The organism is Glaciecola siphonariae (assembly GCF_042652645.1).
In the GTDB taxonomy this organism is placed as follows: Bacteria; Pseudomonadota; Gammaproteobacteria; order Enterobacterales; family Alteromonadaceae; genus Glaciecola; species Glaciecola siphonariae.
In genome coordinates, this window is sequence record NZ_JBHSGU010000002.1 from 980129 (window position 1) to 1095471 (window position 115343).

At 45.1% G+C, this 115343-nt stretch carries 94 protein-coding genes, 4 tRNA genes and 1 pseudogene (1 of these 99 cut by a window edge); 53 read left to right on the forward strand and 46 right to left on the reverse strand.

Annotation, left to right across the window (positions count from 1 at the left end; genetic code table 11):
- Nucleotides 1–192: 192 nt before the first annotated feature.
- From msrB to malQ, 4 genes are read right to left on the reverse strand one after another with little or no spacing between them, the layout of a single operon-like run.
- Nucleotides 193–567: a peptide-methionine (R)-S-oxide reductase MsrB gene (msrB, locus tag ACFO4O_RS05715; RefSeq protein WP_382406390.1), complete on the reverse strand. Its 375-nt coding sequence runs from the start codon at nt 565–567 to the stop codon at nt 193–195.
- 17 nt (nt 568–584) lie between these two features.
- Nucleotides 585–2699: a glycogen debranching protein GlgX gene (gene glgX / locus ACFO4O_RS05720; RefSeq protein WP_382406391.1), complete on the reverse strand. Its 2115-nt coding sequence runs from the start codon at nt 2697–2699 to the stop codon at nt 585–587.
- Nucleotides 2696–4870 carry a 1,4-alpha-glucan branching protein GlgB gene (glgB, locus tag ACFO4O_RS05725; RefSeq protein WP_382406392.1) on the reverse strand — a complete coding sequence of 725 codons (2175 nt, stop codon included), beginning with the start codon at nt 4868–4870 and terminating at the stop codon, nt 2696–2698. Before glgB ends, glgX begins: the two co-directional genes overlap by 4 nt.
- A gap of 2 nt (nt 4871–4872) precedes the next feature.
- Nucleotides 4873–7092 carry a 4-alpha-glucanotransferase gene (malQ, locus tag ACFO4O_RS05730; RefSeq protein ID WP_382408245.1) on the reverse strand — a complete coding sequence of 740 codons (2220 nt, stop codon included), beginning with the start codon at nt 7090–7092 and terminating at the stop codon, nt 4873–4875.
- Between the two features lie 289 nt (nt 7093–7381).
- On the opposite strand from malQ, the gene gap reads away from it, so the two are divergent.
- On the forward strand, nt 7382–8377 hold the full coding sequence (gap, locus tag ACFO4O_RS05735) for a type I glyceraldehyde-3-phosphate dehydrogenase (protein WP_382406393.1): 996 nt from the start codon (nt 7382–7384) through the stop codon (nt 8375–8377).
- A 187-nt stretch (nt 8378–8564) separates the two neighbouring features.
- Nucleotides 8565–9494, forward strand: coding sequence for a D-hexose-6-phosphate mutarotase (locus ACFO4O_RS05740; protein ID WP_382406394.1), 930 nt, complete (start codon nt 8565–8567; stop codon nt 9492–9494).
- An 87-nt stretch (nt 9495–9581) separates the two neighbouring features.
- On the opposite strand, the gene ACFO4O_RS05745 is transcribed toward ACFO4O_RS05740, so the two are convergent.
- The 5 genes from ACFO4O_RS05745 to zwf are packed head-to-tail and all read right to left on the reverse strand — an operon-like array spanning nt 9582 to nt 15236.
- Entirely contained in the window at nt 9582–10223 is a 642-nt protein-coding gene (locus tag ACFO4O_RS05745; RefSeq protein ID WP_382406395.1) for a bifunctional 4-hydroxy-2-oxoglutarate aldolase/2-dehydro-3-deoxy-phosphogluconate aldolase, read from the reverse strand.
- The gene (gene glk / locus ACFO4O_RS05750) at nt 10220–11206 is read right to left on the reverse strand and encodes a glucokinase (RefSeq protein WP_382406396.1); all 987 of its coding nucleotides are present in this window, start codon (nt 11204–11206) and stop codon (nt 10220–10222) included. Before glk ends, ACFO4O_RS05745 begins: the two co-directional genes overlap by 4 nt.
- A complete protein-coding gene (gene edd, locus ACFO4O_RS05755) occupies nt 11203–13038 on the reverse strand; it encodes a phosphogluconate dehydratase (RefSeq protein WP_382406397.1) in 1836 nt (611 codons plus the stop codon). Before edd ends, glk begins: the two co-directional genes overlap by 4 nt.
- An 8-nt stretch (nt 13039–13046) precedes the next feature.
- A complete protein-coding gene (gene pgl, locus ACFO4O_RS05760) occupies nt 13047–13739 on the reverse strand; it encodes a 6-phosphogluconolactonase (RefSeq protein ID WP_382406398.1) in 693 nt (230 codons plus the stop codon).
- Nucleotides 13740–13742: 3 nt separating this feature from the next.
- The gene (zwf, locus tag ACFO4O_RS05765) at nt 13743–15236 is read right to left on the reverse strand and encodes a glucose-6-phosphate dehydrogenase (RefSeq protein ID WP_382406399.1); all 1494 of its coding nucleotides are present in this window, start codon (nt 15234–15236) and stop codon (nt 13743–13745) included.
- A gap of 368 nt (nt 15237–15604) precedes the next feature.
- Here zwf and ACFO4O_RS05770 point away from each other — a divergent pair, with 368 nt between their 5' ends.
- From ACFO4O_RS05770 to ACFO4O_RS05780, 3 genes are all read left to right on the forward strand, one after another.
- The gene (locus ACFO4O_RS05770) at nt 15605–16459 is read left to right on the forward strand and encodes a MurR/RpiR family transcriptional regulator (RefSeq protein ID WP_382406400.1); all 855 of its coding nucleotides are present in this window, start codon (nt 15605–15607) and stop codon (nt 16457–16459) included.
- Between the two features lie 12 nt (nt 16460–16471).
- Nucleotides 16472–17908, forward strand: a complete 1437-nt coding sequence (gene pyk / locus ACFO4O_RS05775) for a pyruvate kinase (RefSeq protein WP_382406401.1) — start codon at nt 16472–16474, stop codon at nt 17906–17908.
- A 179-nt stretch (nt 17909–18087) separates the two neighbouring features.
- Entirely contained in the window at nt 18088–19284 is a 1197-nt protein-coding gene (locus tag ACFO4O_RS05780; protein ID WP_382406403.1) for a saccharopine dehydrogenase family protein, read from the forward strand.
- A gap of 110 nt (nt 19285–19394) precedes the next feature.
- Here ACFO4O_RS05780 and ACFO4O_RS05785 read toward each other — a convergent pair whose 3' ends face one another.
- Nucleotides 19395–19946: an NAD(P)H nitroreductase gene (locus ACFO4O_RS05785; RefSeq protein WP_382406405.1), complete on the reverse strand. Its 552-nt coding sequence runs from the start codon at nt 19944–19946 to the stop codon at nt 19395–19397.
- A 197-nt stretch (nt 19947–20143) separates the two neighbouring features.
- On the opposite strand from ACFO4O_RS05785, the gene sppA reads away from it, so the two are divergent.
- Nucleotides 20144–22009 (forward strand): signal peptide peptidase SppA, encoded by a 1866-nt coding sequence (sppA, locus tag ACFO4O_RS05790; protein WP_382406407.1) that lies wholly within the window; start codon nt 20144–20146, stop codon nt 22007–22009.
- Between the two features lie 149 nt (nt 22010–22158).
- Complete coding sequence (locus tag ACFO4O_RS05795) at nt 22159–22650, forward strand: SprT-like domain-containing protein (protein WP_382406409.1); 492 nt, start codon at nt 22159–22161, stop codon at nt 22648–22650.
- Here the strand turns inward: ACFO4O_RS05795 and yfbV are convergent.
- Nucleotides 22647–23093 (reverse strand): terminus macrodomain insulation protein YfbV, encoded by a 447-nt coding sequence (gene yfbV, locus ACFO4O_RS05800; protein ID WP_382408247.1) that lies wholly within the window; start codon nt 23091–23093, stop codon nt 22647–22649. The two genes, ACFO4O_RS05795 and yfbV, sit on opposite strands and share 4 nt — an antisense overlap.
- A gap of 223 nt (nt 23094–23316) precedes the next feature.
- Between yfbV and trxB the strand changes: the two genes are divergently transcribed.
- The 3 genes from trxB to ACFO4O_RS05815 are packed head-to-tail and all read left to right on the forward strand — an operon-like array spanning nt 23317 to nt 25696.
- Nucleotides 23317–24267, forward strand: a complete 951-nt coding sequence (trxB, locus tag ACFO4O_RS05805; RefSeq protein ID WP_382406411.1) for a thioredoxin-disulfide reductase — start codon at nt 23317–23319, stop codon at nt 24265–24267.
- Between the two features lie 5 nt (nt 24268–24272).
- Nucleotides 24273–25007 carry a leucyl/phenylalanyl-tRNA--protein transferase gene (aat, locus tag ACFO4O_RS05810; RefSeq protein ID WP_382406413.1) on the forward strand — a complete coding sequence of 245 codons (735 nt, stop codon included), beginning with the start codon at nt 24273–24275 and terminating at the stop codon, nt 25005–25007.
- A complete protein-coding gene (locus ACFO4O_RS05815) occupies nt 25004–25696 on the forward strand; it encodes an arginyltransferase (RefSeq protein WP_382406415.1) in 693 nt (230 codons plus the stop codon). The genes aat and ACFO4O_RS05815 overlap by 4 nt, the downstream gene beginning before the upstream one ends.
- Nucleotide 25697: 1 nt before the next feature.
- On the opposite strand, the gene ACFO4O_RS05820 is transcribed toward ACFO4O_RS05815, so the two are convergent.
- Nucleotides 25698–26234, reverse strand: coding sequence for a prepilin-type N-terminal cleavage/methylation domain-containing protein (locus ACFO4O_RS05820; RefSeq protein ID WP_382406417.1), 537 nt, complete (start codon nt 26232–26234; stop codon nt 25698–25700).
- A 285-nt stretch (nt 26235–26519) separates the two neighbouring features.
- Between ACFO4O_RS05820 and infA the strand changes: the two genes are divergently transcribed.
- On the forward strand, nt 26520–26738 hold the full coding sequence (gene infA / locus ACFO4O_RS05825; protein ID WP_006010397.1) for a translation initiation factor IF-1: 219 nt from the start codon (nt 26520–26522) through the stop codon (nt 26736–26738).
- Between the two features lie 130 nt (nt 26739–26868).
- Here the strand turns inward: infA and clpA are convergent, their stop codons facing one another.
- The gene (clpA, locus tag ACFO4O_RS05830; RefSeq protein ID WP_382406420.1) at nt 26869–29136 is read right to left on the reverse strand and encodes an ATP-dependent Clp protease ATP-binding subunit ClpA; all 2268 of its coding nucleotides are present in this window, start codon (nt 29134–29136) and stop codon (nt 26869–26871) included.
- A 10-nt stretch (nt 29137–29146) separates the two neighbouring features.
- Complete coding sequence (gene clpS / locus ACFO4O_RS05835; RefSeq protein WP_382406422.1) at nt 29147–29470, reverse strand: ATP-dependent Clp protease adapter ClpS; 324 nt, start codon at nt 29468–29470, stop codon at nt 29147–29149.
- Between the two features lie 254 nt (nt 29471–29724).
- On the opposite strand from clpS, the gene cspD reads away from it, so the two are divergent.
- Nucleotides 29725–29946, forward strand: coding sequence for a cold shock domain-containing protein CspD (cspD, locus tag ACFO4O_RS05840; RefSeq protein WP_382406424.1), 222 nt, complete (start codon nt 29725–29727; stop codon nt 29944–29946).
- 164 nt (nt 29947–30110) lie between these two features.
- Here the strand turns inward: cspD and icd are convergent, their stop codons facing one another.
- Nucleotides 30111–31364, reverse strand: coding sequence for an NADP-dependent isocitrate dehydrogenase (gene icd, locus ACFO4O_RS05845; protein WP_382406426.1), 1254 nt, complete (start codon nt 31362–31364; stop codon nt 30111–30113).
- Between the two features lie 397 nt (nt 31365–31761).
- Nucleotides 31762–34293: a putative bifunctional diguanylate cyclase/phosphodiesterase gene (locus ACFO4O_RS05850; protein WP_382406428.1), complete on the reverse strand. Its 2532-nt coding sequence runs from the start codon at nt 34291–34293 to the stop codon at nt 31762–31764.
- Nucleotides 34294–34474: 181 nt separating this feature from the next.
- Here ACFO4O_RS05850 and ACFO4O_RS05855 point away from each other — a divergent pair, with 181 nt between their 5' ends.
- The 5 genes from ACFO4O_RS05855 to ACFO4O_RS05875 all read left to right on the forward strand — a co-directional run bounded on the left by ACFO4O_RS05855 (nt 34475) and on the right by ACFO4O_RS05875 (nt 38956).
- A complete protein-coding gene (locus tag ACFO4O_RS05855) occupies nt 34475–35023 on the forward strand; it encodes a pseudouridine synthase (protein WP_382406430.1) in 549 nt (182 codons plus the stop codon).
- A 143-nt stretch (nt 35024–35166) separates the two neighbouring features.
- A complete protein-coding gene (gene mnmA, locus ACFO4O_RS05860) occupies nt 35167–36315 on the forward strand; it encodes a tRNA 2-thiouridine(34) synthase MnmA (protein WP_382406432.1) in 1149 nt (382 codons plus the stop codon).
- Nucleotides 36315–36941 (forward strand): high frequency lysogenization protein HflD, encoded by a 627-nt coding sequence (gene hflD, locus ACFO4O_RS05865; protein ID WP_382406434.1) that lies wholly within the window; start codon nt 36315–36317, stop codon nt 36939–36941. The genes mnmA and hflD overlap by 1 nt, the downstream gene beginning before the upstream one ends.
- A 56-nt stretch (nt 36942–36997) precedes the next feature.
- Nucleotides 36998–38392 (forward strand): adenylosuccinate lyase, encoded by a 1395-nt coding sequence (purB, locus tag ACFO4O_RS05870; protein WP_382406436.1) that lies wholly within the window; start codon nt 36998–37000, stop codon nt 38390–38392.
- Nucleotides 38393–38956 carry an acyloxyacyl hydrolase gene (locus ACFO4O_RS05875; protein ID WP_382406438.1) on the forward strand — a complete coding sequence of 188 codons (564 nt, stop codon included), beginning with the start codon at nt 38393–38395 and terminating at the stop codon, nt 38954–38956.
- 59 nt (nt 38957–39015) lie between these two features.
- On the opposite strand, the gene ACFO4O_RS05880 is transcribed toward ACFO4O_RS05875, so the two are convergent.
- From ACFO4O_RS05880 to hemA, 6 genes are read right to left on the reverse strand one after another with little or no spacing between them, the layout of a single operon-like run.
- On the reverse strand, nt 39016–40260 hold the full coding sequence (locus ACFO4O_RS05880; protein ID WP_382406440.1) for an adenylate/guanylate cyclase domain-containing protein: 1245 nt from the start codon (nt 40258–40260) through the stop codon (nt 39016–39018).
- A 58-nt stretch (nt 40261–40318) separates the two neighbouring features.
- Nucleotides 40319–41158 carry a 3-deoxy-8-phosphooctulonate synthase gene (kdsA, locus tag ACFO4O_RS05885; protein WP_382406442.1) on the reverse strand — a complete coding sequence of 280 codons (840 nt, stop codon included), beginning with the start codon at nt 41156–41158 and terminating at the stop codon, nt 40319–40321.
- 26 nt (nt 41159–41184) lie between these two features.
- The gene (locus tag ACFO4O_RS05890; RefSeq protein ID WP_382406444.1) at nt 41185–41553 is read right to left on the reverse strand and encodes a SirB2 family protein; all 369 of its coding nucleotides are present in this window, start codon (nt 41551–41553) and stop codon (nt 41185–41187) included.
- 42 nt (nt 41554–41595) lie between these two features.
- Complete coding sequence (gene prmC, locus ACFO4O_RS05895; RefSeq protein ID WP_382406446.1) at nt 41596–42459, reverse strand: peptide chain release factor N(5)-glutamine methyltransferase; 864 nt, start codon at nt 42457–42459, stop codon at nt 41596–41598.
- Nucleotides 42460–42471: 12 nt separating this feature from the next.
- Complete coding sequence (prfA, locus tag ACFO4O_RS05900; protein WP_382406448.1) at nt 42472–43557, reverse strand: peptide chain release factor 1; 1086 nt, start codon at nt 43555–43557, stop codon at nt 42472–42474.
- A gap of 1 nt (nt 43558) precedes the next feature.
- Entirely contained in the window at nt 43559–44773 is a 1215-nt protein-coding gene (gene hemA / locus ACFO4O_RS05905; RefSeq protein WP_382408249.1) for a glutamyl-tRNA reductase, read from the reverse strand.
- On the opposite strand from hemA, the gene ACFO4O_RS05910 reads away from it, so the two are divergent.
- From ACFO4O_RS05910 to ACFO4O_RS05930, 5 genes are all read left to right on the forward strand, one after another.
- On the forward strand, nt 44697–44879 hold the full coding sequence (locus ACFO4O_RS05910) for a hypothetical protein (RefSeq protein WP_382408329.1): 183 nt from the start codon (nt 44697–44699) through the stop codon (nt 44877–44879). The genes hemA and ACFO4O_RS05910 overlap by 77 nt on opposite strands.
- Nucleotides 44880–45040: 161 nt before the next feature.
- Entirely contained in the window at nt 45041–45781 is a 741-nt protein-coding gene (gene lolB / locus ACFO4O_RS05915) for a lipoprotein insertase outer membrane protein LolB (RefSeq protein WP_382406450.1), read from the forward strand.
- On the forward strand, nt 45765–46673 hold the full coding sequence (gene ispE, locus ACFO4O_RS05920; protein ID WP_382406453.1) for a 4-(cytidine 5'-diphospho)-2-C-methyl-D-erythritol kinase: 909 nt from the start codon (nt 45765–45767) through the stop codon (nt 46671–46673). Before lolB ends, ispE begins: the two co-directional genes overlap by 17 nt.
- Before the next feature lie 124 nt (nt 46674–46797).
- Nucleotides 46798–47745: a ribose-phosphate pyrophosphokinase gene (locus tag ACFO4O_RS05925; RefSeq protein WP_382406455.1), complete on the forward strand. Its 948-nt coding sequence runs from the start codon at nt 46798–46800 to the stop codon at nt 47743–47745.
- Between the two features lie 365 nt (nt 47746–48110).
- Nucleotides 48111–48515 (forward strand): hypothetical protein, encoded by a 405-nt coding sequence (locus tag ACFO4O_RS05930; protein WP_382406457.1) that lies wholly within the window; start codon nt 48111–48113, stop codon nt 48513–48515.
- Between the two features lie 124 nt (nt 48516–48639).
- On the opposite strand, the gene ACFO4O_RS05935 is transcribed toward ACFO4O_RS05930, so the two are convergent.
- Complete coding sequence (locus tag ACFO4O_RS05935) at nt 48640–52131, reverse strand: PAS domain-containing protein (RefSeq protein WP_382406459.1); 3492 nt, start codon at nt 52129–52131, stop codon at nt 48640–48642.
- A gap of 435 nt (nt 52132–52566) precedes the next feature.
- Here ACFO4O_RS05935 and ACFO4O_RS05940 point away from each other — a divergent pair, with 435 nt between their 5' ends.
- The 11 genes from ACFO4O_RS05940 to ACFO4O_RS05990 all read left to right on the forward strand — a co-directional run bounded on the left by ACFO4O_RS05940 (nt 52567) and on the right by ACFO4O_RS05990 (nt 60244).
- Complete coding sequence (locus ACFO4O_RS05940) at nt 52567–53472, forward strand: hypothetical protein (RefSeq protein WP_382406461.1); 906 nt, start codon at nt 52567–52569, stop codon at nt 53470–53472.
- Between the two features lie 404 nt (nt 53473–53876).
- Nucleotides 53877–54521 carry a 50S ribosomal protein L25/general stress protein Ctc gene (locus ACFO4O_RS05945; protein WP_382406463.1) on the forward strand — a complete coding sequence of 215 codons (645 nt, stop codon included), beginning with the start codon at nt 53877–53879 and terminating at the stop codon, nt 54519–54521.
- A 4-nt stretch (nt 54522–54525) separates the two neighbouring features.
- The gene (pth, locus tag ACFO4O_RS05950) at nt 54526–55113 is read left to right on the forward strand and encodes an aminoacyl-tRNA hydrolase (protein WP_382406465.1); all 588 of its coding nucleotides are present in this window, start codon (nt 54526–54528) and stop codon (nt 55111–55113) included.
- Nucleotides 55114–55158: 45 nt separating this feature from the next.
- Nucleotides 55159–56250 (forward strand): redox-regulated ATPase YchF, encoded by a 1092-nt coding sequence (ychF, locus tag ACFO4O_RS05955; protein WP_382406467.1) that lies wholly within the window; start codon nt 55159–55161, stop codon nt 56248–56250.
- 261 nt (nt 56251–56511) lie between these two features.
- Nucleotides 56512–57594: a hypothetical protein gene (locus tag ACFO4O_RS05960; protein WP_382406469.1), complete on the forward strand. Its 1083-nt coding sequence runs from the start codon at nt 56512–56514 to the stop codon at nt 57592–57594.
- Between the two features lie 129 nt (nt 57595–57723).
- Nucleotides 57724–57800: transfer RNA gene (locus tag ACFO4O_RS05965), tRNA-Met, on the forward strand.
- A 25-nt stretch (nt 57801–57825) separates the two neighbouring features.
- Nucleotides 57826–57910, forward strand: a tRNA-Leu gene (locus tag ACFO4O_RS05970).
- Nucleotides 57911–57934: 24 nt separating this feature from the next.
- Nucleotides 57935–58010, forward strand: a tRNA-Gln gene (locus ACFO4O_RS05975).
- 63 nt (nt 58011–58073) lie between these two features.
- Nucleotides 58074–58149 (forward strand) — tRNA-Gln (locus tag ACFO4O_RS05980).
- Between the two features lie 175 nt (nt 58150–58324).
- Complete coding sequence (locus ACFO4O_RS05985; RefSeq protein WP_382406471.1) at nt 58325–58789, forward strand: hypothetical protein; 465 nt, start codon at nt 58325–58327, stop codon at nt 58787–58789.
- Nucleotides 58790–58825: 36 nt separating this feature from the next.
- The gene (locus tag ACFO4O_RS05990) at nt 58826–60244 is read left to right on the forward strand and encodes an alanine/glycine:cation symporter family protein (RefSeq protein WP_382406473.1); all 1419 of its coding nucleotides are present in this window, start codon (nt 58826–58828) and stop codon (nt 60242–60244) included.
- A 40-nt stretch (nt 60245–60284) separates the two neighbouring features.
- Here ACFO4O_RS05990 and ACFO4O_RS05995 read toward each other — a convergent pair whose 3' ends face one another.
- Nucleotides 60285–60458 (reverse strand): hypothetical protein, encoded by a 174-nt coding sequence (locus tag ACFO4O_RS05995; RefSeq protein WP_382406475.1) that lies wholly within the window; start codon nt 60456–60458, stop codon nt 60285–60287.
- A gap of 28 nt (nt 60459–60486) precedes the next feature.
- A complete protein-coding gene (locus ACFO4O_RS06000; protein ID WP_382406477.1) occupies nt 60487–61656 on the reverse strand; it encodes an FAD-dependent monooxygenase in 1170 nt (389 codons plus the stop codon).
- A 514-nt stretch (nt 61657–62170) separates the two neighbouring features.
- Here ACFO4O_RS06000 and miaB point away from each other — a divergent pair.
- The 7 genes from miaB (at nt 62171) to ACFO4O_RS06035 (ending at nt 70228) form a co-directional block, all read left to right on the forward strand.
- Nucleotides 62171–63598 (forward strand): tRNA (N6-isopentenyl adenosine(37)-C2)-methylthiotransferase MiaB, encoded by a 1428-nt coding sequence (miaB, locus tag ACFO4O_RS06005; protein WP_382408251.1) that lies wholly within the window; start codon nt 62171–62173, stop codon nt 63596–63598.
- 36 nt (nt 63599–63634) lie between these two features.
- Nucleotides 63635–64699 carry a PhoH family protein gene (locus ACFO4O_RS06010; RefSeq protein WP_382406479.1) on the forward strand — a complete coding sequence of 355 codons (1065 nt, stop codon included), beginning with the start codon at nt 63635–63637 and terminating at the stop codon, nt 64697–64699.
- Nucleotides 64696–65208 (forward strand): rRNA maturation RNase YbeY, encoded by a 513-nt coding sequence (gene ybeY / locus ACFO4O_RS06015; RefSeq protein WP_382406481.1) that lies wholly within the window; start codon nt 64696–64698, stop codon nt 65206–65208. Before ACFO4O_RS06010 ends, ybeY begins: the two co-directional genes overlap by 4 nt.
- A 35-nt stretch (nt 65209–65243) precedes the next feature.
- Nucleotides 65244–66104: a CNNM family magnesium/cobalt transport protein CorC gene (corC, locus tag ACFO4O_RS06020; protein WP_382406483.1), complete on the forward strand. Its 861-nt coding sequence runs from the start codon at nt 65244–65246 to the stop codon at nt 66102–66104.
- Nucleotides 66105–66136: 32 nt separating this feature from the next.
- Complete coding sequence (gene lnt / locus ACFO4O_RS06025; RefSeq protein ID WP_382406485.1) at nt 66137–67624, forward strand: apolipoprotein N-acyltransferase; 1488 nt, start codon at nt 66137–66139, stop codon at nt 67622–67624.
- 223 nt (nt 67625–67847) lie between these two features.
- Nucleotides 67848–69518 (forward strand): SulP family inorganic anion transporter, encoded by a 1671-nt coding sequence (locus ACFO4O_RS06030; protein WP_382406487.1) that lies wholly within the window; start codon nt 67848–67850, stop codon nt 69516–69518.
- A gap of 155 nt (nt 69519–69673) precedes the next feature.
- Nucleotides 69674–70228 (forward strand): prepilin-type N-terminal cleavage/methylation domain-containing protein, encoded by a 555-nt coding sequence (locus tag ACFO4O_RS06035; protein WP_382406489.1) that lies wholly within the window; start codon nt 69674–69676, stop codon nt 70226–70228.
- A gap of 24 nt (nt 70229–70252) precedes the next feature.
- Here the strand turns inward: ACFO4O_RS06035 and greA are convergent, their stop codons facing one another.
- From greA to dapB, 4 genes are all read right to left on the reverse strand, one after another.
- Nucleotides 70253–70729 carry a transcription elongation factor GreA gene (gene greA, locus ACFO4O_RS06040; protein ID WP_382406491.1) on the reverse strand — a complete coding sequence of 159 codons (477 nt, stop codon included), beginning with the start codon at nt 70727–70729 and terminating at the stop codon, nt 70253–70255.
- Between the two features lie 189 nt (nt 70730–70918).
- Nucleotides 70919–74146 carry a carbamoyl-phosphate synthase large subunit gene (carB, locus tag ACFO4O_RS06045; RefSeq protein WP_382406493.1) on the reverse strand — a complete coding sequence of 1076 codons (3228 nt, stop codon included), beginning with the start codon at nt 74144–74146 and terminating at the stop codon, nt 70919–70921.
- A gap of 12 nt (nt 74147–74158) precedes the next feature.
- The gene (carA, locus tag ACFO4O_RS06050) at nt 74159–75307 is read right to left on the reverse strand and encodes a glutamine-hydrolyzing carbamoyl-phosphate synthase small subunit (RefSeq protein ID WP_382406495.1); all 1149 of its coding nucleotides are present in this window, start codon (nt 75305–75307) and stop codon (nt 74159–74161) included.
- A gap of 329 nt (nt 75308–75636) precedes the next feature.
- The gene (dapB, locus tag ACFO4O_RS06055; protein ID WP_382406498.1) at nt 75637–76440 is read right to left on the reverse strand and encodes a 4-hydroxy-tetrahydrodipicolinate reductase; all 804 of its coding nucleotides are present in this window, start codon (nt 76438–76440) and stop codon (nt 75637–75639) included.
- Between the two features lie 237 nt (nt 76441–76677).
- On the opposite strand from dapB, the gene ACFO4O_RS06060 reads away from it, so the two are divergent.
- Nucleotides 76678–77268: a thioredoxin family protein gene (locus tag ACFO4O_RS06060; RefSeq protein WP_382406500.1), complete on the forward strand. Its 591-nt coding sequence runs from the start codon at nt 76678–76680 to the stop codon at nt 77266–77268.
- Between the two features lie 7 nt (nt 77269–77275).
- A complete protein-coding gene (locus tag ACFO4O_RS06065) occupies nt 77276–77959 on the forward strand; it encodes a cytochrome b/b6 domain-containing protein (protein ID WP_382406502.1) in 684 nt (227 codons plus the stop codon).
- A gap of 109 nt (nt 77960–78068) precedes the next feature.
- On the opposite strand, the gene ahr is transcribed toward ACFO4O_RS06065, so the two are convergent.
- The 5 genes from ahr to ACFO4O_RS06090 form a co-directional block, all read right to left on the reverse strand.
- Nucleotides 78069–79076: an NADPH-dependent aldehyde reductase Ahr gene (gene ahr / locus ACFO4O_RS06070; protein WP_382406504.1), complete on the reverse strand. Its 1008-nt coding sequence runs from the start codon at nt 79074–79076 to the stop codon at nt 78069–78071.
- Nucleotides 79077–79101: 25 nt separating this feature from the next.
- A complete protein-coding gene (locus ACFO4O_RS06075) occupies nt 79102–79569 on the reverse strand; it encodes a c-type cytochrome (RefSeq protein ID WP_382406506.1) in 468 nt (155 codons plus the stop codon).
- A gap of 306 nt (nt 79570–79875) precedes the next feature.
- Nucleotides 79876–81168 (reverse strand): Xaa-Pro dipeptidase, encoded by a 1293-nt coding sequence (locus ACFO4O_RS06080; RefSeq protein WP_382406508.1) that lies wholly within the window; start codon nt 81166–81168, stop codon nt 79876–79878.
- Between the two features lie 116 nt (nt 81169–81284).
- A complete protein-coding gene (locus ACFO4O_RS06085; RefSeq protein WP_382406510.1) occupies nt 81285–82037 on the reverse strand; it encodes a MipA/OmpV family protein in 753 nt (250 codons plus the stop codon).
- 195 nt (nt 82038–82232) lie between these two features.
- Nucleotides 82233–83165 carry a LysR family transcriptional regulator gene (locus ACFO4O_RS06090; protein WP_382406512.1) on the reverse strand — a complete coding sequence of 311 codons (933 nt, stop codon included), beginning with the start codon at nt 83163–83165 and terminating at the stop codon, nt 82233–82235.
- A 107-nt stretch (nt 83166–83272) separates the two neighbouring features.
- Here ACFO4O_RS06090 and ACFO4O_RS06095 point away from each other — a divergent pair, with 107 nt between their 5' ends.
- Together ACFO4O_RS06095 and ACFO4O_RS06100 are read left to right on the forward strand one after the other, a co-directional pair.
- The gene (locus ACFO4O_RS06095) at nt 83273–84022 is read left to right on the forward strand and encodes a glucose 1-dehydrogenase (protein ID WP_382406514.1); all 750 of its coding nucleotides are present in this window, start codon (nt 83273–83275) and stop codon (nt 84020–84022) included.
- A 590-nt stretch (nt 84023–84612) separates the two neighbouring features.
- Entirely contained in the window at nt 84613–85419 is an 807-nt protein-coding gene (locus ACFO4O_RS06100) for a hypothetical protein (protein WP_382406516.1), read from the forward strand.
- Nucleotides 85420–85554: 135 nt separating this feature from the next.
- Here ACFO4O_RS06100 and ACFO4O_RS06105 read toward each other — a convergent pair.
- The 5 genes and pseudogenes from ACFO4O_RS06105 to grpE all read right to left on the reverse strand — a co-directional run.
- Nucleotides 85555–85647: pseudogene (locus ACFO4O_RS06105) on the reverse strand (integrase core domain-containing protein); the annotation flags it as partial.
- A gap of 160 nt (nt 85648–85807) precedes the next feature.
- Nucleotides 85808–87196, reverse strand: a complete 1389-nt coding sequence (locus tag ACFO4O_RS06110) for a DUF4397 domain-containing protein (protein WP_382406518.1) — start codon at nt 87194–87196, stop codon at nt 85808–85810.
- A 320-nt stretch (nt 87197–87516) separates the two neighbouring features.
- Complete coding sequence (gene dnaJ / locus ACFO4O_RS06115; protein WP_382406520.1) at nt 87517–88638, reverse strand: molecular chaperone DnaJ; 1122 nt, start codon at nt 88636–88638, stop codon at nt 87517–87519.
- 116 nt (nt 88639–88754) lie between these two features.
- The gene (dnaK, locus tag ACFO4O_RS06120) at nt 88755–90683 is read right to left on the reverse strand and encodes a molecular chaperone DnaK (protein ID WP_382406522.1); all 1929 of its coding nucleotides are present in this window, start codon (nt 90681–90683) and stop codon (nt 88755–88757) included.
- A 135-nt stretch (nt 90684–90818) separates the two neighbouring features.
- Nucleotides 90819–91436 (reverse strand): nucleotide exchange factor GrpE, encoded by a 618-nt coding sequence (gene grpE, locus ACFO4O_RS06125; RefSeq protein ID WP_382406524.1) that lies wholly within the window; start codon nt 91434–91436, stop codon nt 90819–90821.
- Between the two features lie 143 nt (nt 91437–91579).
- Here grpE and ACFO4O_RS06130 point away from each other — a divergent pair, with 143 nt between their 5' ends.
- Entirely contained in the window at nt 91580–94978 is a 3399-nt protein-coding gene (locus tag ACFO4O_RS06130) for a PAS domain-containing hybrid sensor histidine kinase/response regulator (protein WP_382406526.1), read from the forward strand.
- Between the two features lie 122 nt (nt 94979–95100).
- Nucleotides 95101–96177 carry a GGDEF domain-containing protein gene (locus ACFO4O_RS06135; RefSeq protein WP_382406528.1) on the forward strand — a complete coding sequence of 359 codons (1077 nt, stop codon included), beginning with the start codon at nt 95101–95103 and terminating at the stop codon, nt 96175–96177.
- Nucleotides 96178–96201: 24 nt separating this feature from the next.
- Here ACFO4O_RS06135 and ACFO4O_RS06140 read toward each other — a convergent pair whose 3' ends face one another.
- Nucleotides 96202–96846, reverse strand: coding sequence for a response regulator transcription factor (locus ACFO4O_RS06140; RefSeq protein ID WP_382406530.1), 645 nt, complete (start codon nt 96844–96846; stop codon nt 96202–96204).
- Nucleotides 96847–96942: 96 nt separating this feature from the next.
- A complete protein-coding gene (locus tag ACFO4O_RS06145; RefSeq protein WP_382406532.1) occupies nt 96943–99291 on the reverse strand; it encodes a TonB-dependent receptor in 2349 nt (782 codons plus the stop codon).
- A 316-nt stretch (nt 99292–99607) separates the two neighbouring features.
- Here ACFO4O_RS06145 and ACFO4O_RS06150 point away from each other — a divergent pair, with 316 nt between their 5' ends.
- The 7 genes from ACFO4O_RS06150 (at nt 99608) to ACFO4O_RS06180 (ending at nt 107418) form a co-directional block, all read left to right on the forward strand.
- Entirely contained in the window at nt 99608–100903 is a 1296-nt protein-coding gene (locus ACFO4O_RS06150; protein WP_382406534.1) for a GntP family permease, read from the forward strand.
- Between the two features lie 20 nt (nt 100904–100923).
- On the forward strand, nt 100924–102243 hold the full coding sequence (locus ACFO4O_RS06155; protein ID WP_382406536.1) for an E22 family MetX-like putative esterase: 1320 nt from the start codon (nt 100924–100926) through the stop codon (nt 102241–102243).
- A gap of 8 nt (nt 102244–102251) precedes the next feature.
- The gene (locus tag ACFO4O_RS06160; RefSeq protein WP_382406538.1) at nt 102252–103304 is read left to right on the forward strand and encodes an extracellular catalytic domain type 2 short-chain-length polyhydroxyalkanoate depolymerase; all 1053 of its coding nucleotides are present in this window, start codon (nt 102252–102254) and stop codon (nt 103302–103304) included.
- 5 nt (nt 103305–103309) lie between these two features.
- Nucleotides 103310–104083 carry a 3-hydroxybutyrate dehydrogenase gene (locus ACFO4O_RS06165; RefSeq protein ID WP_382406540.1) on the forward strand — a complete coding sequence of 258 codons (774 nt, stop codon included), beginning with the start codon at nt 103310–103312 and terminating at the stop codon, nt 104081–104083.
- 167 nt (nt 104084–104250) lie between these two features.
- Entirely contained in the window at nt 104251–105123 is an 873-nt protein-coding gene (gene nadK / locus ACFO4O_RS06170) for an NAD(+) kinase (protein WP_382406542.1), read from the forward strand.
- Between the two features lie 129 nt (nt 105124–105252).
- Nucleotides 105253–106926 carry a DNA repair protein RecN gene (gene recN, locus ACFO4O_RS06175; protein ID WP_382406544.1) on the forward strand — a complete coding sequence of 558 codons (1674 nt, stop codon included), beginning with the start codon at nt 105253–105255 and terminating at the stop codon, nt 106924–106926.
- Nucleotides 106927–107070: 144 nt separating this feature from the next.
- Entirely contained in the window at nt 107071–107418 is a 348-nt protein-coding gene (locus ACFO4O_RS06180) for an outer membrane protein assembly factor BamE (protein ID WP_382406546.1), read from the forward strand.
- A 735-nt stretch (nt 107419–108153) separates the two neighbouring features.
- Here the strand turns inward: ACFO4O_RS06180 and ppiC are convergent.
- The 5 genes from ppiC to ACFO4O_RS06205 all read right to left on the reverse strand — a co-directional run.
- Nucleotides 108154–108432, reverse strand: coding sequence for a peptidylprolyl isomerase PpiC (gene ppiC / locus ACFO4O_RS06185; protein ID WP_382406548.1), 279 nt, complete (start codon nt 108430–108432; stop codon nt 108154–108156).
- Nucleotides 108433–108451: 19 nt separating this feature from the next.
- On the reverse strand, nt 108452–111925 hold the full coding sequence (locus tag ACFO4O_RS06190) for a FimV/HubP family polar landmark protein (protein WP_382406550.1): 3474 nt from the start codon (nt 111923–111925) through the stop codon (nt 108452–108454).
- Nucleotides 111926–112003: 78 nt separating this feature from the next.
- Entirely contained in the window at nt 112004–113020 is a 1017-nt protein-coding gene (locus tag ACFO4O_RS06195) for an aspartate-semialdehyde dehydrogenase (protein WP_382406552.1), read from the reverse strand.
- A 44-nt stretch (nt 113021–113064) separates the two neighbouring features.
- The gene (locus ACFO4O_RS06200; protein ID WP_382406554.1) at nt 113065–114225 is read right to left on the reverse strand and encodes a 4-phosphoerythronate dehydrogenase; all 1161 of its coding nucleotides are present in this window, start codon (nt 114223–114225) and stop codon (nt 113065–113067) included.
- A 166-nt stretch (nt 114226–114391) separates the two neighbouring features.
- Nucleotides 114392–115343, reverse strand: the 3' portion of a protein-coding gene (locus tag ACFO4O_RS06205; RefSeq protein WP_382406556.1) for an alpha/beta fold hydrolase. The gene runs 23 nt beyond the window's last position; only the last 952 of its 975 coding nucleotides appear in the window; its start codon lies beyond the right edge, outside the window; it ends in the stop codon at nt 114392–114394.

A 115343-nucleotide genomic window follows, 5' to 3' on the forward strand; every position in this document is an offset into this window, starting at 1 on the left:
CCTTTCAAATTTGCATGTGCGCCTGACTTACAATCAGAAGGAGGCTTTAGATTTTAAAAAAAGCGTAGGAGTTAGGCGCATGTGTAAGTTTGAAAGCGTGCGCGCACATGGATGTGCGCGTCCGAGCGGCCAGGATGGCGCAAAGCGTCTTTCAAATTTGCATATGCGCCTGACGACCAAACACAACGAGTTTTAGCTTTCTTTAAAAGATAAGGAAACCGAGTTCACGCAGTAGCGCCTGCCTGTTGGTGCTGGACCATCCTCAAATACGTGGCCAAGGTGCGCATCGCAGTTTTTACACAGTATCTCAACCCTCGACATGCCTAGGGAGTTATCCTCTCGATAAACCACATTGGCCTGTTCACTTTGCTCGTAAAACGACGGCCATCCGCAGCCTGAATCAAACTTCGCACCAGAATCAAACAACTGAGCACCGCAGCATTTACATAAGTAATTTCCGGTTGCCTTATTGTTCAAATACTCACCAGTGAAAGGTCGCTCGGTGCCAGCTAGGCGGGTAACACGATATTCTTCGGCTGTTAATTTATCTTTATACGGGTCTGACATGATGCTCTCCGCGCGGTTTAGGATTGATGTTTACCTTTATTTTTAAATAATCGTAGACTAAACGCTGGCATTTCAAACAATCCGTGGATGGGCGCTTGTTGACAATCCTGATGCTGTTGGCAAGCAGTATCTAAAACGCATTCCCAAGTTGCCGAATCGCTTAGTACGTCAAGTGTAAACTGTTTAGCTGTATCTGCGCTATTGATGCAATACACCCATTGCTCTAAATCAGCGTGTTGAGCCCCCCTACCGCAGATGTGTAAAGCAAAACAATGATGTTCGTGATTCACCCAATCGATGTCGCGAGTGTGGCTGCCGTCACGGCGGTACCATTCAACCTGCTCGATGTTCTCTTGATTACTGAACTGGTCATCTGCAAAGTGCATTTGTTGCAATAATGGATGACGCTGGCGCAGGTCAATCACATAACGGCAGAAGTCTAAAAAGGCCTGCTGACGCTCATTCAAGCGCCAATTGTAATAGTTTAACTCATTATCTTGACAATAAGCGTTGTTATTTCCCTTTTGACTGCGGCTTAATTCATCACCGCCGAGTACGTGTGGCGTGCCCTGACTGAGAATAAGCGTTGCAAACATATTACGTTTTTGCTGTTCACGAATGGCAAGAATTTCAGGATTTAAAGTCTCACCTTCAACACCATAGTTGCGGCTTAAATTATGACCATGACCGTCTCTATTTTCTTCCAAATTTGCCAAATTATGTTTTTGTTCATAACTGACCAAATCGTGCAGCGTATAACCGTCGTGGTAAGTAACATTATTTACACTTGCCGACATAGGCCTGACGGTTTTGCGAAACACATCGCGAGAGCCCATCAAACGCGTTGCAAACTCACCTTTTAAGCCCTTATCTCCCCTCCAGAACCCCCGAACGCAGTCTCTGAATTTATCATTTACCTCCAACCAAGATGCCGGAAAGTGCCCGAGTTGATAACCGCCCGGGCCAATATCCCAGGGCTCAGCGATAAGCACAGCATGTTTAAGAATCGGGTCTTGCTGAATCATTTTAAAGAGGCTGGCATTACTACGAAATTCAAACTGCTCGCGGCCTAGCGTAGCGGCCAAGTCAAATCTAAACCCGCTAACACCCATCTCACTCACCCAGTAGCGCATAGCATCGAGGATGAGATTTTGCATGTAAGTATCTGATACCTTAACGGTATTGCCACACCCTGAGTAATTTACAAATTCAGGCTGGTCGCTTTCATCATTTTGCTCAAGTAAATAAGCATGGCTGGCACATAAGCCCTTAAAACTTAATACCGCACCATGATGCCCCGCCTCTGCAGTGTGATTAAAGACCACATCCAAAATCACCTCAAAGCCTTCATCTCGATACGTTTTAAGCATGTGTTTGCATTCGCTAAGCGCGTCTTGAAAGGCGTAACGCGGCTCCGGTGCAAAGAAGTTGATTGGGTTGTAACCCCAGTAGTTGGTTAAACCCTTTTCAGCGGCAAAGGGTTCGGGCATAAAGCTCATTAACGGTAAAAACTGAACAGACCTTACCCCTAACGACTTCAGATGCTTAATAATTGAATCGTGACATGCGCCCAAATACGTGCCCTTGAGCTCATCAGGGACGTCAGGGTGAAGCATGGTCATGCCTTTAACATGGGCTTCATAAACAATGCGTTCGTTGGCAGGTACGACGAGTGGTGAGTATGGTGCCGCTTGGTGTTGAGCGTTTGTGTGACTCGCCTCACTTAACACGACACACTTTGGCACCATGGCGTGTGAATCACCTTGATAGGCTTTGGCATCCCAGTCTAGCTGGCGATTTAAGGCTTTGGCGTAAGGGTCAATTAGCAGTTTTTCGACCGAAAAATCAATAAACTGCTTGCGCTGTTTGGGCCTAACGCGAATACCGTACAGTTGCCCGGCCTTAACTGAGCGTATTACGCCAAACCATTTAGACTGAATCCGCTGAACCAAAGCTACCTGTGCTAGCGGCCTTTCTTGTTCGTCAAACAGACAAATAAATACTTCTTCTGCATCAGGACAATAAATCGAAAAATTGCACCCCTGCTCAGTCAATGATGCCCCATAGGGCATAGCGTTACCGGGCAATAATTCGTACGGGCCTGCGACGCTAAATGCGATTTGCTCGCTCATATTTGCTCACATACGAGCATTAGGGTGGCCAGAGGCGGCACGTTAGTGCAAATACTATCATCTAGGTCGTGCCAAGCAATCGCCTCGCTTCTTACTTGCGTTTTCAAAGCATAAGCACTGCCACCATAGTCTTGCTCGTCGGTATTAATAATCACGCGATAGCTGCCGCTTTTAGGAACCCCAAAGCGCATATTGTCATGCGGCACTGGCGTAAAATTACAAATAACCAAAACAAGCTGATTGTTGTCGCTATCGGTGCGGGTAAACGAAAGTAAGGATTGCTCTGAATTATGCAAGTCTATCCATCTAAATCCACCGTGCTCATGGTCTAGCTCATGCAGGGCGGTGAAGTGTTGATACACTTTATTAAGGTCGCGATACAGTTGATGAATGCCAGCATGCATGGGATGACTCAGCATATCCCAACGCAACTCTTGGTCGTGGTTCCATTCAATAGGCTGCGCAAATTCATTACCCATAAATTGCAGCTTTTTACCCGGATGTCCAAACATAAACCCGTAATATGCGCGCAGATTAGCAAACTTTTGCCATTCATCGCCGGGCATTTTTTGCAGCATACTGCCCTTTCCGTGCACCACTTCATCGTGAGAAATGGGCAATACAAAGTTCTCATCGTAGGCGTAAACCATTGAAAAGGTTAATTCGCCATGATGGTACTTGCGATAGGCGGGGTCTTTCTCAATGTAACTGAGCGAATCGTGCATCCAGCCCATATTCCATTTAAACCCAAAGCCCAAACCACCGTCTGACACCGGTCGAGACACACCGGCAAAAGATGTCGATTCTTCGGCGATGGTAATGGCATGCGGATACTGCTTATACACTTCAGTATTCATCCATTTGAGCAAGCTTATCGCTTCATAATTATGATTGCTACCGTCTATATTTGGTATCCACTCACCATCTTCACGGGAGTAATCCAAATAAAGCATCGACGCTACTGCATCCACCCGAATGGCATCAACATGAAATTTATCAAACCAGTAAAGCGCATTACCGACCAAAAACTGCCTTACTGTATCTTTACCAAAGTCATAGATGCATGAGTTCCAATCAGGATGCCAGCCTTTTCGAGGGTCTTCATATTCATATACACATGTACCGTCAAAACGCGCTAAACCGTGAGGGTCTTCTGGAAAGTGAGCCGGAACCCAGTCAATAATGACGCCAATACCCTGCTGGTGGCACTGATCAACAAAGTATTTAAAGCTATCCGCATCGCCAAAGCGGCTAGTTGGCGCAAATAAGCCCACCGGCTGATATCCCCAGCTGCCATCAAAGGGAAATTCAGACACTGGCAGTACTTCTATATGTGTATATGCCATTTGCTTCACATAATCGACTAAATCATCGGCCAACTGATGATAAGACATATAACGCTGCTCTGGGGCGTTCGGTCGCTTCCAAGACCCAAGATGCACTTCATAAATGCTCATAGGCTGACGATAAGGGTTGCGGTTTTTACGCGCCAGCCATTTATCATCATGCCATTGGTAAGCCTCATGGTCGTATACTACCGACGAATGCGAAGGATACTGCTCTTGTTGAAACCCAACTGGATCTGATTTGTCAGCAAGTCTATGTCCGTGCGCGTCATGCACCGCAAATTTATATTTCTCTCCAGCTGCAAGACCAGGCACAAATAAAACGAAGTAGCCCAAGTCGGTTTTTTGCATAGGATGCTGCTGAATATTCCATGCGTTAAAATCGCCAATCACCGATACCGCACTGGCATTGGGTGCAAACACAGCAAAACGCACTCCGTCAACGCCTTGCGAACTGCTCAGTAATTGTGCCCCCGCTTGGCGGTAAATATTTTCAGGTGCATGGTCAATGAAGTGCACAGCATGATAGGCATCATCAATAAACTGATAGGGGTCAAAAAAACGATGTTTTCCTTGTGGATTTGTGACCTCTACCAAGTAAGGAAAAACGAGAGACTGTTTTTTGATATCGATGCTGCAAAGCCCGCTTTCATTCGCATCAGCCTTTGCCAGCACCTTTTTACCGTTTTTACTCAACAAACGAACGGACTGTGCGGTGGGAAACAGCAAATTAACCGTTAGCGTGCTTGCGTCCTTATTTTGTGGCCCTAAAAACGAAAACGGCTGTGCACATTTACCGGCTAAAACTTGCTGTTGTAAGTCCATATTTATCCTTTGTGTTGTTGGCTCGCTTTTTTGCGGCGGTCAGTCAACTCACTCGCCAAGCTTTGCAATTCATGTCTTGCGAATATTTCTTCCAAATTTTGGCTGAGCTTTCGCTTCCAGTTTGGATATTCGTTAAAGGTACCGGGAATATTAACGGGTTTATCCATTTCTAACCAGTCCTCAAGTTGCAGACTAAGCAATGCACTTGAACCAGTTGCCATATGCTTTTGCATGCCAAAATTTAAACTACGGCTCATACCAACATAATTCACGTCGCGACTCACATCGTCGCTAATGGCATGATGCCCATGCAGAGTGTCGAGTATATGCTGTTTGTTTTCGTGACGACTGTCGAACAAAGTTTGCAGCACCTCTTCGTCAGGATATAGGCCAAGCTCTCTACCCAAATTGAGATCGTCACAATGCCAATAGCCAATTAGCGTGGGCATGTCGTGAGTAGTTAGGGTCGCCATTGACTGCTCGGGATAATGTGAAGGTGAGAAAAATCCGCCGTCCTCGGCCTGCTCAAAGAAAAATACACGGTAAGAATATACGCCGTTTTCTTGTAGTTTCTCGCGAATGGCATCAGGCACTGTGCCTAAATCCTCGCCAATCACTAGCGACTGATTGCGCTGACTTTCAAGGGCAAGAATGGCGAGCAAATCGTCTACCGGATAATTAACATATACGCCTTCACTGGCATCATCTTCGTTGTGCACCCACCACAGCCTCAAAAGTGCCATCGCATGGTCAATACGCAGCGCCCCTGATGCCTTCATGTTTGATGAAAACATATCGATAATAGGTTGATACTGTTGATTAACCAATACCGCTGGGTCCATGGGAGGCAATCCCCATTTTTGTCCTAAGGGGCCAAGAATATCGGGTGGTGCGCCCACGCTTACATCGGTGCAATAGAGTTCTTTATTGCTCCATATCTCGGCACTGCCATCGCTCACGCCAACCGCAAGGTCTCGATACAAACCAATTAGCATACCCGCATCAGTTGCGGCTTTGCTTGCCGCATCGAACTGAATCTGTGCTTGCCATTGTAAGAACATAAAAAACAACACATCGTCAGAATATTTACGCGCAAAACGTTTAACCGCTGGCATGTCTGCGCTTTGATACTGCTTAGGAAATACCGGCCAGCCCCAGTACTCCTTATTTTGTTCTTTTAGGTGCATTTGCAAAGCTTCGAAAATTGCTAAGCCTTGTAGACTCTCTCCGCCGTCAGCGATAAAGGCGTCAAACAACTTTTTCTGCTTACTTTGTTTATTTAGGTAGGTGTGTTGAAATAGCGAAAATACTTGGCGCAGGGCGGCTAGCTTGAGCTCGGCAACCCCCTCATAATTCACCCATGATTCGCCGCGCAAACTCACTAACTTTTGCTCTACATTTTCGTCCTTCATCCACTGCTGCATTGCCCTACTATCAAAACACGCTAAGCCTTCAACATCGATATAAAGGTAATTAAGCCATCTTCTAGAGCTCGGGCCATAGGGTGAGCAAGCATCTGGGTTAGCAGGATAAAGCTGATGGATGGGATTAAGGCCAATGAAATCAGCGCCTAGTTTAGCCGCTTGTTCAGCCAAATACCTTAAATCGCGAAAATCACCAATACCCCAGTTGCGCTCACTGCGCAGGCAGTAAAGTTGAACTGAGTATCCCCACAGCTTTTTACCCTGCTCGATTTCCTTCGGGATAAAACAGCGCTGCGGTGCGAGTATCAATGAGCTTGCTGCAAGCTTCTTACGACCTTTATAAAGCGCTACTTTGTGATACCCCAGTCCAAGCTCAGAAATAATGCTATCGGGGATCACTACTGAGTATTGCTGCCATTCCACATCATCAATGTCTTGACTGGCCGTTAAGATACTGTCAACGGGAACAAATTTTACCGTGTGTTTAGCGCCCTGCTCAGTTGTGATTTTTATGCTGTGAGCTAGTGCAGCATCAGCGATGGCGCAGCGCATGATCACCGACACTTCTGCCCTTAGCCTAAATACATAGACCGCATTTAGCGGAGTAAGCCATTCGAGTGCAGCTTCATTTTCAATAAACGAAATTAACGACGCCTCGTCATCAACAGGATACCCCATTGTTTTCAGCAGTTTTTCTTGATTTTCACGGCTAATAGCCGCCGGTTTACCCCAAGCGTCAATAAACTCGGTGCCGATACCGCGTTGTTCGACAAGGTGCGTTAGAAGATCACTCATAATTGTTTTCCTGATAATTCTTGCTGGCTTAGCGATGTTCGCACTTGTGATTTACGCCAGCAGAGACAGTTCGCTAGTGTGCATTATTCATATCAACATTGCGATGAAAAGCTGAATACGATTGCATTCATTATTTTTATTAACATCTCAATTAACAATTTTGTAATTTAACAACATATATTAGACTATCTTTGCATTATGTGTTTACATTGGGCATAATTTTCGTAATTAAATTACACGCACAAGCTTGGGCTCAAGCAATGCGTATCAAGCAACCAAAAAGGTGATTCACATGGCAATTAATCTTGGGATTAATGGATTCGGTCGTATCGGCCGCTTAGTATTGCGCGCTGCAGCAGAGCGTTCTGATATAAACGTTGTTGCAATCAACGATCTCTTAGACGTTGACTACATAGCCTATATGTTGAAGTATGACTCCACACATGGCCGCTTTAACGGCAGCGTAGAAGTCAAAGACGGCCACTTGCTTGTGAACGGCAAAACCATTCGCGTCAGTGCTGAACGTGACCCTGCAAATTTGGCATGGAACGACGTTGCAGTAGATGTTGTTGTAGAATCAACGGGTTTATTCCTCACAAAAGAAACTGCACAAAAACACATCGACGCTGGCGCTAAGAAGGTTGTGCTATCAGCCCCTTCAAAAGACGACACGCCAATGTTTGTTATGGGTGTTAATCACGATGAATATGCGGGCGAGACCATCGTTTCAAATGCATCATGCACAACTAATTGCCTAGCGCCGCTAGCGAAAGTATTAAACGATAACTTCGGCATCAAAGACGGTTTAATGACAACGGTTCACGCAACAACCGCCACACAGAAAACCGTAGATGGCCCTTCTCACAAAGACTGGCGCGGCGGTCGTGGTGCGCTACAAAATATCATTCCATCATCTACAGGTGCAGCAAAGGCTGTAGGCAAGGTAATTCCTAGCCTTCAAGGCAAACTAACCGGCATGGCATTTAGAGTACCCACTGCTGATGTATCGGTAGTAGACCTTACAGTAAATCTCGAAAAGCCAGCAACGTATGCTGACATTTGCGCAGTGCTTAAAGAAGCATCTGAAACAAGCCTTGCGGGCATCTTAGGCTACACTGAGGATGATGTGGTATCGCAGGACTTTATTGGTGACAAGCGATCTTCAATCATCGATGCTAACGCTGGTATCGCCCTTACCGATACATTTGTTAAGTTTGTATCTTGGTACGACAACGAAATGGGCTATTCAAACCGTGTGTTAGATTTAGTAGCACATATCAGCAAATAACTTAGTCATTGTCTTAGTGAATACTAAGGCAAAAGTTTAAGTAAATGAAAGCCTATGCACTAGCACGTGCATATGTAATAAAGGAGCGCTGTTTAGCGCTCTTTTTTTGTGTATTTTTCAGTCGCACCTGTGCGAAGATTTGCACCTGTTTGTGACGTATCTTTTTGTAACGTAAAGGGTAATGCCTATGTCTGAAAGTTTGTTAGAACCCGCTCAAAGCTTACTCGAACAGGCTAAGAGTGTAAGCATAGAAAGGGGCAAGCGCGGCTTATGCTTAAATATAAACAATGCTCGCGCCTTGGCAAGCGTCTCTTTGTTTGGTGGACAGCTCCTGTCGTATATCGACAAATCTGACGCTCGTGAGCGTTTATGGCTAAGTGAGAGCGCTATATTCGATGGCAAGACTCCGATTCGAGGCGGCGTGCCTATTTGCTGGCCTTGGTTTGGCGCGCCTACACGCCCTTCGCTGCCCGCCAACAGTCCCAGTCATGGATTTGTGCGCACGCGTAACTGGGAGCTTTGTGATATTCAGGAACAATGCAACTCATGCGGCGAGGTGATTCGTACAAGCCTAATGCTGATGCCGCAGGACCTAAAGCAAGCACTGACGTTTTACGGCTTACCGCCGAGCATCAGAGTATCGCTAAAACTTATCATTAGCGACACCTGCACTATTACCTTACATACCCAATATGATGCACCGCAAGGACCAGTACTAGCCTTATCTCAGGCCATTCATAGCTATTTTTCTATCCCTGATATTGCAACACTTGAAATAAAAGGCATTCATGGAAAATATGCCGACAAGGTAAATTCAAGCCAAGCAAATAAATCGCCTAGCCCCTATCGCATAAGTTCTGAGACCGACCGTATCCACGCTGCTGACGCAAATGAGCACATCAAGCTTTTCAGTGGAGAGGAAGAATGGGTAAGCATAGAGCATGCAGGACATAACGGCACAGTCGTGTGGAACCCCTGGCAAGAAAAAAGCCGCCAGCTCAAAGATATGAACGACAGCGGCTTTACAAAAATGGTGTGCATTGAAGCGGCAACTATGCCTGAAGTTGTGCTGCATCCCGGCCAGTTATTGAGTATCAGCCAGTGCGTTAGTTCTTAATAAGTAAAGTGCTTAATGAGTAAAGAGCTTGATACATGAAGTGCTTAATGCGAAAAGCGCGCATCAAGCACTTAACAGCACTGCATCTTACTGAGCGTCAGCCACCGCTTTTTGTGCCAGTTCAGTCAACACGTGCCACTTTTTTTCTTCAATCGCGTCGGTAGGCGCAACCCAAGAGCCACCTACGCAGCGCACGTTGGCGAGCTTTAAATATTCAAGGTAATTATTCGGACCAATGCCGCCGGTGGGGCAAAATACAGTGTTAGGGAACGGACCACCAATTGACTTTAACGCCTTTACGCCACCTGCGGCCTCTGCCGGGAAGAATTTTAAATGGTCATAACCGGCGTCATTCGCCTTCATCAAATCGGAAATATTAGATACACCCGGAATAAGCGGGATTGAGCCATCACGTCCAGCACTAAGTAAGTCAGCGGTTAGGCCGGGGCTAATGGCAAACTTTGCCCCCGCATTGGTAACTGCTTTAAGCTGTTCTCGGTTGGTAACCGTGCCGGCGCCAATATAAGCCTCCGGCATTTCTTTGGCAATCCTTTCAATGATGTCCATAGCAGCGGCCGTGCGAAGTGTTACCTCAAGTACGTTTATACCACCTTTAAGCAGTGCTTCGGCAATGGGAAGTGCATCTTCAACGCTCTCGATAACCAGTACTGGCACTACTGGACCCTGTTTAAAAATGTCTTCTGAGGTATACGTCCAGTTATTCATCATCTTATTGTCTCTGTGTTTGTTGAAGTTTGTGTTTGTTGAAGTAAATACGCTAGTGCCCCTAATAAACCATGATCCGGTTCATCGATTAGGTAGGTTGGTATGGTCTTAACGTAGTGCGCCATGTCGCCTTTCGCCTCAAATTTCTCGCGAAACCGACTTTCAATGAAAAAGTCTTTCAGTTTGCTTGTGATCCCACCGCCGATAAACACGCCGCCAGTGAGACAAAGATTAAGCGCTAAATTGCCCGCAAAGCTGCCCATTACCTGACAATAGTGCGTGATTGCCTTGCGAGCCATCGGATCTGAATTGTCTAAGCCCGCTGAGGTTACCTGAGACGGTTGCGTGAGTGTGGCATCAAGGCCTGCATCTTCACAAAACGCGCGGTACATGTTTACAATCCCTCGCCCTGACAGCACTTCTTCTGCCGATGCGCGACCAAATTTGGCATGAAGATACCGCCAAATAACAAGGTCATCAGGCTCGGTGGGTGCAAAATCGACGTGACCGCCCTCACCGTCTAGAGTGTGCCATCCATTACCAGTCCACGTTAAGTGCTCTACGCCCAAGCCTGTACCGGGACCAAATACACCGATATTGCCATGCTCTTTAGCATGTCCCGGCCCAACCTGAATCACCTGATTATGATTTAGTGTAGGAAGCGAGTGTGCAATGGCGGTGTAGTCATTAATCACATCTAAGTGTTTTAAGTTTAAATGGGCCTGCAAGGCCTTTTTTGAAAACGACCACGAATGATTAGTCATTTTCACAACATCTTCGTTTACCGGACAAGCTATCGCTATGCAACCGGCCACAAACTCTGAACAATCGATTTGCTTTTGAAAGTGCAAAATAGCATCGTCAATACTTTCAAAGTCGGCGCATAAATACTTTTTAATGGTTGAAATACGTCCGTTTTCAATCAATGCTAAACGAATATTGGTACCACCAACATCGGCGACAAATTTTTGGCCGACGAGATTCACGCGTCTAGCTCCTGCTCTTGTTCAACAAACAATGAGCAAGCGCCTTGCTCCGCCCCAGTTAATGTTGAACGCATTCCAGCAAACAATTCACGCCCCATACCGTGGTGGCTTTCTGACAAATCTAGACTTGCTTGTTCACGCTGCGCTAATTCTTCTTCTGAAACATGCAGGGTAATAGCGTTGGTCTGGGTATCAATTTCGACGATATCGCCGGTTTTTACTTTACCTATTAAGCCGCCTTTGTAGGCCTCTGGAGTTAGATGAATAGCCGCAGGTACTTTACCTGACGCACCAGACATTCGCCCGTCTGTTACTAGCGCTACTTTATAACCTCTATCTTGCAGTACACCTAGAGGCGGTGTTAAACGATGAAGCTCGGGCATACCAATGGCAGAAGGGCCTTGGAAACGCACTACTACGATACAATCTTTGTTTAAGTCACCTGAATTGAACGCCGCGTCGAGGGCGTATTGGTCTTCAAACACTACCGCGGGAGCCTTAATATGGCATTTAGGTTCACGCAGCGCCGACGTTTTAATCACTGCACGGCCAAGATTGCCATGCAGCACTGACAGGCCACCATCAGGTTTAAATGGCGTATTAATATCGGCAAACACACTAGTATCATATGACTCTTGAGGACCATCTTCCCAAACTAGCTCACCGTCTTTTAACTTAGGCTCTTTGGTGTATTGCTCAAGTCCTTTACCGCAAATGGTAGTCACATCATTATGAATCAAGCCTTTATCGAGAAGCTGTTTAAATAATAATGACATACCGCCAGCAGCCGTAAAGTGGTTAATATCAGCGGAGCCGTTCGGATAAATACGCGTAATCAGAGGCGTAGCATCTGAAATGTCAGAAAAATCATCCCAGTTGATAATGATGCCAGCGGCTCTGGCCACTGCAACAAGGTGCATTGTGTGATTCGTAGAGCCGCCCGTCGCAAGTAAACCGACGATGCCATTTACCATGGACTTCGCGTCCACCACATGGCCAATAGGTGTATAGTTATCGCCTAAATCGGTTAAACGCGTAACTTGTCTGGCAGCAGCGCTTGTAAGGGCATCCCTTAACTCCGTGCCGGGGTTTACAAACGACGATCCAGGTAAATGCAGCCCCATAATTTCTACAACGAGCTGATTACTGTTTGCAGTGCCGTAAAAGGTGCACGTACCGGCACTGTGATAAGACTGAGATTCGGCCTCCAAAAGCGCTTCTCTATCGGCTTTACCCTCGGCAAAGGCTTGACGTACGCGTGCCTTTTCTTTGTTTGGCAATCCCGAAGGCATGGGGCCTGCAGGTACAAAAATCGTGGGAAGATGACCGAAGCTCAAACCGCCTAGCAATAGCCCTGGCACGATTTTATCGCAAATACCGAGCATCAGCGCGCCGTCAAACATATTGTGCGACAAACCAATTGCTGCGCCCATCGCGATATTATCCCGACTCATTAAGCTCAGCTCCATCCCTGGGTTGCCTTGCGTTACGCCGTCGCACATGGCGGGCACACCACCGGCAAACTGCGCCACGCTGCCCACTTCTGCCACCGCCTTTTTAAGGGCCTGAGGATATGACTCGTAAGGTTGATGTGCGCTTAACATATCGTTATACGACGATATAATCGCGATATTGGCTTTAGTCATGCTTCGAAGGTCAGACTTATCTTCTTTGCCGCAAGCTGCAAATCCGTGGGCAAGATTACCGCACGACAACGCACCGCGATGCGGGCCCTGACGGCGTGCTTTCTCAATTTTTTCAAGATAGTGCGCGCGCGTTTTCACGCTGCGAGCAATAATACGGTCGGTGACTTCTTGGATAATCGGATTCATAATAATACCTATGGCGCCCATACTAAGTTAAGTGTGGTGTTGTCGCACACTGCTTTTATGGGCTTTTCGAGGGGAGTATGTTCTGATATTGCTTGGGTGAGCACTTGGCGTTTTTTGTCACCAGTAATGTGTAAAAACACGTGCTTACTTTTCACGATTTCAGCCAATGATAATGACATTCGCTGATGAGGCGCTGTGGTAGGCTGAGTTGCTAGAACAGGCTGGGTGCGCGCTAAATTTATGCCTTCTTCAATTTGTGCAGAGCACGGAAACAAAGAAGCGGTATGGCCGTCTTCACCCATGCCTAAGATCAGAATATCGAGTGGCAAACCTAATGCCTCAAGCCTCGCGCTTATTTCATCTACCGCGTCCTCAGCGTTTGCATCATCGGTCGTCATCGACATAAATCGTGCTGCTCTTGCGTGATTAACTAACAGATTTTCACGTACAAGCTTCTCATTGCTCGCATCATCAAGGGCATCTACCCAGCGCTCGTCAGCCAAAGTAATGTTCACTTGCGACCATGGCAAGTCAATCTTAGAGAGCGCTTGAAAAAGAGGTTTAGGCGTAGAACCACCGCTTACTGCAATGCTAGCACTGCCTTTATCAGTAATTGCCTGCGTGAGAATTTCAGCGATTTGCTGACTAAATGCGTCAACTAGGCGCTCACTATTGGCGTATTCTTGGGTTACTAAGGCCATGTTCTATCCTTTTTTCTTTATTTTGCTTTCATACCAACTGCGTCCTTCTTTGGCTAAAAGGCCGATAGACGACACAGGTCCCCATGTACCTGCTTGGTATTGTTCAGGACCTTCGCTCGAAGACTTCCACGCCTTGATAATCGAGTCTACCCACGTCCATGCTTGTTCTACTTCATCGCGACGCACAAACAGCGCCTGATTCCCAATCATGACTTCAAGCAGCAGTTTTTCATAGGCATCCGCAATGCGTTGGTCGGCAAATTCTTCTGAGAAGCTTAAATCTAGTTTCGATTTTTGTAAGTCCATCGCACCGGTGCTGGTTAAGCCCGGTACTTTGTTCATTACCGTTACCTCTACGCCCTCTTCTGGCTGTAGACGAATAACAAGCTTATTTGGTGGCAACTGAGAGAAACTAGCACCGAACAAGTTGTGCGGTTGGCGTTTAAAGTAAATAACAATCTCACTGACCTTGGTCGGCAGACGCTTACCTGTTCTTAGATAGAACGGCACTCCGGCCCAACGCCAGTTATCAATTTCAACTTTGAGCGCCACAAACGTTTCAGTGCGGCTCTTTTGGTTTGCATCTTCCTCTTCCAAATAGCCAGGCACTTCATGGCCAGATACGAATCCTGAAGAATATTGCCCGCGCACGCTTTTTTCATTGATGTTGCTTGCGTTAATTGGACGCAGCGCCTTGAGCACTTTTAGCTTTTCATCACGAATGCTATCGGCATCAAGTGTAGTTGGCGGCTCCATCGCAACTAACGATAAAATCTGAAGTAAATGGTTCTGCACCATATCGCGCATCTGACCGGCGTCGTCAAAATAACCCCAGCGCCCTTCAATGCCTACTGATTCTGCAACACTAATTTGCACATGATCAATGCAGTTATGATCCCAGTTAGTAGCAAAAATAGAGTTCGCAAAGCGAAGCGCAATAAGATTCAGTACTGTCTCTTTGCCTAAGTAATGATCAATACGATAAATTTGTTTTTCAGTAAAATACTCAGCTACTTTATCGTTAATGGCTTTTGATGACTCTAAGTCTTGACCAATGGGCTTCTCTAACACTACACGCACGCTGTCATCGATAATTCCAGCGTTGTCCATGCCTTTACAGATGTCACCGAATAAAGATGGCGCGGTAGCAAAATAACATACCATGGTACGCTCTACATCAACGTGTTCGCATAGTTCGGTATAGCTGGCAGTATCAGTTAGGTTAACCTGCACATAATCAAGCCTCGCCTGAAATTTAGTCCATGTGTCTTTGCATAAAGTATCGCCTGAGAATTTTTCGATATTTTCTTTGACCAATTCCACATAGTCAGTTTGCGAAAAATCTTGACGCGCTACACCAATGACCTTAGTACCGTCATGCAGCAAGCCTGCTTTTTCGAGTTGGTATAATGAAGGAAGAAGTTTTCGTCGTGCTAGGTCACCTTTGGTGCCAAACAAAACAAAATCAATGGGTTCGTATTTTAGGTCAGACACCATATTTTGCCTCAAATGAGCATATAGAATTAATGCTTTGTGAATCTACACAGTATGGCGCATAGTAAACAATAAATGTAGTAAAATTACAAATCAAATTGCAACATTTTGCTTGCAAAATCGACAAAGCCTACTACGCGGCTTATTTCACAAAACAAGACGGCAGTGTATATGGAATAAGCGACTCAGTGGTTATGTAGATTTAGCCATGCAGGTAAATGCAGGACTACACGCTTTGTTAAAAGTATGTTAGCCTAGCGCCATCCGGCTGTTTTTTGTCAAAAAGTTACAACAAAAATGACAAATTTAGTTTTTAACAGTAATATTGTTACAAAAATAACGCTGCATAAAAAGCGAGTACACAAGACATTATGAATATTCTTGAAAAAATATCGCAAGACATGATGGAATTTAGCAAGTCCGAGAAGAAAGTAGCGGAAGTTATTTTAGCCAACCCTCAGATAGCCATTCATTCGAGCATCGCCTCTCTGGCAAAAATGTCAAACGTAAGCGAACCTACCGTGAATCGCTTTTGTCGACGACTCGATACCAAAGGTTACCCAGACTTCAAACTACATCTTGCACAAAGCCTTGCCAACGGCACCCCTTATGTCAATCGTCATGTTGACGAGTTTGACGGCCCTACCGAGTATACCAATAAGATATTTGAATCCACTATGGCCTCTTTGGAGGTCGCTCGCCAATCGGTTGATGTGGCGATGGTTAATCGCGTGGTAGATTTATTAACACAAGCGCGTAAGATTTCGTTTTTCGGGCTCGGAGCGTCTGCATCTGTTGCCCACGACGCTGTGAATAAGTTTTTTCGCTTTAATGTGCCGGTCATCCATTTTGACGACATATTAATGCAGCGCATGAGCTGCATGAATAGTAGCGAAGGTGATGTGGTGATTTTTATTTCTCATACGGGACGTACAAAAAGTTTGGTTGATGTAGCTAATATCGCCCGAGAAAATGATGCGACCGTAGTGGGTATTACGTCCCCTGGCAGTCCTCTGTCGAAAGCCTGCAATTACGTCTTGTCATTATCGGTACCAGAAGATACTGACCTTTATATGCCAATGGCATCTAGAATCGCGCAACTAACTCTCATTGACGTATTGGCCACTGGCTTTACGCTTCGACGCGGCAATAAATTCCGCGAAAACTTAAAGCGCGTAAAAGACACTTTGCGCGGATCACGATTTACTCGAACTGAAAACACCTAAGGCAAGCAAACTATGTCACGTAGAACAAAAATATTAGCGACACTCGGCCCGGCGACAGACACAAGCGAAATGATAGAAGCCATCATTAAAGCGGGTGCCAATGTTGTGCGCATGAATTTTTCTCATGGTCAGGCCGATGACCATATTCAGCGCGCACAACGCGTACGTGCTGCAGCAAAAAAATTGAACACGCATGTTGCAATACTCGGTGATTTGCAAGGACCTAAAATTCGTGTGTCGCGCTTTAAACATGATTCGGTGATATTAAAACCTAATCAAGATTTTGTTTTAGATGCTGAACTTGGCAAATTCGACGGTGATGAGACGCAAGTCGGGATTGACTACAAGGCCCTCCCAGATGATGTTAGAAGCGGCGACATTCTGCTATTGGATGACGGACGCATACAGCTACGCGTAGAGCATGTTGAAGGCAGAAAAGTACACACTAAAGTCACCGTAGCGGGCAAACTGTCTAACAACAAGGGAATTAATCGCTTAGGCGGCGGCCTTTCAGCAGAAGCGCTTACTTCAAAAGACAAAGAAGACATTATTACCGCAGCGGCCATGGAAGTAGACTATCTTGCAGTAAGTTTCCCACGCTCAGGCGCTGACTTAGATTATGCTCGCAAACTCGCTGAAGAAGCGGGCTGCTTCGCGAAAATTTGCGCTAAAGTAGAACGCGCCGAAACAGTGGCCACCGACGAAGCAATAGACGACATTATTCAAGCATCAGACGCCGTCATGGTTGCCCGTGGCGATTTAGGCGTCGAAATTGGTGATGCTGAGCTTGTTGGGGTTCAGAAAAAACTAATCGCACGCTCAAGGCAGCTTAACCGAGTTGTAATTACCGCAACGCAAATGATGGAATCGATGATAGAAAGTCCGATGCCCACACGAGCAGAAGTCATGGACGTTGCAAACGCGGTGTTAGACGGAACTGACGCGGTCATGCTCTCGGCAGAAACAGCCGCCGGCGCCTATCCTGTAGAGACGGTGCAGGCGATGGCGAGAGTCTGTGAGGGCGCAGAAACCCACCCTAGCGTGAAAATATCCAAGCACCGCCTAGATGAGCACTTTGTAGATGTAACCGAAACCTTGGCGATGTCTGCGGTGTATGCCGCTAACCATCTTTCGACCATCAAGGCGATAGTCGGCCTGACAGAAAGCGGGACAACGCCTAAGCTAATGTCGCGTATTACCTCATCACTTCCTATCTACGCGATGTCTCGCCATGAGCGCACTCTGAATATGATGGCCCTTTACCGAGGCGTAGTGCCAGTGTACTTTGATTCTACGAAAAGCGCGCCGGGCGAAATGACCAAAGATGTGATGGAAGCCTTAAAAGCAAGTGGATTATTGAAAGAAGGCGACCAATTTATTTTAACCTACGGTGATAAAATGGAAACGGTCGGCGCCACTAACGCCTGTAAAGTCGTTACGGTAGCCTAGGCTTTTTTTAGGGCATTGTTTTTAGCCCCTCCCCATATCTTACACAAAGACCGCTTTTAAGCGGTCTTTGCATATCTGTTAATGACGCTCGTGAATGAAGGTTCAAAACAAAAATAAATGATACAAGCAAAGCTAAATCCGTATAGTTAATAACATTAATTAATTTGTTGGATTTATTTATGTCAGAACACCCTATCTCAGAAAAGTCGGCACAGTTTGACGTAGTTGTTTTTGGAGCAAGCGGCTTTACCGGTCGACTCGTTGCTGAATATTTACACACGCATTATGGAAGCGATAGCTCATTGTCTTGGGCGATGGCGGGCAGAAGCCTTGATAAACTCAAAAGCGTACGAGACGAAATGGGTATCGCTAGTGACATAGCACTCATTGTTGCTGACGGTGATGATGATAGCGCCCTTGAAGCGATGGCGGCTCAAGGCAAAGTCGTCTTGACCACGGTCGGGCCCTATCAACTATATGGCGAAAAGCTTCTTAAAGCCTGCGTGAAAACCGGTACCGGCTACGTGGACTTGTGTGGTGAGCCGGCTTGGATGCATCAAATGATCAACAAATATGCAGATGAAGCCAAATCCACTGGCGCTAAAATCGTATTCTCCTGTGGTTTTGATTCGGTACCCTTTGATTTAGGCGTGCATTTTCTGCAAACCCATGTGATGGCTCAAACCGCAAGCCCTCTTCAATATGTGAAAGGCAGGGTACGCAAGATGCAGGGAACTTTTTCTGGCGGAACCGCAGCGAGTTTAAAAGCAACACTGAAAGCAGCCTTTGCAGATGATGAGGTAATGAAGGTACTGCGTCATCCCTATAGTTTGGCAAATATGAACAAAGGTGTACAACAGCCCGATGGCGATAAACCACATTACGATGAATCGCTGCAGTCATGGGCAGCGCCTTTTATTATGGCAGCGATTAATACCAAAAATATTCATCGAACAAATATGCTGAATGGATATGCCTACGGCGAAGACTTTAAATATGACGAAATGCTGTTAACGGGCCCTGGTGAAAAGGGTGAAGCGATGGCAAATCATGTAGCAAATGATAAATCTCTGGGCAAAGATGGTGGGCCTAAACCCGGCGAAGGACCAAGCAAAGAAGAGCGTGAAAATGGTTTTTACGATATTTTGTTCGTTGGCGAACACAGCAACGGCAATATTTTTGCTGCTAGTGTGGCAGGTGACAAAGACCCAGGCTACGGTTCAACATCCAAAATGATCGCGCAATGTGCGCTGTGCTTGGCGCAAGATAGCGATTCCCTAGAAGGTGGTTTTTATACTCCCGCTAGCGCGTTTGCAACTAAGTTGATTGAACGATTGCAAGCTCATGCGGGCATGACATTCACCATTGAATCTTAAGCGCAATCGGTGCAAAAGCGTATCTAACAGCATGTATCAAATAGCTAAAGGCGACGTGCACTTTTAGCTATTTACCTTTTGACTCTGTAACGCTTAAGAGTGCGCAAGCTTTACTTCCAATAGCTAACAAAATCATCTACCGGTTTAGTGGCTTTCGGCATTGTTTTTAAAGGGCTGGTGCCTAAATACAAAAAACCAAGAATCTCATCTTCGACCTTGCAGTTAAATGCTTGCTTTACCGTTTCGTCTTGCGCGTAACTGCCGGTTCGCCAAATTCCTTGATAACCCTGGGCGACGGCGGCCATTTGCATCGCCTGCACAGCGCATGCAGTTGATGCTACCTGCTCTACCCAAGGCACTGAGTCGTGCTGCTGATGTTCACAAATCGCCACAATTACCATGGGGGCTCTAAGCGGTAACTGACGCGCACGGTCTACCGACGCCGCCTCTGCACCATTAACAATGGCCGCTTCTTCAAAAATCTCGCCTAGTTTTTCTAGACCATTACCTGTGCATACCACAAACCGCCACGGCGATAGGCTGCGATGGTCTGGCACTCTGAGCGCGCTCTGTAATATATTTTGTAGATGTTCGCCCTGTGGTGCGGGCGCTTGCAGTCTCGGTTGAGAACTACGATTTAGCAACAAATCTAATGCCTGCATGCTGAATCCTCGTATAGGTTACAAAGCTTATGCGTGTAGCCTAATTTGCTCCTGCTAAATACGCAAGTAGCAAAGCAATTAATTACATTAGGTACAAGGGTTAACACATTACGTTACAAACTATTACAAATTCGTTTTGATGTTATCTTCATTGGCATCGTACAATAACGATTAAGATATTAGAGGATAGAGTCGAAATGACAGAAAAAAGAAGTTGGACAAAAGCCATTTTTGTGGGCATATGGAACGCAATTACCTTTAGCCGCCGCTTAGTGCTAAACGTTATTTTTGTTGCCATTATAATCGCCATCATAGTCGCTGCTTCAAGCGGCGATTCAGACCAGTTAGTGATTTCTGATAACAGTGCGCTCATGCTCAACTTAAAAGGCAACTTGGTTATTGAAAAAACCTACGTGGACCCTGCAGAAGAGTTTATTCAGCAGGCTTTTGGTGAGCAGCCCGAGAATCCCGAAATTCTTGTTCGAGACCTTGTTAAAGCCATAGAAAATGCAGCTGAAGACAAACGAATAGGTGCTATTGTGCTCTCGCTCGACGGATTCGGTGGTGGCGGTTTAGACAAGCTAAAACGCGTTGGAGATGCACTGGCAGTGTTTAAAGCCTCTGGTAAGCCGGTTTATGCTTATGGAACCAGCTACAATCGTAATCAATACTATCTAGCGGCACACGCAGATTCAGTCTATGTTCATCCAATGGGCGGCATGCTACTCGAAGGATATGCCAGCTACGGTAACTATTTCGCCGAAGGCCTAGAAAAACTTAAAGCCTCTCCTCACATATTTAAAGTGGGCAAATACAAGTCTGCGGTTGAGCCATTTACACGTAACGATATGTCGCCTGAGGCAAAAGAAGCGAATCGTGCATGGTTAAGCGAACTATGGATGCAATATAAGAGCGAAGTAGCAACAACACGAGCTTTCGATACCAGCAATTTTGATGAAACATTTGACGTTGTATTGGCCAAATTTGCAGCAGTAGACGGCGACTCTGCCATGTACGCACTAGAAAACAGCTGGGTCGATGGTTTACGCACTCGTCAGGAGTTTCGTAGTGAGATGACGGCGCTTTTAGGCGAAGGCGAAGATGACAATCCGTATAATGCAATAAGTTACGATAACTACATAAATATCATTAATCCTCCGCTTCCTAGTGTCCCCTCTCAAAAAGATAAGGTAGCCATTGTCGTCGCGAAAGGAACGATTCTAGACGGTAAGCAAAAAGCCGGCACGATTGGCGGTGACAGCACCGCCGCCTTGCTTAGACAAGCAAGAGAAGACGACACGGTAAAGGCCGTTGTTTTGCAGGTGGATTCGCCAGGAGGCAGCGCGTTTGCCTCAGAGGTTATTCGTAATGAAGTCGAACTTATTAAGGAAGCAGGCAAACCCGTTGTGGCGTCAATGAGCACCTACGCAGCGTCAGGAGGATATTGGATATCTGCCAGCGCCGACCATATCATTGCCGAACCAAGCACCATCACAGGGTCTATTGGTATATTTGGTATGTTCATCACGTTTGAGAATACCTTTAACTATCTGGGTATTTATTCAGACGGAGTGGCAACCAATGAGCTTAACGGTATTGGTATTGACCGCGAACTCAGTGAGGGCTACAAAAAGCTCATTCAAATGGGTATTGAAAACGGCTACGACCAATTTATATCTTTGGTTGCCACCGAGCGAGGCATGAGCAAGGAAGCGACAAATGAAATTGCACAAGGCCGAGTGTGGATAGGCACCCAAGCGCTAGAGTTAGGATTGGTGGACGAATTAGGCGACATCAATACCGCTATTGCTAAGGCTGCAGAATTGGCCGAGCTAGAAGATTATGTTACTCGTTATGTAACACCTAAAATGTCGGCGCAAGAAATATTTTGGCAAAATTTCTTCAAAAACGCACAAGCGGTTTTCTCCGGCGTTAAGTTTGACCGCCCCACTCATCCACTGCTCAATACTGCAAAGGATATTGAAGCGGAGCTGAAAGCTTTTACCGAGCTAAACGATCCTATGTCTAGCTACGTACTATGCTTGGAATGCCAAGTAAAATAAGATGCACGATGTGTTGAGTGATATAAGAAAGCGCTTTTTAGCGCTTTCTTTTTTTACACGCTTTTCATTTTTAAATACTTGTATTCAACGCGCTTGTTCGACATGCTTGTTAGGTACAAATAATCTACATTTTCAAGCATACTCAATACATGATAAGTACTCTACAGACACTGGCCGATAGCACACTGCAAGAATGGATGCTTAAGCTGCACGATACCGCTTTTTCGGCTCAGCCACTGCCGAGTATTTTGCTTAATCAACGCGGGCGAATTGCCGGTGCTGCCCTGCTGCAAAAAAATATTATTAAACTTCATCCCAAACTCTTTGCGCAAAACCAAGCTTATTTCATCAGCGACGTTATTCCCCATGAGCTTGCCCACCTTGTGGTATTTAATCACTTCGGACGTGTACGACCGCACGGTCAACAGTGGCGTTACGTGATGGAGGAGATATTAGGCGTTGAAGCGAAAGTGACGCATAAGCTCGACGTAGAGCGAGCCGGCGTGAAGCTGTTTGATTATTATTGTGAATGCGGATTAATAAAGCTAAGTGCTACTCGACACAAACGCGTTCAAAGCCAAAAGCAGCGCTATATTTGCAGAAACTGTAAAAGCGCGCTCAAACCGCACGCCGCGCTCTAGAATAAGTTTTTAGTAAACGCTCGGTCGAGCTCTTTAAAGGCGGTACGCAATAGTTTTGCCAACTCCTTAAATTTAGGTTTGGGCGTGATGGCTTCAAGCGCACAGCCCTGTCTCTGCATCTTATTGTAGATATCGTGATACCACGCCAGCATGTGCGGCGGCAAAGGTTGATTAGCGCGATTACCTAGCCAAAAGAGCCCTTGTAGAGGAAGTGAGAAAAAGAAAATACCAACGCTCAGGGCTTGTGGTAAAAAATCCATTCCCAAATAATGCAGTTGCAAGGCAACTACCATGATAGCAATAGGCGGCATAACCTGAATGCCAAATTTAGTCGCCGAAATAATACGACATTCTGGAAACAAGCTGTATAACTGTTTTTCCATTGGCCAGATGCGCATGTATTCGCGGCCATCTTTTATGTAAGTGGGTATAAGATGTAACATATTGCTCACGCAAATCCTTCATCGAAACTACTCAAAGGATAACATAGATGCTACCCTTAGCAGCAATTAATACGAGGTAATAAAACACGCCTTATTGTACATTTTATACGCATTAAGTGGCGTTTTAGAGCAGTTTCTTGTTCTCGCGGTTGAAAACACCTTATTGAAAAGCTAAAACTCGCCCGCATATTTGCGACCATCTACACATTGTTCGGAGAAGTAAATGGCAACCACCAGACACGTGCCGCTTTTAATTTTGGGCTCGGGCCCAGCTGGCTATAGCGCGGCAGTATATGCTGCTAGAGCAAACTTAAACCCTGTATTGTTAACCGGTATTCAGCAAGGTGGACAACTAACCACAACCACTGAGGTTGAAAACTGGCCGGGCGACCCAGACGACCTAACCGGTCCTGATTTAATGGTAAGAATGCAAAAGCATGCCGAAAAATTTAATACAGAAATCATTTTTGATCATATTAATGAAACTGACTTTAGTGAGCGTCCCTTTACGCTCAAGGGCGATCAAGGCACCTATACTTGCGATGCCTTAATTATCGCCACTGGCGCATCGGCTAAATACTTAGGGCTTGAAAGCGAATCGAACTTTATGGGCAAAGGTGTCAGTGCTTGTGCTACATGCGACGGCTTCTTTTACAGAAACCAAAAGGTGGCTGTTATAGGTGGCGGCAACACAGCGGTAGAAGAGGCGTTATACTTATCAAATATCGCATCAGAGGTACACGTGGTGCATCGCCGTGATAGCTTTAGAAGCGAAAAAATATTGGCCGACCGCTTAATGGAAAAAGCCAAAAATGGCAACGTGACCTTGCATTTAAACAAAACCCTCGAAGAAGTAGTGGGTGACGATATGGGCGTTACGGGCATTAATATTAAAGACACCCAAACCGGCGAAGTCAGCACGCAAGATGTGATGGGCGTGTTTGTTGCAATTGGTCATAGTCCTAACACCGATATTTTCAAGGGCCAGCTTGAAATGAAAGACGGCTATATTGTTGTTAACAGTGGCCTCCACGGCAACGCTACCCAGACCAGCGTACCGGGCGTTTTTGCTGCTGGCGATGTAAGCGACCATGTGTACCGCCAAGCAATTACCTCTGCAGGCACCGGATGCATGGCCGCACTAGACGCTGAAAAGTATTTAGACGCTCTGTAACCTATATGCTGGAGCTTTTTAGGCTAGACCATCGGCTGCAGTTTCCTGCGGTCGATTTGGCCTTGAGCGAGCCGAATGGTCTGTTGGCGTTTGGTGGTGATCTTAATCCTCAGCGTTTACTGCAGGCCTACCGTCAGGGCATTTTCCCATGGTTTGGTGAAGGCGAGCCTCTGTTGTGGTGGTCTCCCGACCCGCGCGGTGTGATTATGCTTGATGATTTTTCTCCTTCCAAAAGCCTAAAAAAAAGCATCCGAAAATTTGCCTATAGCGCCAGCATGAATAAATGTTTCGAAGAGGTCATTTCGCTGTGCAGTAAAGTGCCGCGGCGCACCATCAAGCATGATGACGAAGAGCATGCCAATACCACATGGATCACCGACGAAATGATTGATGCCTACACCGAACTTCACCATTTAGGGTGGGCACATTCGGTTGAAATTTGGGACAAAGAGCAAAAATTAGTTGGCGGCCTCTACGGAATTGCAATAAACGGAGGGTTTTGTGGAGAATCGATGTTTCATCTTCGTACAGATGCGAGCAAAGCGGCCTTTTTTGCTCTCGCACAGCATATGCGCAAACACGGTATGGATTTTATCGATTGCCAAATGGTCAACCCACACCTCGCTAGCCTCGGCTGTACCGAGCTTCCTAGAAAAGACTTTATGCAAATGTGGCAAAACGCCTGCTCGCAAGCGGTTGAGGAACATTGTTGGCATCGTCAGGACTTAGCCCTGACATGACTAAGTTTGGCGTTACTCAAGCATTCTCATGCAACTATCTGCCTAACGAACAAGAACAACTGCTTGTTTGCATGGCCGCAAGCGATGAGCTCGCTGGCCTATATGGGCAGTTAATGCATGCTGGATTTAGGCGCAGCGGCGAACAGCTCTATCGACCCCATTGCCCTAACTGCAACAAATGCCACTCGGTACGTGTGTGCACGCATGAATTTTCAGCGTCAAAAAGCCAAAAACGCGTGCTGGCCAAAAACGCAGACTTGTCAATCAAGGCAACGCATCAAGAGCGTGATGACCATTACCCTCTATACGCCAAATACATCGAGGCTTTTCATGCCGATGGCAGCATGTACCCGCCAAGTTATAGTCAGTATCGTAACTTTATCCGGTGCCAGTGGCATCAACCTTTGTTTTTAGAGGCAAGGAGTGAAGATGGTGAGCTATTAGCCCTAGCGGTAACCGACCGAGTGAGCGATGGACTATCTGCACTTTATACTTATTACCGACCAGACCAAACAAAGCGCTCGTTAGGTAAATTTATGATTATGCAGCAAATTGCCCATGCGTCGTTAATTGGATTGCCGTATTTGTATCTTGGTTATCAAATCGATGAATGCAAAAAAATGAACTACAAAACGAGTTTTCATCCTTATCAGCGCCTTATGAACGATACTTGGCATCACTTCGATTAAGTTAACAGGTGTTTGTAACAATCGCTATTGTGCAGTCTGGTGAGGATTGTGAATCATAAAGTACAAAGCAGCCTTGGCTCGTACTAAAGCCAGATGCAGGTAACTCAAAGCCAAGTGCTGTATAACGGTTATCGACCCTCACCTGTATTTTATCTCCCGAAATGTCAATAAAATCAAGTAAGCGAAGTCGGTCACTGTTCTCAGCGATACTTTCGGGGCATAGGTTTCTAAAATCCACTTCCGCTGAACCGAAGCCAAAATCGACCACAAATTCCGGCTGTAGATTCCCCGACGGGCCCGCAGGATTAGTGGTCACTGGACGCAGACCACTTACGCGGGCTTTATTTCGCGCTAACGATACCGTTGCCTCTATTTGCGACGCAATACCTTTGATGCTGGCAACTTTTGCATCACTTGAAATATCTATAAATCGGGGCACAGCAAAAATCGACAGTATGCCGATAATTACAATCACAACAATGAGCTCCACCAGCGTGAAGCCGCGCGCGCTCAATTTGTTCACTTTTGCTGTATTCATTATATCCATACAAAAATACACATCGCCATTCTTATTCACCATTCTTAATCACAATATATTCCGGCAGAACAGATATACATTGTTATCGTCACGGATAGCCCTCAACTAAAGTATAGAGTGCTAATTAAGGCGATTTTAAATTAAATATACCTATTTATACCTTAACACTGCAAAAATTGAGCCTTAAAGCACGTAATTGTTAGGAAATACTTTACTATTAGAGCGTTTTTAGTTACTGTTCGCGCGGCAAAATTTAATCAATCACACTTGGGGTAACTGCTGTAAATGGCAAAAGAAGACTGCATCGAAATGGAAGGCACCGTGTTAGACACGCTTCCGAATACCATGTTTAGAGTTGAGCTAGAAAATGGTCACGTTGTGACAGCTCACATCTCTGGAAAAATGCGCAAAAACTATATTCGTATACTCACCGGTGACAAGGTCACTGTTGAAATGACGCCTTACGATTTAAGCAAAGGCCGTATTATATACCGCGCCCGATAGGCGAGCAGCGTCGTTCCGATTATAGGAATAAAGGCGTTCAACAAAACAAAAAACCCGCATAAAGCGGGTTTTCTCATTTTGGCGTTCTCTTTGTGAACCATTTCGGTGGCAGCGTGAGAACGCCCTATTGCTAAGCTTCGCTTTTTTGCGCCTCTATGCTGATGTATTTGAACGCAAGCTTTTCATTTCGTAAGCCTACTTTCACCTCACCACCCTTACTCAATTGACCGAATAAGAGCTCAGACGCTAACTCGCGCTTCAGTTGATCTTGAATTACGCGCGCCATTGGTCTGGCACCCATAGATTTATCGTAGCCCTGCTCTGCCAACCATGCCCGGGCCTTTTCACTGACCTCTAGCGACACGCCTTTAGCGTCTAGCTGAGCCTGCAGTTCAATAATAAACTTATCGACAACCTGCAATATGACCTCTCGGTCAAGGTGATTAAACCATACAATACTGTCTAGCCTATTTCTAAATTCAGGCGTAAAGGTTCGGTTTATCTCGCTCATCGCATCGTGGCTATGGTCTTGTTGCTTAAAGCCAATCGACTTTTTAACGGTGGCCTGAACACCAGCGTTAGTTGTCATGACCAACACCACATTTCTAAAGTCAACTTTTCGTCCGTTGTTGTCGGTGAGTGTTCCGTGGTCCATCACTTGCAGCAGGATGTTGTATATATCGCTGTGCGCTTTTTCTATCTCATCGAGCAAAACTACCGAATAAGGATGCTTTATGACTGCGTCGGTTAATAAACCGCCTTGATCAAAACCCACATATCCTGGTGGTGCTCCAATTAGACGACTGACTGCATGGCGCTCCATGTATTCCGACATATCAAAGCGCACAAGCTCAACACCCATAATTTTAGCTAACTGCTGGGTAACTTCAGTTTTACCTACACCTGTTGGGCCGGCAAAGAGAAAATTACCAATAGGTTTTGTTTCGTTACCTAAGCCTGAGCGTGATAACTGGATTGCATCAGACAGCGTCTCAATGGCCTTGTCTTGACCAAACACCACCATCTTAAGGTTGCGACCAAGATTCTTAAGAACGTCTTTGTCAGAGGCTGATACTGACTTTTCTGGGATACGCGCAATCTTAGAAATAATGTGTTCAATGTCCGCAACATTAATCGTTTTCTTGCGCTTTGAAGCAGGTAACAAACGCTGGCTAGCGCCCGCTTCATCCATCACATCAATCGCTTTGTCAGGCAAATGACGCTCGTTTATGTATTTGGCCGAAAGCTCGGCTGCAGCCTGCAAAGCCTTATTGGTAAATTTCACGCTGTGATGCTCTTCATAACGCGACTTTAATCCAATCAATATCTTGGTAGTATCTGACACGCTCGGCTCTAGCACATCTACTTTTTGGAAACGTCGAGCTAATGCTCGGTCTTTCTCAAAAATACCCTGATATTCTTGATATGTTGTGGAGCCAACGCAGCGTAGTTCACCGCTGCTGAGTTTAGGCTTCAACAGGTTTGATGCGTCCATCACGCCGCCTGACGCTGCTCCAGCACCAATGATCGTATGAATTTCATCAATAAACAAAATCGCATTTGTGTCTTTTGTCAGCTCTTTCAAAATGCCCTTCAGACGCTTCTCAAAGTCTCCGCGATATTTAGTGCCTGCCAACAATGCACCCAAATCGAGCGAGTAAATGGTGCTATCTGCTATCACATCTGGCACATCTTCGTTAACAATACGGTACGCGAGGCCTTCAGCGATTGCCGTTTTACCTACTCCTGCCTCACCAACCAGCAGAGGATTGTTTTTTCGTCTACGACACAAGATTTGAATTGAACGTTCAACTTCGCTGTCACGCCCAATAAGCGGATCGATTTTGCCCTCTTTTGCGGCAACATTTAGATTACTTGCATACTTAGAAAGCATGGATTGGTTTTCTTCACCCTCACCGCCCTCTTCGTTTACTTCTTCTGAATGCGAATCTTCGTCGTCTGCTTTACTTACCCCATGCGAGATGAAATTCACTACGTCTAAGCGAGTGACATCCGATTTTTTAAGGATATATACGGCCTGCGATTCTTGTTCACTGAAAATAGCCACCAGCACATTTGCACCGCTTACCTCTCCTTTACCCGAAGATTGAACATGAAACACCGCACGCTGCAACACGCGCTGAAATCCTAAGGTAGGCTGAGTTTCTCTGTCTGCACTGTCGTCCTCACCAATTAACGGCGTGGTTTCGTTAACAAACTCAGTAAGTTCGCTGCGCAGCGTATCTACTTTTGCCCCACAGGCTTTAAGTGCTTCATTCGCAGCCGGGTTGTCGAGCAACATCAATAGCAAATGCTCAACGGTCATAAATTCGTGACGATTTTGACGCGCATAAACAAAGGCCTCGTTTAAGGTCTGTTCTAAATCTTTATTTAGCATGATTTCCCCTTTATTGCGCTGGTTCCATAGTACACATCAACGGGTGTTGATGTTTACGAGAATATTGGTTTACCTGCATTACTTTTGTCTCTGCTATCTCTGCAGTATATATGCCACAAACTGCTTTACCGTGATAATGGACGGTCAGCATTAGTTGGTTGGCTTTTTCAGAATCCATCGCAAAAAACTTTGTTAATACCTCAATCACAAAATCCATGGGCGTGTAATCATCGTTGTTTAACATGACTTTATACATGGGAGGTGGTTGTGTTTTTTGCTTTTGGAGCTCTATTAGTTTTTCGCCGTCTATGCTCACTATATTATCTTTACTCATTGTCTCTTATGATTACTATAATGTGGGTTTAGTTTCGCGCAAGTGTTCTTTTAACAAATATAAGCCTAAAAGCGTGGGTATAAAACTTGACAAAATCAAGTCAAAACCCCTACAGTTAGATGGCAGACGCGAGAAACCTTTACATCGCGTCGTATCAGTCGTCACTGTTAAGAATGGTTTGTGCATTACTTCGTAGTAAATATAGTGGAGACGAGATCAAAAGTTTTCAAGGATTACAAATAGGAAGTTGTACAATGGCACTGGGTAAAGTGAAATGGTTCAATAATGCAAAAGGCTTCGGCTTCATCGTTCCTGAAGACGGTGGTGACGATATATTCGCGCATTATTCCACGATACAAATGGATGGTTATCGCTCATTGAAAGCAGGTCAGGCGGTGAAGTTTGACATTGAGCAGGGTCCTAAGGGACTGCATGCTGAAAACATTGATTTTGCTGACGAAGAGCCCAACCGATAGTACTTAGGTACGGATATCGACGGAATCAATAACCACAAAATTTGTTCAAAAAAAGCAGGCTAAGCCTGCTTTTTTATTGCCTAAACTTTATTGTTATAACAAACAATAAAACGGCCTATCGCAATGATATTCACTTTAGCGATAAGCCGAGACGATAGTTAATCCTACATATTTTTGACTAGCGCTTTACCAAAGTCAGAACAGCTCAACAACGTAGCGTCATCCATTAGGCGCTCAAAGTCGTAGGTCACTGTTTTGGCCTTAATCGCCCCTTCCATACCTTTTACGATAAGGTCAGCGGCTTCTACCCAGCCCAAATGACGAAGCATCATTTCAGCAGATAAAATAACAGAGCCTGGATTTACTTTATCTTGACCCGCGTATTTAGGAGCTGTTCCGTGAGTCGCTTCAAAAATCGCGACGCCGTCACCTAAATTTGCACCTGGCGCAATACCAATGCCGCCAACCTGTGCCGCAAGTGCGTCAGATACGTAATCTCCGTTTAGATTCATCGTAGCAATCACGTCGTATTCAGCAGGACGCAACAGAATTTGCTGCAAGAATGCATCGGCAATCACGTCTTTTACAATGATCTCTTTGCCCGTGTTAGGGTTTTTAAATGAACACCATGGACCACCATCTATCAACTCAGCACCAAACTCTTCGCGAGCAACCTGATAACCCCAGTCTTTAAACGCACCCTCTGTGAACTTCATAATGTTGCCTTTATGTACCAAGGTCATGGAGTCACGGTCATTGTCGATACAATATTGCAGCGCCGCTTTTACCAGACGGGTGGTACCGGCTTTTGAGGTGGGCTTAATACCGATACCGCAATCGGTATCGAAACGAATTTTAGTCGCGCCCATTTCGTCTTTTAAGAAATTAATCACCTTAGTCGCTTCTGGCGTGCCTGCTTGATATTCGATACCGGCATAAATATCTTCTGAGTTTTCTCGGAAAATAACCATATCGGTTAATTCTGGCTGTTTTAGTGGACTAGGTGTACCTGCGTAGTAACGCACCGGACGCAAGCATACATACAAGTCAAGTTCTTGACGAAGTGCCACATTTAACGAGCGGATCCCGCCTCCTACTGGCGTAGTTAGAGGGCCTTTAATCGCCACTTTGTATTCTTTCACAAGGTCCAAGGTTTCTTGCGGAAGCCATACTTCGCTACCGTATACTTGGGTAGATTTTTCACCCGCGTAGACTTCCATCCACTCAATTTTTTTGTCGCCACCGTAGGCTTTCTCTACTGCAGCGTTTACCACATCAATCATGACAGGGGAAACATCTACACCAATGCCATCACCCTCGATATATGGAATAACGGGATTATTCGGAACGACTAACGCGCCATTGGCATCGAGTTGAATTTGTTCACCTTGCTCAGGTTTAACTACCTTACTTGTCATGTATTTGCTCCTGTTTTACTTAACTATCAAAACCGTTGGCTCTGACTCTATTTTGAAACTGGGACGGTGATGACAGCGTACCCTGCAAAAATCTGTTATGTTTTGCAGGGAGATAAATACTCTTGCGCCCGTTAAACTGAGCAATATTTAAGCACTAATCATCACTATAACCCATGGATAATAACGAACTTTTGCATTTGTTCAAAATTATCTCAGGATTAAAGGCTCAAATTCACTGTAATTCTTTGGTCTTATGCGCCTCTTTTGTCGAATAATAGCGGGCCGCCAAATGCTGACTTCTTCGCGGGACTTGCGCTTATAAGCGGTAATAAGCGTCGTTGAATGCCCGCAAAGCGTCGATTTAAATATCAATTCATGAGGTTCTGTTCGAACAAGTCTAAGAGGCGATGTACTTGAGTAAGTCGTCTGCCTTTAGTGGATGACAAAAGTAATATCCTTGAAAGAGGTCGCAACCAAGTTTTTGAAGTGCCTTCACCTGAGCTTCTTCTTCGACTCCTTCTGCTATAGTACTGAGCTGCATGTTCTGCGCTAAGGATATTATCGACTTTAAAATACTCAAACCATCTTTAGTGTGACAATCGTTGACGAAGGAACGGTCTATTTTAAGTTCGTCTATGGGCAGTTCACGCAAATGTGAAAGTGATGAATAACCCGTCCCAAAATCATCTAAAGAAATCGTAAAACCAAGCAGGCGCAATCGTTTCATAGTTAGCTTACTGCGCTGCAAGTTTTTCATTAAATCTGATTCGGTGAGTTCAATGTCAATAGACCTTGGTGACACGCAATAACGTGCAAGTACCTCAAGCACGCTATCAACAAAACTGTCATTATCAAATTGTTTAGCGCTCACATTTATGCCGACTCTACCCGTTGGCATGGTCGTATTGAGCGTCCATTCGTTTATATGCGCACACACTTGCTCAAAACACCATAGTCCATGTTTTTGAATGAGCCCTGTGGCTTCGGCAACTTGTATAAACTCAATTGGCGGGATAAAACCAAGCTCAGGATGCTGCCAGCGGCATAAAGACTCTACGCCTACTAGATCACCGTTTGAAGAGACTTTTGGCTGAAAGGCCAAATACATTTCGTTGGCTTTATTGTTGCCAGCAAGTAACTCGCTTAAATGGCGTTCAATCATTTTCTGTCTGTTTAAACGCATCGCCATGTCGGCATCAAAGGTCATTAATTTATTTTTGCCGGACAGTTTTGCTTGCGATAATGCAAACTCGGCGCATCGCATTACATCCATGCCCTCAGGCACTTGGTGAGGATAAATAACAGACCCACCACTAACGGTGATGAAAATTTCGGTATTACTTATCACGTAAGGTTTTTGCAAAAGTTGACTTAAATCTTGCCAATGTCGGTTCAGGATGTCGCTAAAGTCAGTGTCGAGTTTTTTAAGCACTAAGGTAAACTCATCCCCTGCCGTTCGAGCGATATACACGTTTTCGCTAGCGTAACTAATAAGGCGCTGCGCCATTTCTTTTAATACACGCTCAGCATTTTCAAAGCCGTACACTCTGTTAACATCAGAAAAATTATCGATATCGAATTTAAGCACAATACAACTTAAGCTGTGCCTTGTTAAATCATCAGCGCATTGTTTAAGCACGGTGTAAGTGCTGATTAAATTCGGTAGTTTGGTGCGAATATCGATGTAAGCCGTTTCTTTCAATTCATTTAACAACAGTTCTTGACTGTATTCAGATGCTAATCGTGAGGCGCACACGTTAACCACGTTTATAAAGCTTTGCTCTGGTATTGAGGGTTTGTCAAAGTAAAGCGACAATACGCCAATTGCCTCTTTGGCTTGATTAAACATAGGAACGCTTATCATGGCTTGTGCTTTTATGTTTTGATAGAACTCGTTTTCAGGATAGTCTTGGCGTAAATTTTCGGTAATTAAATGAAATTTAGTAGGATCTTGAAAGTCTTTTGGAATAGCGTCTATTTCAATGGAAAAGTTCTCGATGATATTTTGTTTATGTACCAATATGTTGCTTTTTACATGTGTTTCTTTCTTAGATTGGTCATGGACTAGAATTAAACAGGTTGTGGCAGCACTCTCTTTTTGCAAGGTTTTGCAAACGTGTTTCATAAAATCCGCGAAGTTATCTTGGTTATTTTCGCCATTAAGAGTCACTAAGATTTTCTCAAGCGCTTCATTTTGATAAATCAGTTGTTCAAAATCATTCGCCGTTTTTAACAAAAACTGAGATAGCGTTAAGCAGCATAAAATGTTTAATAAAGTGAAAGGAAGTGCGCCAAGGTACACAAGATTTAACATGCCCTTGTCGCTGAAGGCAGACAATATCGACACAACAACCTGTAGGAACAAGGCCAAGAAAAGTGTATAAAAAACAACTGACTCTATGTTCTTGCGTTGTGTAAAAAGCCAAGTAAAACCACTTATTAGCGCCAATGCAAAATAAACAAAAAGTAAAAATGAAAAATGGTTACTAGGACCGGCTAAGCGGTGTAATGTCTCCCCCTTAAACATCGAGAAAGCCACCAATGTCGGTTTAACATCAGTAGCGAAACGCAGGCTGTTATCAAGAGAAAGGTTCAATACTATTAGCACCGCTGAAATGGCAGCAAAACTGATAATATAGCGCTTCAAATGCTTTGTATGGCACCAAGTACCATATACCGCCATGACCGGCGGAATAGCTATCAATAAGAGCGTTGTTTGGATTTTAACCCAGAAAAGTGCGCGCGTGACATCACTTGATAAGTGGTACTGCCAAATCGCATATTGAAAGGCGATAATGATTAAGCAACAGCCAATAATTAACTCAAACAGGCGAGCATGTTCTTTCGTTCTCGAAAAGCTGAGGACTATTGCGCACATCAAATTCATGCCTATTGATGTCACAAAAAAAAGTGCCGTGAAGTCGTTCATGTTAATATGGTGCCAATTCAGAAGTTCTTACCGTTACGTTAACGGCGAATGAAGTTAATTCATAATACCCTACTTTTACTACATTTTACTTTTCTTAATGACGATCATACACCTTGTAAAGGTATGCGCTTCTTGTCATCCTTTATGAAGATTCATCGCAAAAATTGATGGCGAACTCACTATGGCCCAAGCAGCACGAAAAATAATCTTGTTTAACAAGCCTCATCTGGTGCAGTGCCAGTTTACCGACGAACACCAGCGCCCTACCCTCAAAGACTATATCAACATTCCAAATGTGTATGCTGCCGGCCGCCTAGACCATGACAGTGAAGGACTGCTTGTACTAACCAACGACGGTGGATTAATTCATCAACTTGCGCATCCAGACAATAAAGTGTCAAAAACATATTGGGTGCAAGTTGAGGGCAAAGTAAGCCCTCAGGCCATTAAGGCGCTAAGTGAAGGAGTCGAGCTCAAAGACGGACTGACCAAACCGGCGAAGGTAAGCTTGATGGCCGAGCCTGTCCTCTGGCCCAGAGTGCCTCCAATTCGTGAGCGTAAACACATCCCAACAACTTGGCTGAGCATCACTATTAGCGAAGGAAAAAACAGGCAAATACGCAGAATGACCGCTCATGTAGGACACCCAACTTTACGACTCATTCGTTACCGCATAGGCAATTGGACAATTGACGGCATCAACAATGGTCACTATCTCGAAGTAGAATAATAAAAACTAGCCGTTCAATTAGCACAGAACCAAGCTCTATCTTAGAACAAAATATTACCCCTTGGCGTACCCTAAAATCGAATCTTTTGCTATACTCCGCGCTCGCTTTGAACCTGTAATAAGCTAGGCACTGTATAACACATATGCACACCACTTCTTCTGAAAACGCACACATCAAAGTCATTGTCGGCATGTCTGGCGGTGTAGACTCATCTGTCTCTGCCTTGCTCTTACAACAGCAGGGTTATCAGGTCGAAGGCCTGTTCATGAAAAACTGGGAAGAAGATGACAACGATGAATACTGCGCCGCCGCTGAAGATTTAGCAGACGCACAAGCGGTTGCCGACAAACTTGGGATAAAGCTGCACACCATTAATTTTGCCGCTGAGTATTGGGATAATGTTTTTGAATACTTTCTCGCTGAATACAAAGCGGGTCGCACACCAAACCCCGATATCATGTGCAACAAAGAAATTAAATTTAAAGCATTTTTAGAATTTGCTGCCGAAGATTTAGGCGCTGACTATATTGCTACAGGCCATTACTGCAGACGACGACTCGTTAACAACAAATGGCAGTTGTTGCGCGGATTAGACGATAATAAAGACCAAAGTTATTTTTTATACACTTTGAGCCATGAGCACATAGCCAAGACGCTGTTCCCGATAGGCGATATCGCCAAGCCTGAGGTACGCAGACTTGCTGAAGCACACGACCTAGTCACCCATGATAAAAAAGACAGTACCGGCATATGCTTTATTGGTGAACGCAAGTTCAAAGATTTTTTGGCCCAATATTTACCCGCGCAGCCCGGCATCATTGAAACCGTAGACGGTGAAGAAATTGGTAAACATGAAGGTTTGATGTATCACACTTTAGGCCAACGCAAGGGTTTGCACATTGGCGGGCATGCCGAGCATGGAGAAGAGCCATGGTATGTAGTTGAAAAGGATATGACTCGCAACGTACTTATTGTGGGGCAAGGCGCCAATCATCCTCGTTTATTTTCAAACGGTTTACTTGCATCACAAATTCACTGGGTAGACCGAAACACACTAAGCGCACCGCTTCGGGCTGTGGTAAAAACACGATATCGTCAGCAAGACATAGACTGCACGATTTATCCGGCGGAACATGGACATTTAAAAGTCGTGTTTGATAGTGCTCAAAAAGCAGTGACGCCTGGACAGTCTGCGGTTTTCTATGTCGAAGAGGTCTGTTTAGGCGGCGCAATTATTGATGCCTACATCACAGACACCACCCAAGCTTTATCTCAGGTAAGCAGCGTATAATGTCACATAATATCCAAGAGAAATTACTCGCACTTGCAGGCGTATGTCAAACTGCCGGCTTAGTGCAAGCCATCGCACGCAAGGGCGAAGCCAATGCAAGCGCGATGGAAGCAAGTATATCAAGCATACTCGTCACCAGTCCGGAGAGCACTCAACAGGTATATGGTGCATTAAACAATCTTCAACTTGGATTCAAAACCCTGTTAGAACAGCTCGACAACGCCAGCAAGAGCAAAGATGCCGAACTCACGCGATACATTGCATCCATTTTATCGCTTGAACGAAAGCTAAATGCAAACAGCGCAGCGCTCAACGAACTGGCACAGCGCGTTTCGCACGTTCAGCGACAGGCTGCGCATCTTGGCTTTGAAAGTAATCAAATTATAAGCTCGCTGGCCAGTATTTATTCCGATGTAGTGAGCCCGCTGGCACCGAAAATTCAAATAGCCGGTAATCCGGAGCACTTGAGCGTTGAAAACAATCAGAAAAAAGTGCGCGCACTCCTGCTGGCAGGGATTCGCTCAGCGGTACTTTGGCGACAGCTAGGCGGTAAGCGTCGGCAAATTTTATTCTCTCGCGGTAAACTCGTGCATGGGGCAAAACAAGCCATACGCATGATGGACTAAGCCATTTAATTTTTACAGATAACGCAAACATAACCTTTTACCTCACAGGAACTAGCATGGAATTATCAGCCTTAACTGCACTCTCCCCCGTCGATGGCCGCTACGGCGACAAAACGAAAGCACTGCGGACCAGCTTCAGTGAGTTCGGGCTCATAAAATGCAGAATAGAGGTTGAAGTGAGGTGGCTGCAAGCCCTTGCGAATGATGCGCAGATAAGCGAAGTGCCAGCATTTTCAGACGCGACTAACGCCCTTTTAAACCGTCTTGTAGATGATTTCTCCCTCGAACATGCTGCTCGCATCAAAGAAATCGAACGCACCACCAATCATGATGTAAAAGCGGTAGAGTATTTCCTAAAAGAACAAACTGCCGACAATAGTGAGCTGTTAGCGGTTAGCGAATTTATTCACTTTGCGTGTACCTCTGAAGATATCAATAACCTTTCTCATGCTCTTATGCTCAAACAGGGCTTAAACGACGTTGTGTTGCCGCAAGCAAAGCAGATTGTTAGCGCAATTGCCGATTTAGCCAAGCGCTATAAGACGCTGCCGATGATGGCGCGTACGCACGGTCAGCCTGCATCCCCAACAACAATGGGCAAAGAGATGGCGAACGTTGCAGCCCGTTTGAGCCGTCAGGTGAATCAAATAAATGCGATTGAGCTGTTGGGCAAAATCAATGGCGCGGTGGGCAACTATAATGCGCACCTAAGTGCTTATCCAAACGTTGATTGGCACGGTTTTGCCAAGCGCTTTGTTGAGAGTCTTGGACTCACCCACAACCCCTACACCACGCAAATTGAGCCACATGATTACATCGCAGAGTTATATGATGCTATCGCGCGTTTTAATACCATTCTTATCGATTTTGATAGAGACGTTTGGGGATATATTGCGCTAGGTCATTTCAAGCAAAAAACGGTCGCTGGAGAAATCGGCTCATCAACAATGCCCCACAAAGTCAACCCAATCGACTTTGAAAACTCTGAAGGTAATTTGGGTATTGCCAATGCGATTTTGCAGCACCTCAGCGCCAAACTGCCGGTGAGCAGATGGCAACGCGATTTAACCGATTCAACCGTATTGCGAAATTTAGGCGTCGGGATAGGCTATTCGTCTATTGCCTATCAAGCGACACTCAAAGGCATCAGCAAGCTAGAGGTTAACGAGCTTAGTTTAGCGAATGAACTCGACGCCAACTGGGAGTTGATGGCAGAGCCCATTCAAACCGTAATGCGTCGGCACGGTATCGAAAAGCCCTACGAAAAGCTCAAAGAGCTGACACGCGGTAAAAAAGTCAACGCCGCAGCGATAGCTGAGTTTATTTCTGCACTCAACATGCCAGAAGAGGCAAAGGCGGCGCTGACCAGCATGACGCCAGCATCCTACATTGGCGATGCGATTGCATTGACCGATGCCCTTTTAGCTGAGCTTGACACACCAGAGTCTTAAATGAAGCATCTTATATCAAGTCTTATATTATCGGTTTCTTTGCTTTGTTTCGCGCACGTCGACAGCGCAATTGCCGGTGAAGTAAGTCTGGGCTATGGTGAGGGAGAATCCAGATGGTTCTTTCCAAACCGAGGCGGACAGCTTAAAACCGAATCAATTCGCTTGACCTATATTCACGATACCGGCTATCAATGGAATTTTTTTGAGACCCACGCCCTAAAGCTTGAACTTGAAGCGGGCATGCACTACTGGCGCGACCCATTTTTAGAAGACGATAAGTACGGAGCAATATTAACGCCCATGTGGCGGTATTATGTGCCAATATATGATCACGCCTTGTACCTAGGCGGCGGAATTGGCATTACATATAATAGCGACGATGAGCTTATTGACCGCAAGCTAGGGTCTCGCTTGCTGTTTGAAGACCGACTGGAGCTTGGCCTTATTCTATTTAAAAAGCATCGCTTATCGGTTAGCGTTAACCATTATTCTAATGCGAACATCGCTGATATCAATCATGGTGTGAATTACTATTTCGTTAACTACGGCTATCGATTTAACTAAAGCCAACAGCTGTCTGCATTTTGCTCTCACGCGATGCCTAGTGATGTATCTTATGAATACTAGGAGGCGAGCGCCATATGATATGTCATTGTCTGCCCCAAACCTTTGAAATTCCACACTGCTGGGGGCGAGAAGAAAAACCTCTCTTGGGCGAGTTCATAGGTACGCTTATCGCAATGAACATGCATCGGTGAGCAGCTTTTTTCAAGACGCGATGCCACCACAACCGACTGTCCCCACACATCAAAACATGGGCGTTTGAGGTTAACCATGCCCGCTGACACTTCACCTGTAGCGACGCCGCAGCGCAGTGCAAGTCCTGTGTCTTTGGTAAAATCTTCAAACATAAGGTGCATCTTCCGAATGAGGCTTAAGGTTCTGCACACGCGTGCCTCGTGTTTGCCCTCTTTCAACTCACATACAAAGATGTATTGATCGCCTTGTGTTTTTATTCTTAATGAGCCCGCCTTTCTTACCACGTCATCAAAGCGCAAAAATAAGTCCCTCACCAATTGGGCGTAAGCATTTGAGCCAACTTCATTCTCATAAGTGCGCGAATTTACAATATCCATGAAAACGACGGTCATCGGCGTTTTATACATCAAGTCTTGCGCACCGCTTTTGCGGCTGCTGTTTCCAATGGCGTTGTTTAAGGAAATAAGCGAGCCGGCGGTGCGTTCTGGGAATACTTTGTAAACTACATTGTCTTGTGACTGGGTAAAATTTTGCGCTTTCTTCCAATTTGAAAGTGTCATGCGGCGCACTATCCACGCGCAGGCAAAACATGACAACCCCAAAATCGCACTGTTTAACATGGTCACAATTGGATAGGCATCGGAAGTGCTAAACACGTGTATATTCAAATGAGTAAAAAGTAAAAATAGTGTGATGTTAAGCGCGCTTATAGCGATAAAGAACTTCGTCTCTCGCTCATTAAACATAAATCCCGTCACAAACAGCGCGATTAAATAAAAATAGTGCAGCCCCATATCGGCCTGCCATAAAAAACCCGCACTCGTCACAAAGCTCAGAAAACTGAACTGGAGCAGCCATTTGCCAATATCAAAGCGCTTGAGTCTAAACAGCACAATACAAAGGCCGAAACTTATAATGTGAGCGACGGTACTGACCACATGAAGGGCAACATTAGCGCTGTTCAAACCATCAAAAAATAAGAGTTTTGCGCACTGCAGAGCCGCAAGCAAGATTAAAACGTAGCTGACTTTGCGCATAACAGCACGACGAGAATACATAAGATGTTCAGTCTTATTAAACGTAAATGTATTCAAGTCTCGGTGAAACATGCGCTATATCGTGTCCTATTTGGGGCTTGCTACCTTCATCACGTCAAGGTGTAAATGTTTATGAAATATTAAGGTCTTCAAAACTTTTCACAAGACTGTCAACTTGCTTCATTTGCGTCAAATACCCTTCTAACTTATTTAATGGCAACGCACATGGACCGTCGCACTTTGCATTATCTGGATCCGGGTGTGACTCTATAAACAAACCTGCAATACCAAGCGCCATGCCGCTTCTTGCTAGCTCTGCTGCTTGTTTTCGTCTGCCGTCTGCTGAATCTGCTCGTCCGCCAGGCTGCTGCAATGCGTGCGTGGCATCGAAGATGACGGGCGCCATTGGTTTCATCAAGTCCATTCCCAACATATCGACTACTAAATTGTTATAGCCAAAACATGAACCGCGTTCACACAGGAGTATTTTTTCGTTACCGCCTTCGGCAAACTTTTTAATAATATGGCGCATCTCATGGGGAGCGAGAAACTGTGGTTTTTTCACATTGATTACAGCATTCGTTTTCGCCATTGCTTCAACTAAGTCGGTTTGGCGCGCCAAAAATGCGGGGAGCTGTATGACATCTGCAATTTCCGCAACCGAAGCGGCTTGATACGGTTCGTGCACATCTGTTATCACCGGGATATTAAAGGTCGCTTTAATTTCTTGAAATATTTTCAAGCCCTCATCAAGGCCAGGACCTCGGTAAGAATATAAAGAGGAGCGATTAGCTTTATCAAAAGATGCCTTAAATACGTAAGGAATATTTAATTTTTGCGTCACCTCAACGTAAGTTTCCGCTATTTTCATAGCAAGGTCTCTCGACTCCAATACATTCATGCCGCCGAACAGGACAAAAGGTTTGTCGTTCGCCACTTCGATGTGTTGCACGTTTACTTGTTTAATCATTTTGCATCACTTCCTTGATTTATAGCTTATGAGAACATCGCGGGACCGGCTAACCCTAGTCTGGCTGTCATATACAACCAAAATAAAGTACTCAGAGCACCAACAATGCGCCACATGTTATTTTTAGCCCAGCGCAAGGTGAAAAAGATAGACAGCACATAAAATATCAGACCGGTGAGCTTAGCGCTTGCCCAGCCATTGACTAAGGGGTAAATAGACGATTGAACGCAGAGCCAAATAATAGTCACAAGGAGCAGAGTATCTGCAATATGCGGAACAATTTTAAGCCACTTTTGCTGAAGTACACTTGACTGACGCAACAGCAGCACGAAACGAATTAAAAAGAATATAAAGGTGAGAATAACTGCAGTTAGGTGCAGGTGTTTAGCAATCATGTACATAGCGTTTCCATTATTTTATTGTTTTAAAACTGTTTTTTAGGCCTTTCGCGCGATGCTGACTCGCTCCAAACCATTGTAGTCCTTTTTGCTCGTGATTTGTACAAAGCCTTTGCTATCCATTAGCTTCCTTACTGCCCGGCCTTGTTCAAAGCCATGCTCGAGTAATAAATATGCATCGCTGTTCATATAATCATGCGCACTATCAATAATTAGTCGAATATCGTCAAGTCCATCTAGACCTGATACCAACGCTGATTCCGGTTCAAAGCGCAAGTCTCCTTGATGTAGGTATTCACTTTGCTGCTCAACGTAAGGCGGATTGCTCACAATTAAATCGAACTTATAATTGTTCAGGGCAGAAAACCAATGACTATGAAAAAACGCTGCGCGAAGATTATTGCGAACTGCGTTTCGCTTAGCTAAAGCCACCGCTTGCCCAACCCTATCAACCCCAATAACTTCCCAGCTAGGCGATTCTTTTGCCAGCGCAAGTGCTATTGCCCCTGTACCGGTGCCTAAATCTAAAACACTCGCGTTTTTTGGCAGCGGTAGGTCAAGAGCCGCCTCAACAAGTGTTTCGGTATCGGCTCGAGGAATAAGCGTGCAGTCTTTCACCTCTAAATTTAAAGACCAAAAATCTTGCTGCCCTGTAATAAAGGCCAGAGGTTTGCCTGCTAAACGCGCTGTCAAACATGATTCAAAGGCACATTGCAGCGTTTCCTCTACAAGCTCATCTGCATGCGCAATTTGCCAGCTGTGCGCATATCCAGATACATGCTCAAACAGTAGTCGCGCCTCAAGTGCTGGCTCACTAAAAGTAAGTTCAGTTTGCGCCGCAAGCCTATTTTGAGCATCTTTTAGCAGCGCCCTTACATTAAGCGTCTTAGCGCCATCGGTCATAAGATTTGTCGCTTAATCGTCTGACAAAGAGGCCAACAAATCGGCCTGATGCTCTTGACGAATAGGATCTGACAAAGCCGCTAGATCGCCGGCAATAACATCGTCTAGCTTATATAAAGTTAAATTGATGCGGTGATCGGTTACCCGGCCTTGCGGGAAGTTGTAAGTGCGGATTCGCTCGCTTCTGTCGCCGCTTCCAACCAAGCTTTTACGCGTGCTTGCCTCCTCGGCAGAACGCTTGTCTTGCTCAATTTGATTCAAACGAGCTTGCAGAACCGACATCGCTTTAGCTCGGTTTTTATGCTGCGAACGTTCATCCTGACACTCTACTACTACGCCGGTAGGAATATGCGTTAAACGGATGGCCGAGTCGGTTTTATTGACGTGTTGCCCGCCAGCGCCTGATGCTCTGAAAGTATCAATTCGTAAATCTGCCGGATTAATTTCAATCGCTTCAGACTCAGGCACCTCAGGCAGCACGGCAACCGTGCATGCAGAGGTGTGAATGCGTCCTTGAGACTCAGTCTCAGGCACACGTTGCACCCTATGACCACCCGATTCAAACTTAAGCACGCCATAGGCACCGTCACCCGACACATTAGCGATAATTTCTTTGTAGCCGCCGTGCTCACCTTCGTTTGCGCTCATAACCTCTACTCGCCAACCTTTTGTTTCGGCAAATCGTGAGTACATACGATAGAGGTCACCGGCAAATATTGCTGCCTCGTCACCACCTGCGCCTGCGCGAATTTCTAAAAAGCAGCTGTTGTCATCATTTGGGTCAGTGGGCAGCAGCAAAATTTGCAAAGATGTTTCAAGGTCTTCTGTCAGCTGCTTGGCTATTTTCAGCTCTTCTTGCGCCATTTCACGCATTTCTGGGTCATTTTCTTGCAGCATTTCAAGAGCAGACGCAATGTCTTTTTCAGCTTCTTGAAACGCACCAAACTGCTTCACCACCTCTTCTAACTGCGAAAACTCCTTTGATAAGGCGCGAAACTTATCTTGATCGCGAATAACACTAGCCTCGCCAAGCAAGGCCTGAACTTCTTCAAAGCGCTCAACCAAGGATTCGAGTTTATGGACAACTGACTGTTTCATTTCATTCCTGTTTAGTAGTAGGCGCGGCATTTAAATTAAACGCGTCTGCCAACAAGTTTAAGCTCGGTGCATCTTGCTCTTGAATCGCTGATTGCAGGGCTTTAGTGGGGCCATGCATCATCTGCTGACTCAGTTTATAGCTAAGCTCTTGCAACACTGTTTGTGCATCATCACCACTTGCAATCCGCGCCATAGCTTTTTGAGTAAGCGTATCTCGAAGCTGCTGAGCTTGCTCGCGATAGGTTTTAATTAAATCTATATGCATGGACTGCTGTAGCCATACATCAAAATCTTGCACGCGATGCTTAATCAACGCAGCCGCCTGCTGTGCGGCTTGTTCTCTGTTAGCAAGGTTTTGGTCGATAATATCCTGTAAGTCATCCACCGTATATAAGTAAGCATCGTCCAAATCTGAGACTTCGCTCTCGATGTCGCGAGGCACGGCTAAATCAAGCAGTAGCATCGGTTTATGTTTTCGCGCCTTCAGTGCAGATTCCACCATCCCTTTACCAATTAAAGGTAAGGCGCTGGCAGTTGAACTTATCACCACGTCAGCATGCGCTAAATGAGCAGGTATTTGACTAATCGTAATGGATTGACCGTTAAAACGTTCGGCTAACGCCTGCGCATTTTTAAGCGTGCGGTTGGCTACCGTGATAGATTTTGCGTTCGCATCTTGCAGGTGCTTTGCGACTAATTCAATAGTTTCACCTGCCCCTACCAATAAGATATGGCTTTTATCAATGGCTGAAAATATTTGTTTGGTCAACTTTACTGCCGCATAAGCTACCGACACAGCGCTCGCACCAATATCCGTTTGACTTCTCACTTGCTTGGCAACAGCGAAGGTGGTTTGAAAAAGCTTTTCAAAATGCGAGTTAATCGTGCCGGCGCGTTTAGCTTCGGTATAAGACTGTTTAACCTGACCCAAAATTTGAGGCTCACCGAGAATAAGCGAATCAAGCCCTGCGGCTACTCTCATTAAATGCTCAACAGCGGCTATTTCGTCATGCTGATAAATATGCGCCGCGATATCGTCTTTATTAATGCCGTGAACATCTGCTAACCACGCAATAACCTCTTGCTGAGTCATTTCAGAGGTATTCACATATAGCTCTGTGCGGTTGCAAGTGGATAAAATGACCAACTCGTTATTGTTGCTGGTTTTACGAAAAGCAGACAGACTTTCTACCAATTTATCTGGCGTAAAAGCCACTCTCTCTCGAAGCGCAACGGGCGCCGAGTGGTGGTTTAAACCTATGGTAAAAAAGGGCATTAAGTTTTTGTCGTTCTTGCGCTTACGTAAAGACAGCGCATTGTAGTAAAATCCCCCATTAATTAAAAGGATAAGTACGTAAATTCGAGCAATGATGCTGTCAAGTCTCACCGAGGTGGTATATTGTTTCTAGAATATGAGTTGGATAATCATAGCGCCTTATATTTTTATGGGCGCTGATAATGCTAAAAAGGAAACGGCCCAGACGTGACGCTGTATACACAAAGGTTTTTCAGTATTTCAACTAGGCAAGACTCGCGCGCCGAGCATACTGGCCACACTGTTCATAAACGCTGTGGGGTCATGAGGGCCCTGCTGCTCTTGCTAATATATTTTACACTGACTGTGAGCATCACGGGCTGTACACTGCGCCCTGCCGACGTTAGCCAATCACAAGACCCGCAACTTATCGAACAACAAAAGCTCAACAAGCTGAAAAACTGGTCAGTGCGCGGCAAACTTGCTTTTATTAGCGAACGCGAACGCAAAAGCGCATATATTAACTGGCAACAATCAGGCAATGCCTCTGTGATGAATCTAACTAGCGTGGTCGGCACCAATATCGCTAGCTTAGATTATGACGGCAAGCTTGCATCACTGCGCGCAGACGGTCAACTGTGGCAAGACCAATCGCCATCGGCGCTGATTTATCGGACCACCGGTTGGGACGTGCCGGTAGAATTTTTATCTGATTGGATGAAAGGTGCTGTGGCATCATCCCTTGTTACCGAACGCTTTGAAAATGGTTTAGTCAAGCGCGTGGTGACAAAGTGCGATGCTTGTCTGCCATGGACCATCAACTACACTCGATATGGAGAGTTTACGCTAGACGGCGATATTTATACCCTGCCTATTTCGATGCGACTCACCCAAAACCAAGCACAAATACAGACAAGCTTGGTACTGAGAATAGACAATTGGACACACATAGATGCCCCCAATGATTGAGGCTTTGGTAAATCCTCCCTTTAATAGTAGAGAGATTACGTGGCTTCCAAGCCCAGCAAAAATAAACCTATTTCTGCATATATGCGGCCGTTTACCGAGTGGATACCATCAATTGCAGAGTGTATTTCAGTTGCTGGATTACGGCGATAAAATTGGATTTCGGCTAAATCCTAATTCTGAGCGGGTCAAGCTTTATGACAACATAGACGGTGTGTCAGAAAAAGACAATCTCATATCAAAGGCAGCAAAAGCGCTTTTAGCGCATCGACAAAATCATCAAGGCATTGATATATTTGTTCAAAAATCACTGCCTATGGGAGGAGGCATCGGGGGCGGCTCCTCAAATGCGGCAACCGTTTTGCTTACGCTCAACTACTTATGGCAATGTGACTTAAGCCTTCAGGAACTTGCACACATTGGCCTAGAGCTTGGCGCAGATGTTCCCGTTTTTGTTCATGGCAGGAGCGCCTTTGCCGAAGGTGTTGGCGAGCGTTTAGCGGCCATCGAACTAGAGCCACAATATTATTTGGTGGCTACACCGAATGTGCATGTTTCTACCGCCGACATTTTTGCCCACAAGGACCTGCCTCGCGATAGCGCTCCTATATCAGCGCAGCAGTATAGCTTTGCCACAACTCGCAACGATTGCGAATTATTAGTCACGACATTGCATTCTCAAGTTGCAAATTTATTACAGTGGTTGATACACTACGCTCCGTCGAGAATGACAGGTACGGGCGCAAGCGTCTTTGCGATTTTTAACAGTAAAGAGCAAGCTTCAAAGGTACTGCAGCAACTGCCGATTGATGTAAAAGGATTTGTGGCAGAGGGCGTAAATGTCTCGCCCCTCCATCAGTTTTTTAAAGAAAACGGCATTAAAATCAAAGCCTAGCTTTGTATGCACCACCTAACCGTATTACTAAGGCATGTATAAAAAGGGCTTTGCGCTTATACTTGTCTGAGTAAATCCGTTCTTGCCGTCCGCCATCGCCTAAAATTGCACCGAGGAAAGTCTTGTGCCAGATATGAAGCTATTTACAGGAAACGCTGTTCCTGAACTCGCTCAGAAAGTTGCCGACCGATTGTATACCAAACTAGGAAACGCCAGTGTCGGGCGTTTTAGTGACGGAGAAATCTGCGTAGAAATTCATGAAAACGTCCGTGGCTCGGACGTTTTTATTATCCAGTCTACTTGCGCGCCTACCAATGACAATCTAATGGAGCTTATTGTGATGATTGATGCCTTCAGACGTGCGTCTGCCGGCAGGATCACCGCAGTTATCCCCTACTTTGGCTACGCTAGACAAGACCGACGAGTGCGCAGCGCCCGTGTACCCATTACTGCAAAAGTGGTCGCAGACTTTTTATCAAATGTTGGTGTAGACAGAGTGCTGACCATCGATTTGCACGCCGAACAGATTCAAGGCTTCTTTGATGTACCGGTAGATAACGCCTTTGGCACGCCAATACTATTGGATGATATGTTTCAACGCGACTTCAAAGAGCCCGTAGTGGTATCTCCTGACATAGGTGGCGTAGTGCGAGCGCGGGCAACGGCAAAATTACTTAACGATACCGACCTTGCAATCATTGACAAGCGCCGCCCGAAAGCCAACGTAGCACAAGTAATGAACATTATTGGTGATGTCCGTGGCCGTGATTGTATTATTGTTGACGACATGATTGACACCGGCGGCACCCTCGCTAAAGCCGCAGAAGCACTTAAAGCACATGGTGCGAACCGAGTTTATGCTTATGCTACGCATGCGATATTCTCGGGTAATGCAGCAAAAAATTTAGAAGAATCGGTGATAGACGAAATTATAATTACCGACAGTATTCCGCTTAGCGACGAAATGCGAAGGGTGAAAAAGGTTAAGCAACTCACACTGTCTGAAATGCTAGCGGAAACAATCCGCAGGATCAGCAATGAAGAGTCTATTTCGGCCATGTTCGAATATTAACATTTGCTGATGGGCTGCTGCGTCTGCGGCCAGAAAAAACAAATGCGCGTTAGCGTTCACTAAAACCGCCGGTTAGCCCGTTTAGTCAAAAACGGAACTAAGGCGTTTTTTTTGACTCTGAACATTCGCGTGCGAGTTATGTTCGCGTGGGTGTAAGTTCGCGCGGGTTTATGTTCGCGTGACTGTATGTTCGCGCAGTTTTATATTCGCATAATTTTATGTTTGCGTAGTTCTATGTTCGCATAATTGAGCGCACACATCGAAGGTGGTAAGCATCTTTCAAATCAAGGTAAAGTATTCAGGCAAGTACCTGAAGCACTAAAAATCGTGTAGAAACCTCTACTTATTTAACGCAAGGAAGAAACATGTATAGTCCCGCTCGAATCTTAATCACTGGCTGCCTGAGTTTAACGCTGCTAGCGTGTAACGCAGAGCAAACGTCAGCAAATACAAGCGCAGCTGCAAGTTTGAATGCCGCTGAATCTGAGAACGACCATACCGAGGCAAAGCAAATGACACTCACCGGCACCATGATGTATCAAAACCTTGAGGGCGGATTTTATGGCTTTATCGCAAAAGATGGGACTAAATACACCTTAAATAACTTAGGCAAGGAACATAGACGCCACGGCTTAGTGATTCAAATAGAGGCTGAGCCTCTTGAGGGCATGGCGACCATCACGCAGTTTGGCCAGCTATTAAAAGTGAACAAAGTAACCGTATTAGACGAGTCAAACGTGCGCACAGCGCCACAAGACAACGTGATGTAAGAAACCGATAGCCTCAAGTCAAAGACCTAAACGACAGACCCCAGCGAAACACCCGCGCAATAAAAAGGCCGTTACGACGCTATTATGTAGATAGTGTCGTATCGGCCTGTCGCGTTTTCTCTAACTATCTATTGTTATTTAGATGCTCATATACCGCGCGTAGGCTGCGTTGAAGCGCAACTTTTGTTGACGGCCATCGGATAGAGACGTTATCTACCATACCATCGCGACAATCGTTCTCAACGCTTTGCGTCAGTTCAATGAGCGGTGCTGAATTAATCGTCTTCGCCAACTCTACTAGGTTGCTCGAAGCCGCCATTATGCGAGGAATGCTGTTGGTCGCAATAGCCTCTTCAGCCTGTTTGATTTGCTCATCAATGTCTTCTATCAATTGCGTAAGTGACGCAAGAAGCGAACCGACCTGGGGTTGGCTTTGCAAATATAGGCGGATGTCAAACCACAATTCGGGGCGGTCTGGTAGCGGTAGTTTTTCGATGTCAGGTCTAACGGTAGGATCGTTTGTGCTCTCCTGTGCCAAAAGTTGCGCAGCTTGCTCTTCTAACTGCGCTTTTGTCTGACTAAGCTCAAGTGCTGCATTTTCTAATTCTTCAGCCTTAGCGCTTAACTCTTGTTCTTTGTTTATTAATGACTGCTCCAAGGTATCTAATTTCACTTTTAAGAGTTCTTGACTGCTTTGCTCTTTTTCAAGTGACTCTTTGCTTTGTTGATACTGCTGTTCAAGTTCCGCAAGCTGCTGAGCAAGCGCGGCTTGATTTTCCTCAGCGTCTTTAATCAGCGACTGCTCTTTATCCTCTAAGCTTTGTTTTTCTTTGAGCTGCTGTGTAAGGGCTTGCTCTTCTTTTTCTTTTGCGGCAATGCTCTGCTGAAGCGTAGAAATCTCTTGTTGGGCGGCGTCAAATTGTTCTTGCAGTTGCGCTTGTTTTGCAACATTTTGCTGCACTTCGCTTTCCGCCTTTTTGAACGCATTCAGTTGCGCTTCGAGTTCTTGCTTGAGTGATTCATTGCGCTTTTCTGCATTTTCTAATGCGCTTTGTAGCTCATTGCGCTGCTCTTCAATTTGCGCCTGCTCCGTCAGCCAATCATTTTCGCTTTCACTTAAGGCTTCTTTTTGTTTGTCTGCGTCGGCCTTCACAGTCTCAATTTCTTTTTGCAAGGCATCGAGCATTTCGTTGTATTGCCCTTTGTCTTGCTTTTCTTTTTCACTCATCGCTTGAGCATCTTCCAGACGCTTTTCAGAATCGCTCAGTTTAGACATCGTTTGCTCAAGCTCGGCTTTAAGTTGAGCTTGTTCGGCGAGCATATTCTCGTGCTCTTGCTTTGATTTTTTCTCTAGGTCGGCAATCGCATCTTCTAACTTTTTAAGGTCTGCATTCTTGCTCTCCAGAGCTGTTTGGACCTCAGAATCTTTCTCTAAGAGTGCTTGTTGTTCTTGCTTCGCTTTTTCGGTGTCTTGTTTTAAGCTTTCTAGCTGAGCACTAAGCGCATCGGCTGATTCGGTGGCCTGCAAGTAATCAGATTCGAGCCCTGCAATCTGAGCGTTCACTTTCGCAATCTCATCATCTTTCGCTTGGATTTCTTTTTGCATCAAGCCTACTTGCTCTAGCAAACCTTGTAATGCTTCATCTTGAGACTGCTTTTCAGCCGCCAGTGCATTACCTTGTTTCTCGCTTGCCAATAGTTCGTCGCGAGCAGCTTGATAGCTCTCTTCACTCTTTATCAGTTGTTCTGCAATAGTTTGACGCGCCTTTTCAAGTTCTTCAGCTTCGCCCTTAGCACTTTCAAGCTGCGCCATTAAATCGTTGTTCGCCTTTTCAGCGCCCTCTAAAAGCTCGCAACTGGTGTTAAGCTCCTTCTCTAACTCTTCAACGCTTTTCACCGATGTTTCATAATCTTGTTTGAGTTCGGTAAACTCTGTCTGCGTGCTAACCAAGTCTTCTTGCACTTTTGTTAAATCAAGCGTTGTTCTGTTGAGTTCGCTTGTCGTTTCTTCTAATTCAAGCTTTTGTTCGTCTAATAAATGTTGTTTTTCTTCTAATTTGCCGCCAGCAAACTGGAACAGCTTGTTCGCTTGAGTCAATGCCTTATTAACTTTATTTAGCTCTCTGAAATCAGTCCACATACATAAAATAGAGTCAAACGCTTGGTCTTTGTAGATAGGAGCGAAGGTAATTTCACAAGGCACTTCTTGACCTTGCAGTTTGTGCGTCCAAGACATCGATTGCACAGTACCTTTTTGTTTCGTGGCGTTAACCAGCTCAGCCAGCTCATTTGATGCTTGTTCAGATACGTTAAACTGCTCAGAGAAAGGTGTATAGCCAAAGAGTTCTCTCTCATCTTCGCAATTAAAGAAATCACAGGCTGATTGATTAAGCTTGCTAAAACCGTCTTCTGTCAAAATTGCCATTGGCATGGTGCTGTGCTGCAGCAGATTTTCGAACTTATCGCGCTGGAATTGCTCATCGGCACGGTCAATGATCCAAAACAAATACTCTTGTTTTTCTTCATCTATTAAATCAACAGTGAGCTCTCCAGGATAGTTCTTGCCGTCTGCACCTTTGAGTTTCACATGGAAGTCTTTCAATTCACCACGTTTATTCAAGTGTTTCGCAGTTGTGCCTGCTTCTTCAGGGTTACTAAATAGCTTATAGATATTACCTTTTTTCAGCTCTTTTTCAGTGAACTTTAAGCGTTCTGTCATTAAGCGGTTGGCACTTAAAATTTGATGATCTGCATTGATGGTACCAATCGCCACCGGAGAGAGTTCAAGCAACTTTTTAATGTAAGCTTGAGCCTGCGCCAAAGCGCGGCTCAGTTCTTCGCTATTTTCGGCACTTGCTACGCCACTGACATTCTTGCTTTCTTTATCATTCATTTTCGCCGGTGCAGCTTGTTCAGGCTTAGCTTTGCTTGCTTCTTTAACAGCTGCCGCTTGCGGTACAACGGGGGTGGGCGAAGGCGCTTGTTTCGCAACCAACACTTCGTTGTGTTTAACATCTAGACTTTCAAGCGTAAATACACCTTCGCCATTTAAAAAGATAATGCGAGTGGTGGTATCGTCTTGCTCGAAGCTCTCACCAAATTCCACTACCAGTGCTTTGTTATTAGATGTAGACGATGCGCTTTTGCTCGTTGCAACATCGGCTTTAACTGTCTGCCCCGATTTTTTGCTGCCAAGCGCTTTATTAACAGCAGCTTTCCCATCTTTCGTGAAGTTATCTGCAAGTTTGCTGCTGAGCAGTTGAGATTTTTTGTCTTTGTTCAACAAACGAGCAGCCGCTTCGTTAGCGTAGGTAACAACGCCGCTAACATTAACGTGTACCACGCCGGTTTTAATGGCATCGAGCACCCGTTCGTTTTGTTCGCGCTCCTGCTTATTGGCCTGTGCTCTAAGCTCAGCAAAATAGAACTGCACGAGCGGCATGATGAGCAACAGCGTTAGTACACCAAACAAAAAATACAAGAGGGTTGCAATGTGCTCTGGCCCTTGCTCCCTAACGTAATCGCTAAACGCAAAAACGTGATGACTCTGCGTTACCAACACTGCAAGCGTTAGTGCTTTAAACCCAAATCGTTGAAACTTAGAACGAAATTCCATTTATACATCCGTTAAATAATAATGGCTTTACGACAAAAAGAGATGTTAAACAAACCAACTAAACCGCCTATGAGCTGCAATTTAAAAGGCTTTTAACCACATTTGCACACATATCTCTTTACAAACTTGCGCATGAGTATACTTGACTGAGGTTAGAAGGAAAACCACTATGCTGAGATTTTAACCAAGGCCTGATATTAAATGCGATGGCTCTTTGCGCGATGGTCTGATCTGATAGCAGTAACAGCAAATTGAAGTTCTATTTTTGTTCAATATGTATATACTCTTCACGAAAATTTTATCGCGCTGGAATAAAACTGACTCACTGCATTTAGTTTGTAAGTCACTAATCTCAATATAATTATACTAAGGTTGAGATTCCACGCGTACGCTTAGCGGTTCTAAAAACACATCTATTTTGGATAAGTACACATTATGGACAATATGCTCAAAAACTCTGCAAAATACCTCGTTGGTGTTGTCGTATTTTTAATCATGTCAGCGCTTTACTTTTTCGTTCTTTCTGACCGAGCGCCGGCTTTCGACCCGGCCTACGTGATGGAGTTAATTGACGAAAACAAAGCGCTCGAAGTACAGCTTAAAGAGCAAGAGTTTAAAAGTGCAGAATACCTCGCACAAATTACAAGCTTACAAAACACAATAAGCGACAAAGAAACGGTAGTGGAGCAACTTCAAGCAAGTCTAGACGCCCAAGATATTGGCGAAAAGTGCGCGGCTCTGCCACCTTCAGAAGAAATGCTTAAAGTTCAGCAAAACCTGATTGAAACGCAAACTCAATACATTGCGTGTAATGCCAATTTAGCCAAACTGGAGCTTGAATCAGAAGAACTGAAACTTGCCAATGAAACAATGGAAGCGTCTGTGTTTGCCCTTCAGGGTTTCGAATCTGAGTCGTTGCAATTGCAAAGCGAACTTAACGCGGCAAACGAGGAAAAAGCGAAGCTTGAAGTACTCCTTGCAGAACTACAGGCCATGCAGGAAGAATTTCTGGCGGTACTTGAACCTCAAGGCCCGCTGGAGCTTGCATCATTTACCATGACACCGGATTATTGTACGACTCGTTATACCAACGAGTTTGCATGTGTCGAGTCGCTCAATATTGTCGCCACATTCAGCTTTAATCCTAATCAAGAGATGAGGGTAAGCCTGATTGACCCGAATAATGACGTGGTTGCCAGAAAACAAATACAAGCCCGAAGAATTAATCGCTTGGAGTTTGTTACCGAAGAAGGATTGTTAGTGGGTAACTATCAAATTCGTTTTGAAATTGATGATGTCATAAATACCCGCGAGCGGTTCAATATCACCCTACCCCCCTAGACCTCCGCCGAATAATTAGCTAACTGCGTATTTCACTTTACTCGCAACGGGTTGCCTGAAGGCAACCCAAGCTAATTACCGAATTACTTATAATATTGACGATATTGCTCATTAAACAATTGTTTGCACGCGTTCACAGTGATAGAATGCGCCGCCGTTTAAATACGGGCTTACTTTGTGTATTACCTTAGTATTTGTGAAAAGTACGGGAAATATGAGTAATGCACGCGCGATTTACGCGTTACGTCTCGTGATGTGCTTAACGCCACTGAAATAACATGCTTCTGCTATTTTGCAGGCAGTGTTTTAGTGATAAAAAAGCAACAGTCACAAGGCCAAAGGTAAGAAACGAGCATGGCTTGGTCGCAAAGCTATGCAACACAATTTATTTAATGGAGACAATCATGTCTGATGCAATTTTTAACTTGGATGCAAGCGTCCGAACAGACTTAGGGAAAGGTGCGAGCCGCCGCCTACGTCATGAAGGCAAAGTACCTGCAATCCTTTATGGTGCCGGCAAAGAGCCAGTAGCACTAACTTTAGAGCACAACAAAGTAGTTCAAGCGCAAGAGTTTGAAGCGTTCTACTCACATGTTCTTACTCTTAACATCGACGGCAAAAACGTAGAAGCGCTTGTGAAAGACATGCAGCGTCACCCGTTCAAGCCAAAAGTCACGCACATCGATTTCCAACGTGTTGTTGCTGGTGAGAAACTGCACACTAACGTGCCGCTTCACTTCATCAATGAAGACAAAGCACCTGGTATTAAAGGCGACGGCGGCTATGCTGATCACGCTATGCAAGAACTAGAAGTGACCTGCTTGCCAAAAGACCTACCAGAATATATTGAAGTAGATATGGCCGCTGTAGAAATGGGTCAAACGCTTCATATTTCTGACCTTACCCTACCTAAAGGCGTTGAGTCTGTAGAACTAGGTAAAGGTGAAGAGCATGACTTAGCGGTTGTGACCATCAAAGCGCCTAAAGGACCAAGCAAATCTGAAGAAGAGTCTGACGATAGCGCTGGTGAAGAGGCTACTGAGGAATAATCAGTTGTCTGATATTCGTCTAATCGTGGGCTTGGGTAATCCAGGCCCCGAATATCAAAATACACGGCACAACGCAGGTGCCATGCTAGTAGAAAGCTTAGCTTCGTGGTTTAATATTCCATTAAAATACGAAGCTAAGTTTTTTGGTTTTACCGGTCGCGGAATCATTGAAGGTAAAGACATTCGCCTGTTAATACCCACCACGTTTATGAATAAAAGCGGACAAGCCGTTGGCGCAATGTGCACATTTTATAAAGTGCTGCCAAATGAGCTCTTAGTTGCATACGACGAACTTGATTTTGAACCGGGCATAGCAAAATTCAAAATTGGCGGCAGTTCTAGTCAAAATGGTATTCGCGACATCGTTAGGTGCCTCGCTAATCAAAAAGACTTTTTAAGACTGCGAGTGGGGATTGGACATCCCGGTCATAAGAGCAAAGTAACCGGCCATGTTTTGAGTAAAGCCCCTGCCAATGAGCAAGCGCTTATTGAGGGCGCGATTGATGAATCGATTCGCTGCATCCAACTTTTACTGAAACAAGACTTACCAAAAGCGCAACAGCGCCTGCATGCTTATAATGCGGCAAGCTAGTTTCTGATACATTATTTTTGAAAACAAATTTAGAAGGCATTCACCATGGGATTTAAATGTGGCATTGTTGGCTTACCCAACGTAGGGAAATCAACGCTTTTTAATGCACTAACAAAGGCGGGAATAGAGGCGGCCAATTTTCCGTTCTGTACCATTGAACCGAATACCGGTGTAGTGCCCGTACCCGACACACGATTAGACGCCTTGGCTGAGATTGTAAAACCGCAAAAAATCATTCCTACCACTATGGAGTTTGTTGATATTGCAGGCTTAGTGGCTGGCGCATCAAAGGGTGAAGGTCTTGGTAATAAGTTTCTTGCGAATATTCGAGAAACAGATGCTATCGGTCACGTAGTGCGTTGCTTTGACAACGATAATATTGTTCACGTAGCAGGAAAAGTCGACCCGCAAGAAGACATCGACGTAATAAACACCGAGCTGGGGCTTGCTGATTTAGAAACGACCGAAAAAGCTATTATTCGGGTTGGCAAACGCGCAAAAGGCGGAGACGCTGACGCAAAGTTCGAATTAAAGGTACTTGAAAAACTTCTTCCGCATTTAAATGAAGGTGGTTTGCTGCGTGCATTATCGCTAAGCCCTGAAGAATTTAAAGCCATTAGCTATATGAATTTCTTAACGCTTAAACCCACCATGTATATCGCCAATGTGAATGAAGACGGCTTCGAAAATAATCCATATTTAGACATGGTGCGTGCGATAGCAGAAGCTGAAAATGCAGTAGTGGTTAGCGTATGCGCAGCAATTGAGTCTGATATTGCAGAGTTAGACGAAGCCGACAAAGCTGACTTTATGGAAGAGCTAGGTTTAAGTGAGCCTGGCTTAAACCGCGTTATTCGAGCGGGTTACGATTTGCTAACCTTACAAACCTATTTTACTGCCGGCGTTAAAGAAGTACGTGCATGGACCTATCCTCAAGGCTCAACTGCCCCGCAGGCGGCCGGTAAAATACATACCGACTTTGAAAAGGGCTTTATTCGCGCTGAAGTCATTGCCTATGACGACTACACAAACTGTAAAGGTGAGCAGGGCGCTAAAGATGCAGGTAAATGGCGATTAGAGGGCAAAGAATATATCGTTAAAGACGGCGATGTTATTCATTTTAGATTTAACGTGTAGTTTTAAATTGTACCCTTGCCTATAGGGCCTAGCAAAGTTTCAAAAAGTGCTGCAGTTGCGGCACTTTTTGTTTGTGCGCTCATAGGCTCTTTTGTATCGAGCTTTTCATCAACTCGATAAATTAATTTCAATTTTTGTGCAGCACAACAAACCATTTGCACATGAGCGACGTAATTCATAGCAACCTGAAATAAACCACAGTCATTATAGGTCTATTCTATATATTCCTGTTTTAACGTGTGGTGCTATGAACGACGCCTTATGAAAACACCCTTACCATTGTTACCCGGCGAGTCACCCATTCCAAGTGCACCTAACATTGAGCTTGACGATGGTACAAATTGCATTCCTCAGCATTACTTAAGCTATCAGCACACGATTGAGTCAGTGTCGAACATCGTAGCGGAAATTGAGTACGACCAACACTATTTGCTGTTTGTGGACCAAGACAACGGCGGAATATTTTTGCAAGTGGGAATAGTGGGCTTAGACAATTACGTGTGTCCGCAAAAGCAAGACGCGCACAAAATTGTTTATGGGAGGCGCTGGCGCGTTGAGGCCAACCTTCCCTCTTCTGAAATTATACAAACCGCGTTTTTAGCGCTATGTAAAGCGCGCGAACATGAGATTCGGGAATTGGTTAAATGGCGAAACGGGATAAACACCACAACGCCTTTTAGTTGTCATCATGACTTGCCTTTAATGGCGATGTCTTCGTCAACGAAAACACAAATTAATGACAATCAGCAAGCGCAAAGTTTGTCTACCATAAGCAGTCAAAACCAAAGCAGTAAAAATCAAAGCAATCAGCCTCATAATTGTGAGATGAGTGCGCACGAACAGTCGCTCGCTCATCTGTTTTCATCAATTTCCTACGATGGAGCCCTGTTTTCGCTTCAAGGCATTACCCCCATTGACGATACAAACTACTTAATTAAGATTCAGCTGCATGCTCAGGCGATTTGTAAGCTACCAGAAACCCAAAAAGATATGTCATTTTGCTTATTGCTCGAAAGCCTGAACCAAGACCATGTACTTTATGCATTCATGGATAAGTTATTAGCCTTAAGTAATCGCCACGTAGAAGAACACTTTTCTTTTAAAGGTTATACGCGGTTCTCTCGTACAAACAGTATAGAAAAGATTGCTGCCCTGTCGGCGAAAACTCGAAAGCTCGAAACAATAGAGCAGCAGTCTACCTTTAAAGAATTGTTATCTCACTCCAATTATGAAACCGATTCGACGCGGGTACCTAAGCTAAATGCGGGCAAATTAGGCAGAAAACTGCAGCAACAGCTTGCGCTGTTAAACGTTGGCTCTGGCATTTTACCCAGCATAAATTAATTGGATTTTGTTAAGTTTACACCAAGCTTGCTTAGAAACTGCGCAACTAACGGGAATAAAGCAAAAAACGGTTGACGACCCAATCTCGCTTGCGCATAATACGCGCCACTCCGAAATTGAGGGGAAAATGGCTACGTAGCTCAGCTGGTTAGAGCACATCACTCATAATGATGGGGTCGCAGGTTCGAGTCCCGCCGTAGCCACCATTAATTTCGATAGAGTGTCTAAAATGCGGGAGTGGTGGAATTGGTAGACACGCTGGATTTAGGTTCCAGTGCTTCACGGCGTGAGAGTTCAAGTCTCTCCTTCCGCACCATTTTAGAAAGCGTTAGAAAGCGACTGGGGTATAGCCAAGTTGGTAAGGCAGCGGGTTTTGATCCCGCCATCCGTAGGTTCGAGTCCTGCTACCCCAGCCATTTTCTACGTATTGTTAAACGTCTTGGCACGCCCGTGCCGGACGACCGAAGTTTCCTAACGACTGGGGTATAGCCAAGTTGGTAAGGCAGCGGGTTTTGATCCCGCCATCCGTAGGTTCGAGTCCTGCTACCCCAGCCATTTCTTTACGTATTCTTTTTATGATAAAGCACAAATCTTAAAGTTTTTGTTGTGCCGTAGTCTATCCATCGCTATTCTTGAACGCCTCAATTATATAGCGTGAGATCATTTTGTGTTTGTTTACGTTCAGCTGAGCAAAGACTAAAGGTTTCAAAAATAATAAAAGGACTTATTCATGTACGAAGCAACCGAAGCTCAAGCACCTCAAAATAATCAATTCGATGAGCTTATTACTCCCCTTTCCAATACAAAATTTTGGGTAAAACTGTGCGCTATTTTAGGCTTCATCGGTAGCGGCTTTATGCTGCTTTTTGGCCTTCTAATTTTAATTGGAATGGGCGGAATGGCTTCTTTTTTTGGTCAGGAAAATAATGGCTTGGCAGGCGGATTCGGTATTTTTGTGGGGATTATGTATATCGTCCTAGCCGCCATATTTTTTCTACCACCTCTTTTCCTGTTCCGTTACGGCAAAAGCATCAGTAAGGCCGAGAGCTCAAAAAATTATGTTGATATTGTCGATGCGCTCACACACCAAAAGTCTTTTTGGAAGTTCATTGGCATAATTGTCGTGATCTATTTAGTTATTTTTATATTGAGCATTGCCTTAGCAATCATATTACCTGCAATAAACAGCCTTTAATAACGCATAATCACAACGCTGTGATGAGGATATCTTTTGATTAATGAAGTAGTCGGGTTCGTCAACAATATTCTATGGGGCCAAGGCCAAATATTAATATACATGCTGCTCATTGCAGGCGTGTGGTTTACGTTTCGCTTAAAATTCATCCAAATTTTGGATTTTAAGCATATGTTCTCATTGCTTAAAAACAGCAACACCGCAGATAAAGAAGGCATTAGTTCGTTTCAAGCATTGTGTACGAGTTTGTCGGCGCGTGTAGGAACCGGTAATCTTGCAGGCGTCGCGGTTGCCATATCGCTTGGCGGTGCTGGCGCGATTTTTTGGATGTGGGTTATTGCGATACTCGGCATGGCCACAGGCTATGCTGAATCAGTGCTTGGGCAAGCATACAAAATTAAAGATTCTGATGGACAGTTTAGAGGCGGGCCGGCCTATTACATCAAGCAAGGCTTAAAAAACTCTTGGTTTGCGGTGCTGTTTGCCTTGTGTTTATTTTTTGGCTACGGCTTTGTATTTAGCGCGGTGCAGGCGAATACAATCACCGATGCGTTTAACAATAGTTATAACATACCTACCCACTACACCGGGTTGGTCATTGTGCTTGTTGCAGGCTTAATTGTCGTGGGTGGTCTTCGTGCAATCGCCAAATTTGCTGAGTGGATTGTGCCATTTATGGGCATTACTTATGTGTTGGTTGCCATGGTCATTACTATCATCAATATTCAGCTATTGCCCGGTGTCCTTTGGGATATTATTACATCTGCTTTTGGATTACAGGAGGCCGGTGCAGGCGCGTTCGCAGCGGCGGTTAAAAACGGCATTCAGCGAGGGCTCTACTCAAATGAGGCCGGCTCAGGTAGCGTGCCCCAGGCTGCTGCAAGTGCAAGCCCACAACCTAATCATCCAGCCTCTCAGGGCTACATTCAAATGCTTGGCGTATTCTTAGATACGATGATTTTATGTACCGCTACCGCCTTTATTATTCTATTAGGTACCGATACCTCCATCGGGCAAATGGAAGGAATACGACTTACACAAACCGCAATGGAAAATCATTTAGGCGGCATTGGCGCAGACTTTGTGGCCGCTGCCATCGGCTTCTTTGCCTTTACTTCGGTGGTTGCAAATTATGCCTATGGCGAAGCAAACCTGCATATGTTTAAGCTCGATAACAAACCAGGCCGCGCCTTTTTTACGGCCGGTTATCTAGCGATGATCCTATGGGGCTCTATGGCCTCACTGCCAACCGTTTGGGCGATGGCCGATATGGCCCTCGGATTGATGACAGTGGTAAACGTGATTGCCATCGTACTGCTCACGCCCACCATTGTCGCTATCACCAAAGACTATCGTCAGAAACGCCAAGCCGTGGGCGCTATAACCTTTGATGCGAAAGACTGTGAGCTTCAAGGCGAGTTGGAAGAAAACACAATTTGGACAGGCAAGCCATAAGGCTTGCCCTTGGCCAGACCTTGGCTAGACCAAACGAAAGTCAGAAGAGATAAAACAATAGCTGTATCACCATAGCGATAATGATCAGCGGAAGAATAATTCGAGCCATCTTTGATGAGGCTTCATTTGATACTCGCATTCCAGATTTTTCTATCAGCGGCACAATAATAATCAGTGCCAAAAACAATACGCCTAATATCACCAATACATTCATTTCTTAACTCATCCTATTCAAGCAATACCTAAAGACCCATCGCGTACTTAAGCGCTTTGTTCTTTAGAGGACCGGCCTTTTCAGCCGCGCCCAATGCAAAGTTTCGCACTGTTTTTAATACGGTATTGTTGTTACTAAAGGTCGCATATAGCGCGTCCATCGTCGACATCATCAATAAATTTTGCCCACGGCGCGCTTTTTCATATGCGGCAAAAGCATGTTCGAGCTCACCGATACTATGCGCTTGAAGACTTTGGGCAAGTGCCGTAACGTCTTTAAAGCCTAAGTTAACGCCCTGCCCGGCCAAAGGATTTATCGTATGTGCAGCGTCACCCACCAGCACGGCTTTGTGCTTATAGTATCGCGTTGTGTGCATACGTCGTAAACCGAAGCCCGCTTGACTGCAGACTTCAAAATCACCCAAGGTACTCGGAAATTTTTTTACAATGGCTTCCTTGAGCTGTGCGTTGTCCATATTCGAAATAGCGCTTGAGCGCTCGGCGCTGTCGTACCAAACCAGGCTCGCATAATCGTCATGCATGGGCAATAAAGCGACCGGTCCGCTCGGGGTAAATTGCTGCCAAGTCATGTCTTCAATTGCGTTTTTCATTTTAACCAACACAAGGTTGGCGTGCTGAGAATAGTCCCAACCTACTTGGCCGATGCCCGCAACGCTGCGCACCTGCGACTGAGCACCATCTGCGCCAGCAATAAAATGCGCCTGAATATGCTCGCCAGACGCTAACTGCACCAAGCCTTGTTGAACATCAATGCTGCTTGCACTTGAGTTGAATATTGTTACCGATTCAGCAAAGTGCCCTGAGATGCTTTTCAGCAATGCTAGCTGAATGACGCGATTCTCAGCAAATATACCAAGCTGCGGTTCGTCCACATCCTTTGCACTAAACTGGGTTTTTGCAGCTTCGTCTTCCCACACCATGAGTGCATCGTACTTGCGATAGCGCATCGACTTTATTTCATCTAAGGCATGCACACTGCTTAACAAATCGATGCTATGTTTGTTTAAGGCAGACACGCGCAAGTCGGGGCTCTCTTGTGCGTTAAATGGATGCGGTAAATACGGTTCGATTAGCGCTACGCGCATTCCGTTATTGGCTAACACGCAGGCAAGCGCGGCCCCCACCATTCCAGCGCCTAAAATACAGACGTCAAATTCAAGTCTACCTTGTATTGCCAAATCCTAGCTCCTTTTTATTCACAACCCTGCACACTTCTTAAGCGCCCGTCTGGTTCATGGTTCATGATACATGCTTTATTCCCACAAAATGTGCATAGAAACAGTGGGTAAACACCAAGGCAGAGCTGACTTTCAGAGTTAGCATGCAGAGCTGTCATGCAGAGCTCTCTCAATCAACTATTAGGCCTTTATTTATGCTTAGTAAAATGTCTTTCAGCACTTTAATAACAACGTATTCATCTTACTACGTCAGTATGCCATAGGTCGGGTAGTAAGCAACAAATGTGAAGCTTGTATCAGCTTGTTTACTCGATGGATTTTATAGGCCTGCCGATTCGGCATTTTCTAAGTATCGCTACCCTAGCTAATTGCACCTAAAAGCGGTAAAATTGACGGCTATCTTTTGAATCCTGTGTTAGCGAGCGCGGGTGCGTTCAGACGTATTGTAAGAGTCTGTTGCCCGAGCCTCATTAATCACACTACATGTTGTAAACTAATTGATATGAACAAAAATATGGGTAAAAAGCTGTATATCAAAACATGGGGTTGCCAAATGAACGAGTATGACTCGGAAAAAATGGCTGACTTACTTGATGCAACCCATGGCTACACTGAAGCGCAAGAAGCTGAAGATGCAGACGTAATTTTGTTAAACACCTGCTCGATTCGAGAGAAGGCCCAAGAAAAGGTATTTCATCAGCTAGGGCGCTGGAAGAATCTGAAAAAATCAAAGCCGGAGCTTATTATCGGCGTGGGCGGTTGTGTTGCCTCTCAAGAAGGCGCCGAAATAAGAAAGCGCGCGCCTTATGTTGATATTGTGTTTGGCCCACAAACACTACATCGCCTGCCAGAAATGATAAAACAAATTCAAGGCGGTAATAAATCGGTAGTAGACGTTAGTTTCCCTGAAATCGAAAAATTTGACCGCCTGCCCGAGCCACGAGCAGATGGTCCAACAGCATTTGTGTCGATTATGGAAGGATGCTCAAAATACTGTAGCTTCTGCGTAGTGCCATACACCCGAGGCGAGGAAGTCAGCAGACCGGTAGACGATGTACTACTAGAAGTCGCGCAATTAGCATCTCAAGGTGTGCGAGAAGTTAATTTACTTGGTCAGAATGTTAACGCCTTTAGAGGTGAGCATCATGACGGCAGTATTTGCCGCTTTGCCGAATTACTTGAGTTGGTCGCCAGCATCGACGGCATCGACCGCATCCGCTATACCACCTCTCATCCGGTTGAGTTTACCGACGACATCATTGAAGCTTATCGCAATATTCCCGAGTTAGTTGACCACCTGCACCTGCCTGTACAAAGCGGATCAGACCGCATTTTAACGATGATGAAACGTGGGCACACGGCCATTGAATATAAAAGTACCATCCGCAAACTCAAAAAAGTACGACCTAATCTTTGCATGAGCTCAGATTTCATTATTGGTTTCCCGGGAGAAACCCAAGAAGACTTTGAAGCGACGATGGACTTAATAAGCTTTGTTGGTTACGACATGAGCTTTAGTTTTATTTACAGCGCACGCCCCGGTACGCCTGCTGCTGATATTGTTGACGATGTTAGCGAAGAAACTAAAAAGGGGCGTTTGCACATACTTCAACAGCGCATTAATCAAAATGCCCAGCAGATAGCGCGTAACATGCTAGGTACTGTGCAAAGAATATTGGTGGAAGGCACATCTAAAAAAGACGCCGAAGAATTAACCGGACGCACAGAAAATAATCGTGTGGTCAATTTCAAAGGCACCCCCGACATGATCGGTGAGTTTGTTGATGTGGAAGTGACCGATGTATTTAGTAATTCACTGCGCGGTGATGTGGTAAGTCGAGAGTCAGAAATGGGTTTAAGAGTTGCGATTTCGCCCCATAGTATACTCGCCAAGCAACCAAAACCTGACACCTTGGGCGTAATTCAAGTTACCCCAGTATAATTCAGTTAAGTATTTTCATTTTTTTAGGAATCAATATTGAGCAATCTTGTTAGCAATAAAATTGTATTAGAGCCAGAAGACAGTAAGCGTTTAGTTAGTTTATGCGGGCCCTTCGATGACAACATCAAACAAATTGAACGTCGTCTGGGCGTAGAAATTACCTATCGTAATAACCAGTTTAACGTGTTGGGAGACCCTCAACAGGCAAATGGTGCAAGCGAGTTGCTCAAGCTACTATACATAGAGACTCAGCCGGTAAAAGGCAGTATTCCTTCACTGGAGCCGAATCAAGTACATTTAGCGATACAAGAAGCCAAATGCCTTGAGCGAGCCGAGGCCGGCGATTATGGCAAAGAAGTACATATCAAGACAAAGCGTGGCGTAATTAAGCCGCGTAATCCTAATCAGTCTAAGTATGTTGCCAATGTGATTAATCACGACATCACCTTTGGCATAGGCCCTGCTGGTACAGGTAAAACCTATTTAGCGGTAGCATGTGCGGTCGACGCACTTGAGCGTCAAGAAATTAGACGCATCTTGCTCACACGCCCAGCAGTTGAAGCTGGCGAAAAGCTTGGGTTTTTACCCGGTGATTTATCACAAAAGGTTGACCCTTATCTGCGCCCTCTCTACGACGCTCTGTTCGAGATGCTGGGCTTTGAAAAAGTAGAAAAGCTCATTGAGCGTAATGTTATTGAAGTAGCACCTCTTGCCTATATGCGCGGCCGCACGCTCAATGATGCTTTTATTATTTTAGATGAATCTCAAAACACTACCTCAGAACAAATGAAAATGTTCTTAACGCGCATAGGTTTTAACTCGCGAGCGGTGATTACAGGAGACATTACTCAGGTAGATTTGCCCCGCGGTGTGCGCTCGGGCCTACGCCACGCCATCGACGTGCTAAGCGATGTAAACGATATCTCGTTTAATTTCTTTACCGCAAATGATGTAGTGCGCCACCCCGTCGTTGCGCGCATAGTTCAAGCTTATGAAGATTACGACGCAGAGCAAGAAACGATTAAACAAGCTGAAAAGGCAGCGCGCTTAAAACAAGCACAACAAAACGCGCCGCAATCTGGAAACGACAACAGCCAGTGAGCAAGCCCAGCGCAATCTTATATCTGAGCCTAGGCGACGACTTAGAGGCCGTTAGTGCGTCGGACTTGCCCAGCGAGGCAGACTTGCTGGGCGCGGTCGAGGCGGCACTGGCGCATATAAAACACATCCAAAAAAACAAAAGCGTTGTTGAGCAACGCCCATTAGAGCTAGGTATTAGAATTGTGAGTCGCGGTGAATCGCGCGAGCTGAATCACACTTACCGACACAAAGATGCGCCCACCAATGTGCTGTCTTTTCCAGCTGAAACGCCTGATTACGTTGAGTCTGATTACCTTGGCGATTTAGCCATCTGCGCACAAGTCATTCAGCAAGAAGCGCAAGATCAAGAAAAAGAAATAAGCCACCATTGGACACATATGTGTGTGCATGGGCTCTTGCATTTGTTAGGCTACGACCATATAGACGATACGGAAGCACAAGAAATGGAGGCTATAGAAATAGCCATACTAGACGCTTTAGGTATTGACGACCCGTACACAATTCGATAAGTATATAATTTAAACAAGGCAATATTGACAGGAACATGAGCGAAGATAATCCCCCATCTACCAGCGGTTCATCGAACAAAGGTTGGTTAGCAAACCTTCTCCATCCTTTTAAAGGTGAACCGAAAAACAAAGAAGAACTCTCTGAAGTCATTTCTGATGCTCAGCAGCGAGAGCTAATTGACCCGCAAACAAAAGAAATGATTGAAGGCGTCATGATTGTGAGTGAGATGCGAGTGCGAGATATCATGATCCCGCGGGCGCAAATGATCACTATAGACGTTCAACAAAGTGTAGATGAATTTTTGCCGCTTATGCTCGAGTCTGCTCACAGTCGATTCCCGGTCATCAGCGAAGATAAAGACCATATTGAAGGTGTGTTATTGGCAAAAGACTTACTAGCTTATGCTTTTAATGATGAAAAAACCTTTTCGCTTAAAGAAAATCTCCGTGAAGCCATTATTGTCCCAGAAAGCAAACGCGTAGACGTATTGCTGAAAGAGTTTAGGCAGCAGCGCTATCATATGGCGATTGTAGTAGATGAATATGGCGGCGTATCGGGCCTCGTGACCATCGAAGACATACTGGAATTGATAGTCGGCGAAATTGAAGACGAATTTGATGATGACGTAAACGAAAACGACAATATTCGTCCGCTTAACAAGTGCACTTACTCGGTAAAAGCCTTAACGTCGGTTGAAGATTTCAATAAGTTCTTTGAAAGTCATTTCAATGAAGAGGAGTCTGATACGATAGGCGGCGTTGTGTTGCGCGCGTTTGGGCACATGCCCAATACCGGAGAAAAAGTCGAAATCGATAATATTCACTTTGAAGTCACCAACTCTGACAAACGCAAGTTGATGCAGCTTAAGGTATTTTTACCGAACCTGGAGGACTAAAGCTGAATGCCATCTGGCTTTACGCCTGCAGCTTGTTATTAGGCGGCGTACTCACCTTTTCGTATGCGCCCTTCGGTCAGTGGTGGCTGCCATTCGTTGTTTTACCGCTATGGCTAACCCTTGTCGCGAAACACGGTGAGTCTGCATTTAAAACTGGCTGGTGGTTTGGCCTTGGATTTTTTGGTGCGGGTATTTCATGGGTTCACGTTAGCATAGCGACATTTGGCGGCGTGCCGTTGGTTGTTTCGGTTTTTCTGATGCTCGTGCTCTGCAGTTACCTAGCCTTGTTTCCTGCGGTTTTTTCAAGAATATTAAAACAGTATTTCCCCATTGCACTATGGCCCTTAGCTGCACCCGGGCTATGGCTGGCAAGTGAATGGCTTAGAGCAAACTTATTGACGGGCTTTCCTTGGCTGTCAGTGGGTTACAGTCAAACAAATAGTCCATTACAATCCTTATTCCCGCTGATTGGCGAAATTGGCGTTTCAGCACTTATGCTGATGTTTGCAGCCCTTATTGCGAGCAGCGTTGTACTTAAAACTAAACAAAGCATATTCAGTAGTCTCACCGTCACGCTAGTGTTATGCGTAACGGTGTTTATTGCCAAACAATACGTTTGGGTGATGGAAACTGGCGAAACGCGCACCGCCGCATTGGTACAGGGCAATATTGAGCAATCCATTCGCTGGGAGCCAGAACAAGACCGTCCAATTATGGAAAAATACCTCGCTTTGAGTGAACAAGCTTGGGGGGCTGACATTGTTATTTGGCCCGAAGCCGCTATACCTCGTTTAGAAGTGTTGGCAACAGGCTTCTTAAGCGACCTCGACCGCAGCGCTACCTCTCATAATAGTGCGCTTATCACAGGCATTGTTGACGTAAATTTAGAAAACGACCAAGCCTTTAATAAACTGATTGCGCTTGGTTTAGATACCCCTACTGATAATACATCTGTATACCGATACCCCAGCAAGAATGTGTTTAAAAAGCATCATTTATTGCCAATTGGCGAATTTGTGCCTTTTGAAGCGCTACTGCGCCCGCTCGCCCCGATTTTTGATTTGCCCATGTCCTCGTTCTCACGTGGTGATTATGTGCAGGATAATTTAATGGCAAAAGGCATTTTACTTGCTCCTGCCATCTGCTTTGAAATTGCATTTCCATCACAAATTCTAGCCAACATTCGCCCCGAGACAGATGCCATTGTCACGGTCAGTAACGACGCTTGGTTTGGCGATTCGCACGGACCACATCAGCACTTACAAATTGCCCGAGCGCGTGCAATTGAATTTGGCCGACCGGTTTTAAGGGCAACTAATACCGGGCTCACCGCGGCATACGACCATCAGGGTCAAATATTGGGCCGCCTAGCACAGTTCGAAGATGGTGTATTACAGGTCGAATTTCCATTAGTAGAGGGCTCGACGCCCTATTATCGATTTGGAAACGCGCCAATGATGCTTTTGGGCGGCTTAGGCATAAGCCTCGCGCTAAGTATGAGATTTAAGAAGAAGTTTTAAAGACATCGGTTTTGTTGGGCGTACGAATAGGTTTATACTTTTAATCTGAGCGTAAGGTCATTACTTCAGTAACATAAGTGCTTCAGATACATTAATAAAGCTCAATCATGCGATCGCCAGCAAAACTCAATCGGGGTGCGGGGCTTGGATATTGTGAAAATTTGGATCGGGTAAAAATAAGTTACAACAAATATAAACCTAATAAAAAACGAGAGCTTTTATTTTGCAAATTTTCAACCTCATAAACACCTCTAATCTCAAAGGCGATATTTTAGGTGGCGTGACCGCTGCCATCGTATCACTTCCTCTTGCGCTTGCCTTTGGCGTAGCCTCTGGCGCGGGCGCTGAAGCTGGGCTTTATGGGGCAATCATCATTGGCTTTTTTGCCGCAATGTTCGGCGGCACACCCACGCTTATTTCGGAGCCTACCGGCCCTATGACGGTGATCATGGCGGCAGTAGTCACCACTATGATCGCAAAGTATCCCGATAACGGCTTAGCGATGGCGTTTACGGTGGTGATGATTGCGGGAGTGACGCAAATCGTGTTCGGACTTTTGAGGCTCGGGAAGTACATTACCCTAATGCCCTACTCTGTTATAAGCGGCTTTATGTCTGGAATAGGCTGCATATTGATTATTATGCAGCTAGCACCGGCACTAGGCTCAGCCTCACCATCAGGAGGGGTGACAGGAGCGCTGATGGCGCTACCGCAAACCCTTGCTGACATTAGCTATCTGGAAGCAGGTATGGCACTTGCCACGCTAGCGCTTATCTTTTTTACTCCTCGACGCATAAAGCATTGGGTTCCGCCGCAGTTAATTGCCCTTCTGATAATCTCTATAATCAGCGTATTTGTGTTTGGTAGCGCAGATATCAAACGAATTGGCGAGATAAATGTAAGTTTGCCAAGCATGATCATGCCAACATTTACCGCAGAGCAATTTCAAACCATGGTGCTCGACGGTATTGTGCTAGGAATGCTTGGCTGTATTGACTCTATGCTCACGTCTGTCATCTCCGACAATTTAACCCGCAGTGAACACAAGTCAGATAAAGAACTAATAGGTCAAGGTGTCGGTAATTTGTTTTCTGGTTTATTTGGTGGTTTACCCGGCGCAGGTGCGACTATGGGCACGGTGGTCAATATTCAGACCGGCGCTAAAACTGCTTTGTCGGGGCTGGTTAGAGTGGCGGTTCTCGTGGTGGCAGTATTTGGTGCCTCATCGCTAATTTCGGTTATTCCCATTGCAGTGCTTGCAGGCATTGCCATTAAAGTGGGGATAGATATTCTCGATTGGAGTTTTATCAAACGAGCCCATAAGGTATCAAAGCAGACTAGCTACATTATGTATGGCGTGTTGCTATTAACTGTGTTTGTTGATTTGGTGGTGGCTGTAGGCATCGGTGTTTTCATTGCTAATATCATCACTATTGAGAAGCTTTCGGCCTCTCAAGCTAAAAATATAAAGGCAATCAGTGATGTAGACGGACGTCTGCCGCTAAATGCAGAGCAGCGTAAATTGCTCAATCAGGCAAATGGCGAAATACTCTATTTTTATTTAAGTGGCACCATGATTTTTGGCGTGTCAAAAGCGCTTTCCCGAGAATTAAGTACCCTGGGCGACCACGCCGTAGTGATAATTGACCTAAGCGATGTATCGTTTCTAGATGACACCATTGCCCTTACCATTGAAAACCTTGTGAAAGACGCAAAGTCTTTAAACAAGCATATTTTGATGTTGGTGAATAAGGAGGCATCGAAGAAAAAACTTATGCGCATGGGATTTGAAGACCTACTCAATGATGCAGACTTCATGCAAAATCGCACTCAAGCATTAGAGCTCGCGAATCAGCGGCTCAAGGCTGACCAAGCATATGGCGCTAATATTTAGCGCGTAAATGAGCTTCACCCATCGCATCAGCATGTTATAAATAATGTGGTATATTTTTAAATACCGAACCTAAAACCCTCCTAGTGTATTTTATAACGTCACGTTGGAATGCTCGACATTTCGATGAACTGTGTTGAAGCAGGCGATAATCAAATATGCATAATAAAATAAAAAACACTCAAGGCTTTACGCTCATTGAGTTAATCATTGTGATTGTAATTTTAGGAATACTGGCCGTTTCTGCCGCCCCTCGATTTATTGATATCAGCAGCGAAAGCAAAGCGGCGGGATTAAGCGCGCTGAAAGCGGCCATGGTGTCGGCAAACACCTTAGTGTATTCAAAGGCCGTTTTGCAAGGCGTCGAAAATGAAAGCAGTGCAGTGGTGCAGTTAAGCCCCGCCGATAGCGCACAAACCCAATATGGCTATATTACATACAACGCAAATGCGCCAGCCACTGGCGGCTTTCAGCTTAACAATGCGCTTAATTTTACGGTCTGTCATCATTTAGCGAGCGAGGAAGTCTGCGGGGATGCTGACTGGCGCTTTGATATTGATAGCACGCACATTCAGTTTTATTTTGCATCTGAGGGACAAGACCCTGCCAATGGTGGAGGAGATGCAAACGAGCCACTTTGCTACTTAGAATATACCCTTGCAGCAGATGAGAATACGCCGCCTGTTTACAGGCTTGAAACAACAGACTGCTAACACAGCCTGCCGTTGGGATAATACTTAAATATATTCCACTTCAATGATTTCAAACTCTACCACGCCAGCAGGCGTCTGGATTGCGGCAATGTCGTCTATTTCCTTGCCGATTAAACCTCTGGCAATGGGCGAGTTAACAGAAATCAGTTTGTTTTTGATATTCGCCTCATCATCACCCACAATCCGATAGGTAATCTCTTCGTCAGTCTCGGTATTCATGATGGTCACGGTTGCACCAAACACGACCTTACCGTTGTTGCTAAGCTTAGTCACGTCTATGATTTGTGCGTTTGACAGCTTACCTTCAATATCTTGAATACGGCCTTCACAAAAGCTTTGCTGCTCTCTAGCGGCATGATACTCAGCGTTTTCTTTTAAGTCGCCGTGTTCTCTTGCTTCAGCGATAGATGCAATGATACGAGGACGTTCAACGCTCTTCAGTTGTTCAAGTTCATCGCGTAGTTTTTTCGCGCCATCGGTCGTCATTGGATAGCTATTCATACTTCTTCTCTTTATATGTCATGTTTACATGTTGATATCGCAGAGCTGCGGCTCTGCATCTTGGCGTAGAGGGATATCGATATATACGCACTATTACAACAAAGACGAATGCATTTGCATTCGTCTTTGATAATTGAGACTACTAAGTATAGTGCAATCTTAGTCTTGGATCATCTCGCTTTTTAAAGCTTAGCCTTGTTCAGCAATTCTTTGATGTAATTGCTGCACCGACGCTACGTTTACCTTCGCGTCTGCAGCGCTTGCCTTCATCGTCGCAAAAGCTGCATTTAAGGTAGTAGTATAGGCGGTCTTATTGAGCAATGCTTCGCGCCGGATGTATACCGAATCGGTAATTGCCTGACGCCCTTCCGTAGTGTTGACCACATAGCAATACTCGCGGTTTTTAATTGCATCAACAATATTAGGACGCCCTTCACTGAGCTTATTAACGATACTGCACTTGATGCCGGCTTGCTTAATCGCCGCCGCAGTGCCGCTTGTTGCCTCGATACTAAAGCCTTTGCCCGCCATTTCTTTTACCAGTTCAATAAGGCGGACTTTATCGTTGTTTCGCACCGAAATAAGCACTTTACCGGCTTCTGGAAGCGGCGCAGAGGCGCCTAGATTCGCTTTTGCATACGCTTCTTCAAAGTCGTTACCCACACCCATTACCTCGCCCGTTGAGCGCATTTCCGGTCCTAACAGTGGGTCGACGCCTTGGAACTTAGCAAAGGGCAACACGACTTCTTTAACAGAGTAAAACGGAGGAATAATTTCTTTTTCAATCCCCTGTTCTTTTAAGGTTTTACCCGCCATAACGCGCGCTGCTATTTTTGCTAAGGGCATACCGGTTGCTTTAGACACAAACGGTACCGTGCGCGCTGCACGTGGATTCACTTCAATGAGATACACTTCATTATCTTTTATCGCAAATTGGGTGTTCATCAGACCGCGCACTTCAAGCTCTAAAGCCATCTGCCGCACCTGTTCGCGCATAACGTCCTGAATCTCTTTAGACAGTGAGTACGGCGGTAAACTGCAGGCCGAATCTCCTGAGTGAACCCCTGCCTGCTCAATATGCTCCATAATGCCGCCAATCAGAACCTGTTCACCGTCGCATATGGCGTCAATGTCTACTTCAATAGCATCGTCTAAGAACCGGTCAAGCAGCACAGGGCTATCGTTAGAGACTTTGACCGCCTCGTTTAAATAACGCTGCAAATCTTTAAGGTCGTATACAATTTCCATTGCCCTGCCACCCAACACATACGAGGGGCGCACTACCAGAGGAAAGCCAATCTCTTGGGCGCATTCTAGGGCCTCTTGCATATTGCTCACGGTAGCATTGGCTGGCTGTTTAAGACCTAACTTGTTGACCATCTGCTGAAAGCGCTCACGGTCTTCCGCTCGGTCAATCGCATCTGGCGAGGTGCCAATGATATTGACGCCGTTCGCTTTTAACGCTCTTGCAAGTTTCAGCGGCGTTTGTCCGCCATACTGAACAATGACACCTTTTGGCTTTTCAATACGCACAATCTCCAGCACATCTTCCAAGGTCACCGGCTCAAAATACAGGCGGTCAGAGGTATCGTAATCTGTCGAAACGGTTTCAGGATTACAGTTAACCATAATGGTCTCATAGCCATCATCTCGCATCGCCAGTGCCGCATGTACACAACAATAGTCAAATTCAATGCCCTGACCAATACGGTTAGGCCCGCCGCCCAACACCATAATTTTGTCTCTATCCGACGGGGCCGATTCACACTCTTCATCGTAAGTTGAATACATGTATGCGGTAGAAGTAGAAAACTCAGCAGCGCATGTATCGACTCTTTTATAAACAGGGAATATGCTCATTTTGTGGCGCATATCGCGCACGTCACTTTCTGCCACTTGCGTCAATTCAGCAATGCGCTGGTCAGCAAAGCCCTTACGCTTTAACGTGCGCATCAAGCTTGCGTCAATACCAGTTAAACCAATACGCTTAAGCAGTTTTTCAAATTCTATTAACTCTTCAATTTGCACCAAATACCAAGGGTCTATATTGGTTAGGGCAAAAATTTCATCAACCGTCATGCCGTATCTGAAGGCATCACCGATATACCAAATTCGCTCTGCCCCCGGCTCGCGCAGTTCATAAATCAATTTGTTTTTAGCTTCCGGATCATCAAAATCAAGAATAGGGTCGAGACCAGATACACCAACCTCGAGGCCGCGGAGTGCTTTTTGCAATGATTCTTGCTGATTGCGACCAATCGCCATTACCTCGCCTACCGATTTCATCTGCGTTGTCAATCGGTCATTGGCACCGGCAAACTTTTCAAAATTAAAGCGAGGGATTTTAGTCACTACGTAGTCGATTGAAGGCTCAAACGACGCCGGCGTTTTACCGCCTGTAATATCGTTTGCAAGCTCGTCGAGCGTAAAGCCCACCGCTAGTTTGGCAGCAATTTTAGCGATTGGAAAACCCGTGGCTTTTGAGGCGAGCGCCGAGCTACGCGACACGCGAGGATTCATCTCAATGATCACCATGCGTCCAGTTTGGGGGTCAACACCAAACTGTACATTCGACCCCCCGGTTTCAACGCCAATTTCACGCAATACTGCCATGGCGGCATTACGCATGATTTGAAATTCTTTGTCAGTTAGGGTTTGCGCAGGGGCAACGGTGATGGAGTCTCCGGTGTGAACGCCCATAGGGTCGAAGTTTTCAATGGTACAGACAATAATGCAGTTATCAGCCTTATCGCGCACCACTTCCATCTCGTATTCTTTCCAGCCAATTAATGACTCGTCAATAAGTAGCTCTGAGGTGGGCGAAAGGTCTAAGCCGCGCTCACAAATCTCATTAAATTCGTCAATGTTGTAAGCTATACCGCCACCGCTGCCACCCATGGTAAAGGATGGACGAATAATACATGGAAAGCCGATACGAGATAGCACGTCTTTTGCCTGCGTCATATCGTGGGCAATTTCAGCACGAGGACACTCAAGCCCAATAGACTTCATGGCTTTGTCGAAACGCTCACGGTCTTCCGCTTTGTCTATTGCATCAGCGCTTGCGCCAATCAGCTCTACGTTGAATTCGCTTAGCACGCCGTGCTTGTTTAAGTCTAATGCGCAGTTGAGGGCTGTTTGTCCGCCCATAGTTGGCAAAATTGCATCTGGCTTTTCTTTGGCGATAATGTTGCGCACAACTTCCCATTGAATGGGTTCAATGTAGGTGGCATCTGCCATTTCAGGGTCGGTCATAATGGTGGCGGGGTTGGAGTTAACCAAAATAACGCGGTAACCCTCCTCACGAAGCGCTTTACAGGCTTGCGCGCCAGAGTAGTCAAATTCACACGCTTGGCCTATTACAATAGGACCTGCGCCAAGAATCAAAATACTTTTGATGTCGGTACGTTTAGGCATAACTTAAAATTCCTATTGCTTTGCGCGTTTAATAAGGTCAATAAAATGATCAAACAAGGCGGCCGCATCTTGCGGACCAGGACTTGCCTCTGGATGGCCCTGAAAACTAAATGCAGGCCTGTCGCTTAGTTCTATACCCTGCAAAGATTTGTCGAATAACGATACGTGGGTCACCTCAACATTGCTCCCAAGGCTATCTTGGTCAACAGCAAAGCCATGATTTTGCGATGTGATCATCACGCGTTTACTGCGCATGTCTTGCACAGGATGATTGGCACCGTGGTGACCAAATTTCATCTTTTGGGTTTTCGCACCGCTTGCAATGGCGAGTATTTGATGACCTAAGCAAATGCCAAACACCGGCAGCTTCTTGTCGAGAAATTCACGCGTTGCCTCAATCGCATAATCGCATGGCTCTGGGTCGCCTGGTCCGTTCGATAAAAACACACCGTCAGGGTTTAGCGCCAATACCTCAGCGGCGCTGGTTTGCGCTGGCACAACAGTAAGCTTGCAACCGCGCTCTACCAACATTCTCAAAATATTCTTTTTGGCGCCAAAGTCGTATGCAACGACATGATAAGGCAGGTCTTGAACATTAGTTGCGTAGCCCTCGCCTAGGGTCCACACACTGTCGTTAAATGGATATGACGCTTTGCAGCTAACGACCTTGGCTAAATCCATGCCTTTCAAACCTGGAAATGCTTTTGCATTAGCAAGGCCTTCGGCGCAAGCGGCATCAATATCTTGGTCTGCATCGACGGTCATAATACAGCCGTCTTGTGCGCCTTTTTCGCGCAGCACTCGAGTCAAACGACGCGTGTCAATGTCGGCAATACCAATGATGTTTTGCTGCTTTAAATAGTCAGAAAGTGACTGAGTATTGCGAAAATTGCTGGCAATAAGAGGTAAGTCTCGAATGACTAGGCCTTTAGCCCATATTTGATCAGATTCAATGTCTTCAGGATTAGTACCTGTATTACCAATATGGGGATAAGTGAGGGTGACAATTTGTTCAGCGTAAGATGGGTCGGTGAGAATTTCTTGATAGCCGGTCATTGAAGTATTAAAAACTACTTCGCCAACACTGCTACCTTGAGCGCCAATGGCGGTTCCTTTGAAAATTGAACCGTCGGCCAGTACGAGCAGGGCAGAAACAGCCAAGTCAACCTCCTATATGAATAGAGATAACTAAGGAAAATGTCGACACTTTCAACATTTCCTGCAATTATGCGCCAATTACACAAAAAAGGCACAAGATGTCTCTGCCAAAAACCCGAAGGTAGAACCAACGCGCCTTCCCTACACGTCAATAAAAACAAGGAATACGGTTGCTACCAAAAACTCTGAATCGCAGGGCAATTACTAATTTTTGGCAAATTCTGCGCATTATATACAAGAATGATAAAAGCGTCTAATAGTTTTTAAAGTAAACACTAAACATCATAAAATAAGACCTAAGCTATCATAACGCGAATAAAGCCTTATTTTTATTACTTTAATCCCAGTACATTTTGCATGGTGTAAAGGCCTGGCGCTTGATTTTTGAGCCACATCGCTGCGCTTAGTGCGCCATTTGCGAATGTCAGTCGGCTCGATGCCTTATGGGTGATTTCTATACGTTCGCCTAAACTGGCAAATATTGCGGTATGCTCACCCACTATATCCCCAGCTCTGACCGTGGCAAAACCAATCGTTTCGCGGGTTCTTTCGCCAGTCACGCCCTCTCGTCCGTATACAGCGCATTGACTCAAATCTCGGCTTAGCGTATCTGCGATTGCTTCGCCAATGGCCATTGCAGTGCCTGATGGCGCGTCTTTTTTAAAGCGATGATGCGCCTCTACAATCTCAATGTCGGATTGCTCCCCCATAATGCTCGCCGTTTGTTTTACTAAATTAAGCATGACGTTAACGCCCACGCTATAATTGGCAGCAAATACTACAGGTATTTTTTTTGCCGCTTCGTCAATAAGCGCGAGTTGGCCCGGCAGTAAACCGGTGGTGCCAATAACAATCGGCGAGTTGTTGCTCACGGCCAAGTTGAGGTTGTCTGCCAGCGCTTCAGGCAAGGTAAAATCCACCAACACATCTGCATTATTTAACAAGCTTGCTTCCAGCGCACATACCTTAACGTATTGCTTTGCAACACCGGCTAATTCGCCAGCGTCCATTCCAATAAATGAAGAGCCCGAACGCACGCTGGCAAAGCCAAGGGCAACATGAGAATGTTGATATACCGCGTCGATTAATACGCGACCCATTCGACCGTTTGCCCCTAAGATTCCGACTTTAATCATTGATTGTCTCTCATTATTTACTAAGTTGATCAAACTAGGCCGATTGCCTTAAGTATATGCTATCAAATTATGCGGCCTTTGCTGAAGTAAAACCAACAATTAGCACTTGGATGCTTCTAGCATTTTGTGAGTATAGGCTATTTATTGCTAGGTTTAGTGGCGCAGTAAAGTACAATACTTTACAGTAAAGACAACACCTTAGCCGGTTTTGCGGTTTATCACTTCAAGGAAAGCTTTATGTCACTTACTCAGTCAACCATGCTAGCCTTAGGCAGCCCAGCGCACGATTTTTGCCTTATGAGCACCGAAGATCAGCCAGTCTCCTTAAGCGACTTTGCTCACAATGATTTACTCGTGGTTATGTTTATATGCAACCATTGCCCTTATGTAATTCACATTGCGCCGGCCCTTGCGAAAATAGCGAGAGAATATCAAGACAAAGGCGTGGGTTTTATTGCTATTAACAGTAACGATACACAAGCCTACCCTGAGGATAGTTTTGAAAAGATGAAGTCTGAAAAGGCAAACAGAGACTATCCTTTTGCTTATGTGATAGATGAGACCCAAGAAGTAGCCAAGGCGTATACCGCTGCATGCACGCCCGATATGTATGTATTCAACGCGCAGCGAAAACTCGCCTACAGAGGACAGTTTGACAGCACGCGTCCTCATCGCATCTCTTCAGGGAATTATGATGCGTCTAATGGGCAAGCCAATGGTGAAGATTTGCGGCAAGCACTTGATACCCTATTGGCAGGCAAATCCTTAACTGCCCCACAAAAACCCTCGATGGGCTGCAATATAAAATGGAAGCCAGAACAGGAGTAAAGCATAAATGACTAAAGTAAAAGTATGGGACGTTCCAACGCGTGTTTTTCATTGGGGCTTAGTGGCCGTTTTTGTTTTCCAATTTGTTACCGGCGATATTTTAGATGATGCCATGCAGCTGCACTTCTATGGTGGTTATGTTGCGCTTGGCTTAATTTTATTTAGGATTATTTGGGGCTTTGTAGGTAGCTACCACGCACGATTCTCAAGCTTTATATATTCTCCTCGCACGGCGTTTAATTACATGAAAGGCACATCAAGTACGCAAACCTATTTAGGACATAATCCATTGGGGGGCTATTCGGTGCTTGCCATTTTAGCGGTAATGCTTACTCAAGCGGTCAGTGGCTTGTTTATGACTGACGAGATTTTTATGGAAGGGCCTTATTACAGCGCGCTTGGCACCCAGGTAGACGACATCATGAATTATTTACATCATAACGCAATATCTCTCATGTGGGCGCTCATTAGTTTGCATTTAGGGGCAATTGCCTATTACAGCATTAAAAAGAAACAAGCCCTTATTCCTGCCATGTTTCATGGAAACAAACCCTCAAACGACACCCAAAAACGCCGTATTAGCACACCTTGGCTTGCCTTTATAATAAGTATGGTAGTTGCCGCCGCCATTGTGTATTTAGTCGTAAATGTGTTTGCACCGGAGCCTGAAATGGGCCTATACGACTATTAATTAAGCTGAGGCACATGAAAAAGGCGCACGTGGCTAACATGTGCGCCTTTTTAGTTTGTTCTTTGCGTTGAGCGACTAGCTCGTGGCAATTAATACCATGTTGTTAGCATTAAAAGTCGGCTTGCAGCACCACTCGATATCGAGCGTCACCTTTCTCAAGATGCTCAATTGCTTCATTGACTTGGCTCATATCGTACATTTCAACCATTGGTTTAATATTATGCCGCGCAGCAAAATCTAGCATTTTCGCAATGGTTGCTGGGCTTCCCACTGGTGAACCGGAAACCGATTTTTGCCCGCCTAATAAATTAAACACCCCAATATCAAGCGGCTCTAAAGACGCGCCTACAAAATGCAGTCGTCCCTTAGGTTTAAGCGTTGACAAATACAGGTTCCAATCGAGCTTTACATTCACTGTTGAAATAATGAAATCAAATGTATTTGCAGCTGCTTCAATTTCTTTTTCTTCGCGTGAGTTAATCACATGGTGCGCGCCAAGCTGCTTGGCCTCATTTGCTTTGCTCTCACTGGATGTAAACGCCGTTACCTCACAGCCCCACGCATTTAAAAATTGCAAGCCTAGGTGACCAAGACCACCAATACCGATAACCGCAACTTTGTCTGTTGGCTTTATATCAAACTGAACCAACGGGTTAAACACAGTGATCCCACCGCAAAATAGTGGGCCAGCAGATTTCATGTCTACACCTGCGGGTAATTCAACCACCGATTTTTGGTTGGCTTGAACAAATTCGGCAAAGCCACCATGGCGTCCAACAATAGTAGGTTGTGCTTTGCCGCAGAGGTTTTGATCGCCCGAGCCACAAGTAGAACAGGTTTGGCAATAATCAGCATGCCAGCCTAAACCTACTATTTGCCCTACTTTACTCGACGAAACGTTCTCACCAACCTCTACAATTTCGCCTACCACTTCATGGCCGGCAACCAAAGGATATTGAGAAATGCCCCATTCGTTGTTCAGCATAGAGAGATCCGAATGGCATACGCCACAGAATGCGACTTTAATCTTTACTTCATTTGCGCCTAATTCAGGTAATTCAACTTCGATAAGTTCGAGTTCACTGCCTGCTTTTTTGGCTGCATAAGCTTTAGTCATAACACTATCTCTCCTGTTTTAACTGCTAGTCTTTCTTGTAGTCGTCGTGACACGCCTTGCACGTTGCACCAAGGGCGCCGATGGTTTTTCTGTAGTCATCGCTATCGCCTGCAATAGCGACTTTTTGAACGGCAGCCGCAGCTTCGACCATATTCTGCGCCTTCTGATAAAAGTCTGCTTGGTTTTCCCAAATGCTATCTTTAGACCCCGTCTCAACGTTGAATGCGCGGGTATCAGGTGCAAAGTAGTCTTCCATCATTAGCCCAAGCTGCTCAATACGTTGGCTGTTTTTAATCATCACTTGCTCATTGTAAGGAATATTACCTTTAGCCATAGCACCAAGCGGCCCCATGTTACTGCGCACTAACTGTAATATAGCTTGGCGAAACTGCACGGTGGCCTTAGCTTGTTTTTCGGTTTCAACCGTTTGAGAGATGGCGGCCGTGCTCGCTAAAATTGAGCACAGGGCAAACAAGGATATAAGTTTCTTCATGGGTAAGCTCCATATAAGTGGTGATTTATGATTATGGTTTTGATTATGGTTATGTTTATGTTTATGTTTATGTTTATGTTTATGTTTATGTTTACAAAAATGATCTCGCGATTACATCGCCTAAGACTTTGCCAAAGGTTTATTTACTTACGCTAAGTGTAGTAAGTAGATTACATAAATCATAGTTTTCTTTGGAAGAAGATTTTGTGCCGGCATCGATTGCCTAAAATGTGTGCAGTTATTCAATACTTTGCGAGCAGCATCTAACATTGATGCTGCTCGCTAACAATACCCTAAGATGGAGAATTAGCGCTTATACACCTCACCATCTTTCATGACAAAGCTCACAGTTTCCATTAAATTGATGTTTTCAATTGGGTTCCCGTCTACCGCGATAATATCGGCAAGATACCCTTCTTTTATTTGGCCTAATTCAGACTCTTGCTTTAATAGTTTCGCGCTATTAATGGTGGCTGCCTGCAACGATTGCAGTGGCGTCATGCCAAACTCAACCATTCTAGAAAATTGTTTACCATTGTCGCCATGCGGATAAATAGCGGCGTCTGAACCAAATACCATGTTTGCACCCGCTTTAACCGCCCGGCGAAAGCTTTCACGCTGAGCCTTTGACACGAGCTTTTCTTTATTGATGTTTTCTTCTGGCACGCCGTTAGCCTCGCCAAACGCTAGGGTATATTCCGTGTTGTAAATATCGCACGACAAATATGTGCCGTACTCGAGAGCGAGCTTAATGGCTTCGTCGTCCATAAAGCTGCAGTGCTCAACGGAGTCTATACCTGCCCTGATGGCAGCCTTAATACCGCTCGTGCCATGGGCATGCGCTGCCGCAACTAGCCCGCGCATATGCGCCTCGTCTACCGCGGCCTTTATTTCTTCTTCGGTAAGCTGCTGAATACCCACCTTCGTTCCTTTTGAAAATACGCCGCCGGTGGCACAGACTTTTATAGTATTTGCCCCGTATTTAATATTTTCTCTTACCTTTTCACGCACTGCCCATGGACCATCAGCCACGCCTTTTGACTTGCTGTTCGCCTCTGGTGGTGAAAAATTGTCGTCGCAGTGTCCACCTGTTACTCCCACCGAATATCCCGCAGCCCAAATTCTAGGGCCAGGAACTTCACCGGCATTAATCCCATCTCGCACACCAATCACGGCATAACCCGGACCGCCTAAATTCCTAACTGTGGTAAACCCTGCCATGAGTGTTTTTTCAGCGTTTTTGACCGCTTTGACTGTTTGACGCGGTATTGAGTTGCCGCGCGACGCTAAAAAATTATCTTCAGCATCACTAGTAAGGTGAACATGCATATCCATAACGCCGGGAAGTAAGGTTTTACCCGGAAGGTCAATGAGCTCTGCATTTTCGTCAACTTCAATTGAACCTTGTTTTGCTATTTTGATGATGCGGTTATTGTCGATTAATACCGCAACATTCTTAGTGATTTTGCCGCTTTGTACATCAAGTAAGCCGTCGGCATTTATCAAGATTTGCTTGGCCATTGAAGAAAACGAGCTAGCACTTACAAGGGCTGCACTGAGAATAAGGGAGCTAAGCAGTTTGAAAGAAGAACAAGGCATGATGGGTCACTCTTGTGGATGCGAAAGAATCTTTAGAATAACCTTTAGCACTAAAATGGTCTAGGTAATTAGAGCGACTATCATTTCTGATAGCCGCAGTGAGGCGACAGGTTTTATCAAAATTGATACGTTAAGCCAACAAAGCCGTCAATCGTGCTGCTGCCGTCTACTATTGGACTGTTTTTAATGTCGCTTGCGAGGCTTAACCAACGAGATTGTGCAACGAGCTGCCAATTATTTGCGAAGCGATAATATCCACCTACTGTGACACCACCTTGCCAAACCGCATCTAGATCATAAGCACTAAACTCAGAAACAGCAGCCTCTTGTTGCGATACACCAAAGTAATAGTTAGCGTAGTTATCACTTAAGTGCTCAAGCTGCAGGCCCGCTGTGATAGCCCAGCTTCTGTTTGCTGCGCTGGCAATCAATCTTTCGAAATTTAATGCGCCTCTTTGACCGTTATGCTTATTGCTTACATCAGTTTGATAAACGCCTGAAAACTCGCCAAACGCCGTTGGATATATGTAGCGTACACCTGCTAAAAACGATAAGTCTCGCTCTTCAATTCCTGTTAGTTCGTCACTTTCGTCAGCCTCGAGCGCATTGGGTGCTAAATCTACACTCAAACGTAAACTTGGTTCATTGCGGTTTAACCCAGTAATTTTGTACTGAAGTGAGGGACCTCGCCAAATAACACGCTCACCTTCATAAGCAGCAATAGGAATAACAATGAACTCAGTGCTCAATCCTTTATAAGGCGTAGCACTGCCAACGGCACCAACGCCTGCCGACCACTGAGCGTAAGATGAAGACACAAATAAAGAGGTGGTACCTAGCAGAAGTACCGCACTTAGATTTAATTTCATAGCTTATCCGTTTTAATATGATGTTTACGGCTTTTACGGCCGTATATTCAGCCTAGATGCTTTATTAAAAAGGTTTAACGAGGCGTGTAAAAACATCCACTTGTGGCAGTGTTTTTTTCGGACGAAGCGCTTTGATAGTTAGGTTTATTTATAAAGACTAACTTTCAAAGCTTATTTGCATCCTAGGGTTGAAAACTACTTTCTTACCTCGATATTGTCGGCCTCAGCAAGTTGCTGGATAAGCTCCCGTAGCCATTGAAAGGCAGGATGTTTTCCTAGTCGTGCGTGCCAAATAACCTTTGTTTGAACATAACCCTCTGGCGCACTTAAAGGGCACTTACTGACCTTGAGTTGATATGTGTCTGCATATAACTTCGCGATACGAGAGGGAACAGTTAAGACAAGATCTGAAGAAGCCACAATGCCAGGTGCTGCCGCAAATTGATTTATTATCATGGCAATATGCCGAGTGTAGCCCTCTGCCGCAAGCGCACTATCTATAAATCCTCGCTCGTCTCCCCTTGGACTAATCAGCAGATGCCGAGCATTGGCAAACTCATTTATTGTCATATTTTTATTTGCCAAAGGATGATGCTCATTTAGCAAACAGACATAGTCATCAGAAATAATGGGCGAAGACTCAAAACGCTCAGGTAGAATGCCAAACGCACTGATGGCCATATCCACTTCCTGTCTATCTAGCATGTCGAATGCTCTACCTTCTAACAATTTAAGTCTTATTGAAGCATTTGGCGCGTGCTTTTCCATATATCTAGCGAGTTTAGCCATTAGTACAGTCACCACATAGTCGTGAGTAGCTATACGGAATACTTGTCTTGAATTGCTTGGGTCAAATACCTGTGGGTTTAGAGCACGCTCAAGACTCGAAAGTGCTTCGTGAACAACCTGCGATAATTCCATTGCGCGAGGCGTTGGCTTTACTCCATCCGGTACTTTAATAAACAGATCGTCTTTAACTGTATGACGCAAACGCGACAGAGCATGGCTCACAGCCGGTTGCGATAAAAACAGCTTTTGTGCGGCTTTCGAGACGTTTTTTTCAGCCATCACCGCATCAAAAACTCTCAGTAAATTAAGGTCTAAGGCATTTATATTCATTTCTTGCATAACACTTATACTGCTTATTCATTTCAAACATTATTCTTTTTTTTCTAAGCTGTAAAGCAAGTTAAGACATCCCGTCTTTACTCAATCTTAAAAACCGGAGAAAAATTATGGGTAAGTTACAAAATAAAGTCGCAGTAATCACAGGTGGTAACAGCGGTATTGGCCTAACAAGCGCACAAACCTTTATAAACGAGGGTGCGAAAGTGGTCATTTTTGGGCGCAATCAACAAAGCCTAGATGAGGCCGTTGAAACACTAGGCCCAAATGCTTACAGCGTGCAAGGTGACGTGAGTAAGCTCGAGGATTTAGAACGATTGAAAAAAGAAACCGAAGATAAATTTGGGAACGTTGATATATTGTTTGTAAATGCAGGACTAGGCGTATTCGCACCTTTGGATCAAATTGACGAGGCCGCCTACGATAAACAGTTTGATATAAATGTAAAAGGCGCCTTTTTTACTGTGCAAAAGTTTCAGTCTATTATGAATGAAAATAGCAGTGTTATCTTAACAGCTTCTGCTGTTCACGAAAAAGGCGTGCCCACCGGCTCGCTTTACTTCGCGACAAAAGCTGCGGTACGGTCGTTATCGCGAACCCTTGCAGCAGAGCTCGCGCCTCAAAAAATCCGTGTAAACACACTCAGCCCTGGTATTGTCAGAACCCAATTTGCTGATAAAACTAACTTATCAAATGAAGACTTCGAGGGCTTTATCGAGATGGTAGCTTCTCAAGCGCCTTTACAACGTGCTGGCACGACCCAAGAAATCGCAAATGGTGCGCTATTTTTAGCAAGCGATGAGTCTGCCTACATGACCGCAGCCGATTTGCTAATTGACGGTGGATGGATGAGTATCTAGCTTGCGATTTTGATTGATAAAGTAGATTGCACTAAGGTTTATGCACTTTTAGTGATGGCCTCGATTTGATCAGAGGTCATCGTTTTTTGCATTTTTCTCTCGAGCTTCTTTTTCAGCTAGGCGTCGCTTAATTAGCGCTAACTGGCGAGTCCTTTCCTTTTTAGTATTCCTGATTTGAGACACCAATAACAAAAGCGGAATGAAAACGAAACCAATAATTGCCCAAACCAACATTCGTGATCCCTCACCTAATAAAAATTTTACAAATACATTAGTTTTACACTAATGCAACAAAACGCTGGATAACGAAAAAACCAACTTAGGTTAAGAAACATAACAAATTATTAGTGACCGATTGAGTTATTTTTCCACTACAGCTGAGGTATTACCTTGAGCGAGGGTCAAGCCTATTTTCGAAACAATATGTTGATAGAAATTCTGTGCTTTTGATGAATGTTAATTCTCAATGCTAAACCAAACACGAAATAATAATATACAGATAAAATATCATACTGTACTTATTGTGCTAAAAAAGAGAGGCTTTGCAACACTGCAATTAATTGGCAAATAATATTTTTAGGATGTTTCCGATGGTAAAAAATACTCGATACTTACCCGCAAAAATCACTTTTAGTATAATTTTGCTTTGCTTGAGTTTGTTGGGATATTCTTATTCGCCTAAGGCACATAGCGCAAACCCGCTAATTGTAAGCTCAGATGGCGTTGATAGAATCGCATCTAACCATTACACCAGCCCCGCCTGGAAAAGCGACGAATTTGTCGGCCAAGCTAATCGCGTCTTAGATAATAACAAGCTAGTGATTAACATTAATCATTCTGCGGGCGGCTATGATGCCGGCTTAACGCACGAATACCCTGTGACACTTGTGGATGATGTCAGCGCAAAATTTGCTGTAGATGGCTCGTTTACAAGCCGCGGGGAAACAAGCAAAGGTCATTGGTGGTACGGACCAAAAGCGTCTGTAAACTGGCCACATGAAGGTAAATGGGAGCTCGACCAATGGTACGAAAACTACGTAGTAGATATTGCCAGTAAAAACCCAGACGAAATGCACACGTGGCTGATGCACGATTGGGACCCTAATAACCCACAAAATGAGTATTTAGGCACTACAAGGCATAATGGCTCGGTGTATAAACATTACAAGTTTTACTTTAATTCGTGGGTGCAATTTTGGGCCGTGCGTCAAAATTATCGAAACGAAGGCCGCACTAACATGGCGCCAATACTGCAAAAGTGGCGTGAGCATGGCCTCCCCAATAAACGAATTGACGATGTGAAGTTTAATGTCGAGACCCATGGCGCGCACAATCTTGAATTTGTTATCTTTGCCAACTGCCTACCTGATAGCTTTAAAAGCGATAAGTGCAATTAAATTCGCAAGATACTCACTTAGTCACACCCTTTCGAGTCTTATATAGTAGGCTGAAAAGTACCGAGGAACTTGAGGATGGAACAAAAAATATCAAATACTGAGGATAAGAAAAATTGACGCGAGTTCATGGAATTCTTAAGTCGCATTTTTATACTCAATGTGTGACATATCATTAAGTGAATTATGTGGCCGTTCGTTGTTATAAATCTCTATCCAATCTTGCGTTAGATGTTTTACTTAATTCACGGAAAAAGCCCTGAAACAACTGTTATTTCAGGGCTTTCAAATCTTGCTTTTTAATAAAACGCTTCGACTGATTGATTTACGGTAATCTTTCAAACTCAGCGCTTCATTCGTTGCTATTTTCGGTGCTGTATAAATACGCAGACTATAAAAAATCATCCGCTAAAATCAGCTGTGGACCTGCGCCAGCAACATCACCGTCTACTGCAATTGCGGTATATATTTTACCAACTTCTAGCGTTAGCATGCCCGTCTCGATCGCAGCGGTCATAGTGCCGGTAGGCGTTACCGTTACAAAGTAATCACCCGCTGGAAGCTGCACATAACCGGTTTCAGCCAATGTACCTGTGCTGTATGGAACAGCGCTGAACGCTGGCGTCATACCCGCAATATTTCCGTCTGCCGTAACGTAGATATCAACAGGTCCTGTAGCTTGTGACGCGTGAAATATTCTCACTTGCGCAGCAGTTGCCAAAGGGCGGCCATCGTCAATAATCAAATCTAAGTCTGCCATGGCGAGCGTGTTGTTAGCTAAAGCAGTGTAGCGAGTACCTGCCATCAAGCTCACCGCAGCGTCGTCTATTGCAACAATGCTGTTATCTGCATCAGCCTTAACGTCGAGCAGGTAATCACCGCCAGCCACGTCAATATAAAGAGTCACGCCTTTAAACGGTGCGCCGTCGAACAGAAGGATGTCGTCGTCACCGGCTACATCGGCAAATACATCTACCGCTGGCGCGTCAGCAATACCATGTATGGCTCTTACTTCTGCTGGCGTATTTACATCTGAAACTACAAATGAGCCTGCGCCATCAGCGACTAATAGATTAATTGGCGATGCACCAGGGCCTACATTCTCAATTGCGGTAATTAACAAATCTGCTCCCGCGGCTAAGTCTAAGGGACCAGAATCAAACGCTACGGTGGTTGTGCCTGCCACTGCTACGCGAATCTGATAAGTGCCCGCAGGTACTTCAACCTGACCGGTAAAATCTTGAAAGCTTAAGGTTGCAAGTGCCTGCTCAGATGCTAAGTCTGTGCCGGGCGCAGTTACATATACGTCTACGGTTGGTGCATCAGGCGCGCCATGCACTACTTGAGCGCGTATGTTGCCGCTACCTACTTCGCTCTCGTCGTTAACCACCAACAAAGGCGCAATGTTTGCCGTGTCGCCAACGGCAATTACGTTATATTGTTTATTATCTTCAAGCGATGCTGGTAACTCAATAACCGTTGCCGTATCGCCGCCGGGAAGTTGGGCATCAACGGTAAAATTAAACGGACCGGTGCGGAAAAATGATAAACCCGACGCTGTGCCGTATGCTAAATCATTTAAGCCAGCAATGCCGTTGCCGCTACTTAATACGTTTACGTCGGGCGCATCGGGTGAGGCATGTATTACTCTCACACTAGCGTTCGCCTGCGGCGGCGTGGGAGGATTTTCTACTGTGTTGTCGTTGTCTACGCCGTCAAAACAGGCGCTGAGCGCAAATACGCTCCCCAAAGTAATTAATGCTGTTTTTATATTTTTCATCTTTTGCTCTCTATTAATAATTTATTGCGTGTAGTGGTCTACAAAATCCGTTAAACAATATTTAAGTAGCAACAATGTTCAAGATGATTACAAATTGAGCACCTAAGAAGTTTAGTTTTAATGTTAATTAAAAGATTAAATTTAGTTAATTTTTGGTAAGTATTGCCTCTGCACCTTGTCAATGCGCTCAGCCACAGCCATTAGTCTTTGTGCATAAATGTTAGCCAATAAAAAAACCAGCTCTCGCTGGTTTTTCTAAATATTTGTTATGTCGCTAAAAACCGTCAGTAAAAACAATCTGGTTTTTAATCAGTCGCTAACTAGCTCTTTAAATCATCAAAAAACTGTTTAACGCCATCAAAAAAACCTTTTTCCTTTGGGCGATGTTTTGCACCTTGTCCGGTACAAGTGGCCTCAAATTCTTCTAACAGTTCTTTTTGTTTGCTCGACAAATTCACGGGCGTTTCAATTTCTACCTTGCACATTAGGTCGCCTACAGCACCACTTCGCACCGACTTAACGCCTTTACCACGCAGCCTGAACATTTTGCCTGTTTGCGTTTCTGGCGTAATTTTCAACTTTACTTTACCGTCGAGCGTAGGGACCTCAATTTCGCCACCTAGCGCCGCGGTGGTAAAGCCCAGTGGTACTTCGCAATACAAGTTATTTCCGTCTCGAGTAAATATATGATGGTCACGCACGTGCACCTGTACGTATAAATCTCCGGCTGGTGCGCCTTGCTCTCCGGCTTCACCTTCACCGCTTAGGCGTATTCTATCGCCAGTGTCTACTCCCGGTGGCACTTTAACCGACAGCGTTTTGGTTTTTTCTACGCGGCCTTGGCCTCGACATGGATTACACGGGTCCGAAATAATTTTGCCTTTTCCAGAACACGTTGGACACGTCTGCTGAACCGCAAAAAAGCCTTGGCGCATCTGCACTTGGCCGTTTCCTTTACAGGTTGGGCATGTTGTGGGGGAACTGCCTTTTTTAGCACCCGACCCGTGACAGGTATCACACTCAACCAATGTAGGTACGCGAATCTCAACTTCTTTACCACGTACCGCTTCTTCTAAACTCATCTCTAAGTTGTAGCGTAGGTCTGAACCTTGACGTGCTCTAGATTGACGTCCTCTGCCGCCGCCAAAAATATCGCCAAATACATCACCAAAAATATCACCAAAATCAGCTGCGCCAGCGCCGCCGCCTCGGTTTGGATCAACACCTGCATGTCCATATTGGTCGTACGCGGCGCGTTTGCGCTCGTCCGACAATATCTCGTAGGCCTCTTGTACTTCCCTGAATTTTTCTTCCAAAGACTTATCACCTTGCGCGCGGTCGGGGTGATATTTCATCGCGAGCTTTTTATAGGCTTTTTTGATATCGCGCTCACTGGCACCTTTTGCCACGCCTAGTACTTCGTAATAGTCTCTTTTAGACATAAACCACTATTCCTGCTAATGCATTGAATTTACAAATCTTGATTACACAACAGGCGCAGACCCCTTTCAGAGAATGCGCCTGATGGCTCAATTACCGCTAGTCTGCGAAAAACGTCTTACTTTTTATCGTCGTCTTTCACTTCTTCAAACTCAGCGTCAACAACATCGTCGCCGCTGTTAGCTTGCTCAGCTTCACCCTGCGCCTGACCTTCTGCGCCTTGTGCAGCAGCTTTAGCTTGAGCGATTTCCATCAACTTGGCTGACGCTTCAATTAAGGCTTGGCTCTTCTGCTCAATGGCTTCTACGTCGTCGGCTTTACGGGCTACTTCTAGCTCATCAATCGCCGCTTCAATTTTAGCTTTCTCGTCGGCTTCTAGGGCATCGCCTGCTTCTTCAACCTGAGTGCGCGTGCCGTGAATGAGACCATCCGCTTGGTTACGAGCAGCAACTAGTTTTTCAAACTTCGCGTCTGCCTCTTTGTTAGCTTCTGCGTCTTGTACCATTTGGTTAATTTCGTCTTCACTCAAGCCAGAAGATGCTTTAATCGTGATCTTCTGCTCTTTGCCCGTATCTTTGTCTTTTGCTGATACATGCAAAATACCGTCCGCGTCAATATCAAAGGTCACTTCGATTTGCGGGGTACCACGAGGTGCAGGTCTTATACCTTCAAGATTAAACTGGCCTAAAGATTTATTGCCCGACGCTTGCTTACGCTCGCCCTGTAGCACATGTACCGTTACCGCTGACTGATTATCATCTGCCGTTGAGAAGGTTTGAGACTTCTTGGTCGGTACGGTGGTGTTCTTTTCAATCAATGGCGTCATTACACCGCCCATTGTTTCAATACCTAACGACAGGGGCGTTACGTCTAGTAGCAATACGTCTTTCACTTCACCAGACAATACGCCACCTTGAATAGCGGCACCCACAGCTACTGCTTCATCAGGGTTCACGTCTTTACGCGGCGCTTTACCGAAGAAGTCAGTTACGTATTTTTGCACTAGCGGCATACGCGTCTGGCCACCTACTAAAATGATGTCGTTAATGTCGCCTACCGACAAATCAGCATCAGCAAGTGCTTGCTTCAATGGCTCAAGTGATTTCTTCACTAGGTCTTCAACCAACGACTCTAATTTAGCGCGCGTTACTTTAATCGCTAAATGCTTAGGACCAGAGGCATCTGCTGTAATGTAAGGCAAATTTACTTCTGTTTGCTGGGCAGAAGACAGCTCAATTTTCGCTTTCTCGCCTGCTTCTTTCAAACGCTGCATGGCTAGCGGGTCTTTGCGTAAGTCAAAGCCTTGGTCTTTTTTGAACTCATCTACCAAATAAGTGATCATTCGGTTGTCAAAGTCTTCACCGCCTAAGTGCGTGTCACCGTTAGTGGCAAGTACTTCAAAGGTGTGCTCACCGTCAACGTTATCAATTTCAATAATCGAAATATCAAAAGTACCACCACCTAAGTCGTACACTGCAACTACGTTGTCGCCTTTTTGTCTGTCCATGCCGTAAGCAAGTGCAGCCGCAGTAGGCTCGTTGATGATACGCTTAACTTCAAGGCCAGCGATACGTCCGGCGTCTTTTGTTGCTTGACGCTGTGCATCGTTAAAGTAGGCAGGTACTGTGATTACTGCTGCAGTTACCTCTTCGCCTAAATAATCTTCAGCGGTTTTCTTCATTTTTTTAAGGACTTCGGCAGATATCTGCGGAGGCGCCATTTTCTCGCCATTGCCTTCTACCCATGCATCGCCGTTGTCGGCTTTAACAATCGCAAATGGCATGATGTCGATGTCGCGCTGCACTTCTTCGTCTTCAAAGCGACGACCAATCAAGCGCTTGATTGCGAACAAAGTGTTTTTAGGGTTAGTCACTGCCTGACGCTTTGCAGGTTGACCCACTAAGGTCTCGCCATCTTGCGTGTAGGCAATGATTGAGGGAGTAGTACGATCGCCCTCTGCGTTTTCAATAACTTTCGCTTTATCGCCGTCGAGTACGGCAACACATGAATTGGTTGTACCTAAGTCGATACCAATGATTCTACCCATGTATATCTCTCCAAAAATTCGTTTGTGACTAAATTAATTACTTGATGAATAAGTGGGGCTAATACCCCTAATTTCAATAGGCCTATTCGAGAATTTTTTAAATTCTTGTCTACTTAAATAGTATTCGCCTTTAGCTTATGCCTGAGTATCTACACCTTCAGACGACGCGCGCGATACCATCACCATCGCAGGCCTGAGTAGACGTCCGTTTAGCAAATAACCTTTTTGCATAACTGCCAACACAGTATTCGGCGCTACTTCGTCAGATTCTTGCATCGACATAGCTTGATGATGATCTGGATTAAAGCTTTCGCCTTGTGGGTCAACTATTTCTAGGCCAAACTTTTCAATCGTTGATATGAATGACTTCAACGTTAAGTCTACACCGTCGAGTAAAGGCTTTATGCTTTCATCTGCGCCATTAGCAGACTGCATAGCACGCTCAAGATTGTCGATTACCGGCAACAGTTCACTGGCAAATTTTTCGAGCGCAAACTTACGGGCTTTGTCTATTTCTTGCTCGGCTCTGCGCCGTGCGTTTTCAATATCTGCTCTGGCTCTCAGCACACCGTCTTTTTGCTCTTCAATGGTGGCTTGTGCTTTTGCGAGTTCTTCTTCAAGCGCTTGAATTTGCGCTTCTTCTAAACTCTGCACCTCGCCTTCTACAGAGACTGCTTCATCATTGCTTTGGTCACCCTCAACAATTTCGACTTCTTCAGGCTTAGGCTGATTCGCATCCTGTTCTTGACTCATTCTCTTCTCCGCGCTTACTTTGGCTAGTCAACTATTTGCAATGCTGGCTATAATGGGGATAAATCAAAGGGCTTCAAGGCACTTTTTTGATTTTTTTTAGGATGTAGCTGTGTGAGGTGATTTTTCCTGATTTAAGGATGTAAATGTTTTCAATTTGGACGCTCGCGTCAATAACCGGTGCTTATGTGCTGCTGCTATTTGCGGTAGCAACATGGGGAAATAAAGTTGGTCGACCTCCCCGCTCCGTTTACGCTCTGGCATTGGGCGTACACTGCACGTCTTGGGCGTTTTTTGGCACAACTACTCAAGCGCTTGAATTTGGTTGGGCGATAATACCCACTTATTTGGGTATCGTATTGGTGATGTTGTTTGGCTTTTCAGCGCTTTGCAAAATCGCGAAGCTTTGTCGGGAGCATAAAATCACATCGCTGGCTGAATTCATTGGGATTCGCTATCAGCATTCGAATCTTTTAGCGGGCATGGTGGTTACCCTCTGTTTTATCGGCGTTATTCCATATATCGCTCTGCAGCTAGATGCCATAAGCTCTGCTATCACCTTAATGACCATAGACAACTCAACATGGTCTGCTTCCATAAGCTTTTACGTCACGATTTTTATGGCCGTGTTTGCCATTTGGTTTGGCTCAAGAACGCTGGATTTAACCACAAAACGAGACGGTTTGATGTTGACCATTGCGTTTGAATCGCTGCTTAAATTATGCGGTCTTCTGGTTGTCGGCATATATTGCGTGTACTGGCTTTCAGATGGTTGGTTGCATCTCATCGACAAAGCACTCGATTCTGATACTACCAGAGTCCTCCTTAACCAGCCTTTTGCAACATGGATTTACGCCAGCCATATTTTGCTTGGGGTGTGTTCTATGTTTTGTTTGCCTCGTCAATTCCATATCACCTTTATCGAGAATAACAGTGACAGTGAGCTTCGCCATGCGCGCTGGGTATTTCCCATATATTTGTGTTTAATGACTCTGTTTATATTGCCTATTGCGCTTACCGGACAGCTCATATTTGACGGCAATACGCTCGATTCACAGACACTTAGTAACTACAGCAATGCAGACAACTTTGTTTTGTCTATTCCGATAGCGCAAAATAATCACGGCGTAACCATCGCCGCTTATATTGGTGGCCTTGCTGCATCTACCAGCATGGTGATTGTAGCCACTTTGGCTTTGGGCAACATGGTCGCGAATAACCTTCTAACGCCTCTATGGCTTTACTCTGGGCACCTTCGACAAGAACATAGCAAGCTTTCGGCGCATCAACTGCTGCGCATACGACAAGCAACCATAGTTGTGCTGTTATTCATTGCTTATTGGTATCATCAAAACGTAAGTCAGTCGGCTCCATTGGTTAAATCAGGCACCATCGCCATCGCTTTGATGGCGCAAACGCTTCCGGCTATATTATGCGGCCTTTATTGGCAAAAAACCCATAAGCTTGCTGTTATCACAGGATTGTTGTTTGGTGCCGGCGTAGTCATTGCTCAGATGCTATATCCGGCCATTCTCTCAAGTTATTACTTTGCGCCTGCACCTAGCGATGAGAGCTTTGCCAGCGCTATCTTTATCTCGCTGGGATGTAACTTCAGTATTGCGTTGCTTGGTTCATTGCTAAACAAAACGACGCTTATCAACCCCTTGAGCGATTTGCGTTTAACGCAATCCTCGTTGAATATTCCGGCGGATAAGTTAAAAACCATGGTCGCGCGGATACTTCCCCAGCAAACTGCCGCCGAATTTGCCAACAAAATAGACAATCGTTCATCTTCAAACGCAAAAATGCTTAGTGCCTCGCTCCTGCAAGAGGCTGAACAAACCTTGGCGGCCCACGTGGGCAATGCCAGTGCTCGAATACTGCTGAATGCCATATCGGAACACAGCACAGACAATAGCGACGAATTGACAGAACTGGTTGAAATGGCGACGCAGTCTTTTCAATTTAATCATGAGGTATTGCAATCTTCCATCGCTCACCTAAAGCAAGGGATTAGCGTGGTAGATTCTGATCTAAAGCTTGTTGTTTGGAACCAAGCATACGAGACGCTTTTTGAGTATCCTGAGGGTTTTTTAAGCCAAGGCTTAAGCATTGAAGATATCCTTTTATTCAACGCTGAACGTGGGCTAATTTCTGACAACAGAGATGACTCAGCATTGCACCAGCAGCACACTCGTGAATTAGTTGAAAAACGCATAGCGTTGATGAAAAAATGTCAAGCTTATCAATTCGTTCGTAAGCATAGTCAACACAAAACCATTGAGATATCGGGAAACCCTCTTCCGGGTGGCGGTTATATCACCTCATTTACCGACATTACGCAATACATTGATATTCAGCGCGAACTCGAAAAAGCGAAAGAAGAATTAGAGCAACGGGTTGCGCTTCGTACAAAGGAATTAGAGGCCGCTAAAACAGAGGCTGAATACGCGAATGTCTCAAAAACTAAATTTTTAGCGGCCACGGGTCATGATTTGATGCAGCCGTTTAATGCAGCCACCTTGTTCGCCTCAATGCTTCATGAAAAGCTAACGAAAACAGAGTTTCATGACATATCAGCGCACTTGGTTCAGTCTCTAGAAAATGCTGACCAAGTGCTTAGCATGCTTATTGAAATCACAAAACTTGATACGGGTAAAATTGTTCCCTCTCCAACTGACTTTTCATTAGACGAATTGCTTTGCAACTTAGCAAACGATTTTGCTGTTATTGCCGCTCAGAAAAATATAGAACTGCGATATCAATCAAGCGGGATTTGGGTGCGCACCGACAAACGCTTGCTCAGCCGTATTATTCAGAACTTATTGGCAAACGCCATTCGCTATACTGATGCAGGCAAGGTACTGCTTGGCGTTAAACGACGGGAGCATCATCAGTGTGAAATCATGGTTATTGATACCGGTCGAGGCATCGCAAAGAACAATCAAAGCAGAATATTTAACGAGTTCCAGCGTTTAAACCAAACTCAGGACAGCACGGGGCTTGGATTAGGCTTAACCATTGTTGAACGAAGCTGCGAACTTCTGGGCCTGAAAATAGAGCTTGAATCGGAACTGGGAAAAGGCACACGTTTCGGCTTGTTGATGCCCAGACGAAAAGCGCCGAGGGCAGCGCAAATTAATGTAGGGCAGCGTAGCAAGCAGCATACGAGTCCGGCTTTTTTAAGTGGCCACTTGGTCTTGGTGCTTGAAAACGACCAACAAATCGCAGCCGCATTAGGCGCAATTCTCAAAGATTGGGGGGCAAGTATCGTGTTTGCCAATAATATGCAGTCGGCCCTAGATGTCAGGCAACAGCCAAGTCTCATTATTGCCGATTTTCATTTAGACAGCGGTGACGACGGTGTAAGCGTTTGTGCGGCGCTCAACAATAAATTTAATACGCAACTGCCTAGCATCCTTAGCAGTGCTGACCGCTCAGAACACATCCAAGAACAAGCGCTATCTCATGGCATGCGCTACTTACCTAAACCTATTAAGAGCGCGGCGTTAAAAAGACTAATACAAACACGCTTAAACGTGTAAAATACAGCGTTTGACGGTTAATTTTGACTAAAGGTTGCATCACTGCCTTTTAAAGTCAAAACCTCAAGCAGTTCGATTTACGCAGTTAGTTAGAGTCAGTACTCTCGTTTTATAGGACATTCATGAAAACCTCAGTCAGTGGTAAAGACCACTTAGAAGACAGTTACAAAGCACTAGAATTGAAATACAGCGACATCAGGCTTCAGGCGTCGTTAAAGGTGATTTGTTTTATTGGTGCCATCGCTCACATTCTATTTTTGTTTTTATTTGCCTTTATGGGCGCTACTTTTATGGCCATATTCAATATTTTGAGTATCGGTGTGTGGATATATGCCTTTGTGCTGTCCCAAAAACAACGCTATGAATGGGCTGTGCACATTGTAACTGCTGAGATGTTCATTCATGCTATTTTAGCGACCTCATTTGTTGGGCCCGACTTGGGATTTCAATTTTATCTATGGCCGCTCATCGGCCTGTTACTGACCATGCCGTCGAACAAACTAAAACAGTCTACTTTTTTCTGCGTTATCGTGATTATTGGTTTTATTGTTTTGAGCATCGCCACGAAAAACGTTGAATTTACCTACGCACTGGCACCTATCGTAAATTATGTTTATGCGACCAATGTGCTATTTGCAGCACTGCCGTTTGTATTAACCATACTGTATTTACGCTCCACAAATTCAGACAACGAAAAAGAGCTATTTTCTCAAGCAAATATGGATGACTTAACCGGTACATACAATCGCCGCTTTGTGCATGATTTGATGGAAAGCTCAGAGACTGAGCAGCGCAGACGAAGCTTTGATAGCTATTCTCTAGTGCTTGGAGATGTAGACAACTTTAAGCAGATCAACGATTCACTGGGTCATCAAGTGGGTGATACTGCCATTCGAGAAATCGCCAGTGTGTTAAAAAACAATGTGCGCGACTCGGATATTGTAAGCCGATGGGGTGGCGAAGAATTTTTGATTATTTTAGCGAATGCCGATATTGAAACTAGCGAGAAGGTCGTTCACAAAATACGCCACGGTATCAATCACGACATTGATATTCCTCAGTTGAGTGAATTAGGCTTGAGCATGAGCTTTGGTATCGCAAGCGCACACCGGCACATGTCGTTTGAAGAGACGATTCGCCAGGCCGACATTAAGCTATATCAGGCAAAAGCCGCAGGCAGAGACAGAGTACTGAGTTAACTTTTTGTGGTACCACGCACTGCCTTACCCTTGTTCAAGGCTCATCAATTGCTTGAACATTATGCCCGCTTGCGTGCGATTGTTTACGCCTAACTTACGCAGCACTGCTGATGCATGCTGCTTAACAGTAGATTCAGAAATATCTAATTCGTATGCAATTTGTTTATTTAACAAACCCTTAGCTATCATATTTAAGACTTTTAACTGATGAGGCGTGAGGGTCTCTAGCATACGATATTGCTCATGTTGCTGGCTCTGACGTTCCGGCATTTCAAAATCGGGAGGGATCCACTGTTCACCATCAAGCACGGCTGTCACAGCCTGTGAAATACTCTCTAAACTGACTGACTTTGGGATAAAACCACTGGCCCCTAAAGCGATACATTTTGCTATTATTAATGGGTTTTCTTCACCTGACACCACAATAATTAGGGTGTTTGGAAACTCAGCACGCAGACGTATTATGCCGCTTAGACCATCAGTATCTGGCATATTTAAATCTAAACACACTACATCAATATCAGGATTTTTTTGCAGCGCGGCGTAGGTTTGGCTGAAATTATCTGCCTGTTCAACGCTCAGCTTGAGTTGTTGAGACAATACCTGATTAAGCGCGCTGCGAAATAGCGGGTGATCGTCGGCAATTAATGCGGTGTAATCGCTTCCCATGGTCAATTGTCGCTTAAAGCTGATAAGTGATGACGATTTAACGCCATGCTCAATTCAATGTCAAAAACAAAAAAGGCGGCCGCAGCCGCCAACACACTAGAAACGATAGCCAAAGGTAAGCTGGACTGTTCGAGGATCACCATAGTAGCCAATCAAGGTATTGTCTCCGCCTGTACCCGGAATAAAACCGCCGTTGCCATCAGGGCTTACAAACTGATAACCACCCACTAAGTATTCTTCATCAGTAAGGTTTTTCAAATGCAGCCCACCATAGAACTCTCCAGACACGCTTTCCCAAGTCGCACTTAGATTGACTAAGCCATATCCCTCTTGGCCTAAAAGACTGTCTGCGGTTTCGTCGATATTGTAGTCGTCACGATAATAGTAGTTTGCACTCAGCAACACATAGCCAAAGCTGGTATCCAGCGCATAGTTTGCCGCAAAATTAGCTGTATATTTGGGTGTATTTGAAATAGCGAAGGCATCAGATATATCGCTTGGCTGCCCGTCCGCCCCAATTGTAATAACTTCTTTGAAATCAGCATCAATATATCCCAGCGCCACGTCAAAACTAAGGGCGTCGGTGGCAACCCACGTAATTTCAGCCTCTAGGCCAAAAGCCTTGGATTTACCCACATTCCCCAATATTTGATTTAAGTCGGTGGGCGATGATACTGGCAACACCGAAATATACTGACGGTCTTTGTGATCAAGATTAAACAACGTCAGGTTTGTTCTAAACGTGTCGCTTAAATCTGCCTTCACGCCTACTTCAAACGAGTCGACCACTTCAGGATCTACGGCCGGTTCATTTATCGTGGCGCGAGGGTTAAACGTGCCCGATTTAAAGCCTTGCGAATAGCTCGCAAACACCATCATTTTATCGCTTAATTTGTAATCAACTCCTACTCTGGGCGTAAAGCGTGACCAGCTTTCTTCTGATGCGGAGTCAAGTAGGCCATCGCCGTTGGTATCTTGTCCTAGGACTTGTGGTACCAAATTATTGCCCGGAAATGTCCCATCAGGGCGAACATAATTTGGGATCCAGCCCGATTCAGGGTACACATTGGCAAAAATTAAACCGTTGTTTACAAAGGCTTCTTTACGCTCGTCGGTGTAACGGGCGCCCAGCGTTAACGAAAGTTTATCGCTTAAATCGATATTGGCTTGCGTGTAGGCAGCCCAACTTTCAGAGTTATTACAACCGGTCACCTCGCGAGTAAGGCCAGGAGCGCCTAATACTCGACCTAAGGCACCTAAAATCGCATCAAAGCTACCGCACGATTCACCGTCGTAGTAGTAAATGCCTCCGGTAAGCGTAAACCCACTGCCTAAATAATTTGCCTGCAGTTCGTGGGTCGTGTTTTCATCATCGTAAATGGCTGGTACATCAAATACGTCAACAGGTGTGTTATCAAAATCAATGTTGGTAGGTGAAGTACTCTCGCGGCTCGATGCGACATATTTTATTTGCAGGGCATCGCTTACGTCATAACGTGCCAGAAAGCTAAATCCCTCAACGTCTACTAAGTTTTCAGTTGGTAAACTTGTGTAGGAGTCATACACACTGCCCGGAACTGGCGCATCGGTTAGAATGCTGGGTAATAGTCTAAAACCGCCCTTTGAGTTTGAAGTATCTTCGGTTTTATCCCAATCGAGTCTAAAAAATAGATTGTCGGTTGGACGATATTCAAGTGCGACTCTTGCCGCCCATAAGTCTTTGTTGTAGTTTTCGGTGTCTTGGTCAGGCAGAGCAGAAATCAAATATTCACCAAAGCCGTCTCGATTCAAATTGGCATAACCCCCACCAATGTAAAGCTTATCTTCAATCAATGGCATCTGACCGGTCACCATGATGTCGCGCTGCGAATAGCTACCAATCGTAGCCTGCGCATTGAACTGAGCATCGCCCGACATTTCCTTGGTTACATATTTTACCGCACCACCAATGGTGTTTTTGCCATATAGTGTGCCCTGTGGCCCCCGTAAAACCTCTACTCTCTGCACATTTAACAAATCGAGAACCGCCCCTTGAGGCCGCGCGATATAAACATCGTCAACGTAAATACCGACACCCGGCTCGTAACCCCACAAGGGGTCTTGCTGCCCCACACCTCTAATGAAGGCAGTCAATGTTGAGTTGGTGCCGCGACTTGTTTGTAAGGTTGTATTTGGACTAAATTGCTGAACTTCAGTGAGTACGCTAATCCCGCGGTTTTGCAGGTCGGCGGCACTGATCGACGTGACTGCTACCGGCACCTCTTGCAAAGACTCCACTGTGCGTCGTGCGGTTACCTCAATAACCTCAAGACTTTTTTTCGCAGATTCTGGTGTATCTGTATCGCTTTGCGCCACAGCCAAAGGTGCATGTAAGGCTCCGCCTAATGAACTAAGTACCGCGAGGGCACAAGCCGTTTTCGTAAAACATGATTTATTGTGTGTCATAGTATTTCCCTAAAAGCATCTTTATCGTTATTTTATGCAAAGCGCGCTTTGCATAGCTACGTATCAACTAACGACCTTACGAAAAGTACTATCGCTAATTGCTGGGATTGCGGTCTGGTGTTAAATTTAGGTTAATTTCGTTAATAAATAACTAGTACCATCGTACTATGGGTTTTATTGTCGCTTTGCTTCACACTCGCAAACATCCTGGCGATCTGCGGTCACAGATCTTATTTAGCTTGGCTTGAGCACGTTTAATTTACTAACGTGGTTTGCTTGAGTCTTTGGCAACACTAATGCAAACAGGATAACTTGGATGTTAAGTTTAATCGGTCTAATTGGCGGTTTGGCGCTGCTCATTGTATTAACAATACGCGGCATGAATCTATTCATTGCGGCACCGGCGTGCGCGTTGTTGGTTGCGCTTACAAGCGGTATGAGTGTATTCGTTGGTGATGGTAATTTTGTGCACACCTACATGAACGGCTTCACTTCGTTTATCGCGAGTTGGTTTTTCATGTTTTTGCTCGGCGCGCTTTTTGGCAAATTCATGGAAGATACTGGCGCGGCAGACTCACTCGCCCGCTGGATCATAAGTAAACTCGGCTATAAAAAAGCGATTTTCGCGGTAGTGGCGGCTTGCGCAATTTTAACCTACGGCGGCGTGAGTGTATTTGTTGTCGCCTTTTCAGTGTATCCGATGGCGCTGAGTTTATTTAAAGATGCTAATCTCCCGAGGCGTTTCATACCTGCAACTCTCGCTTTTGGCTCTGTCACCTTCACAATGACTTCAGCAGGCTCACCAGAAATACAAAATTGGATCCCCATTAAATATCTCGGTACATCTCCGTTTGCCGCATGGGAAGTTAGCGCAGTGGTTGCCGTATTTATGGCTGTATTCGGGTATTGGTGGTTAAAAAAGATGGTGAGCAAAGCCGTTGCCAATGGTGAGCGCTTTGCTCCGAAAGACCAAGACCCAGAAATCAAGGACCGTGAATTACCGCACCCTGCCACGGGCCTCATTCCCTTATTTGTTGTGCTTGTCATCTCTTTTTTGTTTCATGAGACCTATAAAGAAATGGCCCTCATTGTTGCATTAGGCGGTGGCGTATTGACCTTAATGTTAATTAACTTTCGCTTTTTTCAAAACCTCGGTGCAGCGGTCAATCTTGGGACCACTGGTGCATTGGTAGCGATTGGCAATACCGCTGCGGTAGTTGGTTTTGGCGCAATTGCAAAAACCACAGAAGCCTTTCAAAGCACGGTAGAAATAATGACGCAAATACCGGGCAATGAGCTCATCGGTGCAGCAATCGCGGTAAGCGTCATTGCAGGATTAACAGGCAGCGCTTCAGGCGGTCAGGCTATCGCACTTCCTTTAGTAGGCCCTTATTATCTTGACCAAGGGGTTGACCCAGAGCAGCTCCACCGCATCGTGTCGATTAGCTCAGGCGCACTCGACTCTCTGCCTCATAATGGATACGTGGTGACCACAATTCGCGCCATATGCCACGAGACCCATCAGGCAGCTTACGGACCTATGGCAGCGCTCACGGTAGTTGTTCCTCTTATCGGCTTAAGTATGGCAATTGGCCTATTTATATTGTTTTAATAAGGGATGTTATGTTGGCAATGACGTTTAACTGTAGTTTAAGCAAAGTTCGCTCTGCGGGCTCTTTTGATAAAACGAGGTCTTTCCTGATACGGCTGTTTATCGCAATCATGGGGATGGGTTTGTTTGGCCTATCCATTGTTTATGACGCACAATCAACAGAGCAAACAATAAGCAGCACTCAATTGCCAGAACATGCAAATTTACAAGAGAACATTATGTTGGTTAATAAAAAGGTTCATCACATCGATTTGTTCACAACTTTTCACGGCGAGCAAATTAAAGATGTTAAAATTGGCTGGGAAAGCTATGGACATTTAAATGCCGACAAAAGCAATGCAATTTTGATCACGCATTATTTTACCGGCAGCTCTCACGCCGCGGGTAAATATTCAATTAATGATGAGGAAGCCGGTTACTGGGATGCGATAATTGGGCCCGGTAAAGCCATTGATACCGAGCGTTTTTTTGTGATAAGCGTAGACAGTCTGGTGAACATAAACGCGTTTGACGATACTGTTATTACCACCGGTCCTGCAAGTATTAACCCCGATACCAACAAGCCTTACGGTTTAAGTTTTCCGGTTGTGACTATGCGAGATTTTGTGAACGTGCAAAAGTCTGTGCTCGAATCACTCGGTATTCATACATTATATGCGGTTGCCGGTCCGTCAATGGGCTCAATGCAGGCTATTGAGTGGGCATCGGCCTATCCTGATAAGGTAGCCAGACTAATATCTGTTATTGGTGCTGCGCAAGCCGACGGCTGGACTACGGCTTTACTAGAGCAATGGGCAACGCCGATTAAGTTAGATCCTAACTGGCGCGATGGAAATTATTATGATCAAACAAAAGAAAATCAGCCCCACCGCGGTTTAATCGCAGCGCTTGCCTTAATAACTCAAAGCGCACTTGCTCCTGAGTTTTTCAACAGCCTAAATTCACAGTTGCTAGCAAACGCCGACCCGCATGCCAACCTATACGACATTACGCAATCCCCGCCGATTATAAATTGGCTCATGCAGCGTGCAGGTGAGCGGAGCGTCAAAATGGACGCCAACCATTTACTATATTTGGTGCGTGCAAATCAGCTATTTATAACGGGAATGAAAGGTAACCTTGAGCAGGGGCTTGCGCAAATTCAAGCAAAAACCTTATTTATTCCGGCCACGCACGACCAACTGTTAATGCCCTATCACGTCGAGCAGGCTGCTGCGATTTTAAGTAAGCAAAATAAAGAGGTTGACCTGCATTACTTAGATGGCTCTTTGGGGCATCTAGAGGGCTTAAGCGGCATTGCTCAATACAGCGATACCATTCGCACTTTTCTGGCAGAGTAGGAGGCATTATGACACTAATAAACGTACAGCGTAATTTAGCACTCTCCATAGCAGGCGCATGCTCTGTAGTTTTACTGAGCGTTACGTCTTTTGCAGCGGCTAACCCTACTTTACAAGCCTTAAATATTGATACAAGACAAACCAGCGTAAGCGGTTTATCGTCGGGCGGATACATGGCCACGCAGTTTCAACTTGCACACTCAGAGCATGTTGTAGGCGCTGGGATCGTTGGCGCAGGCCCCTATTATTGTGCGCTTGGACAAATCGGCATAGCCTTGGGGCAGTGCGTAAACAAAGCGTCTTCAAGCATTACAAATACGCCGTTTTTAGCGCAATACGAGACATATTTGGCAGAACAAAAATTAGCGCCGCGAGACAGCTTGCAAGATGACCGAGTAGTGATCATTCACGGTACAAACGATACTACCGTCAATCGTACTGCCGCTAACCTTTTGGCCGAACAATATAAACAATGGCTTCCCGCAAACAACGTCAAATATATCAACGATGAAGCATTCGCACACCATATGCCAACAGAGTCTTATGGCAGTAAATGCGAGGTGTCAGAGCCTCCTTTTTTGGGCAATTGTAACTACGACGCAGCCGGTACTATTTTGTCGTTTATATACCCCAATATACAAGCGCCGCCAGATGTGAAAAATAGCAACACTTCAGCAGATTCTGCATTACAAGTCAGCACAATCGATTTATCAGACCTGACTGATTTAAGCGCTACGTCTATCAGCGATGACGCTTTTATCTTCATACCCGAGAATTGTGCGCAAGGTAAGCGATGTCGCCTACACATTAGCTTTCATGGTTGTAACCAAAGTGCGTCTGACGTTGATCGACAATATGCACAACACGCAGGTTTCAATCGGTGGGCACAAAACAATGATATTGTAGTGCTGTATCCTCAAGTCAAAAAATCGATGTTCATGCCACTCAACCCTCAAGGCTGCTGGGACTGGTGGGGATACACAGATGAAAACTACGCGAACAAATCGGGCCCGCAGATAAAAGCCATCTACCAAGTGATGCAAGCATTAGGGAAGGAATGAAAAACATGACCAACTCAAAAAATATATTAATTACCGGCGGTGCAAGCGGCATTGGCTTTGGCATTGCCGAGCACTTAGCATCATTGGGCAACCACATTATCATTGCTGACATTAATTTACAGGCAGCTAATGATGCAGTGTCGAAGCTAAATGCAGCGTTTGCTAACAGCGCTCAAGCCTTACAAGTTGACCTTGCAGACCCTGTTGATATTGCCTCTGTGCCCAACAGACTCGTCAATCACCCCGTCGATGTGCTGATAAATAATGCAGGTATTCAGCATGTATCTTGCTTAGAAGACTTCCCCGCTGACAAATGGAAGCTATTAGTAGATGTTATGTTGGTGGGCCCTGCACTTTTGACACAGGCTCTGTTAGGCCATATGCGCCAACAAAACTTTGGCCGCATCATCAATATTGGCAGCATTCACTCTGTTGTGGCTTCACCTTATAAATCGGCTTATGTGGCGGCAAAACACGGTTTATTAGGCTTTGCAAAAACTCTTGCTCTTGAAACGGGCGATGTGGACGTGACCATCAATACCCTGTGCCCCGCTTATGTAAAAACTCCCTTAGTTGAAAAGCAAATTGCGGCTCAAGCCATTGAAAACGATATGAGCGAAGAAGACGTGGTAAATAAAATTATGCTCGAGCCTATGCCGAAAAAATCGTTTATCGGCATCGACGAACTTGCCTCCACTGCAGAATTTTTAATGAGTAGCGCAGCAAAACACATTACCGCGCAGGCCATTGTATTAGACGGTGGCTGGACCGCTCGATAGCGCCAGATTTAAGCGATTGCTCCAAGGGTTAAGATTAAAAAGACGCAGCTAAGCTTTGTTTTTACTCAGTAAACCACATAGATTTTACAGGTAAGTACAGTTTTTTCTTGCAAGCTGTGTGTGCTTCTATAATCTGTTACTAAGCTTATGTTTGAAGAGAGTTATTTATGCGGTACACCACTGTGGGTTTAATTGGAAAGCCAAGCCATGAAGCCACTCACAGCAGTATTGAAATATTGATAGACGAGCTCAATAAGCGCAACTGCACTATATTGATTGAGAACCGCATAGCTCAGAGCATGAACGATAGCTCAAATGCCGCGTCGATGGCGCAAATAGGCGAACAAGCAGACCTCGCCATTGTTGTGGGTGGAGACGGAAATATGCTTGGCGCAGCACGTGTACTGGCCGAATACGACGTGGATGTGGTGGGCGTAAACCGCGGTAACCTAGGGTTTTTAACCGACATTAACCCTGAAGATATTCCTCAGCAACTCGACCATATATTTAATAATAAAACCTATCGCGAAAAACGCTTTATTCTTGAAGCTCAAGTGTTCCGAGATGATAAGTTGCAGCAATCTCATAGCGCGATAAACGAGGTGGTACTGCACCATAGTAAAGTGGCACACATGATGGAATTTGAGCTCTATGTGGGCAGCGACTTTGTGTTTAGTCAACGCTCCGATGGTTTGATTATTGCCACACCTACAGGCTCTACTGCGTATTCGCTTTCTGGCGGCGGTCCGATACTCGTGCCTCACCTAGATGCTCTTACGCTTGTCCCTATGTTTCCACACACCTTAAGCAACCGACCGGTTGTGGTAGATGCAAACAGTGAAATCACGCTCAAAATTTCAAAAAAGAATACCGATAGCGTACAAATCAGCTGCGACAGCCATGTGGTAATAGCGGTTGAGCCGGGAGATTACGTAAAAATTCGAAAGAATAAAAAGCATTTGACCCTAGTGCACCCGCCCGACTACAACTATTTTAATGTGCTGCGCACCAAGCTCAACTGGGGCAGTAAACTGTATTAAGTAGCGACATATAAGCTAGCATTGACGATTTACGTCATCATAAAATTACAAAAACAAAGCTAAAAGCCAGTCTTTACACACTGCTAAATACTGTATATATTATCAGTATCAATTGCGGGAGTGTGCATCATGCTTGTTCATATAGATATTAAGAATTTTACCGTTGTAAAACATGTTGAGTTAAGTCTGCATAAAGGTTTAACCGCCATCACCGGTGAGACCGGCGCGGGTAAGTCAATCGCGCTAGACGCCCTCGGCTTGTGTTTAGGACAACGTGCTGAGTCAAATATTGTTCGCCAAGGCGCGCAGCGAGCAGAAGTTGTGACGCATTTTGATATTAATAAGTTACCCAAAGTTAAAGCCTGGCTTAATGAGCAAATGCTTGCACAAGACGATAACCCAGACGAGTGCTTTATTCGCCGCGTTGTAAGCAAAGAGGGACGCTCTAAAGCATTCATCAATGGCGTTGCGGTAACCTTAGCCCAACTCAAAAGCTTAGGCGCAATGGTTGCTCACATTCATGGTCAAAACGATCATCATCAGTTTTTAAAACCCGACAATCAATTAGCACTGCTAGACGGCTATGCTCAGCACAGCGAACTTTTGGCCAAAACTAAACAAGCTTATCTTGATTACAGCGAACAATCTAAACGCCTAAAGGCCCTACAACTAGCTCAACAGCAACGCCTCGACCGCGTAAGCCTTTTACAATATCAGGTGGACGAACTCGACCTGTTTGCTTTATCAGAAGGTGAGTTTGAACAGCTTGAGGCCGATTTTAAAAAACTCAACTCTGTTCAAGAACTCATCGAGAGCGCCGAAAAGTCGTGCTACCTATTAAAAGATGACGAGCAAAACAATGCCTTATCACTGCTAAACTCCGCCCTTCGGAGCTTAGCCGATAATTTAGATACTGACCCTGCATTAAAAGACGCACATGAACTGCTGCAAGGCGCAGTGATACAGGCTGAAGAAGCTTATACCGAGCTTTCTCACTATCAATCGGGCCTTGAAACCGACCCAGAACAGTTAAAAGCAATTGAGCAGCGCTATGCAAGCGCCCTTGATTTGGCTCGCAAACACGCAGTAGCGCCAGAAAATCTACATATTTGTCATGCTGAGCTTGCCGCCGAACTTGCCTTATTACAGAGCGAAGAAGCCTCGCTTGCTGATTTAGAAGCTAGTTACACCCAAACCCTAGAGGATTATCGCAAGTGCGCTCATGCGCTACATAAGTCGCGTCAGGTCGCTGCAGACAAGCTCTCCGAAGAGATTGCACAAAGTATTAAACAAATGAATTTGCCTCACGCGGTGGTAAGCACAACGCTGACTCATCATGAACAAAATGCACCCAGTGCAAAAGGAAATGACGAAATACGCTTGCTTGTATCGGTAAATCCCGGCCAAGCACCAGACGTACTAGAGAAAGTGGTGTCTGGCGGTGAGCTCGCCCGAATTGGTTTGGCCATTCAGGTCATTCGTTCGCGAGACTACAGCATCCCTACCCTAGTATTTGACGAAGTTGATACTGGCATAAGCGGACAAACCGCATCGATTGTCGGCAAACTCTTAAACAAATTGGGGGCGCAGTCTCAGGTAATTTGCGTGACGCATTTGCCGCAAGTTGCTGCACAAGGTCATCATCAGTTATTTGTTACTAAATTAACCGATGGCGTTAGCACCGAAACAAAAGTGCTCAAACTCACTAAAGAGGAGCGGGTAAATGAAATCGCGCGCTTGCTTGCAGGAGATGAACTTACCGACACGGCAATTGCGAACGCTAAAGACCTACTAAAACAATAAACGATGGCTTACACAAACTTCGTGATGAATTTTTAAACAAAATCGTCTCAAATTGCGTTCTGACTGCTACTTGAACCAATTAGGCATTGATTGGTCAGAGCCTTGTAAGGTAGTATCTTGGCGAAATTTTTAAATGGAAGTCGTATGAAGTTTTTAAGCATTATTATCTTGTCGTTCACGCTCTTAACTGGCTGCACCGACTGGATTTATCGAATCGACGTGCCTCAGGGTAATTTCTTAGATCAAAAAGACGTGAACAAGTTAAGAGTAGAAATGACCAAAGAGCAGGTTCGCTTTGTGTTAGGTAACCCTGTGGTTGAAGATAGCTTTAGTGATGATACTTGGTATTATTATTATGAGATGAAGCGCGGCATGAGAAAGCGCGGTGAGGATGTAAAAAAACATCTTATTTTGACCTTTGAAGACGGCAAACTCACTGACCTGACTGGCGATTATCCAAAACCTGAAGAATTTGACCAACCTCTAGCCTAAAACTCGATCCCTTTAAGATTCTATGAGGCAGCTATGGCAAGTAACTTTCTTGCCAAGCTGTCTTTGATACCTCTCAAAGCTAATCATGAGTAACTGAAATAACACAACAGGCGTTATTTATAGTTTATGACTTATTGATGTTCTAGATTTCGCCATACACTTGATTGTGTTGTGAAGCGTCTAGTATTCCGCATATGACTTGTTAAATAAGAGAATATCGATGATAAAGTTCTACAAAATGCGCTGAAAATCAAAATTTACGAAAATTATCTTTATTTTTGTAAATTCTCTTAAAAGTAACAAAAAGTTATTAAAAAGGATAAAAACCCAGAAAAACACGTAATTGAAGAAAAAACACTAATAAATTAAAAATCCTTTAAACCCATTAAAAATCAATTAAAATCAGTGAAATTGTTTTAGTTTACGCAAACTTCGCATAAAACCTCAGAATTTTACTTCAAAATTCTCATTTATAACTTTGTTTTAGTTTTTTATCTGAACCTGTTTTTGGTGGCAATAACAATAACAAAAACAACACGTCAAACCCGTTCTGAATGCAATTTTGATAAAACTTAATGCGCTTTAAATGTTAGAAATACTTGCTCACTGACTTACTCGAAAAACCGGAATAGGCGAAGATTTTGGCTGCATTTTTGAGCGCAAGAATGGGTAAAAGTATGAGTGAGCGTTGGAAGATGAGATGAGGGTGAGATTTAGATGAGGGGCTAGGCGGTGTTAGCTTCGGTAGAGCGTTTTAATTAAGTGGTATCCAAAGCGAGTCTTTACCGGGCCGTGCACTGTTAAGAGCTCTTTTTTAAACACTACATCGTCAAACGGTTTTACCATCTGTCCGCGTTTGAATTCACCTAAATCGCCGCCCTTTTTGCCAGACGGGCAGTCTGAAAATCGCTTGGCAAGGCTGCCAAAGTCTTTTCCTTTTTTAAGCTGGATGAGCAGTTCTTTTGCCTGCTTTTCTGTTTTTACCAAAATATGTAGCGCACACGCTGTCGCCATGTTTTATCTCTATGCTGGTTTATTTCATTTGTGCTAAAAGCTCTTTAGCTTCAGCTATTTGCGCAGACGAGCCATTTGCAATGACTTCGTCAAGCACTTCTTTAGCAGCTTCAAAATCGTCCATATCGATGTAAACTTGTGCTAAATCTAGATTGCTCGATTGGTCTACTTCATTGCTAGACGCATCAAATTCGTCATCAGTGCCCGTAGCGTCAGCATCTGTACTTTTGCTCATGCGATCCAGTGACTTTTCAAGATTAAATTCTACGTCGTCATCTTCAAGAGGCGTTAAGGCCTCACTTTCTGACAGTAAGTCATCTACGTTAACAAATCCGTCAATCTCATCTTCATCCTTTAGAAGACTATCAATATCTAATCCTGCGTCGGTCAAATCATCCGTAGCGTCTTTTTTACTCTCCGATTCGCCGTCTGTAGCTTTTGGTTTATCTTCTGTCTCGTCACTTAAATCCACTTCATCGAAGGCGTTTAAATCGTCTTCACTCAGTTTGCCGTCATCGCTAATCTCATTGAGAAGGTCCTCAAAATCAGCGCCTTCAATATCAGCCAGTAAATCAATGTCATCATCCGACTCATTTTTATTACTGTAATTTTCTAAGTCTTTCTCAAGCTCTTCATCGCCTAGCCAATCGTCAAGTCCAGGCAGGTCGGCAAGCACGTCATCTTCATCTATGGGCGTCTCGTCAAGGGATTCGGCGCTTGTCTGAGTGTCTTCCATCGCATCGGACACATCATCAATCCCGTCCTCGTCTAAAGGTGACGCTTGCTCTGACGCTTCATGTTCTGGTTCGTGCTCTTGTTTATGTTCTTGTTCTTTCGTAGGTGCTTCTTGCTCTGTCTCTGAGCTGTCAGCTTGTGAACTTGACGCTTCGTCTTCAATCTTAGAACTAGGCGCGTCCGCATCGTCACGTCCCATATCACTGAGTGACGGAATATCATCTAATAAGGAGTCAGTGTTACTTTCAGTACTTGTTTCAGTGCTTGGCGTTTCTTGCGTATCTGCAGTGTCAGTCAGCTCACTGTCTATTTCTACTTCGTCTTCTTTGGCTGCAAACTCATTCAATAGGGCGTCTAGGTCTGCGTCCGCATCATCATCGTCACTATCGTTTTCGAGCTCAGACAAGAGCTCATTTGCCAAAGCGTCGGTATCGTCATTTGGCTCTTGTGAGGCATCGTTACTGTCTATATCATCAGATAAATCAATGCTATCGCCTTGGTCGTCTGCGCTTACGTCCTGTGCTGCGCCTTGTGCATTATCAAGGTCGTTTTCGGTAAATTGTTCGAGCAAATCATCGAGCTCTTCGCTTGCTTGCTCATCCTCAAGTTCAGATAGAATATCATCACTCAAATCTTCTACTTCCGCGCCCAATTCATCGGTTTCTTTATCTGAATCAGGTGTAGTATCAGGCTCTGATTCACTATCAGGCTGAGGTTCTAGTTCTAGTTCTAGTTCTAGCTCTGGTTCTAGCTCTGGTTCTAGCTCTGGTTCTGGCTCTGATTCAGTTTCTGCTGTGTCTGGCGCTGCCTCTTTATCGATATTTTCTGATTCGGCTTGTTCTGCATCAGAATTCTCGCTAGGAGCGTCTTGCGTATTCGCATCGGGTTGTTCGATATCGCCTTTGGCCTGCGTGTCGGGTTCGGGTTCAGATTCTGTTTCTGTTTCTACTTCCGATTCAGATGCAGGTTCAGATGTTTGCTCAGATGCAGATTCAGAAGCTGGTGGAGTCGCATCAGCAACAGGCGCTTCATCTTCCTCAGTCTCACCGGGACCATTTTCAAGCTCGTCTAATAACTCTTCTGATAATTTGTCAAATTCTTCGGTTGTTTCGTTTATAGTGTTTTCAATTTGCTCAATGGCATCCTCGTCAAGCGAAGCGCTCTCGTCCAATGGTACGCCCTCAGGCGCATCACCTGTGACAGATGCCAGCTTATTGCTTGTCTTTTCAGAGTTGCCGCTTTCGCCGTCAGCATCGTCTGTATCATCTGTATCGATAGCATCGTCTACGTCGCCTGTAGAGTCAGTTTCCTGCGTGCCTTCATCAGCGACTGCTGGCGTTTCAGCTTCGCCAGAAGGCTTCGTAGAGTCGGTATCGCCGGCGGTGCCTGCTTGCTCTGCTAAATCAGCGGCAAAGTCAGTTTCATCACCATCGTTACTTACATCAAAATCATCTAAATCGAGATCACTGGTAAGGTCTTCCACTACCTCAGTTTTCGAATCCGCTTTTGCTTCTGCAGATGCTGTCTCTTTTGGATTGAGATCAATTTCCTGATTATCAAAATCATCATCGTCAAGGCTGATGGCGTCAGTGTCAAAACTCACGTCTTCTTCAATAGTTTGCGCTTTTGCTTTATCGGTTTGCTTGTTCTTTTCGTCAGGCACAAGCATGTCGTCGGCATCATCAAAGTCATCACCGATGCCGAGTTCATCTAAGCCATCTTCTAAATCGGACGAAAGAATATCGTCACCACCCATATCTTGCTCAAGGGCAGCCATTAAATCATCGGCATCATCATCGTCATCCATTTCACCAATAACAAGTTCATCATCGACGATATCTACGGACGCTTGCTTATTGTCTGTGGAGGCCTCTTGCTTTGACGCGCTTGGTCTGCGCAGTAACCAAAACCCGATAATCGCCAGTAAACCGAGGGTAAATAATGACGACAATCCAATCGCCACCACCGGATTAGACAATATGTTTAAAAACGACTGTGCTTCTCTGTCGAGCTGGCGCTGCTCAGCCTGCTTAACTAAGTCTATAATTTCTTTTTGCAAGGCAAGTTGCTGGTCTATCTGGTCTTGCACTTCCCCCTCTACTTTACCGCGCAGATCAGATATATCAGTATTCACCTGGTCTAAGCGTTCGTACAAACGCCTGTTTTCATCAAGTAAGGCCTGCACGCTTTCAATAGAAGATGCAACTTGCTGTTTGACTTCGTCAAATTTTACCGCCTGCTGGCGATTGAGGGAATTTAACTGCTGCTGAAGTTCTTGCTTAGTACTGGCAAGGTCTTGCTGATTTACCAGCGGTACCTCAGGCTCTGTGGGCTGAGCTGCCGCTTGCGCCAGTACTTCCTCTGGCTGCACAGAATTGGGCCGGCCAAACGCGCGGTCGTCTGCTTCGGCTTTTGCGCGGGCTCGCTGTGGGTCCATGCGAGCAATAAATCGGTCGCTAGGCAACTGCAAGGTTGCACCGCTAACCATGGTATTAAAATTACCGTTTTCAAAGGCCTGTGGATTGAGCTCGTAAATTGCGAGCATGGTTTGATAGACGCTAAACGGGGAATCTTGCTTATAGCGGGTTGCAATTCGCCAGAGCGTATCGTTCTGGTCGATAGGACCATACACAACCCCAGAGAATTGCTCGGCAGAGCCGCGTGGCCCCTGCAGTTGCACTTGAGCCGATAACAGCGCAGGACTAAGCATTGACACTGTCAATACAATAGCTATCCAGTTTCTAAGCGTCGATTTCAAAACCCTGCTCTGCTCCTAAAGTACTCATAACTCAACCAATTGTCCTGTATGGCATTATCGGCAAGCTGTGTTAATTATTTACATATATTCGCTGATAAGTACTTCTGCGATTTGTACGCTATTGGTCGCTGCGCCTTTGCGAATGTTGTCAGACACCACCCACATATTTATTCCGTGTGGATGCGACACATCATTGCGGATACGTCCCACGTGCACAGCGTCATTGCCGCTTGCGCTAGAGACTTGTGTCGGAAAATCTTCGCGCTTTTCATACAGAGTTACGCCAGGGGCAGACCCTAGCAGTTGCTTTACGTGCTCAGCGTCGGTTTGTTGAGTCGTTTCAATATGAATGGCCTCGCCGTGACCAAAAAACACCGGCACCCTGACGGCAGTAGGATTAACTAAAATCGACTCATCACCTAATATTTTGCGGGTTTCCCACACCATTTTCATTTCTTCTTTGGTGTAGTCATTGTCCATAAATACGTCAATTTGAGGTATCACGTTGAACGCCATCTGGCGGCTAAACTCATCACCAGTTACTGCCTTGGCGTTGAGTAATTCTGCGGTTTGCCGTGCCAACGCTTCCATGGCCGATTTGCCTGCACCTGATACCGACTGATAGGTGGCCACATTGATACGTTCAATACCCACTGCATCATATATAGGCTTCAGCGCCACAACCATCTGGATAGTAGAGCAATTTGGATTGGCAATGATGTTGCGGTTGCGGTAATCAGCTAAAGCATAGCTATTAACCTCAGGCACAACCAAGGGGATGTCGGGCTCATATCGAAACTGTGACGTATTATCAATTACCACACAGCCCGCTTCAGCAGCAATAGGCGCAAACTTTTCTGATACGCTGCCGCCTGCCGAGAAAAAACCAAGCTGCACCTTGCTCCAATCAAACTCGTCTGCATTTAATACTTTCAGTTTTTTACCCGCAAACTCAACTTCACCACCGGCTGAACGTTCACTGGCCAGTGGATACAATGTTCCGATAGGGAATTTTCTGGCGGCCAGCACATCCATAATCGTTTGACCTACTAAGCCTGTCGCGCCCAATACGGCGACATCGTAAACATTTGACATATTGTATGTGTCCTTAATTCGTTTTTGAGGTTTATGATGAATATTTACTTGCTGTCGTTAGCCAGTTTAAACCCTAACTCACCTAATACCGATGCTGCCTTCTTGTTTTGTATAGCTATTTTAGCGGCAGGCCATTCACGACGCACATGATAGTTGCGCCGAAGCTCGGAAAACGAGTGTGATTTTGCCATGTAGCGGCGAAAAAAACTATCATCATTTTCAATATCATACATGCACTTTATGCTTTCACAGACAATAGTCTGTGTGCTTTCGCTAGCGCTAACATCATGTAGCTTTTGCGTCTGCTCAGCAGACAGCGAAAATACCGGCAAAAAATCCTCGAGAGTGAGTGTTAGAGGAAGCGATAAAAACCGACACAAATCGGCATATACCATATCTGTGCCTCTCGCCTTGCCCTCAAGTGAGTGTCCCGCCGTGTGTGCACTTGCAAATGTTATGTATGGTAGGAGTTCTCGGTCAATCTCGGGCTCATGCTCCCAGCAATCTAGGATAACCTTTGGCATACTGCTTTGGTCTTTTCGCATAAGCGCAAGCAGCGCGGCATTGTCTAGCACTTCGCCGCGACAGGCATTAATTAATATCTGCTGTGGACCCAGCGTCTCTAGCACTGATGCGTCAAACATATGTTCTGTAGGAAAATCACCGTCTTTAACAAGAGGCGTGTGCAGACTAATAATATCGGCTTTCAATACTTGAGAGAATTCTGCAGATATAAAAGCAGGGTCTCGCGTTGCCCTTGGAGGGTCATAGGCAATTACTTTTATACCTACACTTTGTAACAAGCTTTTTAAGGTGCTCCCTACATTTCCAACACCAACCACGGCAACTGTCTTGTTGCTCAATAAAAAGCCATCTCTCTGGGCAAGCACATATAAACAGGCGAGCACGTATTCAGCTACTGCGCGCGCGTTACAGCCTCCTGCTGAGTACCAGTGAATACCACGTGCCGTTAAATCGGTAAGGGAAAGATGATTAAAACCTGCGGTTGCGGTCGCAACGTAGCGTAAATTGGGCGCTTCGTTGAGTAAAGCGGCGTCCACCTTAGTGGTAGAGCGCACTAACAGGGCTTCGCAGTTTGCCAAAAGTGTATTATCGAGTGCTCCAGCGGTAAATGGCAGAGCTTGGCCTAGCCCTCTAAAATACTCCTTTGCGTACGGCATATTGTCATCGTATAAAATATTCATGTGTTCTTATTCATCAGTAGTAGCTTCATTTTTACAGATTCGCTCATGAGATTTCATTTGTTTGAATTTTACTATATTCACTTAAGCAATATTCACTTAGGCAATAGGCTCTAAAGCAATAGTCACTCAGGCAGATTGAGAAGCTTAAAACGTTACATTTGCTGTTTTAAGCAAAGCCTTTGCTGTTAATAAAATTGGCAATCAAATCGCTAACACGCCTCGGCGCCTCTAGCTGCGGATAGTGTCCCACATTGATGCCGATAGATGCTGCATCTGGCAGCAGCGCGTTAAATTGCGCAAGCATATGTTCGCCAGAGATGGGGTCGAATACGCCGTTTATAAATCCAAGCGGCGTGGAAGTGCTTTGCATACTCGCTACCCACCTATCTCTATGTAGCACCCGCTCATCTAAATAATCGAGCAATTTAGGCAGTACCGCCATGCCGTTTTTAAATTCAAGCAGGCGCCAAATAGTATCAATATCTGCTTGTGAAGGCGGTGTTTCAGGGCCAAAAATTTTGCCAAAACTGCGCCTAAGTGAGCCTTTATTCATGCACTTTACTAAAAGAGGGCCCAGCACAGAATGCAAGAGCTTTTGCGTGAGCAGCGGTCGATGAAGCTCTGCAAATAAGCCACCGTTTAGAAAACATAGAGATTCGATATCTACGCTAGCAGACTCACTGTTTTGTAGGCTCAAAAGTTGCTGCGCCACCGATACCCCATAGTCGTGAGCAACAATATGAAGCCTAGAAATCTTGAGCTTTTGACACAAATATATCGCTATCTTTGCCTGCTCTAGCACGGAATACTTATATTTAGTGGGCTTGTCGGAAATTCCAAACCCAAGCATATCAAACGCGATACAGCGATGGCTCTTGATAAAGTGCGCCCATTGATGATGCCAGTCCCAACTTGCTGACGGAAAGCCATGTAAAAACAAGATAGGTGGCTGCTTGTCTATTGATTGGCTATGTATTAAAGACAAGTCTGCATTTGAAGGTGAGCTATCGGGAGCAGAAAAGTGATGGGCTACCGGAGCACCCGAGTCCCAATACGCAATTTTATGCGAACCATACTGGAACCAGCGTGCATTATTCAAATAGGCGTCAAAAGATTCA

Bases quoted from the DNA above. Each gene is read 5' to 3' on its own strand.
- msrB (WP_382406390.1), bottom strand. From the start codon at position 567: ATGTCAGACCCGTATAAAGATAAATTAACAGCCGAAGAATATCGTGTT.
- glgX (WP_382406391.1), bottom strand. From the start codon at position 2,699: ATGAGCGAGCAAATCGCATTTAGCGTCGCAGGCCCGTACGAATTATTG.
- glgB (WP_382406392.1), bottom strand. From the start codon at position 4,870: ATGGACTTACAACAGCAAGTTTTAGCCGGTAAATGTGCACAGCCGTTT.
- gap (WP_382406393.1), top strand. From the start codon at position 7,382: ATGGCAATTAATCTTGGGATTAATGGATTCGGTCGTATCGGCCGCTTA.
- ACFO4O_RS05740 (WP_382406394.1), top strand. From the start codon at position 8,565: ATGTCTGAAAGTTTGTTAGAACCCGCTCAAAGCTTACTCGAACAGGCT.
- ACFO4O_RS05745 (WP_382406395.1), bottom strand. From the start codon at position 10,223: ATGATGAATAACTGGACGTATACCTCAGAAGACATTTTTAAACAGGGT.
- edd (WP_382406397.1), bottom strand. From the start codon at position 13,038: ATGAATCCGATTATCCAAGAAGTCACCGACCGTATTATTGCTCGCAGC.
- pgl (WP_382406398.1), bottom strand. From the start codon at position 13,739: ATGGCCTTAGTAACCCAAGAATACGCCAATAGTGAGCGCCTAGTTGAC.
- zwf (WP_382406399.1), bottom strand. From the start codon at position 15,236: ATGGTGTCTGACCTAAAATACGAACCCATTGATTTTGTTTTGTTTGGC.
- ACFO4O_RS05770 (WP_382406400.1), top strand. From the start codon at position 15,605: ATGAATATTCTTGAAAAAATATCGCAAGACATGATGGAATTTAGCAAG.
- pyk (WP_382406401.1), top strand. From the start codon at position 16,472: ATGTCACGTAGAACAAAAATATTAGCGACACTCGGCCCGGCGACAGAC.
- ACFO4O_RS05780 (WP_382406403.1), top strand. From the start codon at position 18,088: ATGTCAGAACACCCTATCTCAGAAAAGTCGGCACAGTTTGACGTAGTT.
- ACFO4O_RS05785 (WP_382406405.1), bottom strand. From the start codon at position 19,946: ATGCAGGCATTAGATTTGTTGCTAAATCGTAGTTCTCAACCGAGACTG.
- sppA (WP_382406407.1), top strand. From the start codon at position 20,144: ATGACAGAAAAAAGAAGTTGGACAAAAGCCATTTTTGTGGGCATATGG.
- ACFO4O_RS05795 (WP_382406409.1), top strand. From the start codon at position 22,159: ATGATAAGTACTCTACAGACACTGGCCGATAGCACACTGCAAGAATGG.
- yfbV (WP_382408247.1), bottom strand. From the start codon at position 23,093: ATGTTACATCTTATACCCACTTACATAAAAGATGGCCGCGAATACATG.
- trxB (WP_382406411.1), top strand. From the start codon at position 23,317: ATGGCAACCACCAGACACGTGCCGCTTTTAATTTTGGGCTCGGGCCCA.
- aat (WP_382406413.1), top strand. From the start codon at position 24,273: ATGCTGGAGCTTTTTAGGCTAGACCATCGGCTGCAGTTTCCTGCGGTC.
- ACFO4O_RS05815 (WP_382406415.1), top strand. From the start codon at position 25,004: ATGACTAAGTTTGGCGTTACTCAAGCATTCTCATGCAACTATCTGCCT.
- ACFO4O_RS05820 (WP_382406417.1), bottom strand. From the start codon at position 26,234: ATGAATACAGCAAAAGTGAACAAATTGAGCGCGCGCGGCTTCACGCTG.
- infA (WP_006010397.1), top strand. From the start codon at position 26,520: ATGGCAAAAGAAGACTGCATCGAAATGGAAGGCACCGTGTTAGACACG.
- clpA (WP_382406420.1), bottom strand. From the start codon at position 29,136: ATGCTAAATAAAGATTTAGAACAGACCTTAAACGAGGCCTTTGTTTAT.
- clpS (WP_382406422.1), bottom strand. From the start codon at position 29,470: ATGAGTAAAGATAATATAGTGAGCATAGACGGCGAAAAACTAATAGAG.
- cspD (WP_382406424.1), top strand. From the start codon at position 29,725: ATGGCACTGGGTAAAGTGAAATGGTTCAATAATGCAAAAGGCTTCGGC.
- icd (WP_382406426.1), bottom strand. From the start codon at position 31,364: ATGACAAGTAAGGTAGTTAAACCTGAGCAAGGTGAACAAATTCAACTC.
- ACFO4O_RS05850 (WP_382406428.1), bottom strand. From the start codon at position 34,293: ATGAACGACTTCACGGCACTTTTTTTTGTGACATCAATAGGCATGAAT.
- ACFO4O_RS05855 (WP_382406430.1), top strand. From the start codon at position 34,475: ATGGCCCAAGCAGCACGAAAAATAATCTTGTTTAACAAGCCTCATCTG.
- mnmA (WP_382406432.1), top strand. From the start codon at position 35,167: ATGCACACCACTTCTTCTGAAAACGCACACATCAAAGTCATTGTCGGC.
- hflD (WP_382406434.1), top strand. From the start codon at position 36,315: ATGTCACATAATATCCAAGAGAAATTACTCGCACTTGCAGGCGTATGT.
- purB (WP_382406436.1), top strand. From the start codon at position 36,998: ATGGAATTATCAGCCTTAACTGCACTCTCCCCCGTCGATGGCCGCTAC.
- ACFO4O_RS05875 (WP_382406438.1), top strand. From the start codon at position 38,393: ATGAAGCATCTTATATCAAGTCTTATATTATCGGTTTCTTTGCTTTGT.
- ACFO4O_RS05880 (WP_382406440.1), bottom strand. From the start codon at position 40,260: ATGTTTCACCGAGACTTGAATACATTTACGTTTAATAAGACTGAACAT.
- kdsA (WP_382406442.1), bottom strand. From the start codon at position 41,158: ATGATTAAACAAGTAAACGTGCAACACATCGAAGTGGCGAACGACAAA.
- ACFO4O_RS05890 (WP_382406444.1), bottom strand. From the start codon at position 41,553: ATGATTGCTAAACACCTGCACCTAACTGCAGTTATTCTCACCTTTATA.
- prmC (WP_382406446.1), bottom strand. From the start codon at position 42,459: ATGACCGATGGCGCTAAGACGCTTAATGTAAGGGCGCTGCTAAAAGAT.
- prfA (WP_382406448.1), bottom strand. From the start codon at position 43,557: ATGAAACAGTCAGTTGTCCATAAACTCGAATCCTTGGTTGAGCGCTTT.
- ACFO4O_RS05910 (WP_382408329.1), top strand. From the start codon at position 44,697: ATGACCAACTCGTTATTGTTGCTGGTTTTACGAAAAGCAGACAGACTT.
- ispE (WP_382406453.1), top strand. From the start codon at position 45,765: ATGCCCCCAATGATTGAGGCTTTGGTAAATCCTCCCTTTAATAGTAGA.
- ACFO4O_RS05930 (WP_382406457.1), top strand. From the start codon at position 48,111: ATGTATAGTCCCGCTCGAATCTTAATCACTGGCTGCCTGAGTTTAACG.
- ACFO4O_RS05935 (WP_382406459.1), bottom strand. From the start codon at position 52,131: ATGGAATTTCGTTCTAAGTTTCAACGATTTGGGTTTAAAGCACTAACG.
- ACFO4O_RS05940 (WP_382406461.1), top strand. From the start codon at position 52,567: ATGGACAATATGCTCAAAAACTCTGCAAAATACCTCGTTGGTGTTGTC.
- ACFO4O_RS05945 (WP_382406463.1), top strand. From the start codon at position 53,877: ATGTCTGATGCAATTTTTAACTTGGATGCAAGCGTCCGAACAGACTTA.
- ychF (WP_382406467.1), top strand. From the start codon at position 55,159: ATGGGATTTAAATGTGGCATTGTTGGCTTACCCAACGTAGGGAAATCA.
- ACFO4O_RS05960 (WP_382406469.1), top strand. From the start codon at position 56,512: ATGAAAACACCCTTACCATTGTTACCCGGCGAGTCACCCATTCCAAGT.
- ACFO4O_RS05985 (WP_382406471.1), top strand. From the start codon at position 58,325: ATGTACGAAGCAACCGAAGCTCAAGCACCTCAAAATAATCAATTCGAT.
- ACFO4O_RS05995 (WP_382406475.1), bottom strand. From the start codon at position 60,458: ATGAATGTATTGGTGATATTAGGCGTATTGTTTTTGGCACTGATTATT.
- miaB (WP_382408251.1), top strand. From the start codon at position 62,171: ATGGGTAAAAAGCTGTATATCAAAACATGGGGTTGCCAAATGAACGAG.
- corC (WP_382406483.1), top strand. From the start codon at position 65,244: ATGAGCGAAGATAATCCCCCATCTACCAGCGGTTCATCGAACAAAGGT.
- ACFO4O_RS06035 (WP_382406489.1), top strand. From the start codon at position 69,674: ATGCATAATAAAATAAAAAACACTCAAGGCTTTACGCTCATTGAGTTA.
- greA (WP_382406491.1), bottom strand. From the start codon at position 70,729: ATGAATAGCTATCCAATGACGACCGATGGCGCGAAAAAACTACGCGAT.
- carB (WP_382406493.1), bottom strand. From the start codon at position 74,146: ATGCCTAAACGTACCGACATCAAAAGTATTTTGATTCTTGGCGCAGGT.
- dapB (WP_382406498.1), bottom strand. From the start codon at position 76,440: ATGATTAAAGTCGGAATCTTAGGGGCAAACGGTCGAATGGGTCGCGTA.
- ACFO4O_RS06060 (WP_382406500.1), top strand. From the start codon at position 76,678: ATGTCACTTACTCAGTCAACCATGCTAGCCTTAGGCAGCCCAGCGCAC.
- ACFO4O_RS06065 (WP_382406502.1), top strand. From the start codon at position 77,276: ATGACTAAAGTAAAAGTATGGGACGTTCCAACGCGTGTTTTTCATTGG.
- ahr (WP_382406504.1), bottom strand. From the start codon at position 79,076: ATGACTAAAGCTTATGCAGCCAAAAAAGCAGGCAGTGAACTCGAACTT.
- ACFO4O_RS06075 (WP_382406506.1), bottom strand. From the start codon at position 79,569: ATGAAGAAACTTATATCCTTGTTTGCCCTGTGCTCAATTTTAGCGAGC.
- ACFO4O_RS06080 (WP_382406508.1), bottom strand. From the start codon at position 81,168: ATGCCTTGTTCTTCTTTCAAACTGCTTAGCTCCCTTATTCTCAGTGCA.
- ACFO4O_RS06085 (WP_382406510.1), bottom strand. From the start codon at position 82,037: ATGAAATTAAATCTAAGTGCGGTACTTCTGCTAGGTACCACCTCTTTA.
- ACFO4O_RS06090 (WP_382406512.1), bottom strand. From the start codon at position 83,165: ATGCAAGAAATGAATATAAATGCCTTAGACCTTAATTTACTGAGAGTT.
- ACFO4O_RS06095 (WP_382406514.1), top strand. From the start codon at position 83,273: ATGGGTAAGTTACAAAATAAAGTCGCAGTAATCACAGGTGGTAACAGC.
- ACFO4O_RS06100 (WP_382406516.1), top strand. From the start codon at position 84,613: ATGGTAAAAAATACTCGATACTTACCCGCAAAAATCACTTTTAGTATA.
- ACFO4O_RS06110 (WP_382406518.1), bottom strand. From the start codon at position 87,196: ATGAAAAATATAAAAACAGCATTAATTACTTTGGGGAGCGTATTTGCG.
- dnaJ (WP_382406520.1), bottom strand. From the start codon at position 88,638: ATGTCTAAAAGAGACTATTACGAAGTACTAGGCGTGGCAAAAGGTGCC.
- dnaK (WP_382406522.1), bottom strand. From the start codon at position 90,683: ATGGGTAGAATCATTGGTATCGACTTAGGTACAACCAATTCATGTGTT.
- grpE (WP_382406524.1), bottom strand. From the start codon at position 91,436: ATGAGTCAAGAACAGGATGCGAATCAGCCTAAGCCTGAAGAAGTCGAA.
- ACFO4O_RS06130 (WP_382406526.1), top strand. From the start codon at position 91,580: ATGTTTTCAATTTGGACGCTCGCGTCAATAACCGGTGCTTATGTGCTG.
- ACFO4O_RS06135 (WP_382406528.1), top strand. From the start codon at position 95,101: ATGAAAACCTCAGTCAGTGGTAAAGACCACTTAGAAGACAGTTACAAA.
- ACFO4O_RS06140 (WP_382406530.1), bottom strand. From the start codon at position 96,846: ATGGGAAGCGATTACACCGCATTAATTGCCGACGATCACCCGCTATTT.
- ACFO4O_RS06145 (WP_382406532.1), bottom strand. From the start codon at position 99,291: ATGACACACAATAAATCATGTTTTACGAAAACGGCTTGTGCCCTCGCG.
- ACFO4O_RS06150 (WP_382406534.1), top strand. From the start codon at position 99,608: ATGTTAAGTTTAATCGGTCTAATTGGCGGTTTGGCGCTGCTCATTGTA.
- ACFO4O_RS06155 (WP_382406536.1), top strand. From the start codon at position 100,924: ATGACGTTTAACTGTAGTTTAAGCAAAGTTCGCTCTGCGGGCTCTTTT.
- ACFO4O_RS06160 (WP_382406538.1), top strand. From the start codon at position 102,252: ATGACACTAATAAACGTACAGCGTAATTTAGCACTCTCCATAGCAGGC.
- ACFO4O_RS06165 (WP_382406540.1), top strand. From the start codon at position 103,310: ATGACCAACTCAAAAAATATATTAATTACCGGCGGTGCAAGCGGCATT.
- nadK (WP_382406542.1), top strand. From the start codon at position 104,251: ATGCGGTACACCACTGTGGGTTTAATTGGAAAGCCAAGCCATGAAGCC.
- recN (WP_382406544.1), top strand. From the start codon at position 105,253: ATGCTTGTTCATATAGATATTAAGAATTTTACCGTTGTAAAACATGTT.
- ACFO4O_RS06180 (WP_382406546.1), top strand. From the start codon at position 107,071: ATGAAGTTTTTAAGCATTATTATCTTGTCGTTCACGCTCTTAACTGGC.
- ppiC (WP_382406548.1), bottom strand. From the start codon at position 108,432: ATGGCGACAGCGTGTGCGCTACATATTTTGGTAAAAACAGAAAAGCAG.
- ACFO4O_RS06195 (WP_382406552.1), bottom strand. From the start codon at position 113,020: ATGTCAAATGTTTACGATGTCGCCGTATTGGGCGCGACAGGCTTAGTA.
- ACFO4O_RS06200 (WP_382406554.1), bottom strand. From the start codon at position 114,225: ATGAATATTTTATACGATGACAATATGCCGTACGCAAAGGAGTATTTT.